This is a genomic window from Pseudomonas sp. MSSRFD41 (assembly GCF_014230245.1).
GTDB lineage: Bacteria > Pseudomonadota > Gammaproteobacteria > Pseudomonadales > Pseudomonadaceae > Aquipseudomonas > Aquipseudomonas piscis.
In genome coordinates this window covers 114,791-225,551 of record NZ_JACKZK010000005.1, presented here as the reverse complement: position 1 = coordinate 225,551, position 110,761 = coordinate 114,791, and the positions used below count along the sequence as shown (strand labels likewise).

The 110,761-nt window shown below is 63.6% G+C and carries 106 protein-coding genes and 1 pseudogene (2 of these 107 cut by a window edge); 43 read left to right on the top strand and 64 right to left on the bottom strand.

Annotated features, from left to right (window positions below; genetic code table 11):
* The 4 genes from der to H7A76_RS11350 form a co-directional block, all read left to right on the top strand.
* Window positions 1–942: the 3' portion of a ribosome biogenesis GTPase Der gene (gene der / locus H7A76_RS11365; RefSeq protein WP_185698565.1), read on the top strand. It extends 531 nt beyond the left edge of the window; 942 of the gene's 1,473 nt are visible here — the last part of the coding sequence; its start codon lies beyond the left edge, outside the window; the stop codon is at window positions 940–942.
* 166 nt (window positions 943–1,108) lie between these two features.
* On the top strand, window positions 1,109–2,257 hold the full coding sequence (locus tag H7A76_RS11360; RefSeq protein WP_185698564.1) for a pyridoxal phosphate-dependent aminotransferase: 1,149 nt from the start codon (window positions 1,109–1,111) through the stop codon (window positions 2,255–2,257).
* Window positions 2,245–3,036: an amidohydrolase gene (locus tag H7A76_RS11355; protein ID WP_185698563.1), complete on the top strand. Its 792-nt coding sequence runs from the start codon at window positions 2,245–2,247 to the stop codon at window positions 3,034–3,036. The genes H7A76_RS11360 and H7A76_RS11355 overlap by 13 nt, the downstream gene beginning before the upstream one ends.
* A gap of 67 nt (window positions 3,037–3,103) precedes the next feature.
* Window positions 3,104–3,511, top strand: coding sequence for a hypothetical protein (locus H7A76_RS11350; RefSeq protein WP_185698562.1), 408 nt, complete (start codon window positions 3,104–3,106; stop codon window positions 3,509–3,511).
* Between the two features lie 93 nt (window positions 3,512–3,604).
* Here the strand turns inward: H7A76_RS11350 and leuA are convergent, their stop codons facing one another.
* From leuA to H7A76_RS11330, 4 genes are all read right to left on the bottom strand, one after another.
* Window positions 3,605–5,284: a 2-isopropylmalate synthase gene (gene leuA / locus H7A76_RS11345; protein ID WP_185698561.1), complete on the bottom strand. Its 1,680-nt coding sequence runs from the start codon at window positions 5,282–5,284 to the stop codon at window positions 3,605–3,607.
* A 377-nt stretch (window positions 5,285–5,661) separates the two neighbouring features.
* Complete coding sequence (locus tag H7A76_RS11340) at window positions 5,662–6,483, bottom strand: M23 family metallopeptidase (RefSeq protein ID WP_185698560.1); 822 nt, start codon at window positions 6,481–6,483, stop codon at window positions 5,662–5,664.
* 3 nt (window positions 6,484–6,486) lie between these two features.
* A complete protein-coding gene (gene xseA, locus H7A76_RS11335) occupies window positions 6,487–7,866 on the bottom strand; it encodes an exodeoxyribonuclease VII large subunit (protein ID WP_185698559.1) in 1,380 nt (459 codons plus the stop codon).
* A gap of 47 nt (window positions 7,867–7,913) precedes the next feature.
* Entirely contained in the window at window positions 7,914–8,810 is an 897-nt protein-coding gene (locus H7A76_RS11330; protein WP_185698558.1) for a LysR family transcriptional regulator, read from the bottom strand.
* Window positions 8,811–8,911: 101 nt separating this feature from the next.
* Here H7A76_RS11330 and H7A76_RS11325 point away from each other — a divergent pair, with 101 nt between their 5' ends.
* The 5 genes from H7A76_RS11325 (at window position 8,912) to H7A76_RS11305 (ending at window position 14,696) form a co-directional block, all read left to right on the top strand.
* Window positions 8,912–9,682 (top strand): sulfite exporter TauE/SafE family protein, encoded by a 771-nt coding sequence (locus tag H7A76_RS11325; protein ID WP_185698557.1) that lies wholly within the window; start codon window positions 8,912–8,914, stop codon window positions 9,680–9,682.
* A 131-nt stretch (window positions 9,683–9,813) separates the two neighbouring features.
* Window positions 9,814–10,362, top strand: coding sequence for a sugar ABC transporter ATPase (locus tag H7A76_RS11320; protein ID WP_185698556.1), 549 nt, complete (start codon window positions 9,814–9,816; stop codon window positions 10,360–10,362).
* Between the two features lie 162 nt (window positions 10,363–10,524).
* A complete protein-coding gene (gene guaB, locus H7A76_RS11315; protein ID WP_185698555.1) occupies window positions 10,525–12,000 on the top strand; it encodes an IMP dehydrogenase in 1,476 nt (491 codons plus the stop codon).
* A 90-nt stretch (window positions 12,001–12,090) separates the two neighbouring features.
* On the top strand, window positions 12,091–13,668 hold the full coding sequence (guaA, locus tag H7A76_RS11310; RefSeq protein WP_185698554.1) for a glutamine-hydrolyzing GMP synthase: 1,578 nt from the start codon (window positions 12,091–12,093) through the stop codon (window positions 13,666–13,668).
* A gap of 284 nt (window positions 13,669–13,952) precedes the next feature.
* Window positions 13,953–14,696 carry a M24 family metallopeptidase gene (locus H7A76_RS11305; RefSeq protein WP_185698553.1) on the top strand — a complete coding sequence of 248 codons (744 nt, stop codon included), beginning with the start codon at window positions 13,953–13,955 and terminating at the stop codon, window positions 14,694–14,696.
* A 12-nt stretch (window positions 14,697–14,708) separates the two neighbouring features.
* Here the strand turns inward: H7A76_RS11305 and H7A76_RS11300 are convergent, their stop codons facing one another.
* A complete protein-coding gene (locus H7A76_RS11300; RefSeq protein ID WP_185698552.1) occupies window positions 14,709–15,155 on the bottom strand; it encodes a GNAT family N-acetyltransferase in 447 nt (148 codons plus the stop codon).
* Between the two features lie 228 nt (window positions 15,156–15,383).
* Here H7A76_RS11300 and H7A76_RS11295 point away from each other — a divergent pair, with 228 nt between their 5' ends.
* Window positions 15,384–15,662 carry a hypothetical protein gene (locus tag H7A76_RS11295; RefSeq protein WP_185698551.1) on the top strand — a complete coding sequence of 93 codons (279 nt, stop codon included), beginning with the start codon at window positions 15,384–15,386 and terminating at the stop codon, window positions 15,660–15,662.
* A 5-nt stretch (window positions 15,663–15,667) separates the two neighbouring features.
* Window positions 15,668–16,189 (top strand): DNA-binding protein, encoded by a 522-nt coding sequence (locus H7A76_RS11290; protein WP_185698550.1) that lies wholly within the window; start codon window positions 15,668–15,670, stop codon window positions 16,187–16,189.
* Between the two features lie 12 nt (window positions 16,190–16,201).
* Here the strand turns inward: H7A76_RS11290 and treR are convergent, their stop codons facing one another.
* Window positions 16,202–16,906 carry a trehalose operon repressor gene (gene treR / locus H7A76_RS11285; protein ID WP_185698549.1) on the bottom strand — a complete coding sequence of 235 codons (705 nt, stop codon included), beginning with the start codon at window positions 16,904–16,906 and terminating at the stop codon, window positions 16,202–16,204.
* Window positions 16,907–17,136: 230 nt separating this feature from the next.
* On the opposite strand from treR, the gene treP reads away from it, so the two are divergent.
* The 7 genes from treP to tadA all read left to right on the top strand — a co-directional run bounded on the left by treP (window position 17,137) and on the right by tadA (window position 26,516).
* A complete protein-coding gene (gene treP / locus H7A76_RS11280) occupies window positions 17,137–18,579 on the top strand; it encodes a PTS system trehalose-specific EIIBC component (RefSeq protein ID WP_185698548.1) in 1,443 nt (480 codons plus the stop codon).
* 52 nt (window positions 18,580–18,631) lie between these two features.
* Window positions 18,632–20,281: an alpha,alpha-phosphotrehalase gene (gene treC, locus H7A76_RS11275; RefSeq protein ID WP_185698547.1), complete on the top strand. Its 1,650-nt coding sequence runs from the start codon at window positions 18,632–18,634 to the stop codon at window positions 20,279–20,281.
* A gap of 122 nt (window positions 20,282–20,403) precedes the next feature.
* A complete protein-coding gene (locus tag H7A76_RS11270; RefSeq protein ID WP_185698546.1) occupies window positions 20,404–21,627 on the top strand; it encodes a maltoporin in 1,224 nt (407 codons plus the stop codon).
* A 60-nt stretch (window positions 21,628–21,687) separates the two neighbouring features.
* Window positions 21,688–24,219, top strand: a complete 2,532-nt coding sequence (gene ptsP / locus H7A76_RS11265) for a phosphoenolpyruvate--protein phosphotransferase (protein ID WP_185698545.1) — start codon at window positions 21,688–21,690, stop codon at window positions 24,217–24,219.
* Between the two features lie 2 nt (window positions 24,220–24,221).
* On the top strand, window positions 24,222–24,512 hold the full coding sequence (locus tag H7A76_RS11260; RefSeq protein WP_185698544.1) for a PTS transporter subunit EIIB: 291 nt from the start codon (window positions 24,222–24,224) through the stop codon (window positions 24,510–24,512).
* Between the two features lie 127 nt (window positions 24,513–24,639).
* Window positions 24,640–26,022, top strand: coding sequence for a multicopper oxidase family protein (locus H7A76_RS11255; RefSeq protein WP_185698543.1), 1,383 nt, complete (start codon window positions 24,640–24,642; stop codon window positions 26,020–26,022).
* Window positions 26,022–26,516: a tRNA adenosine(34) deaminase TadA gene (gene tadA, locus H7A76_RS11250; protein WP_185698542.1), complete on the top strand. Its 495-nt coding sequence runs from the start codon at window positions 26,022–26,024 to the stop codon at window positions 26,514–26,516. Before H7A76_RS11255 ends, tadA begins: the two co-directional genes overlap by 1 nt.
* Before the next feature lie 125 nt (window positions 26,517–26,641).
* Here tadA and cmoB read toward each other — a convergent pair whose 3' ends face one another.
* The 5 genes from cmoB to lon form a co-directional block, all read right to left on the bottom strand.
* Window positions 26,642–27,598, bottom strand: a complete 957-nt coding sequence (cmoB, locus tag H7A76_RS11245; protein ID WP_185698541.1) for a tRNA 5-methoxyuridine(34)/uridine 5-oxyacetic acid(34) synthase CmoB — start codon at window positions 27,596–27,598, stop codon at window positions 26,642–26,644.
* On the bottom strand, window positions 27,595–28,338 hold the full coding sequence (gene cmoA / locus H7A76_RS11240) for a carboxy-S-adenosyl-L-methionine synthase CmoA (RefSeq protein ID WP_022640667.1): 744 nt from the start codon (window positions 28,336–28,338) through the stop codon (window positions 27,595–27,597). Before cmoA ends, cmoB begins: the two co-directional genes overlap by 4 nt.
* 111 nt (window positions 28,339–28,449) lie before the next feature.
* Complete coding sequence (locus H7A76_RS11235) at window positions 28,450–29,085, bottom strand: lysoplasmalogenase (protein ID WP_185698540.1); 636 nt, start codon at window positions 29,083–29,085, stop codon at window positions 28,450–28,452.
* A 1-nt stretch (window position 29,086) separates the two neighbouring features.
* A complete protein-coding gene (locus tag H7A76_RS11230) occupies window positions 29,087–29,479 on the bottom strand; it encodes a protease inhibitor I42 family protein (protein ID WP_185698539.1) in 393 nt (130 codons plus the stop codon).
* Window positions 29,480–29,657: 178 nt separating this feature from the next.
* Window positions 29,658–32,078 carry an endopeptidase La gene (gene lon, locus H7A76_RS11225; protein ID WP_260497946.1) on the bottom strand — a complete coding sequence of 807 codons (2,421 nt, stop codon included), beginning with the start codon at window positions 32,076–32,078 and terminating at the stop codon, window positions 29,658–29,660.
* 456 nt (window positions 32,079–32,534) lie between these two features.
* On the opposite strand from lon, the gene H7A76_RS11220 reads away from it, so the two are divergent.
* Window positions 32,535–34,877 carry a putative bifunctional diguanylate cyclase/phosphodiesterase gene (locus tag H7A76_RS11220; RefSeq protein WP_185698538.1) on the top strand — a complete coding sequence of 781 codons (2,343 nt, stop codon included), beginning with the start codon at window positions 32,535–32,537 and terminating at the stop codon, window positions 34,875–34,877.
* A 34-nt stretch (window positions 34,878–34,911) separates the two neighbouring features.
* Here the strand turns inward: H7A76_RS11220 and H7A76_RS11215 are convergent, their stop codons facing one another.
* Entirely contained in the window at window positions 34,912–35,343 is a 432-nt protein-coding gene (locus tag H7A76_RS11215; RefSeq protein ID WP_185698537.1) for a HEAT repeat domain-containing protein, read from the bottom strand.
* Between the two features lie 59 nt (window positions 35,344–35,402).
* A complete protein-coding gene (locus tag H7A76_RS11210) occupies window positions 35,403–36,020 on the bottom strand; it encodes a LuxR C-terminal-related transcriptional regulator (protein WP_185698536.1) in 618 nt (205 codons plus the stop codon).
* Window positions 36,021–36,161: 141 nt separating this feature from the next.
* Here H7A76_RS11210 and H7A76_RS11205 point away from each other — a divergent pair, with 141 nt between their 5' ends.
* A complete protein-coding gene (locus tag H7A76_RS11205; RefSeq protein ID WP_185698535.1) occupies window positions 36,162–37,820 on the top strand; it encodes a hybrid sensor histidine kinase/response regulator in 1,659 nt (552 codons plus the stop codon).
* On the opposite strand, the gene H7A76_RS11200 is transcribed toward H7A76_RS11205, so the two are convergent.
* The 6 genes from H7A76_RS11200 to H7A76_RS11175 form a co-directional block, all read right to left on the bottom strand.
* Window positions 37,798–38,445: a carboxypeptidase-like regulatory domain-containing protein gene (locus H7A76_RS11200; protein ID WP_185698534.1), complete on the bottom strand. Its 648-nt coding sequence runs from the start codon at window positions 38,443–38,445 to the stop codon at window positions 37,798–37,800. The two genes, H7A76_RS11205 and H7A76_RS11200, sit on opposite strands and share 23 nt — an antisense overlap.
* Before the next feature lie 85 nt (window positions 38,446–38,530).
* Window positions 38,531–38,824: a hypothetical protein gene (locus tag H7A76_RS11195; protein WP_185698533.1), complete on the bottom strand. Its 294-nt coding sequence runs from the start codon at window positions 38,822–38,824 to the stop codon at window positions 38,531–38,533.
* Window positions 38,825–39,000: 176 nt separating this feature from the next.
* Window positions 39,001–39,297: a hypothetical protein gene (locus tag H7A76_RS11190; RefSeq protein WP_185698532.1), complete on the bottom strand. Its 297-nt coding sequence runs from the start codon at window positions 39,295–39,297 to the stop codon at window positions 39,001–39,003.
* Window positions 39,298–39,611: 314 nt separating this feature from the next.
* Window positions 39,612–42,032: a glucose/quinate/shikimate family membrane-bound PQQ-dependent dehydrogenase gene (locus H7A76_RS11185; RefSeq protein ID WP_185698531.1), complete on the bottom strand. Its 2,421-nt coding sequence runs from the start codon at window positions 42,030–42,032 to the stop codon at window positions 39,612–39,614.
* Between the two features lie 118 nt (window positions 42,033–42,150).
* Window positions 42,151–43,506, bottom strand: coding sequence for a carbohydrate porin (locus tag H7A76_RS11180; protein ID WP_185698530.1), 1,356 nt, complete (start codon window positions 43,504–43,506; stop codon window positions 42,151–42,153).
* A gap of 219 nt (window positions 43,507–43,725) precedes the next feature.
* Window positions 43,726–44,928, bottom strand: a complete 1,203-nt coding sequence (locus H7A76_RS11175; protein ID WP_185698529.1) for a benzoate/H(+) symporter BenE family transporter — start codon at window positions 44,926–44,928, stop codon at window positions 43,726–43,728.
* A 315-nt stretch (window positions 44,929–45,243) separates the two neighbouring features.
* Between H7A76_RS11175 and H7A76_RS11170 the strand changes: the two genes are divergently transcribed.
* Window positions 45,244–46,632, top strand: coding sequence for a PLP-dependent aminotransferase family protein (locus H7A76_RS11170; protein WP_185698528.1), 1,389 nt, complete (start codon window positions 45,244–45,246; stop codon window positions 46,630–46,632).
* Window positions 46,633–46,662: 30 nt separating this feature from the next.
* Here the strand turns inward: H7A76_RS11170 and H7A76_RS11165 are convergent, their stop codons facing one another.
* Window positions 46,663–48,702, bottom strand: a complete 2,040-nt coding sequence (locus H7A76_RS11165; RefSeq protein ID WP_185698527.1) for a TonB-dependent receptor — start codon at window positions 48,700–48,702, stop codon at window positions 46,663–46,665.
* 374 nt (window positions 48,703–49,076) lie between these two features.
* Between H7A76_RS11165 and H7A76_RS11160 the strand changes: the two genes are divergently transcribed.
* Window positions 49,077–49,307, top strand: coding sequence for a VF530 family DNA-binding protein (locus H7A76_RS11160; RefSeq protein WP_185698526.1), 231 nt, complete (start codon window positions 49,077–49,079; stop codon window positions 49,305–49,307).
* Window positions 49,308–49,315: 8 nt separating this feature from the next.
* Window positions 49,316–49,987, top strand: a complete 672-nt coding sequence (locus H7A76_RS11155; RefSeq protein ID WP_185698525.1) for a Pr6Pr family membrane protein — start codon at window positions 49,316–49,318, stop codon at window positions 49,985–49,987.
* A gap of 54 nt (window positions 49,988–50,041) precedes the next feature.
* On the opposite strand, the gene H7A76_RS11150 is transcribed toward H7A76_RS11155, so the two are convergent.
* From H7A76_RS11150 to H7A76_RS11140, 3 genes are all read right to left on the bottom strand, one after another.
* Entirely contained in the window at window positions 50,042–50,827 is a 786-nt protein-coding gene (locus H7A76_RS11150) for a siderophore-interacting protein (protein WP_185698524.1), read from the bottom strand.
* Entirely contained in the window at window positions 50,824–51,405 is a 582-nt protein-coding gene (locus tag H7A76_RS11145; RefSeq protein WP_185698523.1) for a PadR family transcriptional regulator, read from the bottom strand. Before H7A76_RS11145 ends, H7A76_RS11150 begins: the two co-directional genes overlap by 4 nt.
* A gap of 163 nt (window positions 51,406–51,568) precedes the next feature.
* Window positions 51,569–54,676 carry a transglycosylase domain-containing protein gene (locus H7A76_RS11140; protein ID WP_185698522.1) on the bottom strand — a complete coding sequence of 1,036 codons (3,108 nt, stop codon included), beginning with the start codon at window positions 54,674–54,676 and terminating at the stop codon, window positions 51,569–51,571.
* A 475-nt stretch (window positions 54,677–55,151) separates the two neighbouring features.
* Between H7A76_RS11140 and H7A76_RS11135 the strand changes: the two genes are divergently transcribed.
* Window positions 55,152–56,567 carry an amino acid permease gene (locus H7A76_RS11135; protein ID WP_185698521.1) on the top strand — a complete coding sequence of 472 codons (1,416 nt, stop codon included), beginning with the start codon at window positions 55,152–55,154 and terminating at the stop codon, window positions 56,565–56,567.
* A gap of 103 nt (window positions 56,568–56,670) precedes the next feature.
* Here H7A76_RS11135 and H7A76_RS11130 read toward each other — a convergent pair whose 3' ends face one another.
* From H7A76_RS11130 to H7A76_RS11100, 7 genes and pseudogenes are all read right to left on the bottom strand, one after another.
* Window positions 56,671–57,270, bottom strand: coding sequence for a hypothetical protein (locus tag H7A76_RS11130; RefSeq protein WP_185698520.1), 600 nt, complete (start codon window positions 57,268–57,270; stop codon window positions 56,671–56,673).
* A gap of 9 nt (window positions 57,271–57,279) precedes the next feature.
* Window positions 57,280–57,873, bottom strand: coding sequence for a papain-like cysteine protease family protein (locus H7A76_RS11125; protein WP_022643466.1), 594 nt, complete (start codon window positions 57,871–57,873; stop codon window positions 57,280–57,282).
* A 227-nt stretch (window positions 57,874–58,100) separates the two neighbouring features.
* Window positions 58,101–58,943 (bottom strand): alpha/beta fold hydrolase, encoded by an 843-nt coding sequence (locus H7A76_RS11120; RefSeq protein ID WP_185698519.1) that lies wholly within the window; start codon window positions 58,941–58,943, stop codon window positions 58,101–58,103.
* Between the two features lie 77 nt (window positions 58,944–59,020).
* The gene (locus H7A76_RS11115) at window positions 59,021–59,317 is read right to left on the bottom strand and encodes a cupin (RefSeq protein WP_185698518.1); all 297 of its coding nucleotides are present in this window, start codon (window positions 59,315–59,317) and stop codon (window positions 59,021–59,023) included.
* Window positions 59,318–59,390: 73 nt separating this feature from the next.
* Window positions 59,391–59,675 (bottom strand): putative quinol monooxygenase, encoded by a 285-nt coding sequence (locus H7A76_RS11110; protein ID WP_185698517.1) that lies wholly within the window; start codon window positions 59,673–59,675, stop codon window positions 59,391–59,393.
* A gap of 62 nt (window positions 59,676–59,737) precedes the next feature.
* The gene (locus H7A76_RS11105) at window positions 59,738–61,357 is read right to left on the bottom strand and encodes an FMN-binding glutamate synthase family protein (RefSeq protein WP_185698516.1); all 1,620 of its coding nucleotides are present in this window, start codon (window positions 61,355–61,357) and stop codon (window positions 59,738–59,740) included.
* Window positions 61,358–61,544: 187 nt separating this feature from the next.
* A pseudogene (locus H7A76_RS11100) lies at window positions 61,545–61,619 on the bottom strand (LuxR C-terminal-related transcriptional regulator); the annotation flags it as partial.
* Between the two features lie 119 nt (window positions 61,620–61,738).
* Between H7A76_RS11100 and H7A76_RS11095 the strand changes: the two are divergent.
* The 6 genes from H7A76_RS11095 to H7A76_RS11070 all read left to right on the top strand — a co-directional run bounded on the left by H7A76_RS11095 (window position 61,739) and on the right by H7A76_RS11070 (window position 65,626).
* Entirely contained in the window at window positions 61,739–62,008 is a 270-nt protein-coding gene (locus H7A76_RS11095) for a type B 50S ribosomal protein L31 (RefSeq protein ID WP_185698515.1), read from the top strand.
* A 196-nt stretch (window positions 62,009–62,204) separates the two neighbouring features.
* Window positions 62,205–63,551 carry an HD domain-containing phosphohydrolase gene (locus H7A76_RS11090; RefSeq protein WP_185698514.1) on the top strand — a complete coding sequence of 449 codons (1,347 nt, stop codon included), beginning with the start codon at window positions 62,205–62,207 and terminating at the stop codon, window positions 63,549–63,551.
* A gap of 87 nt (window positions 63,552–63,638) precedes the next feature.
* The gene (locus H7A76_RS11085; RefSeq protein WP_185698513.1) at window positions 63,639–64,070 is read left to right on the top strand and encodes an NUDIX domain-containing protein; all 432 of its coding nucleotides are present in this window, start codon (window positions 63,639–63,641) and stop codon (window positions 64,068–64,070) included.
* A gap of 23 nt (window positions 64,071–64,093) precedes the next feature.
* Window positions 64,094–64,732, top strand: a complete 639-nt coding sequence (locus tag H7A76_RS11080) for a LysE family translocator (RefSeq protein ID WP_185698512.1) — start codon at window positions 64,094–64,096, stop codon at window positions 64,730–64,732.
* 16 nt (window positions 64,733–64,748) lie between these two features.
* The gene (locus H7A76_RS11075) at window positions 64,749–65,114 is read left to right on the top strand and encodes a nuclear transport factor 2 family protein (protein ID WP_185698511.1); all 366 of its coding nucleotides are present in this window, start codon (window positions 64,749–64,751) and stop codon (window positions 65,112–65,114) included.
* 2 nt (window positions 65,115–65,116) lie between these two features.
* Window positions 65,117–65,626, top strand: coding sequence for a GNAT family N-acetyltransferase (locus H7A76_RS11070; RefSeq protein ID WP_185698637.1), 510 nt, complete (start codon window positions 65,117–65,119; stop codon window positions 65,624–65,626).
* A gap of 24 nt (window positions 65,627–65,650) precedes the next feature.
* On the opposite strand, the gene metR is transcribed toward H7A76_RS11070, so the two are convergent.
* Window positions 65,651–66,568, bottom strand: a complete 918-nt coding sequence (gene metR / locus H7A76_RS11065; RefSeq protein ID WP_185698510.1) for a transcriptional regulator MetR — start codon at window positions 66,566–66,568, stop codon at window positions 65,651–65,653.
* Window positions 66,569–66,800: 232 nt separating this feature from the next.
* On the opposite strand from metR, the gene H7A76_RS11060 reads away from it, so the two are divergent.
* On the top strand, window positions 66,801–67,835 hold the full coding sequence (locus tag H7A76_RS11060) for an alpha/beta fold hydrolase (protein WP_260497945.1): 1,035 nt from the start codon (window positions 66,801–66,803) through the stop codon (window positions 67,833–67,835).
* A 50-nt stretch (window positions 67,836–67,885) separates the two neighbouring features.
* Here H7A76_RS11060 and H7A76_RS11055 read toward each other — a convergent pair whose 3' ends face one another.
* From H7A76_RS11055 to H7A76_RS11030, 6 genes are read right to left on the bottom strand one after another with little or no spacing between them, the layout of a single operon-like run.
* Complete coding sequence (locus H7A76_RS11055) at window positions 67,886–69,283, bottom strand: sigma-54-dependent transcriptional regulator (RefSeq protein ID WP_185698509.1); 1,398 nt, start codon at window positions 69,281–69,283, stop codon at window positions 67,886–67,888.
* Window positions 69,273–71,051 (bottom strand): ATP-binding protein, encoded by a 1,779-nt coding sequence (locus tag H7A76_RS11050; protein WP_185698508.1) that lies wholly within the window; start codon window positions 71,049–71,051, stop codon window positions 69,273–69,275. Before H7A76_RS11050 ends, H7A76_RS11055 begins: the two co-directional genes overlap by 11 nt.
* The gene (locus H7A76_RS11045) at window positions 71,048–72,175 is read right to left on the bottom strand and encodes a GNAT family N-acetyltransferase (protein WP_185698507.1); all 1,128 of its coding nucleotides are present in this window, start codon (window positions 72,173–72,175) and stop codon (window positions 71,048–71,050) included. Before H7A76_RS11045 ends, H7A76_RS11050 begins: the two co-directional genes overlap by 4 nt.
* Before the next feature lie 14 nt (window positions 72,176–72,189).
* Window positions 72,190–73,056: an alpha/beta hydrolase gene (locus tag H7A76_RS11040; RefSeq protein ID WP_185698506.1), complete on the bottom strand. Its 867-nt coding sequence runs from the start codon at window positions 73,054–73,056 to the stop codon at window positions 72,190–72,192.
* Window positions 73,053–74,447, bottom strand: a complete 1,395-nt coding sequence (locus H7A76_RS11035) for an aspartate aminotransferase family protein (protein ID WP_185698505.1) — start codon at window positions 74,445–74,447, stop codon at window positions 73,053–73,055. Before H7A76_RS11035 ends, H7A76_RS11040 begins: the two co-directional genes overlap by 4 nt.
* Complete coding sequence (locus H7A76_RS11030; protein ID WP_185698504.1) at window positions 74,440–75,135, bottom strand: HAD-IB family phosphatase; 696 nt, start codon at window positions 75,133–75,135, stop codon at window positions 74,440–74,442. Before H7A76_RS11030 ends, H7A76_RS11035 begins: the two co-directional genes overlap by 8 nt.
* Window positions 75,136–75,364: 229 nt before the next feature.
* Between H7A76_RS11030 and H7A76_RS11025 the strand changes: the two genes are divergently transcribed.
* Together H7A76_RS11025 and H7A76_RS11020 are read left to right on the top strand one after the other, a co-directional pair.
* Window positions 75,365–76,135, top strand: coding sequence for a MipA/OmpV family protein (locus H7A76_RS11025; protein WP_185698503.1), 771 nt, complete (start codon window positions 75,365–75,367; stop codon window positions 76,133–76,135).
* A gap of 112 nt (window positions 76,136–76,247) precedes the next feature.
* On the top strand, window positions 76,248–77,111 hold the full coding sequence (locus H7A76_RS11020; protein WP_185698502.1) for a fatty acid desaturase: 864 nt from the start codon (window positions 76,248–76,250) through the stop codon (window positions 77,109–77,111).
* Between the two features lie 170 nt (window positions 77,112–77,281).
* Here H7A76_RS11020 and H7A76_RS11015 read toward each other — a convergent pair whose 3' ends face one another.
* From H7A76_RS11015 to H7A76_RS10950, 14 genes are all read right to left on the bottom strand, one after another.
* On the bottom strand, window positions 77,282–77,683 hold the full coding sequence (locus tag H7A76_RS11015) for an EamA family transporter (RefSeq protein ID WP_185698501.1): 402 nt from the start codon (window positions 77,681–77,683) through the stop codon (window positions 77,282–77,284).
* 31 nt (window positions 77,684–77,714) lie between these two features.
* On the bottom strand, window positions 77,715–78,089 hold the full coding sequence (locus H7A76_RS11010; protein WP_185698500.1) for a transporter: 375 nt from the start codon (window positions 78,087–78,089) through the stop codon (window positions 77,715–77,717).
* The gene (locus tag H7A76_RS11005) at window positions 78,086–79,006 is read right to left on the bottom strand and encodes an arginase (protein ID WP_185698499.1); all 921 of its coding nucleotides are present in this window, start codon (window positions 79,004–79,006) and stop codon (window positions 78,086–78,088) included. Before H7A76_RS11005 ends, H7A76_RS11010 begins: the two co-directional genes overlap by 4 nt.
* Before the next feature lie 129 nt (window positions 79,007–79,135).
* On the bottom strand, window positions 79,136–79,465 hold the full coding sequence (locus H7A76_RS11000; RefSeq protein ID WP_185698635.1) for a GlpM family protein: 330 nt from the start codon (window positions 79,463–79,465) through the stop codon (window positions 79,136–79,138).
* A 27-nt stretch (window positions 79,466–79,492) separates the two neighbouring features.
* Complete coding sequence (locus H7A76_RS10995) at window positions 79,493–80,818, bottom strand: sigma-54-dependent transcriptional regulator (RefSeq protein WP_185698498.1); 1,326 nt, start codon at window positions 80,816–80,818, stop codon at window positions 79,493–79,495.
* Window positions 80,815–82,716: a sensor histidine kinase gene (locus H7A76_RS10990; protein WP_185698497.1), complete on the bottom strand. Its 1,902-nt coding sequence runs from the start codon at window positions 82,714–82,716 to the stop codon at window positions 80,815–80,817. The genes H7A76_RS10995 and H7A76_RS10990 overlap by 4 nt, the downstream gene beginning before the upstream one ends.
* Window positions 82,717–82,892: 176 nt before the next feature.
* Window positions 82,893–83,627: an amino acid ABC transporter ATP-binding protein gene (locus H7A76_RS10985; RefSeq protein WP_185698496.1), complete on the bottom strand. Its 735-nt coding sequence runs from the start codon at window positions 83,625–83,627 to the stop codon at window positions 82,893–82,895.
* Window positions 83,624–84,295, bottom strand: coding sequence for an amino acid ABC transporter permease (locus tag H7A76_RS10980; protein WP_185698495.1), 672 nt, complete (start codon window positions 84,293–84,295; stop codon window positions 83,624–83,626). Before H7A76_RS10980 ends, H7A76_RS10985 begins: the two co-directional genes overlap by 4 nt.
* A complete protein-coding gene (locus H7A76_RS10975; RefSeq protein ID WP_185698494.1) occupies window positions 84,295–85,041 on the bottom strand; it encodes an amino acid ABC transporter permease in 747 nt (248 codons plus the stop codon). Before H7A76_RS10975 ends, H7A76_RS10980 begins: the two co-directional genes overlap by 1 nt.
* A gap of 194 nt (window positions 85,042–85,235) precedes the next feature.
* On the bottom strand, window positions 85,236–86,150 hold the full coding sequence (locus H7A76_RS10970; RefSeq protein ID WP_185698493.1) for a glutamate/aspartate ABC transporter substrate-binding protein: 915 nt from the start codon (window positions 86,148–86,150) through the stop codon (window positions 85,236–85,238).
* A 360-nt stretch (window positions 86,151–86,510) separates the two neighbouring features.
* On the bottom strand, window positions 86,511–88,049 hold the full coding sequence (glpD, locus tag H7A76_RS10965; RefSeq protein WP_185698492.1) for a glycerol-3-phosphate dehydrogenase: 1,539 nt from the start codon (window positions 88,047–88,049) through the stop codon (window positions 86,511–86,513).
* A gap of 258 nt (window positions 88,050–88,307) precedes the next feature.
* Complete coding sequence (locus H7A76_RS10960; protein WP_011063123.1) at window positions 88,308–89,063, bottom strand: DeoR/GlpR family transcriptional regulator; 756 nt, start codon at window positions 89,061–89,063, stop codon at window positions 88,308–88,310.
* A gap of 222 nt (window positions 89,064–89,285) precedes the next feature.
* Entirely contained in the window at window positions 89,286–90,791 is a 1,506-nt protein-coding gene (glpK, locus tag H7A76_RS10955) for a glycerol kinase GlpK (protein ID WP_185698491.1), read from the bottom strand.
* Between the two features lie 76 nt (window positions 90,792–90,867).
* Window positions 90,868–91,716 carry an MIP/aquaporin family protein gene (locus H7A76_RS10950; protein ID WP_185698490.1) on the bottom strand — a complete coding sequence of 283 codons (849 nt, stop codon included), beginning with the start codon at window positions 91,714–91,716 and terminating at the stop codon, window positions 90,868–90,870.
* 371 nt (window positions 91,717–92,087) lie between these two features.
* Here H7A76_RS10950 and ybaK point away from each other — a divergent pair, with 371 nt between their 5' ends.
* Complete coding sequence (gene ybaK / locus H7A76_RS10945) at window positions 92,088–92,558, top strand: Cys-tRNA(Pro) deacylase (RefSeq protein WP_022640623.1); 471 nt, start codon at window positions 92,088–92,090, stop codon at window positions 92,556–92,558.
* A 60-nt stretch (window positions 92,559–92,618) separates the two neighbouring features.
* On the opposite strand, the gene H7A76_RS10940 is transcribed toward ybaK, so the two are convergent.
* Together H7A76_RS10940 and argF are read right to left on the bottom strand one after the other, a co-directional pair.
* A complete protein-coding gene (locus H7A76_RS10940) occupies window positions 92,619–93,728 on the bottom strand; it encodes an ABC transporter ATP-binding protein (protein ID WP_185698489.1) in 1,110 nt (369 codons plus the stop codon).
* On the bottom strand, window positions 93,725–94,645 hold the full coding sequence (argF, locus tag H7A76_RS10935) for an ornithine carbamoyltransferase (protein ID WP_185698488.1): 921 nt from the start codon (window positions 94,643–94,645) through the stop codon (window positions 93,725–93,727). The genes H7A76_RS10940 and argF overlap by 4 nt, the downstream gene beginning before the upstream one ends.
* Before the next feature lie 414 nt (window positions 94,646–95,059).
* Here argF and H7A76_RS10930 point away from each other — a divergent pair, with 414 nt between their 5' ends.
* The 3 genes from H7A76_RS10930 (at window position 95,060) to grxD (ending at window position 98,031) form a co-directional block, all read left to right on the top strand.
* Window positions 95,060–95,350 carry a hypothetical protein gene (locus H7A76_RS10930; RefSeq protein ID WP_022640620.1) on the top strand — a complete coding sequence of 97 codons (291 nt, stop codon included), beginning with the start codon at window positions 95,060–95,062 and terminating at the stop codon, window positions 95,348–95,350.
* Window positions 95,351–95,484: 134 nt separating this feature from the next.
* Window positions 95,485–97,593, top strand: a complete 2,109-nt coding sequence (locus H7A76_RS10925) for a molybdopterin oxidoreductase family protein (protein ID WP_185698487.1) — start codon at window positions 95,485–95,487, stop codon at window positions 97,591–97,593.
* 96 nt (window positions 97,594–97,689) lie between these two features.
* A complete protein-coding gene (gene grxD / locus H7A76_RS10920) occupies window positions 97,690–98,031 on the top strand; it encodes a Grx4 family monothiol glutaredoxin (RefSeq protein WP_022640619.1) in 342 nt (113 codons plus the stop codon).
* 128 nt (window positions 98,032–98,159) lie between these two features.
* On the opposite strand, the gene bfr is transcribed toward grxD, so the two are convergent.
* Both bfr and H7A76_RS10910 read right to left on the bottom strand, forming a co-directional pair.
* Window positions 98,160–98,633 (bottom strand): bacterioferritin, encoded by a 474-nt coding sequence (bfr, locus tag H7A76_RS10915; protein WP_022640618.1) that lies wholly within the window; start codon window positions 98,631–98,633, stop codon window positions 98,160–98,162.
* Window positions 98,634–98,836: 203 nt separating this feature from the next.
* Window positions 98,837–99,055, bottom strand: a complete 219-nt coding sequence (locus H7A76_RS10910) for a bacterioferritin-associated ferredoxin (protein WP_185698486.1) — start codon at window positions 99,053–99,055, stop codon at window positions 98,837–98,839.
* A 324-nt stretch (window positions 99,056–99,379) separates the two neighbouring features.
* Here H7A76_RS10910 and H7A76_RS10905 point away from each other — a divergent pair, with 324 nt between their 5' ends.
* Window positions 99,380–99,982 (top strand): peroxiredoxin, encoded by a 603-nt coding sequence (locus H7A76_RS10905; RefSeq protein ID WP_022640616.1) that lies wholly within the window; start codon window positions 99,380–99,382, stop codon window positions 99,980–99,982.
* A gap of 60 nt (window positions 99,983–100,042) precedes the next feature.
* Here H7A76_RS10905 and rnt read toward each other — a convergent pair whose 3' ends face one another.
* Both rnt and pyrC read right to left on the bottom strand, forming a co-directional pair.
* Complete coding sequence (gene rnt, locus H7A76_RS10900) at window positions 100,043–100,711, bottom strand: ribonuclease T (RefSeq protein WP_022640615.1); 669 nt, start codon at window positions 100,709–100,711, stop codon at window positions 100,043–100,045.
* Window positions 100,708–101,754: a dihydroorotase gene (pyrC, locus tag H7A76_RS10895; protein WP_185698485.1), complete on the bottom strand. Its 1,047-nt coding sequence runs from the start codon at window positions 101,752–101,754 to the stop codon at window positions 100,708–100,710. Before pyrC ends, rnt begins: the two co-directional genes overlap by 4 nt.
* Window positions 101,755–101,911: 157 nt before the next feature.
* Here pyrC and H7A76_RS10890 point away from each other — a divergent pair, with 157 nt between their 5' ends.
* The 5 genes from H7A76_RS10890 to H7A76_RS10870 all read left to right on the top strand — a co-directional run bounded on the left by H7A76_RS10890 (window position 101,912) and on the right by H7A76_RS10870 (window position 106,220).
* Window positions 101,912–102,826 (top strand): OmpA family protein, encoded by a 915-nt coding sequence (locus H7A76_RS10890; RefSeq protein ID WP_185698484.1) that lies wholly within the window; start codon window positions 101,912–101,914, stop codon window positions 102,824–102,826.
* A gap of 129 nt (window positions 102,827–102,955) precedes the next feature.
* The gene (locus H7A76_RS10885) at window positions 102,956–104,173 is read left to right on the top strand and encodes an argininosuccinate synthase (RefSeq protein ID WP_185698483.1); all 1,218 of its coding nucleotides are present in this window, start codon (window positions 102,956–102,958) and stop codon (window positions 104,171–104,173) included.
* A 275-nt stretch (window positions 104,174–104,448) separates the two neighbouring features.
* A complete protein-coding gene (locus H7A76_RS10880) occupies window positions 104,449–104,868 on the top strand; it encodes a hypothetical protein (RefSeq protein WP_185698482.1) in 420 nt (139 codons plus the stop codon).
* A 171-nt stretch (window positions 104,869–105,039) separates the two neighbouring features.
* Window positions 105,040–105,279 carry a hypothetical protein gene (locus H7A76_RS10875; RefSeq protein WP_185698481.1) on the top strand — a complete coding sequence of 80 codons (240 nt, stop codon included), beginning with the start codon at window positions 105,040–105,042 and terminating at the stop codon, window positions 105,277–105,279.
* Between the two features lie 314 nt (window positions 105,280–105,593).
* Window positions 105,594–106,220 carry a response regulator transcription factor gene (locus tag H7A76_RS10870; protein WP_053131674.1) on the top strand — a complete coding sequence of 209 codons (627 nt, stop codon included), beginning with the start codon at window positions 105,594–105,596 and terminating at the stop codon, window positions 106,218–106,220.
* Between the two features lie 139 nt (window positions 106,221–106,359).
* Here H7A76_RS10870 and H7A76_RS10865 read toward each other — a convergent pair whose 3' ends face one another.
* The 7 genes from H7A76_RS10865 to H7A76_RS10835 all read right to left on the bottom strand — a co-directional run.
* Window positions 106,360–106,539 carry a PA3496 family putative envelope integrity protein gene (locus tag H7A76_RS10865; RefSeq protein ID WP_022640608.1) on the bottom strand — a complete coding sequence of 60 codons (180 nt, stop codon included), beginning with the start codon at window positions 106,537–106,539 and terminating at the stop codon, window positions 106,360–106,362.
* A gap of 107 nt (window positions 106,540–106,646) precedes the next feature.
* Entirely contained in the window at window positions 106,647–107,285 is a 639-nt protein-coding gene (gene nth, locus H7A76_RS10860; protein ID WP_185698480.1) for an endonuclease III, read from the bottom strand.
* A 7-nt stretch (window positions 107,286–107,292) separates the two neighbouring features.
* Window positions 107,293–107,877 (bottom strand): Rnf-Nqr domain containing protein, encoded by a 585-nt coding sequence (locus tag H7A76_RS10855; RefSeq protein WP_185698479.1) that lies wholly within the window; start codon window positions 107,875–107,877, stop codon window positions 107,293–107,295.
* Window positions 107,870–108,481 carry an RnfABCDGE type electron transport complex subunit G gene (locus H7A76_RS10850; RefSeq protein ID WP_185698478.1) on the bottom strand — a complete coding sequence of 204 codons (612 nt, stop codon included), beginning with the start codon at window positions 108,479–108,481 and terminating at the stop codon, window positions 107,870–107,872. Before H7A76_RS10850 ends, H7A76_RS10855 begins: the two co-directional genes overlap by 8 nt.
* Window positions 108,478–109,467 (bottom strand): RnfABCDGE type electron transport complex subunit D, encoded by a 990-nt coding sequence (locus tag H7A76_RS10845; RefSeq protein ID WP_185698477.1) that lies wholly within the window; start codon window positions 109,465–109,467, stop codon window positions 108,478–108,480. Before H7A76_RS10845 ends, H7A76_RS10850 begins: the two co-directional genes overlap by 4 nt.
* Window positions 109,454–110,662, bottom strand: a complete 1,209-nt coding sequence (gene rsxB / locus H7A76_RS10840; protein WP_185698476.1) for an electron transport complex subunit RsxB — start codon at window positions 110,660–110,662, stop codon at window positions 109,454–109,456. Before rsxB ends, H7A76_RS10845 begins: the two co-directional genes overlap by 14 nt.
* Window positions 110,659–110,761: the 3' portion of an Rnf-Nqr domain containing protein gene (locus H7A76_RS10835; RefSeq protein ID WP_185698475.1), read on the bottom strand. The gene runs 476 nt beyond the window's last position; only the last 103 of its 579 coding nucleotides appear in the window; its start codon lies off the right edge, out of view — the gene reads right to left on this strand; its stop codon occupies window positions 110,659–110,661. The genes rsxB and H7A76_RS10835 overlap by 4 nt, the downstream gene beginning before the upstream one ends.

The window sequence follows — 110,761 nt, the reverse complement described above, 5'->3', positions numbered from 1 at the left end:
GTTGCCGAAGGCGAGGAAGCCAAGCGTATTCCTGGTCCGAGCGAGAAGGATGGGATCAAGATCGCCATCATCGGTCGTCCCAACGTAGGCAAGTCGACCCTGGTCAACCGCATGCTCGGTGAAGACCGGGTCATCGTCTACGACCAGCCCGGCACCACCCGCGACAGTATCTACATCCCGTTCGAGCGCAACGAGGAGAAGTACACGCTGATCGACACCGCGGGTGTGCGCAAGCGCGGCAAGATCCACGAGGAAGTCGAGAAGTTCTCGGTGGTCAAGACGCTGCAGGCGATCAAGGACGCCAACGTGGTGATCTTCGTCATGGACGCCCGCGAAGGCGTGGTGGACCACGACCTGAACCTGCTGGGCTTCGCCCTGGAAGCGGGTCGGGCGTTGGTGATTGCCCTGAACAAGTGGGACGGCATGCAGCCTAGCGAGCGCGACTACGTGAAGACCGAGCTGGAGCGCCGGCTGTTCTTCGTCGACTTCGCCGATATCCACTTCATCTCGGCATTGCACGGCACTGGCGTGGGCAACCTGTACCAATCGGTGCAGAACTCCTTCAAGTCGGCGGTGACCCGCTGGCCTACCAGCCGCCTGACCCAGATCCTGGAAGACGCCGTGAGCGAGCATGCCCCGCCCATGGTCAACAGCCGCCGGATCAAGCTGCGTTATGCCCACCTGGGGGGGGCCAACCCTCCGTTGATCGTGATCCACGGCAACCAGGTGGAGAAGGTGCCCAAGTCCTATGTGCGCTACCTGGAGAACACCTACCGGCGCGTGCTGAAGCTGGTGGGGACGCCGATCCGTATCGAGTTCAAGGGCAGCGACAACCCGTACGAGGGCAACAAGAACACGCTTACCGACCGCCAGGTCAACAAGAAGCGTCGCTTGATGTCGCACCACAAGAAAGCCGAGAAGAAACGCCGCGACAAGCGCTGACCAAGCACGCCGGGCCAAGGCCGCAAACCTTGTGGCTTGTGGCCTGGAGCTTGAAACGGCGGCAGGAAAAGGGGGCCCTTGGGCCCCTTTTTCAATCGTCGCGCTTTGGGCTATCCTCGGGACCTCCCGCGCCGTCGTAGAGCCGGGTGTTCAGCAGGGAACCCGCATGATCACCAGCAAGCTGCCGAATATCGGCACCACCATCTTCACGCAAATGTCCCAGCTCGCGGCCCAGACCGGAGCGCTCAACCTGTCCCAGGGATTCCCGGATTTCGACGGCCCGCAAGCACTGCGCGACGCGGTCGGCCGGCATGTCGCCAGTGGCCATAACCAGTACGCACCGATGGCCGGCCTGCCGGCGCTGCGCCAGCAGGTGGCGGCCAAGATCGCCCGCAGCTATGGCGCCAAGGTCGACCCTGACGCTGAAGTGACCATCACTCCGGGGGCGACCCAGGCGATCTTCTGCGCCATCCACGCGCTGATCCGCCAGGGAGATGAAGTCATCGTCTTCGACCCCAGCTACGACAGCTACGAACCCTCGGTGGAGCTGGCCGGCGGTCGCTGCGTGCACGTACAACTGAGCCAGGGCGACTTCGCCATCGACTGGCAGCAGCTCGAGGAGGCGCTGGGCCCGCGCACGCGGATGATCATCATCAATAGCCCGCACAACCCCAGTGGCGCCCTGATCAGTCGCGCCGAGCTGGACCGGTTGGCCGAGCTGATCCGTGATCGCGACATCTACCTGGTCAGCGACGAGGTCTATGAGCACCTGGTGTTCGATGGCGTGCCCCATGCCAGCGTCCTGGCCCATGAGGAGTTGTACCAGCGGGCCTTCGTGGTCAGCTCCTTCGGCAAGACCTACCACGTTACCGGCTGGAAGACCGGTTACGTGGTGGCGCCGCCGGCCTTGAGCGCCGAGCTGCGCAAGGTGCATCAATATGTCAGCTTCTGCGGGGTGACGCCTTTGCAGTACGCTCTCGCCGACTTCATGGCCGAGCACCCGGAACACGTCGAGCAGTTGCCTGCTTTCTACCAGGCCAAGCGTGATCTGTTCTGTGATCTGTTGAGCGCTTCACGCTTTTGTTTCACCCGGGTGACCGGCACCTACTTTCAACTGGTGGATTATTCGCAGATTCGCCCAGACCTGGACGATGTCGAGATGGCGACCTGGATGACCCGTGAACATGGGGTCGCGGCCATTCCGGTGTCGGTGTTTTATCAGCAGCCGCCCCAGGGGCAGCGTCTGGTGCGTCTGTGTTTTGCCAAGCGCGAGGAGACGCTGCGTCAGGCAGCGGAGAAACTATGCGTGATCTGAGTGCACTACCCGATCTGAACCTGGCTTTGGTCCAGACGACCCTGGCCTGGCATGATCGTCAGGCCAATCTGGAACATTTCGAGCCTTTGCTGGAACAGGCCCGTGGCGCCGATCTGGTGATTCTTCCGGAGATGTTCACTACCGGCTTTTCCATGGAATCCCAGACCCTAGCGGAAGCGGAGAATGGTCCGACCAGCAAGTGGCTGCGTTGCCAGGCGAAGAAGCTCGATGCGGTGATCACTGGCAGTGTGATTATCCAGGCGGCCGATGGCAGCCACCGCAATCGCCTGCTTTGGGCACGCCCTGATGGTGAAGTCTGGCACTACGACAAGCGTCACCTGTTCCGCATGGCTGGCGAGCACGATCATTTCACTCCTGGCGAGCGCCAGGTGCAGTTCGAGCTCAAGGGCTGGCGCATTCGCCCGTTGATCTGCTACGACCTGCGTTTCCCGGTCTGGAGCCGCGATGCCCAGGACACCGACCTGCTGTTGTACACCGCCAACTGGCCGGGAGCGCGGCGCCTGCATTGGAACCGGCTGTTGCCGGCGCGTGCTATCGAGAACCTGTGTTATGTCGCCGCGGTGAACCGCGTGGGCACCGATGGCAAGGGCTTTGCCTACACCGGCGATAGCCAGGTGCTGGATTTCCAGGGGGAGAGCCTGCTCAGCGCCGGGGAGGCGGACGGGGTATTCCAGGTCTGCCTCAAGGCCGCGGACCTGGCCGCCTACCGTGCCCGGTTCCCGGCCAACCTCGATGCCGACAGCTTCAGGTTCACCTAGGCTCGCAGCGGCCTATCAAGCTTTGGGATCGAGGGCCGATAGGGCATGAATCCAGGAGGAATCATTCATGACCAGCATCAACGCCAATACCATCAATCCTTATCCCCCGGCCGCGCCGAAAGTCCGCCTCAGCGGGGCTGAAGAGCCTACGGCCCGCTCGCTGGCGCCAGCCGCCAGGATCGAGCAGGACGAGGATAAGGCGCTGCGGGTCAATTCCGCCGACGCCGGTATCGATGCGGTGAAGGGCGGAGGCGATCCGGTCAAGCAACTGCAAAAACAGATCGAGCAGACCCAGAAGATCCTCGAGCAACAGCAGGCGCAGCTGGCCAGTACCGAGAAGAGCCAGGCCAGCGATGAGCAGAAGGCCCAACAGGTCATGGAGCTTCAGGCCCAGATCGCCCAGACCAGCAGTACCTTGCAGGTCCTGCAGGCGGCGTTGCTGCAGGCCATGTTCAGCGTCGACGTGCATGCCTGACTGACTGGCGGCAAGCATCGGCTTTGCCGCCCAGAGACAAAAAGGCCCCGGGGAGCGCGACTCCCCGGGGCCTTTTACCTGGCGCGTGTCGGGTCAGGCGGCCTGGGCCTGACGTTCGCTGAGGGCGCGGTTCAGGGCGCTGAACAAGGCCTTGAAGCTGGCGGTGGTGATGTTCTCGTCGATGCCCACGCCGTGCACCGCACGTTCACCGTTGACCCGCAGCTCGATGTAGGCCGCCGCCTTGGCGTTGGTGCCCGCGCCGATGGCGTGTTCGTTGTAGTCCATGATTTCCACCGGGACCGGCAGGCCGGCCACCAGCGCTTCCAGGGCGCCGTTGCCCTTGCCGCGCCAGTGCAGGTTGGTTTCGCCCTGGCCCTTGCTCGCGACTTCCACTTCCACCGAGCTGTGGCCGTTCTCTTCCTGCAGGCGATGGCTGACCAGCGCGTACGGGGTGTTGGCCTGCAAGTACTCGCTGTGCAGCAACGCGTGGATCTGCTGGGCGGTCATCTCCAGGCCGAGGCGGTCGGTTTCCCGCTGTACCACCTGGCTGAACTCGATCTGCATGCGGCGCGGCAAGCTGATGCCGTATTCCTGTTCCAGCAGGTAGGCGATGCCGCCCTTGCCCGACTGGCTGTTGACGCGGATCACCGCTTCATAGCTGCGGCCGATGTCGGCCGGGTCGATCGGCAGGTAGGGTACTTCCCAGACGCCATCGGCCTGCTGCTGGGCGAAGCCCTTGCGGATTGCATCCTGGTGGGAGCCGGAAAAGGCCGTGTGGACCAGGTCGCCCACATAGGGGTGACGCGGGTGCACGGGAATCTGGTTGCACTCTTCCACGACCTTGCGCACACCGTCGATGTCGGAAAAGTCCAGCTCGGGGTCGATCCCCTGGGTGTAGAGGTTCAGGGCCACGGTCACCAGGTCGACGTTGCCGGTGCGCTCGCCGTTGCCGAACAGGCAGCCTTCGACACGGTCGGCGCCGGCCATCAGGCCCAGTTCGGTGGCCGCTACGCCGGTACCACGGTCGTTGTGGGTGTGCAGGCTGATGATCACGCTGTCACGACGGTTGATGTTGCGGCAGAACCACTCGATCTGGTCGGCATAGACGTTCGGCGTCGCTACTTCGACAGTGGCTGGCAGGTTGAGGATCACCTTATGAGTTGGAGTTGCGTTCCACACTTCCACCACGGCGTCGCAGACTTCCTTGGCGAACTCCAGCTCGGTGGCGCTGAAGGTTTCCGGCGAGTATTCGAACTGCCACTGGGTTTCCGGTTGCTGGGCGGCGTACTTGACGAACAGCTTGGCCGCATTCACCGCGATGTCCTTCACCCCGGCCTTGTCCTGGTTGAAGACGATGCGGCGGAAAGAAGGGCTGGTGGCGTTGTAGAGGTGGACGATGGCCTTCTTCGCCCCGCGCAAGGACTCGAAGGTGCGGGCGATCAAGTCTTCACGGGCCTGGGTCAGCACCTGGATGGTGGTGTCTTCAGGGATGTGACCGTCCTCGATCAGGGTGCGCACGAAGTCGAAGTCGGTTTGCGAAGCCGCCGGGAACGAAGCCTCGATTTCCTTCACGCCGACCGCCACCAGGGTCTTCCAGAAACGCAGTTTCTTGACCGCGTCCATCGGTTCGATCAGCGACTGGTTGCCATCGCGCAAGTCTGAGCTGCACCAGATCGGCGCGCTGGTGATGGCCTTCGATGGCCAGGTGCGATCCGGCAAGTTGATGGTCGGGAACGCACGGTACTTGGAGGACGGATCTTTGAGCATGGTCATGGCGAAATCCTTATGGTCCGGGCCGAAAAGGGGCGGCCTGCCGGTGAGTCAAGAATGAATTGTTGACGCAGGGGGATGAGGCACCGCGGTTCAGCCTGGCAGTCGTGCGCTGACGAGGCAGAGGCTCCGGTGTTGACGACGCTGAATGAGGGTATGAGAGGTTTTCATGTGCTCAACCCTAACTATTGGGGTCAGAGATGGCAAGCAACGAAAAAAAATTGAGAGGAATACTCGAATTTCAAAAAATGACGAGATTTTATTCTGTTCGATGGTTTTTTGTTTTGTATGGATTGCGCAGTCCGCGCGAGCTGCGCAATCCCAGGGTCAAGCACCTTTGTCTTGATAAGACCGGCGGCAACCGGCCCGGCGAGGGCCGATCAGGGTTGGAAGGCGCCGATGAAGATCGCCGGATCTACCCGTGCGTCGTTCAGGCTGACGTTCCAGTGCATGTGCGGTCCGGTGGCCCGGCCGGTGGAACCCACTTTGCCCACTACAGCGCCGCGGGCCAGGGATTGGCCGACCTTCACGTCGATCTTCGACATATGGCAGAACATGCTGATGAAACCCTGGCCATGGTCGACGAACACCGTGTTGCCATTGAAGAAGTAGTTGCCGGTGAGAATCACCTTGCCCGCTGCCGGGGTCTTGATCGGCGTGCCTGCCGGCACCGCGAAGTCCAGGCCCGAATGCGGATTGCGTTCCTCGCCGTTGAAGAACCGACGCACGCCGAACTTGCTCGACAGCGGCCCGTTCACCGGCTTGTCCAGCAACAGGTTGCTCGGGGTAGTGGCGCTGAAGCTGCGGTAGGCGCGCAGTTGTTCGGCCAACTCGGCATCGATGCGCTTCAGGTCCGCGGGGTTGGGATTCACCTGGCGCTGGTTCTTCAGGGTGATGTGCTGCTCCGGATACTTCTTGCTGCCGACCACGAAACCCAGGTTGCGGTTGGCGCTAGTCAGTTGCTGGGCCCCGGGCTTGACCGTCAGCGGGATGCCGACGATCGCCAGCCAGTTGGCCTGTTCCTTGACCACCAGCACCGGCTTGCCCTGGTAGCTGGCCTTGGGCGCCTGGGTGGCTTGACCCAGGTCGATCACCGCCACCCCGCCGGGCACGGGTTTGTTCAACAGGCGGGTGATATAGCTATCGGCCTGGGCATTGCAGGCCAGGCACAGCAATAGCAGGGAACAGAGCAAACGCGGCATGGATCAGTCCAGTAGGGAAAGGGTGACAGGCGTCAGGTGGTTGTCCTCGACCCGCACTTGCAGTTCGCCTTCGCCCAGGCGCGCGGTGAGGCGCTGGCCGTTGCGGGTTTGCGCGGCGGTGCGGATGGCCTGGCCGCGTTCGTCGAGGAGAATGCTGTAGCCCCGGCCCAGGGTCGCCAGGGGGCTGACCACGTGCAGGGTCTGCATCTGGCTTTGCAGTTGCAGGCGCCGGGCCTTCAGGCCTTCGCGCATGGCTCGGGGCAGGCGTTCGGCAAGGCTGTCCAGGCGTTGGCGCAACAGCGCCAGATTGCGTCCCGGATGCTGGGCGCCGAGGCGGGTCTCCAGGCGGATCAGGCGTTCGCGGCGGGTATTCAGGTTACGCTCGAAAGCCCGGCGCAGGCGCATGTCCAGGTCGTCCAGGCGCTGTGCCTGCTGGCGCAGACGCTCGCCCGGATGGCGCAGGCGCCGGGCCAGGCCATCCAGGCGCAGGCGCTCGCGCAGCAAGCGGTCGCGCATGCGCATGACTAGGCGGCGGTGCAGGCTGTCGACCCGCCGTTGCAGGTCGCTGGCGTCCGGGGCCAGCAATTCGGCGGCGGCAGAGGGCGTGGGCGCGCGGACGTCGGCCACGAAATCGCTGATGGATACGTCGGTTTCATGGCCGACGGCGCTGATGATCGGTGTCACGCAGTTCGCTACGGCCCGAGCCACCGGCTCCTCGTTGAAGCACCAGAGGTCTTCCAGGGAGCCGCCGCCGCGGGCCAGGATCAAAGCGTCGAAGCCCCGGGCATCGGCCAGTTGCAGGGCCCGGACGATCTGCGCCGTGGCTTCGCGGCCTTGCACTGCGGTAGGGATCAAGGTCAGCGCGACTTGAGGCGCGCGGCGCCGGAAGACACTGATGATGTCGCGAATCACCGCCCCCGTAGGCGAACTGATGATGCCGATGCGCTGGGGGTGGGCCGGTAGCGGCCGCTTGCGCTCGGCGCTGAACAGGCCTTCGGCGCTGAGCTTGTCCTTCAAGGCCTCGAAGGCCAGGCGCAGGGCACCGTCGCCGGCCGGTTCCACGGTGTCGAGAATCAGCTGGTAGTCGCCGCGTCCTTCGAACAGCGAGACCTTGCCCCGGACCTTGACCGCCAGGCCGTCCTTGAGCGCCTGGCGCACCCGCGCGGCATTCTGCCGGAACAGTGCGCAGCGCACCTGGGCGCCGCTGTCCTTGAGGGTGAAGTACACGTGGCCGGAAGCCGGACGGGCGAGGTTGGAGATCTCGCCCTCGACCCAGATATTGCTGAACACGTCCTCGAGCAGCACCCGGGCGCGGCCGTTGAGCTGGGTGACGGTGAGGACTTCGCGGTCCAGTCCGAGTCGTGCAAAGGGATCTTTAATCATGGGGCGCAGTTTAAAGGGCTGTTTCCCAATGGGCCAAGGCAAATTGCTTATAGACAGTCGCGAAAATGCTCGACGAACTGCGCCACCAGCGGCGTGGGTTCCTGGCGGCAGGCGAGGGCGATGACACTCTGGCAATCGCTATCGACCAAGGGCAGGAAATGGATGTTGGCCGGGGCTATGTCCTGCATCGACTCGGGCAACAGGGCGATGCCGAAGCCGGCCTGGATCAACTGTAATTGGGTGGTCTTGCGCGACATCACCCGCGCCGCCTTGGGAAAGAAGCCCTGGCGCATGCACAACTCGGCCGAGAGGTAGCTCAAGCCACCACGCTGGGGATGGGGAATGGAGATAAAGGCTTCGTCGCGCAGTTGCGCCAGGTCGATCCCCTTGGTCGGTGGGTCGAGGGCCAGGGGATGTGTCGGTGGCAGCGCCACCAGCAAGGGTTCGCTGAACAGCGGTATGACCTGTACGCCTTCGCGCTGGCGCAACACTGGCAGGCGCAACAGGCCGACGTCCAGGCGGCCCTCGGCCAGTTCCTCCAACTGCGCTTCGGAGGACAGCTTGACGATGTCCATCGAGGCTCCGGGGCATTGCTGCAGATAGTGGCTGATCCCCCGTAGCAGGCGTCCGCTCATGGGCACGGTGCTGGAGTGGCTCAAGCGCAGGGTCCCCAGTTGCCCCTGGCCGACCTGGGTCGCCAGTTCGCCGGCCTTGTGCAGTTCGGTCAGCAGGTTGCGGGCCTTGGGGAAGAACGCCTCGCCGGCGGCGGTCAAGCGTGGCAGGCGAGCGGTGCGCTCGAACAGCGGGGTTTGCAGCAGGCTTTCCAGTTCCTTGATCTGCCGGCTCAGGGCCGACTGGGCGACGAACAGACGTTCAGCCGCAGCGCTGAAGCTGCCGCATTCGGCGATTTCCACGAAGTAGCGCAGTTGACGGGTTGAAATCACAAGTCATGCCTTTTTGCGATGAGTGGGTGGCTGCGACGATATTAGTCGCAAGACTCGCCCCTGGCTAAAGTCCTGGGATAAAGGTCTAGGAAGTGGCGGTAATGAGTCTGTTCGTTGAAGGATTGAACCAGTGGGCGTTCGGGCCGGGTGCCTGGCTGGCGATCGGCTTGGGCATTGCCCTGGCCTACATAGTGTTCGGCATCGCCGGTTTCGGCACGGCCCTGGTGGCCGGGCCGATCCTGATCCTGTTCATGCCCCTGTCGAAGATCGTGCCGTTGTTGGTGCTGCTGGATTTCATCGCCGCCTTCGGCAACCTCCTGCCATCGCGCAAGGACGTGGCCAAGCACGAATTGTTGCGCTTGCTGCCCTGCATGGCGGTGGGCTGTACCTTGGGAGTGGTCTTCCTGCTCAACCTCAAGTCCGATGTGTTGCTGCTGCTGATGGGGATGTTCATTTGTGCCTATGCCATCTACAGCCTCTGGGTGAAGGTCCGTCCGGCGCAGATGGCGGCCGGTTGGTCGGTGCCCGTGGGCATCGTGGGCGGCCTGTTCGGCGCCTTGTTCGGCAGTGGCGGCTTTCTGTATGCGATCTACCTGAACAGCCGGTTGCCCAAGGACCCGGCCCGGGCGACCCAGAGCGCGCTGATCAGCTGCAGTACCGTGGTACGCCTGAGCCTGTTCGCCCTGGCCGGGGTCTACGCCGAGGTGCCGTTGCTGTTGCTGGCGCTGTGCTTGTTGCCGGCCATGGTGCTGGGGTCGTGGATTGGCCGGCGCTTGGCGATGAAACTGTCCCGGGAAACCTTCGTGCGCCTGGTGACCTGGCTGGTACTGGCCAGTGGCTTTGCCCTGATCGGCCGTTACTTGAGCGCTTGACCTGCAAGGATCAGGGATTAAGCTGCCGGCCCTCGGCGCTGCTCGTCGCCGAACCGGCTTCTACACTTGGGTGATGGGGTCGGTTCGCCGGCGCTGCGTTTTCCCTGTCCCTCGACGCTCCAGGCTGGACCATGAATTCCCAAAGCATCCTCGTCCCGAAAATCTCCACGCTGCCGGTGCATGAGCCCCGGGCCCGTGCCATCGTGCGCTGGCTGGTACGCAAGAATATCGTCGAGGAAACCCTGACCACTTGCGGGCGCACCGGCAACCGCATGGGACATGCCATCGCGCCAGGCGCCCGGGACGTGGTGCTGCATCCTGAGGCGCTGCCATTCGGCGAACCGGTCAATGGCCTGGAGATCATCACCAAGCGCTGCATCTATACCCCGACCAAGGGCTTCCTCGCGGAGGCCGGTTGCGCCGAGTGTCGCCAGGAAGTCGGCGAGGCCTTGTTCGAAAGCCTGGAAGACTGGATGCCCGGGCACACCGACAACTTCACCTGTCCCGAATGCGGCCATGAAGACGACATCAACGGCTTCCTGTTCCTCCAGCCGTGCGGGTTCTCCAACCTGGGCTTCATCTTCAACAACTGGACCGAAGCGGGCTTCAAGCAGAGCTTCATCGATGAGTTCGCCGACTGGCTGGACCAGCCGATGAGCTGGGTCAAGGTCCAGTTGTAGTTTCTTGGCCAGGGCGCCCGGTTGGCCGGGTTGGTTCCGGCCAGCAGGGCAGGCGTTCTCCATCCATCACTCCAACGATATTAGATCGAGTTTTACATTGAGCCCGGCAGGCGGTCTGAGTATAATGGCGCGCTTCCATTTTCCCGCCTGGGAGCCCCCGCGATGCTGCGTATCAGCCAAGAAGCCCTCACCTTCGACGACATCCTCTTAGTGCCCGGTTATTCCGAAGTACTGCCTAACGAAGTCAGTCTAAAGACCCGTTTGACCCGTGGCATCGAGCTGAATATCCCACTGGTTTCCGCCGCCATGGACACCGTCACTGAAGCCCGTCTGGCGATCGCCATGGCTCAGGAAGGCGGCATCGGCATCATCCACAAGAACATGACCATCGAGCAGCAAGCTGCCGAAGTGCGCAAGGTCAAGCGTTTCGAGGCCGGTGTGGTCAAGGACCCCATCACCATCGAAGCCGACGCCACCGTGCGCGACCTGCTCGACCTGACCAAGACCCACAACATCTCCGGCGTGCCGGTGCTGCACAACGGCGACCTGGTGGGCATCGTGACTTCCCGCGACGTGCGTTTCGAAAGCCGCCTGGAAGTCAGCGTCCGTGAGGTGATGACCCCCAAAGAGCGCCTGGTCACCGTCAAGGAAGGGGCCGTCGCCGACAAGTCCGCCGTCCGCGAGCTGCTGCACAAGCACCGCATCGAGCGCGTGCTGATCGTCGATGACGCCTTCGTCCTCAAGGGCATGATGACCGTCAACGACATCGAGAAGGCCAAGGCCTATCCGCTGGCCAGCAAGGACGACCAGGGCCGCCTGCGCGTCGGCGCCGCCGTCGGCACCGGCAAGGACACCGGCGAGCGTGTTGCGGCCCTGGTGGCTGCCGGTGTCGATGTGGTGGTAGTGGACACCGCCCATGGCCACTCCAAGGGCGTGATCGATCGCGTTCGCTGGGTCAAGGAGAACTACCCGCAAGTGCAGGTGATCGGCGGCAACATCGCCACCGGCGCCGCCGCCAAGGCCCTGGCCGAAGCCGGCGCCGACGCGGTCAAGGTCGGCATCGGCCCGGGCTCGATCTGCACCACCCGTATCGTTGCCGGTGTCGGCGTGCCGCAGATCAGCGCCATCGCCAACGTGGCTGCGGCATTGGAAGGCACTGGCGTGCCATTGATCGCCGACGGCGGCATCCGTTTCTCCGGCGACCTGTCCAAGGCCATCGTCGCCGGTGCGTCCTGCGTGATGATGGGGTCGATGTTCGCCGGTACCGAAGAGGCGCCAGGCGAAGTCGAACTGTTCCAGGGCCGTTCCTACAAGGCCTACCGCGGCATGGGCTCGCTGGGTGCCATGGCACAGGCGCAAGGCTCTTCGGACCGCTACTTCCAGGACTCCTCGGCCGGTGCCGAGAAGCTGGTTCCGGAAGGTATCGAGGGCCGCGTTCCCTACAAGGGCGCACTGGCCGCGATCATCCACCAGCTGATGGGCGGCCTGCGTTCGTCCATGGGCTACACCGGCAGTGCGACCATCGACGAGATGCGCACCAAGCCGGAGTTCGTGCGCATCACCGGTGCCGGCATGGCCGAGTCCCACGTCCATGACGTGCAGATCACCAAGGAAGCACCCAACTATCGCGTAGGCTGATAGTGATCGCCTTCGGGCGATCGACGAATCTAGTAACCGGGGCTGTGTTTTTCAGCCCCGTGTCGTTTCTGAAATTAGACGAGACTGACCATGGCCCTCGACATTCATGCTCACCGCATCCTGATCCTCGACTTCGGTTCCCAGTACACCCAGCTGATCGCCCGTCGCGTACGCGAAATCGGCGTGTACTGCGAACTGCACCCGTTCGACATGGACGATGAAGCGATCCGCGAATTCAACCCGCGCGGCATCATCCTGGCCGGTGGCCCGGAGTCGGTCCACGAAGCCAACAGCCCGCGTGCACCGCAGGCGGTGTTCGACCTCAAGGTCCCGCTGCTGGGCATCTGCTACGGCATGCAGACCATGGCCGAGCAAATGGGCGGCAAGGTCGAAGGTTCCGAGTTGCGCGAGTTCGGCTACGCCCGTGTTGACGTGGTCGGCAAGAGCCGCCTGCTGGACGGCATCGAAGACCACGTCGACGACGACGGCGTACTGGGCCTGGACGTGTGGATGAGCCACGGCGACAAGGTCACCCAGATGCCGGGCAACTTCCATGTGCTGGCCAGCACCCCGAGCTGCCCGATCGCCGGCATGTACGACGATGCCCTGGGCTACTACGGCGTGCAGTTCCACCCGGAAGTGACCCACACCAAGCAAGGCGGTCGCATCCTGTCGCGCTTCGTCCAGGACATCTGCGGCTGCGAAGCCCTGTGGACCCCGTCCAACATCGTCGAAGACGCCGTTGCCCAGGTTCGGGCGCAAGTGGGCTCGGCCAACGTCCTGCTGGGCCTGTCCGGCGGTGTCGACTCCTCGGTGGTCGCCGCGCTTCTGCACCGCGCCATCGGCGACCAGCTGACCTGCGTATTCGTCGACAACGGCCTGCTGCGCCTGCACGAAGGCGACCAGGTGATGGCCATGTTCAAGGAGAACATGGGCGTCAAGGTGATCCGTGCCGACGCCGAGAAGCAGTTCCTCGACAACCTGGCCGGTGAAGCCGACCCGGAGAAGAAGCGCAAGATCATCGGCCGCACCTTCATCGACGTGTTCGATGCCGAGGCCAGCAAGCTGGAAAACATCCAGTTCCTGGCCCAGGGCACCATCTACCCCGACGTGATCGAGTCGGCTGGCGCCAAGAGCGGCAAGGCTCACGTGATCAAGTCGCACCACAACGTCGGTGGCCTGCCGGAGGAAATGAACCTCAAGCTGGTCGAGCCGCTGCGCGAACTGTTCAAGGACGAAGTGCGCAAGATCGGCCTGGAACTGGGCCTGCCGTACGACATGGTCTACCGCCACCCGTTCCCGGGCCCGGGCCTGGGCGTGCGTATCCTCGGTGAAGTGAAGAAGGAGTACGCCGACATCCTGCGTCGCGCCGATCACATCTTCATCGAAGAACTGCGCAAGGCCGACTGGTACCACAAGACCAGCCAGGCGTTCGTGGTGTTCCAGCCGGTGAAATCGGTGGGGGTGGTAGGCGACGGCCGTCGCTACGCCTGGGTCGTGGCCCTGCGCGCGGTAGAGACCGTGGACTTCATGACCGCTCGTTGGGCGCACCTGCCCTACGAGCTGCTGGAGACCGTCAGCGGCCGGATCATCAACGAGATCGAAGGCATCTCCCGCGTCACCTACGATGTGTCGAGCAAGCCGCCAGCCACCATCGAGTGGGAATGACGCCCCTGCGGCTTGCCGCGACGGGTAGTGTCATGGGGCGGCCAAGCCAAGGCTGACCCGCCCGAAAGGCCCCTGATTGCAAGATCAGGGGCCTTTTTCATGGCGGCGCAGTACCTGGCCAGAAGCTGGCAACGAAAAGGGCTATGGATATGAGTTGGCTGAACAAGCTGTGCAGTGCCTTGGGCCTGGGAAGTGGGCATGCCGCGCCGGAGCCTGTTGGGGCATTAGCGAGTCATGAGCGCCTTGTCGAAGGCAATCGCCGGGCATTCGAACGGATAGGCAAGTTGCCTGAAGCAGAGATCGTGATTGAGGAGCGTCGGCTAGCGGTCCAGGTGACGCAGATCCTCCAGTCGCTCAAGCCGTTGATCCGTGAAGGCGTATCGGGACTGGAGCTGCAGGAGCAAGTCTTGCAACAGATGCACGAGCGCCAGTTGTTGCCCGCCCTGGTGGGCTTCCAGGGCTATCCGGCGGCGGTACCGGTTTCGGTCAACGCCCAGCTGATCAGTTGCCCGCCCACCGATAAACCACTGCCGGCCAGCGCCCTGGTCAAAGTGGAGATCGTGGTGTCTTCGGACAAGGGGTATGGGGTGCAGTCCTGGACCTTCGCCACGGCTGGAGCCACTGCCGAGCAACGACGTTTGTTGGCAGGCGCCAGGCTGGCCCTGGAGCAGGGGCTTGGCCAGGTGTGCGCCGGCACGCCGGTCAACGCCATCGGTGCAGCCATCCAGAAAGTGCTGGATGCCCAGGGCTTGAGTGCCGTGGCCGAATACTGCGGTTACGCCATGGGCCGCCAGCGCATCCAGCCACCCCAGGTATTGGGCTACCGTGTCGATGGGCCGTCGGAACCGATGCGGGTAGGGCAGGTGCTCAACGTCCAGGTGTTGGCCAAGGCCGGGACTTCGAAGATTCGCGTGCTCTGCGGTGGTTGGCGCGTGCTGGCCCAGGATGGCAACGATGGCGTGGTACTCAGCGCCATGGTCCGGGTCACCGAGGAGGGCATGGAGCGCCTGAGTGGCCTGCCGGACTGAGCAGGTTGCCGGTCAGTGCTGGCGTCGATGCCGGTAGGTGAGCATTTCGTCGTCGGGACCCGGTGCCGTGCACGGCCAGCCCAGGGCGGCAAAGAACCGGCATGCAGGCAGGTTGTCGGGCATGACGTAGGCCATCCAGCTATCACCATGCTCCCTGGGTTCGATAGCCATCACCGCCCTGAGCGCCCGTTGGCCTATGCCTCGGCGCTTGAGTGCCGGGTCGACGGCGATATCGGTGAATACCCAGGCCCGTTCGACGGGGTGGAAGCTGATGCCCAGCACCGCCACCAGCCGCTCATTCTCGAAATAGCTGTACTGCATGCCTTCCTTGTCCCCGAGTACGGCGGCCAGCCAGTCTTCATCCATGGGGCCCAGTTGTTCGTTGAGTGCCGGGTCTGCGTACCAGGAGCGGTACTGGACAAAGTCGTCCCGGGTAAAGCGCCGAATCCTCGGATTCATCAGTGGGTTTTCCTGTGGGCGCTCACCGTGGACGGGGCGCGGGCTGGCATTTGTGTTGCCGCAGGTTGGCAAGGGCGGTTTTTTCGCGTCCAGGCAACATCGAGAAAGACATGGGCGGCGGCTGTTCTTCTCCGGCTGTGTAACCTCGATGGCCCCCTCTGTCATCCGTCCCGAGGAAGGTGGGTGGGGGCGCAAGCCTTGAATCGCTGAGCATACTGGAGGCCACGGATGGCTCGTGCAACACATCCCGAGCAGGAAATTGAAATGGCCCTGCGCTACGCCCAGTGGCAGGGCTGGCGGATCGAAGTCGGTGGCGAGCAGGCCTGGGGAATGATCTGCTGCCCCCAGGAGCCGCCGCTGTGCCTGTGCGGCGAGTTTCGCCGCGCCACGGTCTGGCGTTGGCCCAAGTGCCCGAACGGGCATGCCCGGGCCCTGTGCCGGTTGATCGATAACTGCACCCTGCACCAGTTGCGCCGAACCGGGCCCCTGGCGCCAGGCCTGGAGTGAAGGATATGGAATACCTGTTCACCCTCGATTACCGCTTGCCGGCCCGGGACTGCGATCCATGGCAGGTGGCCGAGCGCCTGGGCGCCGCCGGTTGTACCGATGCCTTGTTGGGCTGCGGCGTCAGCGGGCGCCTGGCGCTGGAGTTCCGGCGCAAGGCGAGCAATGCCCAGCAGGCCCTGTTCAGCGCCCTGGGCGAGATCCGGCAGGCCCTGCCTGGGGCGCAACTGGTCGAGGCCGGACCGGATTTCGTCGGCCTCGATGAAATCGCCGGGATCGCCGGCCTGCCGCGGCAAGACATGCAAAGGCTGATGCTCAACCATGACGACAGCTTTCCCTTGGCCATTCATCAGGGCCAACCCTCGTGCTGGCACCTGGCGCAGGTCCTCGACTGGCTGGATGGTCACGGCGGTCGCTGGCGCGGACATCCGGTAACCGAGGTGGCTCGGGTGGCGCAACAGGTCAATCTCGCCCGGCAGGTGCGGTGCATCGGGCCGTTGAACGCCGAACTGCTGGCGCTGCTGGGTTGATCGCTCGCCGGCTCAGCGCCGCGCAATGTCGGAGAAGTAGAACTTGTCCAGGGTATGGCGTGATTCGGTGTACTCGAACTGCCGGCCATCCTGGAGAAAGGTCTGGTTGCTGACCACGATCACATGGCTCTGGCCGTCCAGGTCGAGTAACTGCTGGTCGTCCTTGCTGCGCGGGCTGGCCTCGATGGTGCGTTGGGCGTAGCTGATGTTCAACTGCAGGGTCTGTTCGATATAGGCGTAGATCGAGTGCTCGGCGATTTGCCGGTCCAGCCCCGGAATCAGCTCAGCGACGAAGTGGTTGATGTCGAGGATCACCCGCTTGCCGTCGATCCGCCGTACCCGCTTGATCCGGGTGATCAGGCTGCCTTCTTCTGCCTGCAGGTGCGCTCGCAGCGAGCCTTCGAGAGGAAACTGGCTGAACTCCACCACCTCGGTGCGAACGTCATCCCCCAGCCGTGGATAGGTTTCCTGGAAACTGACGATGCCACCCAGCTGGAACTCGATGGGAGCGCAGGAGAGCACGAAGGTGCCCTTGCCATGGACTTTCTGCGCGAACCCGCGTTCCTGAAGCAGTTCGATGGCCTTGCGTACAGTGCCGCGGCTGGCCTGGTAGCTGTCCATCAGTTCGGTTTCCGAGGGCAGGCGGGCGCCGCGTTCCAGGCGTTCGGTGGTGATGCTGGCAAGCAGATCGCTGTAGATCCGGTTGTATTTGCTCATGGGAGGGCTCTGTGCCGGACGGTGCTCAAGGCAGGCACCTTAAGGGCTGGGCGGGGCATTTGTCCATGCGCCTGAACGAGGCTGGACCGGGCCTGGAAAGCGGATCTGGTGGGGCGGCTCGAAGAAAAAAACAAACTCGTCTGTACGAGCTGTTGATTTAACTCGTACAGACGAGTAGTTTTCCTTCCTGCGTGCTGCCAATAACAAGAATCCCAGGTGGAAGAACGAGCATGAGCCACGACTATTCAATGATCGCCAGCGAGTTGCTGCACAGCCTCGGTGGCGCCGACAACCTCGAGCAGGCAGCCCATTGCGTGACTCGCCTGCGCCTGGCCCTCAAGGATCCGGCGCGGGTCGACAGCGCCACGCTCAACCAGATCGACCTGGTCAAGGGCTCGTTCTTCACCGGTGGCCTGTTCCAGGTCGTGATCGGCCCCGGCGAGGTGGAAAAAGTCTACGCGGCGCTGCGCGAGCAAACCGGCCTTGCCGTCTCGACCATTGCCGATGTGAAGCACAAGGGCGCGCAGAAGGCCCATGCCATGCAGCGCCTGGTGCGGGTCTTCTCCGACGTGTTCATGCCGATCCTGCCGGCCCTGATCATCGCTGGCCTGCTGATGGGGGTGAACAACCTGCTGGCCGCCAAGGGCATGTTCATCGAGGGCCAGACCCTGCTTGAGGCCCATCCGGACCTGGACGGGTTGTGGAGCCTGATCAACCTGATGGCCAACACCTCCTTCGTGTTCCTGCCGGCCCTGGTGGGCTGGTCGGCGGCCAAGCGCTTTGGCGGCAGCGAGATCCTCGGCATCGTCCTGGGCCTGATGCTGGTGCACCCGGACCTGCTCAACGCCTGGAACTACGGCAAGGCCGTGGCTGGCCTGGATGGCCAGAGCCTGCCGTACTTCGACATCCTTGGCCTGTTCCAGATCGAGAAGGTCGGCTACCAGGGGCAGATCCTGCCGATCCTGCTGGCCGCCTATGTGATGAGCGTGATCGAGAAGTGGCTGCGGGCGAGGGTGCCCAATGCCATTACCCTGCTGGTGGTGCCCATCACCACCATCGTGGTCACCGGGGTGCTGGCCCTGGCGATCATCGGTCCGGTGACCCGCCACCTGGGAATCCTGATCACCGAGGGCGTGGTCATTCTGTTCGAGCTGGCGCCAATGGTGGGCGGGGCGATCTTCGGCCTGCTCTATGCGCCGCTGGTGATCACCGGCATGCACCACATGTTCCTGGCGGTCGACCTGCAACTGATCTCTACCCAGGGCGGCACCTTCATCTGGCCGATGATCGTCATGTCCAACCTGGCCCAAGGCAGTGCCGCCCTGGCGGTATTCACCATGAGCCGCAACGCCCGGGACCGCAGCATGGCCTCGACCTCGGCGATCTCGTCTTATTTCGGCATCACCGAACCGGCGATGTTCGGGGTCAACCTGCGCTACAAGTTTCCGTTCTACGCCGCGCTGACCGGCTCGGCCCTGGGCAGCGTCTTTCTTTCGCTGAACAAGGTCCAGGCCTCGGCCATCGGCGTCGGTGGGTTGCCGGGGTTCATCTCGATCATTCCCCAATACATCCCGATGTTCGTCGTGGGCATGGTCGTGGCGCTGGTAGTGCCCTTCGTCCTCACTTGCGGCCTGAGCCTGAAGATCATCCGTCCCGGTTACCGCGTGGCCTGAGCGGCCCAGCACGAGGCGGTGAACGCTTGTGCACTTTCCAAAGGAATACCCCATGCAAGACTGGCAGCGCTCGGTGATCTACCAGGTCTACCCGAAAAGTTTTCACAGCCACTCAGGACAGGCCACCGGCGACCTGCTGGGCGTGGTAGACAAGCTCGACTACCTGCACTGGCTGGGGGTCGACTGCCTGTGGCTGACTCCGTTCCTGCGCTCGCCGCAGCGCGACAACGGCTATGACATCAGCGACTACTACGCCATCGATCCCAGCTACGGCAGCATGGCCGACTGCGAACTGTTGATCGAGCAGGCCGGCAAGCGCGGCATCAAGTTGATGCTCGACATCGTGGTCAACCACACCTCCATCGAGCACACCTGGTTCCAGCAGGCCCGCAGCAGCCTGGACAACCCCTACCGGGACTTCTACATCTGGCGCGACAAGCCCAACAACTGGGAGTCCAAGTTCGGCGGCTCGGCCTGGGAGTACGAGGCGCAGACCGGCCAGTACTACCTGCACCTGTTCGATCACACCCAGGCCGATCTGAACTGGGACAACCCCCAGGTGCGCGCCGAAGTCTTCAAGATGATGCGCTTCTGGCGGGACAAGGGGGTCGGCGGCTTTCGCCTGGATGTGATCAACCTGATCTCCAAGCCGGTGGACTTCCCCGAGGACCAGAGCGACGGCCGACGTTTCTATACCGACGGCCCGAACGTCCATGAATACCTGCAGGAGATGCATCGGGAGGTGTTCGCCGGCCACGACCTGGTGAATGTCGGCGAGATGTCCTCCACTTGCCTGGAGCACTGCATCCGCTACTCGAACCCGGAGTCGAAGGAGCTGTCGATGACCTTCAACTTCCATCACCTGAAGGTGGACTACCCCAACCAGCAGAAGTGGCTGCGGGCCGATTTCGACTTCCTCGAACTCAAGCGCATTCTTTCCGATTGGCAGTGCGGCATGCAGGCCGGTGGCGGCTGGAACGCGTTGTTCTGGTGCAATCACGACCAGCCCCGGGTGGTGTCGCGGTTCGGCGACGACGGCGAGCATCGGGTGGTATCGGCCAAGATGCTGGCCACCGCCTTGCACCTGCTGCAGGGCACGCCCTTCGTCTACCAGGGTGAAGAGCTGGGCATGACCAATCCGCATTTCCAGCGTATCGAGCAATACCGCGACGTCGAGACCCTGAACATCTACCGCCTCAAGCGCGAGGCCGGTGAAGACCCGCAACAGATCATGGCGGCGATCCAGCAGAAGTCCCGGGACAACGGGCGCACCCCCATGCAGTGGAGTGCCGGGGTCAACGCCGGTTTCAGCAGCGTCGAGCCGTGGATCGAGGTCGCGGCCAATGCCGGCCAGATCAATGTCGAGGCGCAGCAAGAGGACCCGCAATCGGTGTTGCACCACTATCGTCGGTTGATCGCCTTGCGCCGTGAGCAGGCGTTGATCCAGCACGGCATCTACCGCCAGTTGTTGCCCGACCACCCGCAGGTCTGGATCTACGTGCGCGAAGGGCGGGGCGAGCGCCTGTTGGTGGTGAACAACTTCTATGGCGCGCCGTGCGAGGTCCAATTGCCGTCGCAGATTATCGAGCCGGGCATGCAACAGCGGCTGCTGATCAGCAACTACCCGGGCGATGCCATGCGCAGCCGGCAGTTGCTGCTGCGGCCCTATGAGTCCTTCGTCCTGCACCTGGCCGACGCCTAGTAGCCAGGTGGTTTTTGCCGTTTGCCAGGCATGCCCTGTACCAGGGCCGGTGCAGGGCCTCGATCGCCGGCCAGCCGGCGCCCGGGGTTGCCAACATCACAATAAAAATAATGGGGTGGCTTATGAAAACAACGATCAATCGCGGTTTGGCGGCGTCCTGCCTGTGCCTGGCCTTGCCCTATCCGGTCCAGGCCCTGGAGTTCTCCGGCTACATGCGCAGCGGCCTCGGTACGTCGGTCAACAGTGGTTCGCAATCGTGCTTCCAGCTGCCCGGCGCGCCATCCAAATACCGCCTGGGCAACGAATGCGAACAGTACGCCGAGCTGGAGCTGCGCCAGGATCTGTACACTCTCGAGGACGGCTCGGTGCTCAGCGTCGATGGCATGGCCTCGCTCAACAACCGCTACGATCGCAACCTGACCTTCCGGGGGGAGAATGGCTCGGCGCGCATGCCGCAGATGTATGCCCAGTGGTCCAAGCTGCCCAGCCTCAATGGCGGTTCGCTGTGGGCCGGGCGTCGTTACTACAAGCGTAACGACATCCATATCTCCGACTTCTACTACTGGAACCAGAGCGCCACCGGCGGCGGGGTCGAGGACGTGCACATCGGCGACCTGAAATACAGCTATGCCTTTTCCCGTAAGGACAACCTCTACCAGAAGCAGGCGGTGACCCGTCACGACTTCAACGTCGCCGGCTTCCAGAGCAATCCCGGCGGCGAGCTGGAACTGGGCCTGAGCTACCTGGAAAAGCCCGATCGCCGTGGCGCCCACAGTGGCTGGGCGGTCACCACCCAGCATGTGCAACAGGGCTTTCTGGGCGGCAAGAACAAGCTCGCCCTGCAATACGGCGAAGGCCCGGGCACCGGCCTGGGTTATACCGGCAACTCCTATCTGGATGACAGCAACAAGAGCTATCGCCTAGTGGAGTTTTTCGACTGGCAACTGACCCCGCGCTTCGGCGGTCAGTTTGAGGCGGTCTATCAGAAGGACATCCGTCCCGACGGCCAGGACCAGAAGTGGATCTCCCTCGGCGTGCGCCCGGCCTATGCCATCACCGAGCAGTTCAAGCTGGTGGCTGAGTTCGGCCACGATCAGGTGGAGGCCCCCGGGGGCACGCGCAAGCTCAGCAAGTTCACCTTCGCCCCGACCTGGTCGCCCAAGGGGCCGGAGTTCTGGGCCCGTCCCGAGGTGCGCTTGTATTACACCTATGCCAGCTGGAACGAGGCGGCCCAGCGTGCGGCCAATCAACTGGCGGCCGGCTCCGCGCTGTCCGACAGCGGTGCATTCGGCAGCGCCCGACATGGGGCGAATCTCGGTTTGCAGGTCGAGTACTGGTGGAAATAAGCGATGCTCCCGGGGCTCGCGCCCCATCGGCATTTCAAGGAATCAACAGCAGGTGACGTCATGGCCATAACCCAACCCTTGCAATTGCTCGCGCCCCTGTCCGGGCTGCTGCTGCCCCTGGAACAGGTGCCGGACCCGGTGTTTTCCAGCCGGGCGATCGGCGACGGCATGTGCATCGACCCGACCTCCCAGACCCTCTGCGCGCCCCTGTCCGGAATGGTCAGCAACCTGCAGCACAGTGGCCATGCGGTGAGCATTACCGGCGAGCAGGGCCAGCAGGTGCTGATGCACATCGGGCTGGACACGGTGAACCTGGCGGGCAAGGGATTCACCTGCCTGGTCCACGAAGGCCAGCAGGTGGCGGCGGGACAGGCGCTGATCGAGTTCGATGCCGACTACCTGGCCCTGCATGCCCGCAGCCTGCTGACCCTGATGCTGGTGGTCAGCAGCGAGCCGGTGAGCGCACTGGTGGATGAGCGCCGGTTGGTGGAACAGGGCCAGCCGCTGCTACAGCTTGACCTGGCTGCCCAGGCCCCTGCGCAGGCCCCTGCTGCCGAGGGCGAGGCGCTGTTTTCCGAGCCGCTGATCCTGGGCAATCCCCAGGGCCTGCATGCGCGTCCGGCGGCCCTGCTGGCCCAGGCTGCCAAGGGTTTTGCCGCGAACATTTGCCTGCACCGGCGCAGCGATACGGCCAACGCCAAGTCCCTGGTATCGATCATGGCCTTGCAGACGGTCCAGGGCGATGCCTTGCAGGTCAGTGCCGTGGGCACGGATGCCGAGCAGGCGATCCAGGCCCTGGTGGCGCTGCTGGCCTCCGGCTGTGGGGAGCCGGTCGCTGCGCTGCCCAAAGCCGTATCCCCAGCTGTATCGGATGATGTGCCAGGGGCCATCCTGCGCGGGGTCTGTGCTTCACCGGGCTCGGCCTTCGGCCAGGTGCGGCAAGTGGCGCCGCCGCGCTTGCAAATCATTGAACAGGCAACCCGTCCGCAGCAGGAGCGCCAAGCCCTGGCGCGGGCCCTGCGCCAGGCGGCCAGTGCCCTGCAACGGCTGCGGGACGATGCCCCGGGTGAAGCGCAACAGAACATCTTCCGCGCGCACCAGGAGTTGCTGGACGACCCGAGCCTGCTGGAGCAGGCCGAGTCGCTGATCGCCAGCGGCAAGAGCGCCGCCTTTGCCTGGAACAGCGCCATCGAGGTCACCGCCGAGCTGTTCCAAAGCCTGGGCAGCAGCCTCTTGGCCGAGCGTGCGGTGGATCTGGCGGATGTTGGCCAGCGGGTACTGGAGCTGATTCTTGGCGTGCGGGAACAGGCCCTGGACCTGCCGGACCAGGCCATCCTGGTGGCCGAGCAATTGACCCCTTCGCAAACCGCAAGCCTGGATACCACCCGGGTGCTGGGTTTTGTCACCGTGGGCGGTGGCGCCACCAGCCATGTGGCGATCCTGGCCCGAGCCCTGGGGTTGCCGGCGCTCTGTGGCCTGTCGCCCCAGGTGCTGTCCCTGGCCGACGGTACGCCGGTACTGCTGGATGCCGATCGTGGCGAACTGCACTCGGACCCTGACCCGCAATTGCTGCGGCAACTGGATGCCCAGCGCGAACAACAACGCCAGCGCCAGCACCGGGACCTGGCCCAGGCGGCGCTGCCGGCGGTGACCCTCGATGGTCATCACCTTGAGGTCACGGCCAACATTGCCTGCCTGGCGGAGGCCGAGCAGGCCGTCAGCCTGGGGGGCGATGGTGTCGGCCTGTTGCGTTCGGAGTTTCTCTACCAGGACCGTACCCAGGCGCCGAGCCCGCAGGAACAGGCAGCCACCTATCGGGCCATCGCCCAGGCCCTGGGGCCCGAACGCAACCTGGTGGTGCGCACCCTGGATGTGGGCGGCGACAAACCCCTGGCCTATGTGCCGATGGACAGCGAGGCCAACCCCTTTCTCGGCCTGCGCGGCATTCGCCTGTGCCTGGCGCGTCCGGAACTGCTACGGGAGCAATTCCGGGCGATCCTGGCCAGCGCCGGGCAGGCCCGCCTGCACATCATGTTGCCGATGGTCAGCCAGCTCGCGGAGCTGCGCCAGGCGCGCCAGTGGCTGGAGCAGGAGGTCCAGGCCCTGGGGCTGGCGCAATCACCCCGGCAGGGGATCATGGTCGAGGTGCCGTCGGCAGCGTTGCTGGCGGATCGCTTCGCCCCGGAAGTGGATTTCTTTTCCATCGGCACCAACGACCTGACCCAGTACACCCTGGCCATGGACCGCGACCATCCGCGCCTGGCCAGCCAGGCTGACAGTTTCCACCCGGCGGTGCTGCGCCTGATCGCCACCACGGTCCAGGCCGCCCATGCCCACGGCAAGTGGGTCGGTGTGTGCGGTGCGCTGGCTTCTGAAACCCTGGCGGTGCCGCTGTTGCTGGGCCTGGGGGTGGATGAGTTGTCGGTGAGCGTGCCGCTGATCCCGGCCATCAAGGCCCGGGTGCGGGAGCTGGACCTGGCCCAGTGCCAGGCGCTGGCCGCGCACATCGTTAATCTGGAGGATGCTGCCCAGGTGCGTGAATGCCTGCATCGCCAACCGCTTGCCGCTCACTCACCGGTCCTGGAGAACTGAAGATGTTCGAGAAACTACAGCGGGCGTTCTGGAAAGCCCTGACTCCGGACCTGGTGCCCGACCAGCCGAAAGCGCCCAAGGCTGGCGGTCATGCCCTGGATGAATCGACGCTGGCGGCATTGGGCGGACCTGCCAATATCAAGAGCCAGCAATGGCTGGCCCTGACCCGGTTGCGCCTGGAGCTGCATGACCCGCACTTGCTCGACAGCACTGCCCTGGCCAAGGCTGGAGTGCCGGCGGTGATGCCCCTGGCAGGCGGGGTGGTGCATCTGTTGCTGGGGCTGCAGGGCTGAGCGCAACCACGGCCCTGCATCTGCGTCCCGTCGCCGCGCCGGCCTTACTGTTTCTCAACTGCGGGTGTATCGTATTCGCCTTTTTGCGGGCCCGGGCCCGCGGCAGATACGTGAGGTAGTTGAGTCCATGTCCTTTACCCGTCGACAAATACTCGGTGGTCTGGCCGGTCTGGTGGTGGTTGGCGTGGGCGCCGGCGGTGCGTCGCGTTACTGGCTGGGCAAGGTCGCGGACGACAATGCCGGGCACGACTACGAGTTGATCGCCGCCCCGCTGGATGTCGAGCTGGTAGCGGGTTTCAAGACCCAGGCCTGGGCCTTCGGGCCGTCGGCGCCGGGCACCGAATTGCGGGTCCGCCAGGGCACCTGGTTGCGGGTGCGCTTCATCAACCACCTGCCGGTGGAAACCACCATTCATTGGCACGGCATCCGCCTGCCGCTGGAAATGGACGGCGTGCCCTACGTCTCGCAGCTGCCGGTCAAGCCGGGCGAGTTCTTCGACTACAAGTTCCGCGTGCCGGATGCCGGCAGCTACTGGTACCACCCCCATGTCAGCAGTTCCGAGGAACTGGGTCGGGGCCTAGTCGGCCCACTGATCGTCGAGGAGCGCGAGCCGACCGGCTTCAAGCATGAGCGCACCCTGAGCCTGAAGACCTGGCACGTGGACGAGCAGGGCGCCTGGATGCCCTTCAGCGTACCGCGCGAGGCCGCACGCAATGGCACCGCGGGACGCCTGATCACCATCAACGGCCAGGCCGAGGCGGTGACCGAGCTGCCGGCCGGGCAGGTGGTGCGGGTGCGCCTGCTGAACCTGGACAACACCTGGACCTATCGCCTCAACCTCAAGGGCAACTGCGAGGCGATGATCTATGCCCTCGACGGCAACCCGATCACCCCGCGCCCGCTGGACGACGACTACTGGCTCGGCCCGGGCATGCGCATCTGCCTGGCCATCCGCATTCCCGAGGCCGGCGAGGAAATCTCCCTGCGCGATGGCTTCGTGCGCCTGGGCACCCTGCGTTCGGTGGCCAGCAGCGAAGCCCCCGGCGACTGGCCCAAGGCGCTGCCGGCCAACCCCATCGCCGAGCCGGACCTGGAAAAGGCCGAGAAGCTCAACTTCAATTTCGAGTGGGCCGGCAAGGTCTCGGTGAACACCGAGAACGGCAAGCCGCCGAGCCTGTGGCAGATCAACGGCCAGGCCTGGGACATCACCGACAAGACCTGCGCCGATCGTCCGATCGCCACCTTGAAGAAGGGCAAGAGCTACATCTTCGAGCTCAAGAACATGACCCAGTACCAGCACCCTATCCACCTGCACGGCATGAGCTTCAAGGTGATCGCTTCCAATCGCCGCCAGATCGTCGAGCCCTGGTTCACCGACACCTACCTGCTGGGCAAGAACGAACGCGCCCAGGTGGCGCTGGTGGCCGATAACCCGGGCACCTGGATGTTCCACTGCCATGTGATCGACCACATGGAAACCGGCCTGATGGCCGCGATCGAGGTGGTGTGATGCGCCAGATTCGCCCGGCACCGATCATCGATCGCAGCCGCGACCAGGCGTTCATGCGCGAGGCCCTGGCCCTGGCTGCCCAAGGGGCCGCCCTCGGGGAGGTTCCCGTGGGTGCGGTGCTGGTGCTCGATGGGCAGGTCATCGGTCGCGGCTACAACTGCCCGATCAGCGGTAGCGACCCCAGCGCCCATGCCGAGATGGTGGCCATTCGCGCCGCGGCCCAGGCAGTGAGCAACTACCGCCTGCCGGGCAGTACCCTGTACGTCACCCTGGAGCCCTGCAGCATGTGTGCCGGGCTGATCGTCCATTCGCGCATCGCGCGGGTGGTCTACGGCGCCTTGGAGCCCAAGGCGGGCATCGTGCAGAGCCAGGGGCAGTTTTTCACCCAGGGCTTTCTCAACCACCGGGTGCTGTACGAAGGTGGGGTGCTGGCCGAGGAGTGCGGCACGGTGCTCAGCGAGTTCTTCAAGGCACGGCGGGCCAGCCGCGACTGAACACCCCCCTGCAGGAGCGAAGCTTGCTCGCGATGACGCCAGCCCGGGCATGCTCACCTTGAACCGGGTGTGGTGTTCGATATCGCTATAGAGGGCCAGCCTCGCATCCTACGGATGCGCGGGCTTCATTTCCTGGCGACGATCACGGCGCGCATCGGCGCCGGCAGGCCTTCGATGGTCTTGCGGTGGTCGGCGGGATCGAGGAAGTCGCTCAGGGACTGGTACTTCATCCACTCGGTGGCCCGCTGTTCCTGCACGCTGGTCAGGTTGACGTCCACGCAGCGCACGTCGCTGAACCCGGCGCGGCGCAGCCACAGTTCCAGGGCCGGCACCGATGGCAGGAACCACACGTTGCGCATCTGCGCGTAACGGTCTTGCGGCACCAGCACCTGCTGCTGGTCGCCTTCGACCACCAGGGTCTCCAACACCAGTTCACCCCCCTTGACCAGGCAGTCCTTGAGCGCCAGCAGGTGCTCGATGGGCGAGCGGCGATGGTAGAACACGCCCATGGAGAACACGGTGTCGAAACCCTCGAGGTTCGGCGGCAGGTCCTCGAACGGGAACGGCAGGTGCCAGGCCTTGGGTTGTTCCAGGTAGCGTTGTACGGCCTGGAACTGGCAGAAGAACAGCCAGTTCGGATCGACGCCGATCACGCTGTCGGCGCCAGCGCCGAGCATGCGCCACATGTAGTAGCCGTTGCCGCAACCGACATCGAGGATGCGCTTGCCGTGCAGGTCAAGGTGTGGCGCGACCCGCGACCACTTCCAGTCCGAGCGCCACTCGGTGTCCACATGCACGCCGAACAGGTCGAACGGGCCCTTGCGCCAGGGGCTCAGGCCCATCAGGGCAGTGCGCATCCGCTCGCGGGTCGCGGCGTCGCAGTCGCTGTCCAGGACCAGGCCATTGAGCAAGTCGATTTCACTGGGGCGCACGTCCGGCAGGGCGTCCAGCGCGCTCTGCCAGCGGGCCAGGTCGCCATGGCCCTTTTCCATCTTGGCATCGAGTTGCGCTTGCAGGCCCTGGGCCCAGACGGCCAGGGGAGTGCCCACCAGATGGCGGGCCAGGGGGGACAGATCGATCATGGCAGGGCAATCAACGAAGCGAAATTAAGGCATTGGAACCAGGGCACGACTTTCGAGAAGCCGGCGGCCAGCAGGCGTTCGCGGTGTTCCTCGAGGCTGTCGGGCTTCATGACGTTCTCGATGGCGCTGCGCTTCTGGGCAATCTCCAGTTCGCTGTAGCCATTGGCGCGCTTGAAGGCGACGTGCAGGTCGGTGAGCAGCTCATGTTCCTGGACGTCGTTGAAGCGCAGCTTTTCCGAGAGGATCAGCGCGCCGCCGGGCAGCAGTGCCTGGCGGATGCGCGTCAGCAAGGCCTGGCGCTGTTCAGGGGCGATGAACTGCAAAGTGAAGTTCATCGCCACCACCGAGGCCGGCTGGAACTCCAGGGCCAGGATATCGCCCTCCACCACTTGCACGGGCAAAAGCTCCTGGAACATCGAGTCCTGGCCGTTGAGGTATTCCCGGCAGCGCTCGACCATGGCCGCCGAGTTGTCCACGGCGATCACCCGGCAGCCATCGCTGCGCACATGGCGACGCAAGGCCTGGGTCACCGCCCCGAGGGACGCCCCGAGGTCGTAGAGCACGCTGTGGGGCTGGGCGAACTGCGCCGCCAGGACCCCGAGGTTCTCGACGATGGTCGGGTAGCCGGGTACCGAGCGCTTGATCATGTCCGGGAAGACCCGCACCACGTCTTCGTTGAAGGCGAAGTCGGGCACCTGGGCCAGGGGCTGGGCGAATAGGCGGTCGGGTTCTTTGCTCACGGCGGTTCCAGCGATGGCGATAAAAAAGAGGGGCGGCATTGTAGCCGCTGTGGCTGGCTGCGATAAGGCCTGGGAAGGCTAGGGCGACAATGGGTGTCGCCCATCCCGGGGCTAGCGCGGCTTCTGGCTGAAGGCCGAAGCGGCGATGCCCCACTGGCCCAGCCAGTAGAAGATGATGATCAGGTAGGGCGCGGCATCGAAGGCGGCGACGAAGCGGCTCAGGCCGATCAGGCTGTCGGAGAAGGCGAAGCTCAAGGCACCGAGCGCGGCCAGGGCCGCCGAACGCTTGGGCACCGCCGTGCCCAGCCGCGCCAGGGCCCGCCAGAGCATGGCGCTGATGGTCAGGGCATAGACGATCACCGGCACCAGCAGCGGCCCCAGGCCATGGGCGATCAGCACGCTCAGCAACGCCACGCCGATGGCCAGGGCCAGCAGCAGTGGCAGCGGCGCCAGGCGCCGGCAGTCGCTCAGGTAGGCCTTGAGGTAGGCCAGGTGGGCCACCAGGAAGGCGCCCAGGCCGAACACGAACAGGTCCATGGGCCAGGCCAGCAGGATGTCCCCCAGCACCGAGAACAGCAGGCCGATGATGATCCAGCGCCGGTAGTCCCCCGAGGGCGCATCGTGCAGCCAGCCCAGCAGGGCCAGTACCGGCAGGGGCTTGACCAGCAGGCAGAGCAGGGTGGCATGTATGGCGGTGCCGTAGATGAAGGTCGCGGCGCCCATCAGCGCAAGGATTAGCCAGCCCATGTCAATTGACCGTGATCGAGCAGTCGAAGGCCTTGACCGGCGCTTCCTCCGGCGCCCAGGGCTGCTGGTAGGTCAGCAGCAGGCGGCCCGTGCCGTTGGCGAAGGCCTGGAAACGCCAGGTGGAGAAGCCGCCGCTGCCGACCAGGCCGGTGTCATCCGGATTGCTGTAGACCTCCGGGCTGACCTTGCGCAGGATGCCGCCCGCCGAGTCCTGGATCGCCCAGCGATAGCCCGTGGTGGGGTTGCTCGGCAGGGTGACGATCAAGTTCTGGCCGTTGTGCAGCTGCAGCGGGCACTCACTCTGGTTTTCCACGGTGACGTTTTGCTTGGGTTGGCTCGCGCAGGCGGCCAGCAGGGCAACGCTGAGCAAGATAAGCAGGCGGTTGGCGGGCATGGGTCAGGAAGCTCCGATCATTCACGACGAACGGCGAGCATAACTGAAGATGGAGAAATGTGTGGCGGGGCTGGGCGGTTGCAGGAACGAAGCTGCTTCGCGATGAACGACGACGCGGTACGTCAGGTACCGTGCGTCGTTTTCGTCGCGGGCAAGCCCCGCTCCTGCAGGGCCCGGGTTAGAACAGTACCTTGGCCACGTCGGCGAAGCGCTTGGCGAAATGCACGGTGAGGCCTTCCTTGAGGTAGTCCGGCAGTTCCTCGAAGTGCCCACGGTTGGGCTCCGGCAGGATCAGCTCGTGGATCTTCTGCCGGCGCGCGGCAATCACCTTCTCGCGTACCCCGCCAATGGGCAGCACGTGGCCGGTGAGCGTCAGCTCGCCGGTCATGGCCACCCCTTTCTTCGGTGGCTGGTTACGAGCCAGGGACAGCAGGGCGCTGGCCATGGTCACCCCGGCGCTGGGGCCATCCTTGGGCGTGGCGCCCTCGGGTACGTGCAAGTGGACGAAGGCTTCGTCGAAGAACTTGCTGTCGCCACCGAACTGCTTGAGGTGCGAGCTGACGTAGCTGTAGGCGATTTCCGCCGACTCCTTCATCACATCGCCCAGCTGGCCGGTGAGCTTGAAGCCGCGGTTGTGGGTATGAATGCGCGTGGCCTCGATGGGCAGGGTCGCCCCGCCCATGCTGGTCCAGGCCAGCCCGGTGATGACCCCGACGCCACTGAGCACCTGTTCGTTGCGGAACACCGCCATGCCCAGGGACGCCTCCAGGTCCTTGGGGCCGATCTTGATACGGGCGTCGGGTTCGTCCAGCAGCCGCACCACGGCCTTGCGCACCAGCTTGCCCAGTTGCTTCTCCAGCTGGCGCACCCCGGCTTCCCGGGCATAGCTGTCGATCACCGTGCGCAGGGCGCTGTCGCTGATGCCCAGGCTGGCCTTGGCCACCCCGGCCTTCGCCAGTTGCTTGGGCCATAGGTGGCGCTTGGCGATGGCGAGTTTTTCCTCGGTGATGTAACCCGACAGGCGAATCACTTCCATGCGGTCCAGCAGCGGCCCGGGGATCGAGTCCAAGGTGTTGGCGGTGCACACGAACAGCACTTTGGACAGGTCCATGCGCAGGTCCAGGTAGTGGTCGAGGAAGTCGACGTTCTGCTCCGGGTCGAGGGTCTCCAGCAGTGCCGAGGCCGGATCGCCCTGGTAGCTCTGGCCCATCTTGTCGATCTCGTCGAGCATGATCACCGGGTTCATCACCTCCACTTCCTTCAGGGCCTGCACCAGCTTGCCCGGCTGGGCGCCGATGTAGGTGCGGCGGTGGCCCTTGATCTCGGCCTCATCGCGCATGCCGCCGACGCTGAAGCGGTAGAAGGGGCGGCCCAGGGATTCGGCGATGGATTTGCCGACGCTGGTCTTGCCCACGCCGGGCGGACCCACCAGCAGCACGATGGAGCCGCTGATCTCGCCCTTGTACGCACCCACCGCGAGGAACTCGAGGATGCGGTTCTTGATGTCGTCCAGGCCAGCGTGGTGCTGGTCCAGCACTTTGCGCGCGTGCTTGAGGTCGAGCTTGTCCTGGCCATAGATGCCCCAAGGCACGGCGGTGGCCCATTCCAGGTAGTTGCGGGTGACCGCATATTCCGGCGAGCCGGTCTCGAGGATCGACAGCTTGTTCATTTCCTCGGTGATGCGTTTCTGCGCCTGGGGTGGCAGGACCTTGCCCTGCAGGCGCTGCTCGAACTGTTCCAGGTCGGCGCTGCGATCGTCCTTGGTCAGCCCCAGTTCCTGCTGGATCACCTTGAGCTGTTCCTTGAGGAAGAACTCGCGCTGATGCTCGCCGATCTTGCGGTTGACCTCGGCGGAAATTTCTTTCTGCAGCCGTGCGACTTCCACTTCCTTGCGCAGCATCGGCAGGACTTTCTCCATGCGCTTGAGCATGGGCACGCAGTCGAGCACTTCCTGCAACTCGTTGCCGGTGGCGGAGGTCAGGGCGGCGGCGAAGTCGGTCAGCGGCGATGGATCGTTGGGGCTGAAGCGATTGAGGTAGTTCTTCAACTCTTCGCTGTACAGCGGGTTGAGCGGCAGCAGTTCCTTGATCGCGTTGATCAGCGCCATGCCGTAGGCCTTGACTTCGTCGGTGGGCTCGGCGGGCTGGCGCGGGTATTCGACTTCCACCAGGTAAGGCGGGCGATGGTGCTTGAGCCAGGTGCGTATCCGCACCCGGGTCAGGCCCTGGGCGACGAATTGCAGCTTGCCGTTCTCACGGCTGGCGTGGTGGACCTTGACCAGGGTGCCGTACTCCGGCAGCGCCGAAGTGTCGAAATGTCGTGGGTCTTCCTGGGGTGTATCCATGAAGAACAGGGCCAGGGAGTGATGCTCGGACTTGCTCACCAACTCCAGGGTCTCGGCCCAGGGCTCTTCATTGACGATGACCGGCAGGACCTGGGCCGGGAAGAACGGCCGATTGTGGATCGGGATGATGTAGACCTTGTCCGGAAGCCTTTGCCCCGGCAGCGCCAGGTCGGTGCCATGGGCGACCGGATGTTCGGTTGCATCCGGCTCGACGTAGTCACGCGGATCTTCGGGGAATTCTTGCTGATCGCTCATGGAGGCTCCTGCACGATGGGCTATGCAGGGTTAGATGGGGCGGGTCATGGCGGGTTTCAATGGGGCAAGGGTTACAGCTTTTTTCCGTAGGCGGCGGTCATCATTGCTGATGCAAGTTGCCACGCCCAGGCGTGTTGCAGGGTAGGTTTGCCCTGGCTCATGGCGCTGTTTCCTAGCCTTGTGGTGGAATCGATGAGATAGCTTGAAGTAATTTTCTGATATCGATTGTCAATAAAATGACTTAAAGCTCAGCGGTTTCACTGCGCGATCTTCTATTATTCGCACATTGAGTCGACGCTCCGGATTGTCGGAACAAGAACGCCATTTATTTGACGGCCATGTTCAGCTTCTCAGAGGGATGGGTATGAAGAACGGATTTTTCAGCGCCCGGCGGCAGCTAGCCGCATTGTCGTTTCCTGGATCCTGCCGGCAACCGGAGTTGTCGAGAGCAGCCTCATGAGGTGGCGTCGAACCTTCCAGGCAAGGATCGTCGGGGTACTGGCACTGTTGCTCCTGGTGCTGATCGCCGCGGTGTATTTCGCGGTCAAGGCCGCCACTACCCAGGCGGTGGAGCGCCAGGCGCAATTGCAGTTGAAGACCGGCACCCGGGTCTTCGAACGTTTGCTGGATTCTCGCGGGCGCAACCTGCAATACGGCATCGACTGGCTGGTGGGGGATGCCGAGTTTCGCCGCGCGGTGATCAGCGGCAGGCCGGTGGATATCCTCGCGGCCCTGGCCCAGCACCGGGGTGGCATTCGCTCCAGCGAGATGTTCGTCCTGTCCCCGGAAGGCCGGGTCATCGCCAGTACCCTGCCAGCCATCGGTCGCGACCAGGCCTTCCCCTATGACCAGGCGTTGCGTCGGGCCCTGCGCCACGACATCCACATGCTGCTGGTGGCGATCCAGGACCGGCCCTACCTGCTGGTCCAGGGTGAAGTGCTCGAGCCGTTGCCGATCGCCCGGGTGGTCATGGGGTTTCCCATGGACGAGTCCTTCGCCCAGGAACTGCGCTCGATGAGCAACCTCGAGGTCTCGTTCCTGGCGGTGGACGGACAACGCTCCGGCGAGTTGTTCAGCACCCAGCCGGAGGTGTTCTGGTCGGCCATCATCAACATCTTGCATGACTCGTTGTGGCAACCGTTGCCGCAGTTGAGCGAACTCCATGGTCAGCGCTTCCTCAACCAGGCGCTGCAATTGGCCAATACCGACGGCGAAGGCGACCCACGGGTCATGGCCCTGCTGCAGAGCCCCATGGAGCAGGCCCTGGAAGCCTTCGCACCGTTGGACCGGGAGTTCTTGTGGATCGCCGGCGTGGCGCTAATCGCATCGCTGTTCTGCGCCTTGTTGATGGCGCGCTGGGTGGCCCGGCCTCTGGAGGACCTGGCCCAGGCGGCCCGGCGCATCGGTTCCGGCAATTACCAGGCGCCGGTAGCGATCAAGCGCAGCGATGAGTTCGGAGTGCTGACCGATGCCTTCAACGCGATGCAGAGCGCCATCGCCACCCGCGAGCGACAACTGGCCCATAACGCCCTGCACGACCCACTGACCGGGTTGCCCAACCGGGTCCTGGCCATCGAGCGTTTGAGCAAGGCCATTGCCGAGCGGCGCAACGTGGTGCTGCTGTACCTGGGGATCGACAATTACCGGGCGATCAACGAAGGCTTCGGTGCCGAAGGCCTGGAGCAGATGTTGGGCGAGCTCAGCTGGCGCTTGCGGGAAGTGTTGTCCCAGGGCGATACGGCGGCGCGCATCACCTCCAGCGAGTTCCTGCTGTTGCTGGAGAACACCGAGCTCACTGGCGCCATCGCCATGGCCGACCGGCTCCATGGCCTGCTCAGCCGGCCGCAGCTGATCCAGGGCGATGAAGTCAGATTGCAGATCTGCGTGGGGGTGGCGGTGTACCCGGCCGATGGCCAGTCGGCCGAAGAGCTGATCAGCCGTGCGGCCATCGCCCGCCACGACGCCTCGCTCAAGCCGGGTTACCTGCAGGTCTACCAGCAGGACCGCGACCTGGCCCATCAGCGGCAGATCAGCCTGATTCGAGACTTGCGACGTGCCGCCGCCGAGGGCGAGCTGTTCCTGTTGTTCCAGCCCAAACTGGACCTGCGCCGGGATTACCTGCACCAGGCCGAAGCCCTGTTGCGCTGGCAGCACCCGGTGTTCGGCGTGGTGCCCCCGGCGGAATTCATTCCCCTGGCCGAGCGTACCGGCAGCATGCACAGCCTGACGACCTGGGTCATCGAGGCCTGCATCCGCCAGTTGGCCGAATGGAATCGCCGGGCCCTGCCGGTGCGCCTGTCATTGAACATTTCGGCCCGGGATCTGGAAGACAGCGGCCTGGTGGACCGGGTCAGCCAGTGCCTGGACCGTTATCAGGTGGTGGCCGAGCAACTGGTCTTCGAGATCACCGAAAGCGCCATCATGCGTCATCCGGAAGAATCCCTGGCGGTACTCCAGCGCCTGCGTGGCTGTGGCATCAGCCTGTCGGTGGATGACTTCGGCACCGGCTACTCGTCCCTGGCGCAATTGCAGCGCCTGCCGGTGCAGGAGCTGAAGATCGACCAGTCGTTCATCCGTAATCTGGACGAAACCAGTGGGGATGCGGTGATCGTGCGCTCGACCATTGAAATGAGCCACAAGCTGGGGCTCAAGGTGGTGGCCGAGGGGGTGGAGTTCGAGCATTGCCTGAGGCTGCTGGAGAACTGGGGGTGCGATACCGTACAGGGTTACCTGATCAGCCGACCGCTGATTACCGAAGCCTTCGAACGCTGGTTGCTCAAGGCACGGGTCTCGAGCTGAAGGCCGGGGGCTGACTCTGCCATCGCCCGGCGGATCAACAGGGAGCGGTCTCGGCCTTGGCCAGCAGGCTGTGCAGCTCGGGTTCGACCTGGTCTTCGGGGAGCTGGGCCATGACCTCGCGGACGGGCAATGCATAGCGTCGTTCGATGACTATTTCCGCCCAGTCCAGTTCATAGATCGCCATGATCCGCACATCCAGGTACGGCGACTCTTCCAGCAGGCGTTTCAGCAGCTCGATGGCTTGCGGGCTGCGCAGTTCCCCCAGGGCGGCGGCGCAGCGTTGCTGCCAGTACTCGGGCTGATCCAGGAGCATCGCGTCAAGGCGTTGCCATTGCGTTGGGGTAAAGGCCCGCAGCACGCCCTTGCCCACATGCTCGGTGATGTATTCGTTCCAGTTGGTGGATTCGCTGTCGCCGATCCAGCGTTGCAATTGTTCGAGCATGTCTTCGGGTACTGCGGTGTGCATGTTTTCTCCAGCGTAGCCGCCAGGCCTGGGCACATCGGGTCGGTGGGGCAATGGGCGGTTCAGCCGTTGCCGGCGAACTTCACTGCCGCCGCGGCCCGGGAGGGCACCTTCAGGGCGTGCAGCAGCGACGAGACGTGGATGCGCACGGTGAACGGCGAGATGTCCAGTTCCCGGGCGATTTCCTTGTTGGTCTTGCCCTGGGCGATCAGGCGCAGCACTTCCTGCTGACGGGTGGTGAGGGCGCTGAGTTCGGTGCAGGCATCCAGGGGCAGCAGCAGGCCGGAGGGCGCGTACTTGACCACCACCTCGCCCTGGCGGATGTCGAGGATCGCCTGGGCGATTTCCTCGGGGCAGATGTTCTTGCCGATGAAACCGTCGGCGCCGGCGGCCATGACTTCACTGATCAGGTCCTGATTGTCGACCATCGACACCACGATGATCGAGGTCCTGGGCAGTTGCCGGCGCAACTCGGCGATCATGCTCACCGAGGTCAGCCCGGGAAAGCGCAGGTCGAGGATCAGCGAGTCCGGCTCCTCGCCATTGCCGGCCAGGGCCTGCACGGCCGCCAGGTCGCCGGCTTCTTCGAGGACCGCCTCGGGCAGCAGGCGCTGGACGGTGCGCAGCATGCCCTCGCGAAACAGGGGATGGTCGTCGGCGACGATGATCCTGCATGTCATGTCTTGAAGCTCCTTGAAACAATCAGTCCTGGGGCCATGCTACCTTGGCAGGTCGGCACTGTACCTGCCCGCTGGTCGTGTCCGATACCACGTATTGCCAGCGAGGCACCGTGCCGGTGTCCCGAACAAGGAGTCGGTTGCATGAAAGTCGAAAAGGACAGTGAGCTCGACCAGGCCACGTTGCGCATCATCGTCGCCAGTTGCGCGCTGGTCTACGTGATCATCACCAGTTGCCTGCCGGGGCAGGATTTCGACACCTACCTGCCGGTGATCATCTACATCATCGTCTTCACCCTGGTATCCATCGGGCTGCGCATGGCCATCGCCCGCTGGCCGGGGCATTACCCGGCCCGGCGAATCCTGGGGATCATCTACGACTACACCGGCACCTGCTTCGGCCTGGTGGTGGGTGGCGAGGGCGCCCTGCCCATCTATGCGGTGATGGTCTGGGTCAACCTGGGCAACGGCATGCGCTTCGGTTCGCGCTACCTGGCCATCGCCACCGTCCTGGCGCTGTTCGCGTTGTTCATGGTCTACCTGCTGACCCCGTACTGGCGAAGCCACCCCTACATGGTGCTGATGCTGATGGTCACCAGTACCGTGATCCCGATCTATGCCCATATCCTGCTCAAGCGCACCCGACTCGCCTCCGAGCAAGCCATTGCCGCCAACCTGGAAAAATCGCGTTTCCTGGCCCAGGCCAGCCATGACCTGCGCCAGCCGATCCACTCCATCGGCCTGTTCACTGCCTGCCTGCGCGAGGCCAACCTCGGCCAGGAGGAGCGGCGCCTGGTGGACAACATCGACCGTTCGCTGCTCAACGTGTCGCAGTTGTTCCGCTCCATCCTGGATCTCTACACCCTGGACAACGGGCGTGTGCAACCCAAGCACGAAACCGTGCACCTGGGGCAGTTGCTGCGTGACCTGATACGGCAGAACGCCGAGGCGGCGCGCTGGGCCGGGGTCGAGCTGCGGCTGCGGCCGTGCAACCACTGGGTACGCATCGATCCCGGGTTGCTGGCGACCATGGTGCAGAACGTTTTGTCCAACTGCTTCAAGTATGCGCCGCAGGGACCCGTGCTGATTGGCGTGCGCCGCCGTGGCCAGGGCCTGGCCATCGAGATCCACGACCGTGGGCGGGGCATCGCCGAAGAGCACCTGCCGCGGATCTTCGAAGAGTTCTACCGGGTCCGCCAGTTGCGCGACAAGGACGTCGAAGGCGTGGGCCTGGGGTTGTCCATCGTCAAGCGCCTGGGGCATCTGGTGGACCTGGAGGTGCGCCTGCGCTCGCGGGTCGGCCATGGCACCAGCGTGACCCTGTCGGGCCTGCAACCGGCCGCGCCGCAGCAGTTGCGGCGCCACGACGAGGCGTTGCAGAACGGCCTGCTGAGCGGATTGCGGGTGTGCCTGGTGGAGGATGACCGCAACGTGCTGCTGGCGACTTCGGCACTGCTGGAGCGCTGGGGCTGCGTGGTCCAGGCCGAGGCCTCGGCCGAGGAGCTGGTCACCGATTGCGACATCATCGTCGCCGACTATGACCTGGGCACTCGGCTCTCGGGCATCGAGTGCATCGATAACATCCGCCAGCAGCGGGGCTGGGAAGTGCCGGCGCTGATCATCACCGGCCACGATGTCGAGAAGATCCATGCCGCGCTGCACGATCGCAACATCGCCATCCTGTCCAAGCCAGTGCGGCCGGTGGAACTGCGCGCCACCTTGCGCGCCCTGCGCGAGACGCCGATGGCGGCCCCTCAAAAGAGCGCGGTGGCAGGAGCCGCTACCAGGTCCGGCATGGGATGAGCAGGGGGTAGTTGGTCATGGTCAGCTTCTTGTTCTCGCCACTGGCGAGTTCGACGAAGTCATCCAGCATGCCCGAGTACGAAGAGATCGAGCTGCGCTCGGTGTAGTAGTGAGTGGTCACCGGCCCATAGTTGGTGTTGCTCTGGCCAGTGCCCACGTACTCGTTCCAGCGGCTGGTGCCGTACACCATGTCCTGGCCCTGGACGAAGTACCGGCCCGGTTGCAGGCCGGTGAACTGGAAGATGCCGTTGCCGTCGGTGCGGGTCACCCGGTGCACGGCCACGGCCTCGGGGACCATGCTCACCGGTGCGCCTTCGGGTTGGGACGCGCGCAACTTGTGCCAGGCCTGCAGGTGCGGGGTGACCGGGTAGAGATAGATCTTGACGTCGCGGCTGTCCTCGATGCCGTCGTTGCCGACGATGCAGAACTTGCCGGTGAGGGTGGCCGTGCCCGGTTGCAGGGCCGCGCGTGCGGCCTGGGTGTCGAAGGGGACGTCGGGGTATTGCACGGTGGGGATCTTCACCGATGGGTATTCGTCCAGGGTTCGTCCCTGGCGCGGGGCGCAGGCGCTCAGGGCACAGGCGAGCAGCACCGTACCGGTGACCATGATTAGGCGGGATGTCATGACGGAGGGACCTTTGCAGGGAGTCGTGCGTTCGCGCGGCATAGCCCTGTGTCGGGGCTCGTCGCGAGTTTCCGGGATGGTCGCTTTATTCCTTGTTGCACTCGGCGGGCATCGAGATCACCCCGCCCATGCTGGCAAAGGCAACCATGCCGCCGGAGGCCAGCACGCAGTTGTAGCCACCGGCGCTGGTGTTGGCGGTGAAGTAGGTCTGGCTGTTGTCGCTGCGTACATTCGAGACGCTGGTCACGTTCTTGCCGATGGTGAGTTGGGCGCGGTTCTTCAGGTCGTCGTTGCTGGGGCTGGCGACGGCGCAGCCGGCGAGCGCGACTACCAGGCCGCTGAGCAGGGTGAAGGAACGGACGTTGGGATGGAGTTTCATGATGACGCTTCCTTGGTGTTGTAGTTTCTTTCCACGGCGCAGCCGTCCCCCGCACCGCAGGACGGCGGTGGTGGTGGGAACGAGGTGGTTGGCCAAAACTATAGCGTCGGGGGAGGGGGAGGGTCGATTAGCACAGATGGGCTAATGTCCCTTTGCAATTACGCAGGTTTGCAGGGTCAATCGGCCAGTTGTTCCTGCAGGCGGCGGCCCAGTACATCCAGCAAGTCGCAGCCATCACGCAAGGGGATGACGCACAGTTGGGCGAAGTCCTGGAGTAATTGCGGATTGCCACCGAGGTGGTCCTGGCTGGCGATGCTTTCCAGCAGCTGGGTCGCGGCACGGATACGGTGGATGGCCGCTTCGTGCAGGGCATCCAGCGGGGCCTGGGTGTCCACCAGCAGGGCGGGGATGTCGTAGTCGTTGCTGGTGAGGGGCATGAAGCGCCTGGGGGAGTGTGGGGTGTCGTCGTCCATTGCCTGGGGCCTGCCCGGTGATCCTGCCGACCTTAAAGGCAGGTGGTCGCAGGGAACAAGGTGATGCTGTTCTCTGTGAGCTGTAGGACTTTTCAAAACCCATGGCCGTAGCCGCTGCCGAGCTTGTGAGGCTGCGCCAAGGCCCGTAGGGCCTTCCTGTGTCTGCGTCCGCTGCGCGGCCCTACGCAGCCTGCGGCAGCGGCTACACGAAGCAGCTCTGACTCGGTGGCAGCCGTTACACGAAGGCATGTGAGGGCGAGCACAAAAAAAGGCGGCTACCCGCAGGTAGCCGCCTTTTCAGTTGCTGTCAGGGGTTATTCCGACAGTTTGTAGGCAATGATGTAGTCGCCCATCTTGGTGCCCAGGGAGCCGTGGCCGCCCACGACCACCAGCACGTACTGCTTGCCATCCTTGCCGGTGTAGCTCATCGGCGTGGCCTGGCCGCCGGCTGGCAGGCGGGATTTCCACAGCTCCTTGCCGTTCTTCACGTCATAGCCACGGATGTACTGGTCCAGGGTGCCGCTGAGGAAGCCCACGCCGCCGGCGGTGACCATGGAACCGCCCATGCTCGGTACGCCCATCGGCAGGCCGATCGGGATCGGCGAGCTGTCACGGCTGGTGCCGTTCTTGTGCTTCCACACCACCTTGTTGGTGGTCAGGTCGATGCCGGCGACGTAGCCCCAGGCCGGCGCCTGGCAAGGCACGCCGAGCGGCGACATGAACGGATGCATGATCACCGCATAAGGAGCGCCGGTGTTGGGTTGTACGCCCGAGGTCTCGCTTTCGCGCTTGCTGCCGGCGGCCACTTCGGCGCGCGGCACCAGCTTGGACACGAAGGCCATGTAGTTCGGACTGGTGAACAGCAGCTGGCGTACCGGATCCAGCGAGACGCTGCCCCAGTTGAACACGCCGACGTTACCCGGATAGACCAGGCTGCCCTGCACCGATGGCGGGGTGTACTGGCCGTCATAGCGCAGCTCCTTGAACTGGATGCGGCACAGCATCTGGTCGAACGGAGTGGCGCCCCACATGGCTTTTTCATCCAGTGGCGGGTTCAGCAGGTTCAGGTCCGAGCGAGCCTGGGTCGGCGCGGTATGGTCGCCTTCCACGGCACCGGTCGGCGCCGGGATCTCGCGGATCGGCACGATCGGGGTGCCGTCGCGACGGTCCAGCACATACAGGCTGCCTTGCTTGGTCGGCTGGATCAGCGCCGGCTTGATGCCGTCCGCGGTCTTCATGTCCAGCAGGGTTGGCTGGCTGCCCACGTCCATGTCCCACAGGTCGTGGTGGGTGAACTGGTAGTTCCAGCGCAGCTTGCCGGTATCGATATCCAGGGCCACGGTGCCGGCGCTGAACTTCTCGGCGCCCGCGCTGCGGTTGCCGCCCCATTGGTCGGGCATCTGGTTGCCCAGTGGCAGGTAGACCAGGCCCAGTTTCTCGTCGACGCTGGCCAGGGACCACATGTTCGGCGAGTTGCGAGTGTAGGTCTTGCCTTCAGGCAGCGGCGTGGTTTCGTCGGGGTTGCCCGAGTCCCAGTTCCAGACCAGGTGGCCGTCGTGCACGTCGAAGGCACGGATGACCCCGGACGGCTCGTTGGTCGACTCGTTATCGGTCACGTGACCGCCGATGATCACCAGGTTGCGGGTGATGGCCGCCGGCGAGGTGGAGTAGTAGCCACCGGGAGTGAACGGGCCGATGCCGGCCTTGAGGTCCACGGCGCCCTTGTTGCCGAAGTCTTCGCAGACCTTGCCGGTGTCGGCGTTGATGGCGATCAGGCGCGCGTCGGCGGTTGGCAGGAACAGGCGGCGTGGGCAACTGGTGGCGATGGCCTGGCCGGCGGGGGACAGCGGTGCCGGACGGCTGATGGCGTCGGAGTTCTGGTAGTTGGCTTCGTCGTAGTACGACACGCCACGGCAGGTCATGTGGGCCCAGCCACGGAAGTCGTCACCGTTGGGGCCTTGGATCTGCGGGTCGAAACGCCAGATTTCCTTGCCGGTATCCGGGTCCAGCGCCAGTACCTTGCTGTGGGCGGTGCAGGCATAGAGCATGCCGTTGGCCTTGAGCGGAGTGTTCTGGTTGGTGATTTCCACCGGGTCCTTGGCGGTCGGCATGTCGCCGGTGCGGATGCGCCAGGCTTCCTGCAGCTTGCCCAGGTTGGCCGGAGTGATCTGCTTGAGCGGCGAGTAGCGGTCCCCGAATTCGGTACGGCCGTAGGCCTGCCAGTCGCCATCCGGTATGGCCGGTGCGGTACTGGCCATGTCCGCGCTGTCGCGGCCCAGGTCGCCGGAGATTTCCCCGGGGTTGGTGAACTGGCTGCCGATGGCGGCGCCACCCGCCAGGACCACGGCCACGCTCAGGGCGGCGGTGCCCATGGGGGCCGGGCCATCACGCAGCAGTGGGCGACGGAACCAGGGCAGCAGCAGGACCACGCCCAGGGCGAACCACAACGACAGGCGCGGTACCAGTTGCCACCAGTCCAGGCCGATTTCCCACAGCGACCAGAGGGTGCTGGCGAACAGCACCAGCGCATACAGGCCCAGTGCCGCGCGTTTGCCGGCCAGCAACAGCAGGCCGGTCAGCGTCAGGCCGATACCGGCCAGGACGTAGTACAGCGAGCCGCCGAGCATGCTCAGCTTGATCCCCCCGGCCAGCAAGGCCAGGCCCATTAGCAGCAGCAAGATCCCGAGCAGGCTTGGTAGCAAGCGGCTCGGGCTCGAAGCGCCCTCTGTGCTCATAGTGTGGTTCTCCGTGACGTTAAGAATGTACCCGCGCATGTTCACTGTAGATGACGTTCAGGCGCGGGCTTGGTTCAGCAGGAAAGTGGATGGCGCCGGCTTTTTTTGCCGGCGGGCCTCAGAACGAACTCTGCAGCTTGATGCCGCCGATCAGCGCGTCGTCCACCTGGTTCACGCCGCCGGGGTGGCGGATGTATTGCAGGTTGGGGCGCACGGTCAGCCAGTTGGCCAGGTGCACGCCGTAGTACAGCTCGGCGCTGTACTCGGTGTCCTGGGGCGGCAAGTAGCCCGGGTTGTCGTAGTCGTACAGCGCGCGGGCCTGGTTGCTGGCCTGGGCGTTCTTGCGGTAGGCCGGGTTGACATGGACCCGGGCCAGGGCGAAGCCGATATCGTCCTTGGCCCGGGCGTCGAACGGCCCCTTGTAGACCAGGCCAGCCTGGACGTAGTTGTCGATGGCGTTGGTCTTCTTGTCATGGGCGGTGACGTTGGCGAACAGGCTCAGGCCCCGGGACTGGTCGCTGGCCAGGCTGGTGATTTGCTGTTGCACGCCCAGCCACAGGCCGTGCTTGCTCGAACTGCTGCGGTAGGCCTCACCGGTCAGCGCGGCGGGCTGGCCATTGCGGTCTTTATAGGTGTCGGTGGCCTTGGCGCTGCTGTAGTAGTAGCCGGCGCGGTATTCCCCGGGCAGGCCATTGAGCCGTGGAGTCCAGACCAGCTCCACCGGCAGCAGGGTGCCCTGGGTGCCGCTGCCGCTGAGCTTGAAGCCGTTGTCGCGGTCCAGGTTCGAAGGGTTCTGCTCGTAGGCGCCAACCTGGGCATAGAGCTCGGGGGTCAGGTGGTACTTGATGCGCAGGGCCCACTGGCTGACCGGCCAGTTGTACCAGACGCTGCCAGCCCAGTTGCCCACTTGCGAGCCGCAGAACGCCAGGTTCTGGAAGTCGCAGGGGAAGCTGTTGAAGTCTTCGCCCTGGCCGAAGCGACCGGCCTTGATGTCCAGCTTCTGGTCGAAGAACTTCTGCTGGTACCACATCTGGGTCAGGCGCCAGGTCTGGCCGCGACCCCAGACTTCCTGGGCCGAGGTGAAACCGCCGACCCGTGGGTCGTTGATCCGGTCGTTGCTGATGTTGTCGCCATTGCGCTTGGTCACGGTCAGCTGGAACTCGGCATCGTGCCAGCCGAGGATCTTCTGCAGGTCCAGGTGGCTGCCGAAGGCGAACTGGTCGCTGTAGCGTGCGGTGCGGTCATGGTCGTAGCCACCGCGCAGGTTGGCGCCCATCTCGCCGACATAGTCGATCTTGAAGTCGTAGCCCTGCCTGGCCAGTTCCGTGCGGGTGCCGTTCCAGTCGCCGAGCATCCAGGGCGAGTCGCTGTCGAAGGCCGGCGTGGCTTGGGCGCAAGCGGCAAAACCCAGGGCGCCGAGGAAGGCGGCTGGTGTCAGGACAGCGCTATCTTTTGCGCGCTGAGAAAGAGGCATAGGCATTCGAATAAGGTCTTTTTCTAGGAATAGGCAAAACAAGGGCAGGGCACGCGACCTGGACCGCTATCGGTCGAGGCGCCAGGCCGCTGTTTTCAAAAGGAAAGTGAAGCGTTTCAGCTTCGGGTGCGAAGAATAAAGCGCCCTCTCTGCAAGAGAAAGCGCTTTTATCGACATGAACCGTTTCGGATTCGGTAACAGTCGTTCGGGTTTTGCCGCTCAGCGTGATGGGGACGGTTGCGCCACGGCAGCCTTGTGCCGGGTATGGCCGAGGACGAAGTACGCCACCAGGCCGAAGATCAAGCCCCAGAATGCCGCGGCCAGGCCCAGGAAGCTCATGCCCGAGGCGGTGACCAGGAAGGTGATCAGCGCCGCTTCACGTTGCTGGTCGTCGGCCATGGCGCCGCTCAGGCCGGTGCTGATGGCGCCGAACAGGGCGAGGCCGGCCAGGGCGGCGATCAACTCCTTGGGCAGGGCGCCGAAGACCGAGGCCAGGGTGGCGCCGAACACCCCCATGAGCAGGTAGAACAAGCCGCAGGCAATGCCGGCGATGTAGCGTTTCTCGGGTTGCTCGTGGGCTTCACGGCCTGTGCAGATGGCCGCGGTGATGGCCGCCAGGTTGATGCCATGGGAACCGAAGGGCGCCAGCAGCGCCGAGGTGATGGCGGTCCAGGACACGATCGAGCGGGCCGGGGTGGTATAGCCGGAACTGCGCATGACCGCCATGCCGGGTACGTATTGCCCGGTGAGGGTCACCAGGGCCAGGGGCAGGCCGATATTGACGATGGCCTGCCAATCCCACTGTGGGGCGATGAAGATCGGCTCGGCCACGGCCAGGGTGATGGCCCCCAGGTTGAATTCGCCCAGGGCCGCGGCTATGCAACAGCCCACCAGCAACACGGCGGGGATCGCGTAGCGCGGCGACCAGCGCTTGCCCAGCAGATAGGTGGCGAGCATTGCCAGCACCAGCACCGGTTGCAGGCTGAGCGAGGTGAACAGGCCGGCGCCGAAGCGGAACAGGATGCCCGCCAGCATCGCGGCGGCGATGGCCTTGGGCAGGCGGGCCATGAGCTTGTCGAAGGCGCCGCTGAGGCCGAGCACGGCGATGATCAGCGACGCAACGATGTAGGCGCCGATGGCCTGGGGCAACGATACCGTTGGCAGCATCGACACCAGCAGCGCGGCGCCTGGGGTGGACCAGGCAGTGATGACCGGTACTTTCAGGCGCCAGCTCAGCAGCAGGCCGGTCAGGCCGCTGCCGATGGAAATGGCCCAGATCCAGGACGAGACCTGGTCATCGGGCATATGGGCTTCGCGGGCGGCCTGGAACACGATGATCAGGGGGCCGGCGTAGGAAATGATCACGGCGATCAAGCCGGCGACCACGGCGGAGAGGGACAGGTCCTTGCTGAAGTTGTGCATGGCATCTCGACTGGTGGAGGGTGGGTGATTGAGTCGATCGTTATAGGCGTATTTCAGTGTATTTCAGAAAATTGAATCGATTCAATTGGCTTGATGCAATCATGCTTTGATACAGAGCTTTGTTTTTGGATTTTTTCTTATAAATAATTGTTTATTAAGGATTTTATTGATTGAAAATACTTTTATGAACATTCCTTTGGAAGGAGTCGAGCCTGGTGATTGAATCAATTTGCCGATTGATTCGATAGGCGGCTGGGCGGCGGCCCTGTGCTATGCTGCGCCGCATTTCAATGCAGCCGATGGTCACCAGCCTCCATGTGGGTTCCCCAGTTAAGCGAGTTCAATCAGCCGGTCTACCTGTCCATCGCCGATGCCCTGCAGCGGGATATCGGCAGTGGCCTGCTCAAGGAGGGTGAGCGCCTGCCGACCCTGCGCGAGCTGGCGGTGACCCTGAACGTTACCCCCGGCACCATCAATCGGGCCTACGGCGAAGCCCAGCGCCGCGGCCTGGTGCAGGGCGAGGTGGGGCGTGGCACCTACGTGCTGGGGCGCGCGCCGTTGGCGTTGGCGGAGGGCGCAGCCGGGCCGTCGTTATCCCTGGGCCAGTCCGAGGCCCTGGACCTGTCGCTGATCAAGCCCTACAGCGAAACCCTGGAGTACTGGCTGCGCGGCGCCCTGGTGGACATGGCCCGCAGCAGCGATTTCGGCCGGGCCCTGGACTATGCCCCCGACGGCGGCCATCCGGCCCACCGCGAGGCCGGGGCGCAGTGGCTGCGGCATTCGCTGCCCGAGGCCCAGTGGCAACAGGTGGTGATCACCTCCGGCGCGCAGCACGGGCTGATGGTCGCCATCAGCGCCTTGAGCAATGCCGGTGACCTGGTGCTCTGCGAGTCCCTGGCTTACCCGGGCATCCTCTCGGTGGCCCATGGCCTGGAGCGACGCTTGCGGGGCGTGGCCATGGACGAGGAGGGGATACTGCCCGAAGCCCTGCGCGAGCAGTGCCTGCGGGAGAAACCGGCGTTGCTGGTGTGTGTCGCCAGTTGCCAGAACCCCACCACGGCGATCATGTCGCCGGGGCGCCGGGCGCAGATTGCGGCACTGGCCGAAGAGTTCGATTTTTTGCTGGTCGACGACGATATCTACGGTTTTCTCGCCACCGATCCGCAGATCAAGCCGCTATCGGCCTATGCGCCGGAGCGTTCGGTGTACCTCACCAGCCTGTCCAAGGCGATCATGCCGGCCCTGCGGGTCGGCTACCTGTACAGCCCGCCCAAGCTGCTGTCGCGCTTGAGCGCGATGGTCCGCAGCAGCGTGTGGATGCCCTCGCCGCTGACCGCGCAACTGGCCAGCAATGTGCTGGTCGAGGGGCTGGACCGCAAGCTGGTAGAGACCCAGCGCAGCGAGGCGGCGGCGCGCCAGGCGATTGCCCGGGAAGTGTTCGCCGGTTTCGAGTTCCGGACCCAGCCCCACAGCTACCACCTGTGGTTGACCTTGCCGCAGCCCTGGACCGCCGATGAGTTCGCCACCCTGGCCCGGGCCAATGGCGTGCTGGTGATGAGCGGCACGCAGTTCCAGGTGGAGCGCGATGCCACCTGCCGCCAGGTGCGGGTGGTGTTGATGTCGCCCACCACCCGCGACGAGTTGCGCTTTGCCCTGACCCAACTGGCCAGCCTGGTCGACACCGACCCGCGGCGCTATCGCTGAGCTCCGGGCGGGGCGCTGGTTGGCCGGGCCCTAGAAGGTGGTGCGCAGGCCCACTTCCACACTGCGCCCGGCCGCTGGGGCGATATCCCGCAGGATCGAACTGGCGTAGCGCACGGTCTGGTTGGTCAGGTTCTCGCCCTTGACGAAGGCCAGCCACTGGCTGCTGCCGATGTCGAAGCGATATCCGGCGCTGGCTCCCAGGGTGGTGTAGCCATCGGTGCCGCTTTCGTTGTCCGGCACCCGGCCTTGGTTGGCGGCGTGTTGCACGTCCAGGCGGGCCTGCCAGCGGTCCAGTTCCCACAGCAGGCCGCTGTTCAAGCGCAGGGGGGCGATACGCGGCAGGTCCTGGCCGTTGTCCAGGTTCCTGGCCCGGGTGTAGTCGCCGGACAGCTCTAGGGCGAACTTGCCATAGGCGTTCTCTCCCAGGGTCCAGCGATCCTGGGCTTCGATTCCGGTGAAGCGCGCCCGCACGCCGGAGTAGGCGTACTCCGGGATACCCGCCGGATCTTCCTCGCCCTCGTCGTTGCGCATGCGACCGGTGCCCAGCAGGCCGATGTAGTTGGAGAAATGGCTGTAGAACATCCCGACGCTGCCTTTATGCACGCCGTTGTCGAAGCGCAGGGCCAGGTCGCTGGAGACGGCCTTTTCCTTGGACAGCTTGGCATTGCCCACTTCGTAGGTGCCGGTGGCGACGTGGGCGCCGTTGGCATACAGCTCGTAGAAGGTCGGCGCGCGTTCGGTGTAGCCCAGGGTGGCGGCCAGGGACCAGACCGGAGTCAGGGTGTAGATCGCGCCCGAGGACAGGCTGCCGGCAGTGAAACTGCTGGATTTGTCGGCCTGGGCGAAGCGTTCGTTGCCCTTGCCATCCGGGTCCACGACGGTGTGTTCCAGGCGGCCGCCCAGGCTGAACTTCAAGCGATCCGTGGCTTGCAGCTCCTCGAGGATGAACAGCGCGCCGCTGTTGGTATCGGTTTTCGGGACAAAGGCTTCCTCGCCCAGGGCCGAGAATTCATTGCGGTTGAACTGGGCCCCGACCACCCCTTCGAGCGGGCCGATAGGCAGGTGCCGGGCCTCGACCCGGGCTTCATAACCCTTGTTCTTGAAGGTGGTGCCGGTTTCGCCGCCTTCGATCTCGCGGTGTTCGTAGTCGGTATAACCGGCATTGAACTTCAGCGAACTGAAAGGGCCTTGCAGGTTGCGCAGCTCGGAAGCGAAGGCGTAGTGGTCCTGCTTCATGCGGATGCGTACGTCCTGCTCGGCGGGGGAACCGTAGTTGGAGTCGTAGTGGCTGTAGGACAAGCCGGCGTAGCCGTCGTCCCAGGTATAGGACCCGCCGATGGCGCCACCGTCCTGGCGGCCGTCGCTGTTGCCCAGGCGGCCTTTCTTGGCGTCCCCGTCTTCGCTTGCCGGAGCATGGCGGCTGCGGGCGTAACCGGGGATCTTCAGGTCGTTGAACTGCCGCGAGTTGGCGTCCAGGTGCAGGGCGAAGGTGCCGTTGCCGGCTTCCAGCTTGCCGGCGCTGCTGCGGGTGGTGTCGGCACCGCCGTAGCGCAATTCGCCGGCACCGTGGATGCCCTCGATGGCTTCGGTGGGGATGCGGTTATCGAAGCTGTTGATCACCCCGCCGATGGCATTGCCGCCGTAGAGCAGGGCTGCCGGGCCTCGGACGATCTCGATGCGCTCGACGTTGACCGGGTCCAGGGGCACGGCGTGGTCATAGGACAGCGACGAAGCATCCAGGGCGCCGACGCCGTTGCGCAGGATACGGATGCGATCGCCGTCCAGGCCGCGGATCACTGGGCGGCTGGCGCCGGGGCCGAAGTAGGACGAAGACACTCCGGGCTGGTTGTTCAGGGTCTCGCCGAGGCTGCCCTTCTGCGCCAGGGTCAGCGAGTCGCCTTCGACCACCGTGGTGGGGGCGGCCAGTTCGGTGTTGCCCAGGGGGTTGGCGGTGATGACCTGCTGTGGCAGTTCCACGGCGTGGGCCTGGGTGGCGATCAGCACGGCGACGGACAGCGGCGACAGGCGCCACAGTAGCGAACGAGAAGGGTGGTGGGCTGAGAGGGACATCGGTCGTTCCTTGGCAAGCTTTGCGCGGCGCGCATAGGGTCGAAAAACAGGCGGGGCACGGCATGGCCCGGAGTGCGGGCGAGTTCTTTTGAATTGGTACAATATAACATCTCATTTATTTGTAAAAGTCGGGATCTTTTCATCAGGTTGCCGAGCCGCACCTCGGGGGGAACGTAAGTCCCGTGGTAGCCGCCCTAGCCTGCGACCGGGTGCGCAGCGGTTGCTGGAAGGTGTGGCCGATCGATCACTGGAGGTCTTGCGGACCTTGGCGCAGGCCCGGTAGCGGCTACAGTTAATTCAGCGCGCTGGCGTGGGCGCAGGCCGTCGGCTAAGGTGCGCGGCTTGTTTTCCTCATCTGCGTTCGAAGGCCTGGCATGACCGTTACCCACACCGACCCGCTGCATGGCGTGACCCTGGAACAGATCCTCAAGGCCCTGGTGGAGCACTACGAATGGTCGGGACTGGCACAGCGCATCGATATCCGCTGCTTCAAGAGCGACCCGAGCATCAAGTCGAGCCTGACATTCCTGCGCAAGACGCCCTGGGCCCGGGAGAAGGTCGAGCGACTCTACGTGAAATTGCAGCGCACCAAGCGTCCGCTCTGAGGCCGCGCATGAAAAGCGGATCGCTGGCCCAGTGGTCCGGTCGGCGGGGCCTGATCGCGACCGCAGCATTGCTTGGCTGGTTCGGCCTGGCGGTGCAGATGTACCTGATCCTGCTGCTGCGCTGGGATGTCGGCGCCAGCTTGCTGGGCGGCTTGGTGAACTTCTTCAGTTTCTTCACCGTGCTCAGCAATACCCTGGTGGCCAGTGTGCTGACCTGTGCCCTGAACCTGCGCATTTCCCGCGGGCAGGCGTTCATGCTCCAGCCCTGGGTCAGTGGCGCGGTGGCGGCCAGCATCGTGCTGGTGGGCCTGGCCTACAACCTGCTGCTGCGCCACTTGTGGCATCCCGAGGGCTGGCAGTGGCTGGCCGATGAGCTGCTGCACGATGTGATGCCGCTGCTGTTCCTGGCCTATTGGTGCTGCTGCGTACCCAAGGGCCGCTTGCGCCTGCGTCATGTCGGGCTATGGACGCTATACCCGACCTTGTACTTCGCCTACCTGCTCCTGCGCGGTCATTTGCTTGGGCTCTATCCCTATCCCTTCATTGCCGTGGACCGGCTGGGGTATCCCCGGGCCGTGCTCAATGCCCTGGGGCTGCTGGCAGGGTTCGTGCTGGTGTCGCTGCTATTGCTGGGGCTGGACCACTGGCTGGGGCGCCGGCATTGCGCGGGCCAGAAATGATTCGCCGGCGAGGTGCTGGGCACCTGCGCCGGCGAAGGTTTGGCGGCTGAGCGATCAGTCTTCTTCGCTGGTATCCAGGCGCCAGTAGCCGACGGCCTTGACGAACTCGTCGTCGAGCCGGTGTTCATCGAGCAGAATCCGGCGCAGTTGCCGCGAGACCTTGCTCTCGGTGGCGATCCAGGCATACAGCCGGCCTTCGGGCATTTGCAGAGCGCGCACGCAAGCAAGCAGATCCTGCTGGCCGCCATCGCGTTCGACCCAGATCACTTCCACCTCGGCGGCACTGTGCAGTGCCTGGCGTTCGGCACGATCCTGGATTTCGATCACCGCCAGGACCCGGCGACCGGCAGGCAGTTCCTCCAGGCGCCGGGCGATGGCCGGCAGGGCGGTTTCATCGCCGATCAGCAGGTAGCTGTCGAAGATGTCCGGGACCACCATCGAGCCTCGTGGTCCGGCGATGTGCAGCTCCTGGCCGGGCTGGACCTGTTCGGCCCAGGTCGATGCGGGGCCGTCGCCGTGCAAGACGAAGTCGATGTCCAGCTCGCCCAACTGCGGGTCATAGCGGCGCGGGGTGTAGTCGCGCATGGCGGGCATCGGCCCGCTGTCCTTGCCCGGGCCCATGACCAGGGTTTGCAGGGCGGCTTGCTGCTCGGCGTTCTGCGGGAACAGCAACTTCACATGGTCGTCGCTGCCCAGGCTGAGGAACCCGGCCAGTTCCGGGCCGCCCAGGGTGACCCGGCGCATGCGCGGGGTCACGTCGACCACCCGCAGGACCTGCAGGCGTCGGCGCTTGATCTCGTGCATGACCCGGTGAATGGACAATTCGGGAGTGGCAGTCATTCGGCTTTCTCCTGGCTGGAAGGGGTTGCAGGACCATCGACAATGGCCTTGGCGGTGTTGTTCAGCAGATCGCGGACCCGCAGGATTTCCTCGGGGCTCCAGCGGCCGTTATGCATTTGCAGGGCATGGCGCAGGTTGTGCACCGCCTCGTGAATTTCTGCCGGGCGGTCATGCCCGCGCAGCGAGCGCTTGCTGACCTCGATGCGCATGCGCACGCCATCCAGGGCAACGGCCTGCTCCTTGAGGAACAGACGACCGATGTCGGTGGCGCTGTAGCGTTTTTTCCCGCCTTCGGCGTCGCCCTGGATCATTTCGCTTTCTTCCAGGAAGGTCAGGGTCGGGTAGATCACGCCCGGGCTTGGGCTGTAGACGCCATCGAACATGGTTTCGATCTGGCGGATCAGGTCGTAGCCATGGCAAGGCTCGTCGGCGATCAACGCCAGCAGCAGCAGCTTCAGGTCGCCGGGGGCGAATACTCGTGGGCCACGGCCGCCGCGTTCACGGCCGCCACGGCGCTCGAAGCCTTCGGGGCCGTCGCCATGTCCGCGGTGATGATGGGGAGGGTGGTGCGCTCTCATTTTCGTGCTCTCCGTTTTGGTTAAGACATAACTTAAGATATATCTTAAGAGTGGCGCAAGGGTTCCGCAGGCTCCGGGGCCACCGTTCGTCGCGAGCGCTAGTTGGCAAAGAGAGCGCGAAATGCCGTGCAGTCAGCCCTGGGGCTGGCCGCCGTGGAGGGTGTCAGCGTTGCGCCAGGTTGCCCTGGCACTGGGTGCCGCTACCCGGTTGCAGGTAGGGCATGAGGATCGGCGCCATGCCCTTGAGCACCTGCACCGGCAAGGCCGAGGTGAACTTGAAGGCTTGGGCGGAGGCGCCGGGAACATAGGCGGTGAGGGTGCCGAAGTGGTGATCGCCGATGTAGAACACGAACGTCGCGGTGCGGTTGATGGATTTGGAGCTCAGCACCCGGCCTCCGGCGCCGATGGCTTCGATGCGGTTGTCGCCGGTGCCGGTCTTGCCGCCCATGGCCAGGGGCGTGCCGTCGGCCAGCTTGAAGCTGCCGGATACCCGCTTTGCCGTGCCTGCATCCACCACTTGGGACAGGGCTCCACGCAGCGCCGTGGCTACCTGCGAAGGCATTACCCGCTGGCCTTTGTCCGGGTCGTTGAGCAGGCGGGTTTCATAGGGGGTGCCGGCGGCGAAGTGCAGGCTGTCGATGCGCAGGGTCGGCAGGCGTACACCGTCGTTGAGAATGGTCCCCACCAGCTCGGCCAGGGCCGCTGGCCGGTCGCCGGAACTGCCGATGGCGGTGGCCAGGGACGGCACCAGGTGGTCGAACGGATAACCCACGGCCTGCCAGCGCTGGTGGATGTCGAGGAACGCCTCGATCTCCAGCATGGTGCGGATGCGGCTGTCCCGGGCGCTGCGGTGACGGCTCTTGAACAACCAGCTGTAGACCTCCTGGCGTTCGAACTCGCTGGCCTTGACCACCTGGCTGAAGCTGGCTTCGGGGTTGTTCATCAGGTAGCCGAGCAGCCACAGGTCCAGCGGGTGGACCTTGGCGATGTAGCCCTGGTCCGGCAGGTCGTAGGCGCCCGGGCCGTAGCTGGCGTAGAGCTTGTCCAGGCGCTCGTCGGTGAGCTTCTCGCCGACCTTGGCGTTTTTCATATGGGCCCGCACGAAGTGGTTGAAGCTGTCCTGGCTGGCATCCGGTAGCAGGTAGCGATGCACCGCGGCCAGGCGGATCGCCGTGGGGTGCATGCTGTCGAGGAAGGTTTCCAGGCGCGACTGGGTGTCCTTGTTGCGGTACTTCTTCCAGAACCGCAGGAGGAACGAGGTGCCTTCGCGGTCGGCGAAGCGCGCCAGGTATTCCTGGCGCCGTGGGTTGTCATCGTCCTTGAGCAGCTCGGCGCTGGTGCTGTCGCCACCGTAGGTGCTGTAGCGCACCAGGTCGCGCATCAGGCGGATGAACGGCAGGTTGATGGATTCGCGCAGGGCATCGCGCAGGGTCGGGCTGCGGCCGTTGTCTTCGTTGCGAAAGTTGTGGAAGTGGTGCACGCCGCCGCCGGTGAAGAACGCCTCGCCGGGGCTGGCGGAGTAGGTGCGATCCAGGGCGGCATCGAGCATCTTCGGCAGGCTGCGGTCGCTGTTCTGCGCCAGGTAGTCCAGGGCCCAGCGGCTCAGGCGGTCCTGGTCGTCCACCGAGACTTTCTTCAACTGCGCCAGGGTCTGCCCGGCGTACTTGTCATGCAGCTCGGCGACGATCTGCAGGTAGGTGGTCAGCACCCGCAGCTTGGCGGTGGAGCCCAGCTCCAGCTTGCTGCCTTCGTTGATGTCGAAGGGCTGGTCGGTGCTGTCGGTCTGCACCCGCACTCGGGAGCCGTCGCCGGTGAGTTCGAACAGGGTGAAGCTGTAGCGGACCTGGGTGGTACTGGTGGGGGTGAGCAGGCGTTCGCCAAGCACTCCGACCTGTGCGGCGAACGCCGGGTCGGCCAGGTGCTTGAGGTACTCGGTGGCCTGGCGTTGCAGGTCGCTCTGCAGGGTGCTGGTGGCCGAGAGGTCGAGGCGATCCAGGTCGTACAGCGGCCGGTTGAGCAGGGCCGCCAGGCGGCTGCGGGCCACGCTGATGCCCTTGTTGGTCTCGATCGGCTGGATCGTCGGCTGTTGCTGCCAATCCCGATAGGTCACCTTGCTGGCCAGGGCGGCGGCGCTCAGCGCCGGGTCGATGACATTGTTCTGCGCCAGCAGGCGGATGTGGCTGTCGGTCAAGTCCGCCAACTCTGTGCGGCCCTTGGCCAGGTAATGGGAGGGGCGGCGCTGGGCAATCATCAACGACAGCACCTGGCGCAGGGCCAAGCCACGCTGGGCCAGGCTGTGGGCATCCGTTGCCGTGCCGGCCAGGGCCTGGTTGACCTGGTTGAAGTCGGCGCCGTACCAGACCCGCAACCCTTCGGCCAGGCCGTGCACCTCGCCATGGCCGGGCACCGCCGAGAGCGGCACGCTGTTGAGGTAGTCGCGGACGATGCGCTTGCGGGCCTCCAGGGTCTGCGGGCCGTCCTGGTAGGCGCGCACGCTGGCGGAAATCATCTGGCGGATCTTCTCCCCGCCCGACACCGTCAGGCCGTCGGGAGAATGGCGGTATTTTTCCAGCTGGGTAGCCAGGGTGCTGCCCCCGGCGCTCTGGCCGGGCAGGTGCAGCAGCCGAGCCACCTGGGACCAGGCGGCCTTGGCGAAGCGTGGCCAGTCCACCGCCGGATTGGCCTCGGCCAGCTGTGGATCCAGCAGGTCGCGGTTCTCGATGAACAGCAGGCTATGCACCACCAGGGGCGGGATGCTGGCGAAGCTGGCATAGAACTGCTGCGGATACTTGAACCGGTACAGCGGCGCGGCGCGGCAATCGGTGATGGATAGCCCGGCCTGGATCTTCTCGGCGTAGGGTACGAAGAGGCCGCTTTCGCTGTAGTTCATCAATGCCTTGGAGAACCGTACCTGGGCTTCGATCAGGTAGCCCCGCTTGAGCAGGCGCGGCAGGAACTCGCCCAGGGCGCTATAACCCAAGCGCCGATCGAAGGGACCGGCGCCGGGATAGACAATCGCGTCGCTGGGGCCAGGTTGCAGGGAATAGCTCAGGTCACGGGCCAGGTTGCTGAATTCCCGGGCCTGGAGCCTGGAGGTACGCATTTCGCGGCTCGCGGCAACGCCCAGGGCGATCAGGGCGATCAACGTCAGCAGCCAGAACAGGCGCCGGAAATAACGGCGGGGCCGGGGCCGTTCGGGCAAAGGCGCTTCGTCGTCGCTGTGGCTTGGCACTGCGGTACTGCGTGGATCGGTGTGCCCCAAAGCGCCCATAGTCGATTGATCCCTCCACAGAGATTGATCGGACTTGTCTGAAGCTTAGTCGGTGGTGGCCGGTGGTGAAGAAATTGTCAAAACAGACGCTGTCTTGCTCCTGTGGCGAGGGAGCATGCTTCTTCACCACAGAACAGCGCTTTTCCCAGGTAAATACGCCCTAGGTAGGGGCATGACGGGGCATCGGGGCTGTGCAATACTCACGCCCCTTTCCGAGTGGGGTTTGGTGGAAAAAGCAGGGAATGCTTCTCCGTGAAAGCGGTTTTTGCCGAGATTTCTCTCTGAATTTTGCTGTTTATAGAGTGAAAAGCCCTGTGACGAGCTTTTTATACTGCGCACCCCGCTGACCTGGCAGGTTTTGTCCTACAGGCGCGCCGTCCCACAAGGCCGGTCCGGTCGAGCACGCCGCGGTTATCCGCCGCGACCTGGAAGACTCGGTGGTTCATATCCAATAACAAAATGAGGTTGTATCTCTATGCCAGTTGGCAACCAACTGCCCCACGGCGAGACCGCTCAGGGCGGCCCGCTGAAACGCGAACTCGGCGAACGGCATATTCGCTTGATGGCCCTGGGCGCCTGTATCGGCGTCGGCCTGTTCCTCGGCTCGGCCAAGGCCATCGAAATGGCCGGCCCGGCCATCATGCTGTCCTACATCATCGGCGGCCTGGCGATCCTGGTGATCATGCGCGCCCTCGGCGAGATGGCGGTGCACAACCCGGTCGCGGGTTCCTTCAGCCGCTATGCACAAGACTACCTGGGCCCGCTGGCGGGCTTCCTCACGGGCTGGAACTACTGGTTCCTGTGGCTGGTGACCTGTGTCGCGGAGATCACCGCCGTGGCGGTGTACATGGGCATCTGGTTCCCCGATGTGCCGCGCTGGATCTGGGCCCTGGCGGCCCTGGTGAGCATGGGCTCGATCAACCTGATCGCGGTCAAGGCCTTCGGTGAGTTCGAGTTCTGGTTCGCCCTGATCAAGATCGTCACCATCATTGCCATGGTCATCGGCGGTGTCGGCATCATCGCCTTCGGCTTCGGCAACGAAGGGGTGGCCCTGGGGATCTCCAACCTGTGGACCCACGGCGGCTTCATGCCCAACGGCGTGACCGGGGTGCTGATGTCCCTGCAGATGGTGATGTTCGCCTACCTGGGCGTGGAGATGATCGGCCTGACCGCCGGTGAAGCACGCAACCCGCAAAAAACCATTCCCAACGCCATCGGCTCGGTGTTCTGGCGCATCCTGCTGTTCTACGTGGGCGCGCTGTTCGTGATCCTGTCGATCTACCCATGGAACGAAATCGGCACCCAGGGCAGTCCCTTCGTGATGACTTTCGAGCGCCTGGGGATCAAGACCGCCGCCGGCATCATCAACTTCGTGGTGATCACCGCGGCCCTGTCGTCCTGCAACGGCGGCATCTTCAGTACCGGCCGCATGCTCTACAGCCTGGCGCAGAATGGCCAGGCGCCGGCCAGCTTCGCCAAGACCTCGGCAAGCGGCGTGCCGCGTCGCGCCTTGCTGCTGTCGATCTTCGCCTTGCTGCTGGGCGTGCTGCTCAACTACCTGGTGCCGGAGAAGGTGTTCGTCTGGGTGACCTCCATCGCCACCTTCGGTGCGATCTGGACCTGGGTGATGATCCTCCTGGCCCAGCTCAAGTTCCGCAAAGGCCTGACCCCGGCCGAGCGCGCCGGCCTGAAGTACCGCATGTGGCTGTACCCGGTCAGCTCGTACCTGGCGCTGGCGTTCCTGGTGCTGGTGGTGGGGCTGATGGCCTACTTCCCGGATACCCGCGTGGCGCTGTATGTCGGCCCGGCGTTCCTGGTGCTGCTGACCGCGCTGTTCTACCTGCTCAACCTGCATCCGACCAACTCCCAGCAGGCCCGTTCGGCCTCCTGACCAGCGGCTCGCGCTGCTCCCGGCGTGAGCGGCCGGGCCTGGTGGCCAGGCAATGAACAATCCGGCGTCCCGCGAGGGGCGCCGGTTTTTTTTGGGGCCGGGCTCAACCGCCCAGGGTGCCGCTGGCGTCGGCATCGAATACCGCCTTGGCTTGCTTGGCGGCCGGTACCAGCAGGCCGAACAGCGTGGCCTCGCTGTAGAGCTGCCGGGGTGCCAGGTTGGTGGGCGTGGGCTCGATGGGGATCAGCACTTCCTCGGCGTCGCCGTGCAGCCAGATCAGCGTCGCTTGCAGGGCCGGGACGAACAGCAAGCGCAGTTCATAGGACTTGCCTTGCAGCTGTGGGGCCTGCTCGGCCAGGTTCAGGGCGCTGATGGTCGAGGCCGCCAGGGCTCCGTGGTTCAGCGCGCAGAACTCCAGCTGGCCGGTGGTTTCGGTCAGTTGGGCATCGGCGATCGAGACGCCGCCGGCGAACACCAGGTAATGCCAATCGCCCGGCGTGGCCTGGGCCAGGTCCCGGCCGTTGGCCAGGTCTTCCAGGCTCAGGCTATAGCCACGAAAGGCCTGGGACAGGTTCAAGGTGCCCGGGCCGGCATTGGCGAAGGCGCGATTGATACCGAAGCCCTGGGTCCGCAGGGCCGCCTGCAGGGCCGGACGCAGTTGCTGGACGCCACCGGCGGGCGCCTTGGGATAAGTCAGTTGCATGCTGCCTCCTCAATAGTTTTTCCGGGTGAAGTAGGTGTGGGTCCAGTTGCCGCCGCCGTTGTAGGTGCCGGGGAAGCTGTTCAGGGCGCGGGTCGAGTAGCCGAAGATCGAGTCGGCCACCAGTACGTAGCCGCCGTCGGTGCCATAGATCGCCAGGAAGTGCGCGCCACCGCCGTACCAGGCGCAGCGCAGGCCGACGGGGCGGCCCATGCCGAGCTGGTTCTCGATGGCGGCCATCTGCATGCGATCTTCGCGCATGCCGCCGTAGCTGCCGGTGGTTCGCAGGGCCGAGTCCAGGTAGCCATAGACGTTGCACGGTCCGGGCTGGCTGCAGCAGGTGCTGCGGCCCAGCTCGGCGTTGGCCACGCCGCATTGGGTCCAGGAGCCGGTGTTGTAGTAATTGCCGACCGAGGCCGACAGGGCAGCCCAGCACCAGTTGGTCTGGGTTTGCTGCTGGATGTTGAAGTTCAGGCGGGCGCCGGCCAGGGGCGCGGCTTCGGCCGCTTGAGTGATTTCGTCCAGTTCCGGATCCAGCAGGGTGCCGGCCAGGCAGCGGGGCATGACCTGTGGATTGCCGATAGGGGGCAGGGTAGTGCTTAGCATGTTCATCCTCCGTGAATGAAAACCAGCCTCCGGCTGGTGTTCGTCGCCGCACGGGAGCGAGCGGCGTACCGGACCCGGATGCCAGTCTCGATGGCAGGCGCTGTCGGGTCTGTAATCAACCTTAGATGAAATATGCGTCAGCGCAATTAAAATATGCGTTTATGCAAGTATGCCGATAAAGACGTCCCCGCTAAAGGGGACATCCGTGGCGGGGCGAAGGCCCGGGGTCATTGGTCGTCGAGGAAATGCTCGAGGGCGGCGTTGAAGAAACCGGGGTCCTGGAGAAAGGCGAAGTGGCTGGTATTGGGCAGGATCAACAGCCCGGCCCCGGGAATCGTCGCCGCCATGTATTCGGTGTGCTCACGCTTGATGGCTTCGTCGCGATCGCCATCGACGATCAGTACCGGCGCCTTGATCCTGGAAAGATCGGCGTCGCTCCAGTTGGGCTGGCTGGCCCACATGTGGCTGATCTGCTCGACGAAGGCCTGGTACTCCCCGGGTGTCGGTGACAGCTTTGCGTATTCCTGGCCGGCGCGTTCGATGTAGGCGGCAAAGGTCGGATTGTTCTCCACCCCTTCCTTGACGCCGCCGGTGCGAGTGTTGGCGGCGTAGGCGAAGACCTTGCCCACCCGTTGCGGATAGCGCATGGCCAGGTCCAGGCCGAGGATCGCGCCATCGCTCCAGCCGACGAAATCGGCCCGGGGGATGTTCAACTGATCGAGCAGGGCGATCACATCGTCGGCCATCAGGTCGTAGCCGTAGGGGCGGGCATCGCGGGTGCTGCGTCCATGGCCACGGCTGTCGACGCTGATCACCGTGTGCCGGGCGGCCAGGGCCTTGACCTGATGGCCCCAGTAGTCGGCATTGCCCAGGCCGCCGTGCAGCAGCACCACCGGCGAGCCATGGCCGATCTTGCTGTAGTAGAGGCGTATGCCATTGACCTGGGCATAGTCGGACCGGGCCTCGGCCAGTGGAGCCGGGGTCGGGGGCAGGGTCTGCCAACGCTCGGCAGCGATGGCGGTGTCGAGCGATATCAACAAGGCGAGCATTGCAAGCAAGCGACGAGACATGGGGATTCTCCATTCCAATGGGGCCGGTGGGGCCTCTGCGGGCAGTGGTGTGCATCGTGCGCCCGTGCACGCGAAGCCTAGACGTCGATGATCACCAGGGTGCCATGGCTGCCGGGCAGCACGCTGTGGGCCTGGCCGGCCTGGACCAGGTACATCTGCCCGGGCAGCACCTCCACGGTGTTTCCTTCGATGCCCAGGCGCAGGCAGCCAGCAGTGACCAGCAAGCCTTCGTTGTAGTCGTGGATTTCTTCGGCATAGAGGCGTGGGTCCATGCGCAGCACCTTGATGCGTGCCGGGCCGACCTGGCCAACCTGCTTGGATTGCCAGGTTTCGGGCAGTTGACGGGACAGCAGCTCGAATGACAGCAGTGACATGGTGGATCTCCCAAAAGTAGGTCGTGTCGGGGCTGCTTTCGGTGGTCCGGTCAAGCATCGTGCAGGGTGTTTTCTAGAACGAGTCCATTAACAGCACGCGGCATTCGCGGGCCTGGAATGCATTGATCTGCGGGACCAGGCGGGTGAAGTGCTCGCTGCGGCAGTGAGCATCGAGGGCGGCCTGGTCGGGCCATTGTTCGATGAAGATGAAATGCCCGGGGTCCTTCTGGTCGACGAACAGATCGTAGGCGATGCACAGTGGTTCCTGGCGGGTCTTCTCCACCAGTTCGGCGTACCACGGGCGTACGGTCTCCAGGTGTTCGGGGAGGATGAAGTCTTCGGCAATGACCTTGAGCATGATGATCTTCCTTGTGGGTTGGCCAGGCTCCCTTGGCATCCGGGGAGCCTGGACGGCGGGTCTCAGGCCGCGGCCGGGGTGTTGGGCTCGAAGCTGTCGGCGCGGGCCAGTTGCCACATGCGCGAGTAGAACTCGCCGGTGACTTCGCCGGTCAGCAATTCGCCGGGCTTGAGGAATACATGCAATTGGGAGAAGAGCTTGATCTCGGTGGCCGACATGCGCCGTACCAGGTGCTTGGCTTCCAATTGCGACGGGTGCTGCAGGCCGGCGGCGGCGAGCATCTCGGCCAGGGCCTTGAGGGTATTGCGATGGAAGCTGTACACCCGCTGGGCCTTGTCCGGTACCACCAGGGCCCGCTGTCGCAGGTTGTCCTGGGTGGCCACGCCGGTCGGGCATTTGTTGGTATGGCAGCTCTGCGACTGGATGCAGCCGATGGCGAACATGAAGCCGCGCGCCGAGTTGGCCCAGTCGGCACCGATGGCCAGTACGCTGGCGATGTCGAAGGCGCTGACGATCTTGCCGCTGGCGCCGAGCTTGATCTTGTCCCGCAGGTTCAGGCCCACCAGGGTGTTGTGCACGAACAGCAGGCCTTCGCGCATCGGTGCACCGATATGGTCGGTGAATTCCACCGGTGCGGCGCCGGTGCCGCCTTCCTTGCCGTCGACCACGATGAAGTCCGGAAGGATGCCGGTCTCCAGCATGGCCTTGGCGATGCCCATGAACTCCCACGGGTGGCCCAGGCAGAACTTGAAGCCCACCGGCTTGCCACCGGACAGCTCACGCAACTGCTGGATGAAATGCATCATTTCGATGGGAGTAGAGAAGGCACTGTGGCTCGATGGCGAGATGCAGTCCTCGCCCATGCGGATACCCCGGGTATCGGCGATTTCCTGGGTCACCTTGTGCTTGGGCAGGATGCCGCCGTGGCCGGGCTTGGCGCCCTGGCTCATCTTGATCTCGATCATCCGCACCTGGGGGTTGCTGGCCTGGGCGGCGAAGCGCTCCGGGTCGAAGCGCCCATCGCTGGTGCGGCAGCCGAAGTAGCCGCTGCCCAGTTCCCAGGTCAGGTCGCCGCCGTGCTCGCGGTGGTAGGGGCTGATGCTGCCTTCGCCGGTGTCATGGGCGAAGTTGCCGAGTTTGGCGCCCTGGTTCAGCGCGCGGATGGCGTTGGCGCTCAGGGAGCCGAAGCTCATGGCCGAGATGTTGAACACCGAGGCCGAATAGGGCTGGGTGCACTGTGGGCCGCCGACGGTGACGCGGAAGCTGTCGGGGTCGCTCAGGGGCGCCGGGCGCATGGAGTGGCCGATGAACTCGAACCCCGACTGGTAGACGTCGATCAGGGTGCCGAAGGGCTTGTCCGCGGTCTGGTTCTTGGCCCGCGAATAGACCAGCGAGCGCTGGGCCCGGGAAAAGGGCAGGGCGTCGCTGTCGGATTCCAGCAGGTACTGGCGGATTTCCGGGCGGATGCCTTCGACCAGGTAGCGGATATTGCCCAGGATCGGGTAGTTGCGGCGCACCGCATGGGGGCTTTGCAGCAGGTCGAAGATCCCCAGCAGGCTCAGCAGGCCGGTGACCAGGGTGAAGGGCCAGACCCAGTCATATTCGACGAAGGGCAGGCTGGCGAGGGTGAATATCACGCAGGCGGCAAAGAAGGCATAGCGGCTCAGGAGTGACAGGCTCATACGGGTTCCTTGGTTCGGACTCATCAGATCGTTTGTCGGTACTCATGCTTGTTGGAGCGCTGGTTCTTGTTGTTATGTCCGGGCCCGGCGGCAGGCCGGGCCGGCTATCAGGCGCCATGCACCTGAAGAAAGTTCCGCGAACAGCTGGGGCCGGGACGCCATGCCCCGGCGTACTGCCGATGATTGTCTTATGGTTTTTCACCGTCTCGGTGGAAATTTCCAGCTTACGGGCGATCTCCTTGCTGGAGCAACCGCTGATCAGCCGCTCTGGCGCGGCGCAAGCAGGCGGTTTGCGGTTTATTGCAATCGGCTCTCGTTTGGAAAGTATCGATTTGTTACTGTATAACGTAATAATTCTATCCAAGCGCCCTGGAGGCCCCCATGAAACCCGGAATCCATCCCGATTACCGCACCGTGCTGTTCCACGACACCGCCGCCGACGTGTTCTTCCTCATCGGCTCCACCGTGGACACCGATCGCACCCACACGTACAGCGACGGCCAGACCTATCCCTATGTGGCCCTGGACGTCTCCAGCGCCTCGCATCCGGTGTACACCGGCCAGCAGCGCAAGACCCAGTCCGAAGGCCGTATCGCCGGTTTCAACAAGCGCTTCGCATCCTTCGGCTCCGGCGGCAAGGCCGCCAAGTGAGTGCACCGGCCGCGCCCCTCGGCATTGGCCAGGGGCGTCGCTGAATGACAGCGGGACACTGTCGCTGGATGAATGGTGTTAAAAAGCCATCATCTCAATTGGAAATTCTTCTAATCTTCAATCAGGCAGCAAGCTTCGTTGTTGCCGGCACACGCAATGATCGACGCGTGCATCGACGTTGACCCGAGGTGTTCCCATGGGCGATCCGGACGTTGTCACTGTCTCCCGCTTGCCCGGGGTCCTGCTGGTGGATGCCCAGGACCTGGTCCTGCAACGCCTGCGCCAGTTGCTCAGCCCCTATCCCTACGCACTGCATTTTGCCCGGGACGCCATCCAGGCCCTGCACGTCATGGCCCACTGCGAAGTGGACCTGGTGATCAGCGCCGCCCACCTGCCGCAGATGGATGGTCCGGCGCTGCTGGCGCGCATTCACCAGCAGTATCCGGACACCACGCGGATCCTGCTGACCGGTGACCCGGACCCCAGGCTCATCGCCAGGGCCATCAACGAGGGCGAGATCTATCGCTACCTGAACAAGCCCTGGGACGACCAGGAGTTGCTGCTGGCCCTGCGCCAGGCCCTCGACCACCAGCATGCCGAGCGTGAGCGCCAGCGCCTGGGGCTTCTGGTGCGCCAGCAGAACACTGAGCTCAAGGCGCTCAACGTCCAGTTGCAGCGGCGCGTCGCGGCGCGCACTGCCGAGTTGCAGCAGACCGCGGACATGCTCGACCTGGCCTACGAGGAGCTCAAGCACAGCTATGCCACCGGTGCCGAGCTGTTTTCCCTGTTGGTCAACCAGCGCCTGCCTCCGGCCAAGCAGACCAACCGGCGGATCATCGAGCTGGTTCGCGCCTACTGCACGATCCAGGGGTTGGATGCGATCTTCCAGCGTGACCTGGCCATGGCCGCGGCCTTGCACAACATCGGCAAATTGAGCTGGAGCGATCAGCTGATGACCACCCCGGCGGACCTGCTGCACCACCAGCAACGCGAGCGCTACCGGGCTTATCCGCAACAGAGCGAATCGCTGCTGATGACCTTGGAACCGGTGCAGGATGCCGCGCGGCTGATCCGTCATCACCAGGAGCACTGGGATGGCACCGGCTTTCCCGATCGGCTCAGGGGCGAGGCCATTCCCCTGGGTTCACGGGTGCTCAAGCTGGCGGTGGATTTCATCGAGTTGCAGTGCGGCCTGATCCTGGAGCGCCGCATGAACAGCGACGAGGCCCTGGTCTTCATCCGCAAGTACGCCGGGCGCCTGTACGACCCGCAACTGGTGGAGGGTTTCATCCAGGTGTGCTCGGTGTACCTGTGCGACGTGACCCTGGGCGATCCGTCGGTCCGGGTCCTGGGCACCCGCGAATTGGCGCCGGGCATGATCCTGGCGCGTAACCTCAACGCCGACAACGGCATGTTGCTGCTCAATGCCGGCAAGGTGCTCAACCTGCCGTTGGTGGACAAGCTGATTGCCTTCGAAACCATGGAGGGCGCGCGTTACAGCGTGTTCGTCAAGCTGCCCCGGGAAGAAGCCGTGGGCGCCTGAGCGACAGCAAAAGACCATTGCTCGATAGCGTCGGGAGGGCGGCACGTGTGATCCTTGCCCCTTCATTTCCAAGGTCACCCCATCGTCATGCCTGCTTCTTCTGCCGATCCTTCCATCATTCGTATCGCCGCCGCGCTGTTGATCGGTGCCGACGGCCACACCCTGCTGGTGCGCAAGCGTGGCACCCGCGCCTTCATGCAGCCTGGCGGCAAGATCGAGGCCGGCGAGCAGCCGGTGCATGCCCTGGCCCGCGAGCTGGAGGAGGAGCTGGGCCTGTGCATCGACCCGGTCCAGGCCCGCTACCTGCAGCAGTTCTCGGCTCCCGCGGCCAATGAGCCCGGCCATGTGGTACAGGCCGAGGTCTTCCTGGTCCGCATCGATTCCCCGGTGACTCCGGCGGCGGAGATCGAGGAGGTGCGCTGGATCGATCCGGCCGGTGACGGAGATTTGTTCCTGGCGCCGTTGACACGGGATCTGATCTTGCCGTTTTATCGCCAGTCTCAAGCGACCCTCGCCTGACTTATCACTCGCCAAGGACTGCCATGATCCCATTGCACGACTACCTGATTTTCGTCGCCGCCTCCCTGTTGATGGTGCTGACCCCCGGGCCGAACATGATCTACCTGATCTCCCGTTCGATCTGCCAGGGACGCAAGGCCGGCGTAACCTCGTTGCTGGGCGTGGTGGCGGGATTCTTCGTCCACCTGATGGCCGCCTCCCTGGGGCTCACCGCCGTGTTCATGGCGGTGCCCATGGCTTATGAAGTCCTCAAGTGGGCAGGTGCCCTGTACTTGCTGTGGCTGGCCTGGCAGGCGCTCAAGCCCGGTGCCCGGTCGCCCTTCGAGGCCCAGCAGCTACCGGCCGATTCGCCGCGCAAGCTGATGACCATGGGCTTTCTGACCAGTGCCCTGAATCCCAAGATCGCCGTGTTCTACCTGTCGATCTTCCCGCAGTTCATCCATCCCGAATACGGTTCGGTATTCACCCAGAGCATCCTCCTCGGCCTGACCCAGATCAGCGTGAGTTTCTCGGTGAACCTGCTGATCGCCCTGTTCGCCGCCGGTATCGCCTCCTGGTTCGCCAGTAACCCGACCTGGTTGTCGGCCCAGCGCTATTTCATGGGTTTCGTGCTGGCAGGATTGGCGGTGCGCCTGATGTTCGAACAACGTCGTGCCAACTGAACACCGGATTAGTGCCATGACAGAGTTTTCCAGCCCCGAGGCCGTGGTCGAGGAGCAACTGCAAGCCTATAACCGCAAGGACCTGGAGGCCTGGCTGGCGACCTATGCCGGGGATGCCCGGCAATACGAGCATCCGGCGACCTTGCTGGCCCGTGGTCATGAAGAGATCCGGGCTCGGGCGCAGTTGCGCTTCCAGGAGCCCAACCTGCACGCCCGGCTGCTCCAGCGCTCGGTGATGGGCGATGTGGTCATCGATCATGAATTGATCAGCCGCACCTTCAGCGACGGCACCGGGACCCTGGAGACCGTGGCCATCTATGAAGTGCAGGACGGCAAGATAAAATCCGCCTCATTCATCACCGGACAGAAGATCCTCGATTGAACATGCAGATCCAGCGCCTGGCCCCGGAGGATGTCGAGCAGTACCGGGCCTTGATGCTCGAAGCCTACGATCGCCATCCCGAGGCGTTCACCTCCAGTGTCCGCGAGCGGGAAAAACTGCCCCTGGCCTGGTGGGCCGGGCGCCTGGATGGCGAGTTGGACGTGCTACTGGGAGCCTTCTGCGATGGGCGCCTGGTGGGGGTCGTTGGCCTGGCCTTCGAGCTGCGCGAAAAAGCCCAGCACAAGGCGACGCTCTTTGGCTTGTACGTCACCGCCGAACAGCGCAGCAGCGGCCTGGGCCTGCGCCTGGTGCAGGCGCTGCTGGCCGAAGCCGCGGAATATGAAGGCGTGCGCCTGGTGCAACTGACGGTGACGGCGGGCAACGACTCGGCGCTGGCCCTGTACCGGCGCTGCGGTTTCGTCCAGTACGGCCTCGAACCCCTGGCGGTGCGAGTGGGGGACGATTACTTCGACAAGATCCACATGTGGTACCGACTGCCGGAGCAAGGCTGAGGCGTCGCCGGCAGTTTCGGGCAATCAACGCACCGCGCTGACCCCGTCGAGGGTCGAGAACGAAGTGTCCTTGGCGGTCAGCAGGAAATCACGCATATAGGGCGCGTCCAGCATGTCGGCGCGAATCGCCGCGTACAGGGTGGCGAACAGGCCCTTTTCCCCCAGCCGCTTGGCCTTCACATAGCCCCGCGAGCTGTATTCATGCAGGGCCCAATGGGGCATGCCGCACACACCCCGACCGCTGGCCACCAGTTGCATCATCATCACCGTCAGTTCCGAGGTGCGCACCTGCGCCGGCTCGATGTCCGCCGGCTCCAGGAAGCGGGTGAAGATGTCCAGGCGATCGCGCTCCACCGGATAGGTGATCAGGGTTTCGCTGCGCAGGTCTTCGGGAACTATGTAGGACTTGCCCGCCAGCGGGTGCTGGTTGGCCACCGCCAGCATGGCCTCGTAGGTGAACAGCGGCACGTAGGTGATCCCGGCCAGGTCCACCGGGTCGGAAGTCACCACCAGGTCCAGGTCGCCACGGGCCAGGGCCGGCAGCGGAGCGAAGGAAAAGCCCGAGGCCAGGTCCAGTTCCACCTCCGGCCAGGCGTCGCGGAACTGGTCGATGGTCGGCATCAGCCACTGGAAGCAGCTGTGGCATTCGATGGCCATGTGCAGGCGCCCGGCGGTGCCGCCGGCCAGCCGCGACAGGTCGCGTTCGGCGCCGCGCAGCAGCGGCAGGGTTGCGTCCGCCAGTTGCAAGAGGCGCAGGCCCGCGCTGGTGAAGCGCACCGGCTTGGTCTTGCGCACGAACAGCGGCATGCCCAGGCGCTCTTCCAGTTCCTTGAACTGATGGGACAGGGCGGACTGGGTCAGGTGCAGGCGTTCGGCGGCTTCGACCAGGCTGTCGGCCTCGCGCAGGGCGTGCAGGGTCTTCAGGTGACGGATCTCGAGCACCGGGATCTCCATGAATGAATTTGCTGATAAAGGCGAGGGGGGTGAGTTTGTCTCATGATCAAGGGGCTGTCGACCACTGGCGTCGCTTTACCCCGGGGTTTTGCCCCATGCCGCTCCAGCGGGCATGACCGCGGGGCAATCTTCATCAAATTGTCACGCAACTGTGGCAGCGCGAATCATCGAACTTCATCAGACTCGCGCTCCACTGGGGTTCTGCGTTTCGGTGTTTTCCATGCGGGCAAGATTTCTTTCAGGTTGTCTCTTGCTGGCCGGGCTATTGCTCGGCCAGTGTGTTTTTGCGTCTGGGCGTTGCGACGTCGATGTGGCGACCCGGCGGGTCGACCTGCCACAGGTGAGCCTGGCGTACCAGAGCATCGGCCGGACTTCGGATCCGGCCCTGCTGCTGGTCATGGGCCTGGGCGGGCAGTTGATCCATTGGCCGGACGAGGTGGTGGTCGCCCTGTGCCAGCAAGGCTTCCGGGTGATCCGCTATGACAACCGCGACGTCGGCCTGTCCACCTGGCGCCAGGCGCCGGCCAGCGCCAACCTGACGCTCGAAGTGCTGCGCTACAAGCTCGGCCTGCCAGTGGCCGCGCCCTACACCCTGACCGACATGGCCGATGATGCCCTGGGGCTGATGGATGCCCTGCATGTGGAGCAGTTCCATGTGCTGGGGGCGAGCATGGGCGGGATGATCGCCCAGCACCTGGCGGCGATGGCTCCGCAGCGGGTCGAGAGCCTGACCCTGGTGATGACCAGCTCCGGCGCCGAGGGCCTGCCGGCACCCAACGCGGCGCTGGTGCAATTGTTGTCGCGGCGCAACGCGCCCAACCGGGAGGCGGCCCTTGAGCAGCAGGCGGATTTGCTGGCGGCCCTGGGCAGCCCCAAGGTGCAGGACGATCGCCAGGTGCTGCTGCACCAGGCGGCGCTGGCTTACGACCGGGCGTTCAATCCCGAGGGGGTCAAGCGCCAGATCATGGCGATCCTCGCCGAGCCGAGCCGGGTGAGCATGCTCAAGCAGTTGCGGGTGCCGACCCTGGTGGTCCACGGCACCGCCGACCCGTTGCTGCCGGTGATGCACGGCGTGCATCTGGCCGCGCATATCCAGGGCAGCCAGTTGAAGCTGATCCCGGGGCTGGCCCATCGTTTCCAGGAGGCGTTCAAGGCGCCACTGCTGGCGGCGGTACTGCCGTACCTGCAAAGCCATCGCGAAGACACTTCCCACTGGGCCCGGATCGAACCGCTGGAAGTGGGCCGCATGCTCTGAGCCAAGCCTCAAGCGGATAGATCTTCGCTTGCAGCTTGTCGCTGTTCGCGTCAGCGAACGATCTTGTCCACCTGGATCCCCAGTTTCTTCAAGCGATACCAGAAGCTGCGTTCGGAGATGCCGATCATCTGGGCGGCGGCGGCCTGGACGCCATTGCTCTGGTGCAGGGCCGCGAGGATATAGGCCTTTTCCACTTCGGCCAGGGCGGCGTCCAGGTCGCTGGGCACTTGCGGCCCGACATTGAGGGCGACGCTGGCCGCGCCATCCCCGGAGCGGGTATCGAACAGGTAGCCCGGCAGGTCGCTTGCCTCGATGGTCTGGCCGGTGGCGACGATGGTCGCCCGCTCCACGCAGTTCTGCAGCTCGCGGATATTGCCTGGCCAGTTGTAGTTGGCCATGGCCTGCAAGGCCTGGGGACTGAAACCGGTGATGCGTTTGCCGGCGGTGGCCCCCAGGCTATGGGCGAAATGCCGGGCCAGCGGGCCGATGTCCTCGACGCGCTCGCGCAAGGCCGGCAAGGGAATGGGGAACACATTGAGGCGGTAGTACAGGTCCTCGCGAAACTCCTTGTTGGCCACCGCTTGCAGCAGGTCCTTGTTGGTCGCGGCGATCACCCGCACATCGACCTTGCGCTCCCGGGGATCGCCCACCGGCTCGATCACCCGCTCTTGCAGGGCACGGAGGATCTTGGCTTGCAGGGCCAGGGGCATGTCGCCCACTTCGTCGAGGAACAACGTGCCCTTGTCCGCCTGCTGGAAGCGCCCGACCCGATCCGCCACGGCGCCGGTGAAGGCGCCCTTGCGATGGCCGAACATCTCGCTTTCCAGCAAGCCTTCGGGAATGGCCGCGCAATTGACCGCGACGAAAGGTTTGCCAGCGCGATTGCCGTGCTTGTGGATAGCCCGGGCGACCATTTCCTTGCCGGTGCCGCTTTCGCCGGTGAGCAGGATGGTGGCATTGCTCTCGCGCACCGAGTCCACCGCTTGCAGCACCTGGCGGAAGGCCGGGCTGTCGCCCACCAGGCTGTCGATCTGTTGCTGCTCCTCAAGCTCGGCGCGCATGCGCTGGTTGTCCTTGAGGATGTCGCGAAACTGCAGGGCCTTGCTGACGGTGATGTCCAGCTCGTCGATGTCGAAAGGCTTGGCGATGTAGTCGTAGGCGCCGTTGCGCATGGACTGCACGGCGTTCTTCACGGTGCTGTAGGCGGTCATCACGATCACCGGCAACTGCGGGTAGCGCTGCTTGATCTCGCCCAGCAACTGTGGGCCGTCCATGCCGGGCATGCGCCAGTCGCTGATCACCAGGTCGATGTCTTCCTGTTCCAGCACCTTGAGCGCGTGCAGGCCGTTGCCCGCGGTGAACACCTGGATGCCGTTCTGGCCCAGGGCCGAGGACAACAGGTCACAGAGCTTGGGTTCGTCGTCGACCACCAACAGGTTATGCGTCATCGCGGTCCTCATCGTCCTCGTCGTCTTCACCATTGGCCGGAATGTACAGGCTGAAGGTGGCGCCGGCATCCTTTTCGCTGACGCATTCGATGTGGCCGTCATGACTTTCCAGGATCGAATAGACCTTGGCCAGGCCCAGGCCGGTGCCCGAGGCCTTGGTGGTCACGAACGGCGTGAAGATGCGCTCCAGCATGTCCGGCTCGATGCCCTGGCCGGTATCACCGATGCTGATGATGGTTTCGTCCTCCTGCTGGGCGATGCCCAGGGTCAGGCGGCCGCCTTCGGGCATGGCGTCGATGGCATTGAGGATCAGGTTCAGGCAGGCCTGCTTGAGCTGGCGGGCGTCGGCGTGGATGGTCGCGCCCGGGGCCAGGTCCTCGATGCGAGCGTCGATGTTGTGGGTCGCCAGTTCCGGGCCGCAGAAGCCCAGCAACTCCTCGAGCAAGGGGCGCGCCGGCTGGGTGGAGCGGATCGGCGTGCTGGGCTTGGCGAAGTCGAGGAACTCGGTGATCAGGTCGTTGATCCGGCTGACCTCGCTGATCACGTATTCCAGGTGGCGCTTGTCGTTCTCGGGCAGGTCGGCCCGGCGGTGCAGCAACTGGGTGGCGGTCTTGATGATGCCCAGCGGATTGCGGATCTCATGGGCCAGGCCCATGGCGACTTCGCCCAGGGCATGCAGGCGGTCACGGCGGCGCAATTGGCCCTCCAGATGTTGCAACTCGCCCAGGCGCTCGGTCATGTGGTTGAAGGTGCTGCTCAGTTCCGCCAGCTCGTCGCCGCCGATCACCGGCACCCGTTGCCGGTAGTCGCCGCCGATCACCGCCTGCACGCCCTTGGACAAGCCCCGCAGGGGCCGGGTCAGGCGTTGCGACACCAGCCAGCCGACGCACAGCGAGGCCGCCGAGCTGAGGAGGAAGATCAGGATGAACAGGTTGCTCTGGTTGACCAGGCCCACCAGGCTGCTGTGGCGCAGCAGGCCGCTGAAGATCACTCCTACCAGGTCGCCGCTGTCGTTGAAGATCGGCCGGTACAACCCGCTGTAGCGGTTGGTGAACTGCTCGGTGGGTTGGCGCGTGGTGCGCAGGATGTCTTCGATGCGGTGCGGCACCCGTGGCGGGTGGTCTTCGAAGCGCTGGGTGGCGAAGATTTCCGAGAAGTCGTCGGCCTTGGCCAGGTACAGGCGCAGGTCCAGGGAATGCACGTCGGCCACGCTGGTGAGGAAGCTGGCATCCAGGTAGGTGGCGATCAACAACTGGTAGTCGACGCCGTCGAGGTTGGTCTGGAAGGTCGAGACCACCACGCCGGTGGCCGCGCCGCCGACCTGGATGGTCTGCAGCACGGCGTTGGAGGCGGTGCTGATCTGCCCGACCACATCGTCGGCGGCGGTGGTGAACATCACCTTGTGGTCGCTCTTGCGAATCAGCGCCACCACGTCGATGCCCATGGAGTCGGCGATATCGGCGGTGAGCTTGTCGTGCTTGGCTGCGTTGCGCTCCCCGGGGGGCCGGGTGTAGCGCAGGAACAGCTGGGCGATCCGGGCGTTGTCGCGCAGGATCTCGGTGATTTCGTCCTCGACGATCTTGGTGGATTCCTGCAGCCAGATCCGCACGTTGCTGTCGAAGATTTCCGACAACGTGGTGGCCGCCAGTTCGGCGGCGATCATGGTGGGGATCACGCTGACCAGCCAGAACGCCAGTACCAGCTTGCGCTGCAGGCTCCAGCGGGAGATGGCGAAGGGGCGGGGAGGACGACGATCTTTTCTGGTCATGTACTTTCGCTTATTGCAGCGGCCATGGCGGGGTCGGAGCGATCCGGGCGGACAAAGCGTTTTATCACCTTCAGCAAGGTGTTGAGCAAGGGATTGCGGTGGCGGAAAAACAGCATGTTAGCGGTGAAGCGGCAGCCCAGGCGCAATTTGCTCGCATAACCGGCCTGGCCACACTCGTACAGCGGGATGCGCTGCTGGATGCAGTGGTCGACGTTGGCCAGCCAGCTGCGAAAATACAGGTTGTGCTCGCGGGTGACATCCAGATCGTGGGCGAAGAACTTGTCGATCAACCGATGCTGGTCGATGAGCACCAGGTTGAACGCCACCAGTTGCTCGCCGACCCAATACAGGACGCAGGCGGCCCGTTCACCCAGCTGTTCGAGGATGCCGGTGAAGTACTCCGCCGGCAGGCGTTCGAACTGCAGGTCGGCGCGGTTCAGGGTCGCCTCGTACAGGCGCATGATGTCCGGTAGCACGTCATCGATCCGCTGCCGCCACTCGATGCGCGGTGCCGGCGCCCGGAGCTTGCGGCGCAGGTCCTTGCGGGTGGACTTGCCCAGGGTGCCCAGGTAGGCGTCGATGGAGGCGAAGGGTATCGGCAGCAGGGCGCTGGGCAGGCTCGGCATCGCCTGCAGCCCGGCGGCCAGGCAACTTTCGGCCCATTGCTGGTCGTGGCTGGCGGCGTCCTTGACCGCCATCAGGCCGATGCCGAAGCTGTCGGCGTCGGCCCGGGCCAGCTTCAGCAACTCGTCCAGCAGGGCTTGGCGGCGTTCGGCCGGTACATGGCTGGCGGTGCCGACATCGCACTGTTCGGCCACCGGCGAGCCGATGGCGTACAGGCGCAATTGCAGGATTCCTGGCCACTGGCGTTCCAGGCGTTCGGTAAAGCGCTTGGCCAGCCCCGAGACCGTGGTGTCGAGCCGGTACTGGGTGGTGAAGGCCGGCGCCACCGCCACCAGGGTCGACCCTTCGTAGACCGCCAGGTAGCGCCAGCGAAAGTCGGCGATGGCGGCTTTTTCCACGGCCAGGTAATAGTCCCAATCCTCCAGGGCCCCTGGAAAACAGTCGTTCCAGGCACTGCGTTCGATGGCCTGTATGGTTGCAAAGGCTTGGGCGGTAATCACGTCTCGTCCTTAAGTCACGCCAGCTGTCGATAGTCTTCGCGCAGGCTCGGGCTGGCCACCCGTTGCTGGATGAAGTCGGCGCTCAGCTCGATCACCCGCTGGTATTGCAGGTCCACGGTGATCATGTGGTAGCAGTTGTCCAGGAGGATCTTGGTCACCGGGCCGCCGAGCTTGCGTTCCACGTAGTCGGCATTCCAGGTGCTGGTGATGTCGTCTTCGCTGGAGTGCAGGACCAGGGCCGGGGTCATGATCGACGGCATGCGTTTCTTGACCACGGCGTTCATCCGGTGCAACTCGCGCACCGTCACGCCTTCCATGGTCAGGAGTCCGGCATCGCTGCTGGCGCCGGCCTTCATCTGCTTCTCGACGATGGCCCGCAGGCGTTCGTTCTTGATGCCGTAGGGTGGTTTTTCCTCGAAGCGGCAGATATGCACGCCGAACGGGATCTTCATCAGCAGCGGCGTCAGGAACGCCAGCTTGTTGATGCTCCAGCCGTCGTACTTGAGGGTGGTGGAATACATCAGCAGGCCGCTGATCCGCCCCGGATGCTCGGAGGCCAGGTACATCGACATCACCGCGCCCATGGACAGGCCGCCGACGAACACCTGTTCGTGGCGTTGCTGCATGGCGGCGAAGGTCTTGCGTACGCCCTGGTACCAGTCCTGCCAGCCGGTGGCCTGCAGGTCGCTGTTGTCCCCGCAGTGCCCGGGCAGGGTCGGTACGTACACGGTGCACGTACCGTCCTTGGCCAGGCCCTGGGCCACCCTACGGAGTTCCGTCGGGGTGCCGGTCAGGCCGTGGATCAGCAAGATCCCGACCTGACCCGTGCCGAGAACGAAGCCGGCGTCGCCTTCGCCCAGATCGATCTCAGCCATGCTCATCGCTTCATGGCCCGATCCAGCAGGCGGTCCAGCAGGGCCAGGCCCAGGTCGATTTCCGCGTAGCTGATTTCCAGCGAGGGCGCCAGGGTGATCACGTTCTTGTAGTAGCCGCCCACATCGAGGATCAGGCCCAGGCGCTGGCCGTCGATGACGATGTCGCCCTTCATGCCTTCCTCGACCATGTAGTCCAGGGTCGCCTTGTCCGGGGTGAAGCCATCGGTGGTGCAGATCTCGCAGCGCAGGGCCAGGCCCAGGCCGTCGACGTCGCCGATGATCGGGTAGCGCTTCTGCAGGTCCTTGAGGCCTTCGAGGAAGTACTTGCCTTTCTCCATGACCATCGCGCCGTAGTCGATCTCGCTGGTCATCTTGAACATTTCCAGGCCCACGGCGGTGCCCAGCGGGTTGGAGGCGAAGGTGGAGTGGGTCGAGCCTGGCGGGAACACGCCCGGGTTGATCAGCTCTTCACGGGCCCAGATGCCGCCCAGCGGGTTGAGGCCGTTGGTCAGCGCCTTGCCGAACACGATCACGTCGGGCTGGACGTCGAAGTGCTCGATCGACCACAGCTTGCCGGTACGGTAGAAGCCCATCTGGATTTCGTCGACCACCAGCAGGATGCCGTGCTGATCCAGCACTTGCTTGAGCTCGCGGTAGAAGTTCATCGGCGGGATCACGTAGCCGCCGGTGCCCTGGATCGGCTCGGCGTAGAACGCTGCGTATTCGCTCTGGCCGACCTTCGGGTCCCAGACACCGTTGTATTCGGTTTCGAACAGGCGGGCGAACTGCTTCACGCAGTGGCTGCCGTACTCTTCCTTGGTCATGCCCTTGGGGCCGCGGAAGTGGTAGGGGAACGGAATGAACTGCGCACGTTCGCCGAAGTGGCCGTAGCGGCGGCGGTAGCGGTAGCTGGAAGTGATCGACGAGGCGCCCAGGGTACGACCGTGGTAGCCGCCTTCGAAGGCGAACATCAGGCTCTTGCCGTTGCTGGCGTTACGCACGACTTTCAGCGAGTCCTCCACCGACTGCGAGCCGCCGACGTTGAAGTGCACGCGACCGTCGAGGCCGAACTTCTTCTTGGCATCCAGGGCAATCACTTCCGACAGCTCGATCTTGCCTTTGTGCAGGTACTGGCTGGCGATCTGCGGCAGGGTGTCGATCTGCTGCTTCAAGGCGTTGTTCAGGCGTGGGTTGGCGTAGCCGAAGTTCACCGCCGAGTACCACATCTGCAGGTCGAGGTAGGCCTGGTCGCTGGTGTCCCAGACATAGGAGCCTTCGCAGCGGCTGAAGATGCGTGGGGGTTCGATGTAGTGGACGGTATCGCCGTAGGAGCAGTACTTGGCTTCTTTGTCCAGAAGGACCTGGTCTTCTGCGGTAGCGATGCGGATATCAGACATGGTGGAAGAGTTCCTGGGTTTCAAGAGAGAAAGTGGTGGCGTTGGCGGCGTCGCTCGGCAGCTTGGCCAGCAGTGCCGGCAGCTCGGCGAAGGAGTCGAACCGCGCGTAGGGAATGGCGTTGCGTTCGCAGTACTCGGCCAGGCGGCCCTTGGCGAAGACGAAGTCGGCAGTGGAGGCCACGCACATGTCGGACTGGCCGTCGCCGATCACCAGCACGCGCTTGCCGCGCGGGACGGACTTGCATTTGCAGTTGCCGGAAGCGGCCCGGCAAGCGTCGCTGGAATAGGGGAAGTCGATGCGCCAGCTGTTGTGGTCGACCTGGCGCAGGCGGTTGGCGAGGATCGGTAGCAGGGTCACGTAGTTGCGCGCCAGGATGCGGGCGATGCCTTGTTCGATGCCGTCGCTGACCACTTCGATGGTGGCGCCCAGGCCGATCACATGGTCGACGAAGTCAGGGAAGTCGGGATCGATCTCGACACTGTCGAAATAGCCCAGCAGCTCGGCTGGCGAGGCCTTGACCAGGGCCAGTTGGCGGCTGAGGCATTCCCGGGAGCCGATATGACCGTCCAGCCACTCTTGCTCGATGGTTTCCCAGCTTGGGTCGGCGAAGCGTTGGAGGACGTTATCGATCACGTCGGCGCGGGAGATGGTCCCGTCGAAGTCACATACGATATGCCAGTGCATCATCTGCTGTTACCTGCTGAATAAGAGCGTTGTGTACGCTTGTGGCGGGGGTAGAGCAGGGACTGTGCCAAGTAGGGAAAACCCTGCGGGGCTGGGGCCTTGCCTGGAAGGGGAAGCGATTTGTAGCCTGGCAGCTACAATTTTTGTAGCTTGCTACAAACAACATCAGTGCTTGCGCTCGGGACTGCTCGTAGTGATTGATGCGCGCATTTTCAGATAAGGAATTTCATTCATGCCAAGGCTCACCTTCCCCTCCCTCCTGGCCGGCCTGCTGTCGCTGGGCCTTGCTTGTAGCGCCTGGGGTGACTCCGGCCTCACCGGCGAGGTGGGCCTGGGGCTGGGCTACCAACCCCACGATCCTACGGCCAGCCGCTATGACACCACGCCCTTGCCCTACCTGGACCTGGATTGGGGCGATGTCAGCCTGAGCACCGACGACGGCCTGACCTGGGATGCCTTCAAGAGCAATGGCTGGAGTGCGGGGCCCTACATCAATTACCTGCAGGGGCGTAATGCCGATGGCTCGTTGCGCGGGCTGCGGGATGTGCCGGACATGGCCGACGTAGGTGGTTTCGTGCAGTACGCCCCGGACGATTTCTGGCGCGTGTTCGCCGCCTTGGGCCAGGCCGTGGGCGGTTCCGGTGGCCAGGGCGGCATGCTGGGCAAAGTGGGCGGCGAGATCGGCTACCCCTTGGGCATGGGCATCATCGGCAGCAACAACCTGACCCTGCACTTTGCCGATGCCCGGCAGAACCAGACCTTCTTCGGTGTCAGCACCAAGGAGTTCCTGGCCTCTGGCATCCAGCGCTATGACGCCGGCGGTGGCTTGCAGAACTTCACCCTGACCCAGAACATCCAGGTCCCGCTGGGGCGCAACTGGTCGCTGGTGGCCAGCGCCAGCTGGATCCGCCTGGTCAACTCGGCGGCCGACAGCACCATCGTGCGCGACAAGGGCCACGTCAACCAGGGACAAGTACAGACCGCCATCAGCTATCGTTTCTGAGGGCTTTGTAGCCTGGCGCCCGGGGCGGGACCGGCCACGGGCGTCGTCAGGAGGAAAACTGGTCTGGCCTTTGCAACAGGCGCCATGAATCCAATTTCCCAGGAAGTTCTTCATGGCCCGTCCTGCCTATCGTTTGCTCGCCTATTCCCTCTGGGACCTGATCCCGATCGTCATGGCCCTGGCGCATTTCGCCTTCGTTCTGTGGCTGGTGCTGGATTTCCACGCGCTGTCCTGGTGGGTCATCATCCCGGCCGCGCTGTTGTACGCCGTCAGCCTGTCGTGGAGCATCAACAGCATTTCCCACAACCAGATCCACAACGCCTACTTCACGCCCGCCTGGATGAACCGCGCCTTCGACCTGTTGCTGTCGGTGACCATCGGTTTTTCCCAGACCCTGTACCGCGACATCCATAACCGCCACCATCGGGGCAACTCCGACCTGCCGGATGCCAATGGCAAGACCGTCGATCCGCTGTCGATCTACCTGCACGGCAAGAACGGCCAGCCGGACAACCCGTGGGCCTATATCTTCCTCAGTTTCTTTCGCGATGATCCGAAGGAGATCTACCAGGACATGCAGCGCAAGCGCCCGGACGATGCACGCTGGGTGAAAGTGGAGATCGCCGTGACGATCGCGTTCTACCTGGCGCTGGCGTTCTTCGACTGGCACGCGGTGCTGGTACTGCTGCCGTTCTGGTACCTGGGCCAGTCGCTGTCGTCGCTCAATGGCTACTACGAGCACCTGGGGGCTAATCCCGACCTGCCGATCGCCTGGGGCGTGAGTTCCTATAGCCCGCTGTACAACCTGATCTGGATGAACAACGGCTACCACGCCGAGCACCACTACCGGCCGAAGATGCACTGGACCAAGGTCAAGGCCTTCCATCGCCAGATTCGCGAGGAACAGCGTGCGGCGGGGGTGAAAGTGATCCCGGTGTCCCACGGGCTGGGCTTTCTGGTTTCCCACCGCCAGTAACCTGTAGCCGTTGCCGAAGGCTGCGCACGACGGCGCAGCGGGCGCGCAAGGCTGAAGTTGTCGAAGGTCCTGCGGACCTTGTCGCAGCCTGGCGGCAGCGGCTACACGAAGCTGATCCTGTAGCCGCTACCGAAGACTGCGTACGCCCGCGCAGCGGGCGCAGGGTGTTTTCAGGCTTCCTCGCCTTCGGCCAGCAGGGCGATCCCGCCCATGATCACGAAGACCCCGAGCCAGTGCAGCGGGTTGATCTGCTCGCCCAGCATCAGCCACGAGCCCAGCAGGACCACCACATACACCAGGGCGCTCAGGGGGAAGGCCAGGGACAGGCTGCTGCGCCGCAGGATCAGCATCCAGACGAAGAACGCGCCGATGTAGCAGGCGATCGCCGTCAGCACCCCGGGATTGGCAATGACCGCCGCCAGCCATTGCAGGCTGAAATCCATCTGTCCCAGCTGGTCGCCGCCGACCTTGGTGGCGATCTGGCCGGCCCCTTCGAAACTGATCAACAAGAACCACAGCAGCAGGGTGCCCAGGCGCCCATGCAGCCAGTCGTTAGCTTGGTTCGAACTCATGAAGCGTTTCCTTGTATCGGTTGGACAGGGCTCAGGTACTGGCGATGCAGACCAGCATCACGCCGGCGGTGATCACCAGGGTGCCGAGCCAGCGCCGGCGGCTGACGGTTTCCCCCAGCACCACCTTGCCCGCCAGTACCACCCCGCAATAACCCAGGGCCGCGGCCGGGAACAGCAGGCTCAGGGGGGCCCGGGACAGGGCCTCGAGCCAGACGAAGAATTCCACCGCGTAGGCGCCTACCCCGCACCACAGCAGCGGGGCGTTGAACACCTGGCCCCAGAAGGCGTTCAGGCGAAAGCCCCCCTCCAGCTCCGGCAAGCGGTCCAGGCCCAGCTTGAAACACAACTGGCCGATCACATCGAGGAGGATGGAAAAGGCCACCAGCAACACGACGGTCAAGGTCATGGGAACAGCTCCTCGAACAGCGAAAGCAAGGCTTCATTGGTCACCGAATTGCGCAGCAGGTCCTCCTGGCTCCAGCGTTCGGGCGGTGGCTGGTCGGATTTGGCCTCCCAGCGCTTGAAGGCATTGCTGAAGGCCGGCTGGGCGAATTCGCCGCAAACGTCGATGCCCAGTATCCGTTTCCGCGCCGCCAGGGCGCGGATGGCTTGCAGCAGGTGTTCCAGGCGCATGCCGCCCTGGTCCCAGTTGGTGGCGGCGTCCTCGCTGGCCAGCACGTCCTTGTCGATGGTGATCCAGACCGCCGCGGTGGGCAGGCTGGCGATCATGCCGTCGAGGAAATCCGTCCAGTCCAGCTGGACCAGGTTGCGCCAGTGCAGGTGCCGGTCTTGCTGCTGGTGCCCGGCGCCGTCGCCGACCCGGCCCCAGACCCGGGAGGGCTCGTGTTGCCAGGGGAACAACTGCAACTTGCCGTGCTTCAAGGCGCCGAGGTTGCCACCGCGCAATTGCGGGTTGTGCAGGTCTTCGCTGCAGGGCCCAAGGGTGACGATGCGCTGGATATTGGGCAGTTGCAGCGCCCGGTTGACCCAGGATCCGCAATGCCGGCGCGGGGCCAGGCGCACCCAGTCCGGATGGTTGTCGAAGTGGATCAGGCTCACCGGCTCCGGCAGGTTGCGCAGCAAGGCCGGGGTCAGGTGGTGATAGTCGCCGGAGCCGACGAAGAAGATTTCCGGCTGCGGGCCGCTATGGCGGGGCCGCCGTTCCAGGCGCTCGATGAATTGGCGGTAGGTGCGCTCGGTGGACCAGAGCCGCAGCCTGGGGCCCAGGTCCAGCAGGTCGATGCGTCGCGCCTGGCCAGTTTGCAGGCGCCGGGTGATGGGCTCCTGGGCGGTCAGGCTGTGGTCGAGATCTAGAATGTTCAAGGTGTACTTTACCCATGGCAGCGCCCCCCGGAAAACTGCGTGATCAGGCTGGAACGCAGGCCGGGCGGGCTTTGCCGGGTAAATGCAAGGGTCGGGCCAGGGCTGCATGCGACCCTGCCGGGGCAGGCCTCAGGCGTGGACCCGGACCCAGACGCTGACCAGGATGCTGGCGGCCATCAGCCAGGCCACCGCGGCCACCGCCAGGGAGGCCTCCAGGCGCAGGCGGTCGACCATCACGTACAGGGTCGCCAGGTAGACGAAATAGGGAATGATCGACCACATGCCGAACAGGATGGTGGTCTTCAGGTCGTCCAGCGAACGGCCTTTGCCGACGATGTAGTGGGCGATCAGGGCGAAGGTCGGGAACAGTGGTACCAGCCCGGCGATGTAGTAGTTCCGAGTCTTGGCCAGGGCCGCGAGAATCACCACCACAGCCGCGCCCAGCGCGGCTTTCAACAACAGATCCATGGATAGGGCGCCTTGGGGTCAGTGGCTCAGGCCGTACTTCTTGACCTTGTCGAACAGCGTGGTCTTGGCCATGCCCAGCTCCTGGCTGGCCTGGGTCAGGTTACCGCCGCTGCGTTGCAAGGCATCGTTCAACAGGGTGCGCTCGAAGGCTTCCACCGCCTCGGCGAAGCCCAGGCCCTGGCCGCTGCCACTGCCGGCTTTCTTGAAGGCCGGCAGGCCCAGGGCGAAGCGCTCGGCGACGTTGCGCAATTCACGCACATTGCCCGGCCAGTCGTGGCTCATCAGGCTCGACAGGGTCTGGTTGTCCAGCTCCGGTGCCACGCGGTCGAAGCGCAGGGACGACTGCTGCAGGAAGTGCTCGAACAATTGCAGGATGTCTTCGCGCCGCTCGCGCAGGGGCGGCAGTTCCAGGGTCACCACGTTGAGGCGGTAGTACAGGTCGCTGCGAAACTCCTTGGCCTGGCTCAGCTGGTTGAGGTCCGACTTGGTGGCGGCGATCACCCGGCAGTCCACGGCCACGCTCTGGTTCGAGCCCAGGCGCTCCAGGGTGCGCTCCTGCAGCACCCGCAACAGCTTGATCTGCAAGTTGATGGGCATGCTTTCCACTTCATCGAGGAACAGCGTGCCCTGGTGAGCGTGCTCGATCTTGCCGATGCGCCGCTTGCCGGCACCGGTGAAGGCGTTGGCCTCGTGGCCGAAGATTTCACTCTCGAACAGGTTTTCCGGCAGGCCGCCGCAGTTCAGGGCGACGAACTGTTGCTGGTGGCGCCGACTGAAGTCGTGCAGGCACCGGGCGACCAGTTCCTTGCCGGTGCCGGTCTCGCCTTCGATCAGCACGTTGGCCGAGGTATCGGCGACGTTGGCGATCAACTCCCGCAGGTTTTGCATCGCTGGCGAGCGGCCGATGATTCGTCCCTCCAGGGAGCTGCGTTCGGCCAGCTGGCGCCGCAGTGAACTCACTTCACGAGCCAGGCCCCGCTGTTCCAGGGCGCGGCGAGCCACTTCCACCAGGCGTTCGGGGGAAAAGGGCTTTTCCATGAAGTCGTAGGCGCCGTTCTGCATCGCCCCCACCGCCATGGAGATGTCGCCATGGCCGGTGATCAACACCACCGGCAAGCTGCGGTCGCGGGCCTTGAGGCGGGTCAGCAGTTCCAGGCCGTCGATGCCCGGCAGGCGGATGTCGCTGACCACGATGCCGGGAAAGTTGTCCCCGACCTGGGCCAGGGCATCTTCGGCGCTGCCCACGCCGATGCAGGGAATGTCTTCCAGGGCCAGGGCCTGTTGGCAACCCAGCAGGACATGGGGGTCGTCTTCGACGATCAGCACGGTCAGCTCGTGGTTCATATCGGCTCGGCTCGAGTAGGGCTTGCCAGGGGCAAGCTGAGGACAAAGGCGGTGCCGCCGCTTGCCGGATGTTCCACCCCCAGGCTGCCGCCGCTGGCTGCGGCAAGGCTGGCGGACAGGGTCAGGCCCAGTCCCAGCCCCTGTTCGCCGGGCTTGGTGGTGAAAAAGGGTTCGAACAGATGCTTGCGTGTCTCGGGGTCGATGCCGTGGCCGTTGTCCCGTACCCGCAGGCGGTACTTGCCGTCGGCGGATTCGCCTTCGAGCCAGAGCTGCGGCGCCGGCTGTGCCTGCATGGCATCCAGGGCGTTGCCCATCAGGTTGACCAGGATCTGCTCCAGGCGTGTCTGGTCGATCTGCAAGGTCTGTTCGGCGAAGTCGCGATGCAATTGCAGGGGCAGCGGTTCCAGGCGCGCGCCGAGGACTTGCAGGGCGGCGTCCACCGCCTTGGCCAGGCTGGCCTGGCCCTGGTCGTCGCCACGACGGGCGAAGGAGCGCAGGCTGGCGGTGATGCGGCCCATGCGGTCGATCAGTTCATTGATGGTCTTGAGGTTGGCGCTGGCGGTGTCCAGAGCGCCGCGCTCGAGGAAGCGCACGGTGTTGCCCGATAGCGTGCGCAGCGCTGCCAGCGGCTGGTTGAGTTCGTGGGCGATGCTGGTGGACATCTGGCCGATGGCCGCCAGCTTGCCGGCCTGGACCAGCTCGTCCTGGGCCCGGCGCAGGGTTTCCTCGGCTTGGCGGCGCTCACGGATCTGCGCCTTGAGCCGTTCGTTGCTGGCGCGCAGGTCGGCGGTGCGCTCGGTGATCCGTCGTTCGAGCTGGCTGTTGGCTTCCTGCAAGGCCTCGCGGGCGGCCAGGCGAGTGGCGATGACCTTGCGCCGTTCGTTCCAGGCAATCATCAGGAACGCCACCAGGGCGAAGGCCACGGCCACCAGGATGCCCTGGTTGATGGCTTCGCGGCGCAGGTCCTGCAAGGGCGTCAGCAGGGTGAAGTTCCAGGGGGTGTCGCTCAAGGGGCGAGTCTGGGACAAGTAGCTGATGGGCTGTTCGTCGTCGGCCAGTTCGGTGTTGGCCGGAAAGGTGAGTTTCTCCACGCCCTCCTCCAGGCGCTCGCGGGCCAGGGGTTCCAGTTCGTTGAGCGGGAACCAGTAGTACTGCAGGCTGCGGGCCAGGCGTTCCTTGGTGTCGTCGCTCAGCGGGCGGACCGACTTGAGGCGGCGGCTCGGATCGCTGGAGAGGATGATGATGCCGTTCTCGTCGCTGACGAAGGCTTCCATGCGCGCCCGTTGCCAGCGCTCCTCCAGGGCTTCGAGGCGGACCTTGACCACCGCTACGCCGATGATCTTGCCTTGCTCCTCCAGGCCATGGGCCAGGTAGTAGCCGGGCTCGCCACTGGTGCTGCCGATGCCGTAGAAGCGCCCGGGGTAGCCGCGCACGGCGTTCTGGTAGTAGGCCCGGAACGACAGGTCTTCGCCCAGGTAGCTGTCGACATCGCGCCAGTTGCTGGTGGCCAGCACCCGGCCGGTGGTGTCCATGACATAGATGGCCCGGCTGCGGCTGCGGCGGTTCAGGCCTTCGAGGTATTGGTTGACGGCTTGCCGGTGTTCCGGCGAGGGATCGGCCAGCAGTTGCGAGACGCTGGATTCCAGCTCCAGCAGGCTGGGCAGGTAGGTGTACTTGCTGATCTCGCTCTCTACGGCGCGGGCATGCAACTCCAGCTGGCGCGCGCCATTTTCACCCAGGGTGCGGATGCCGTTGTGCTCGCTGATCCAGAATCCGGCGTAGCCCAGGGCGGCCATCAGGGCGATGACCAGGGGCGGTAGCAGCAGATGACGGATCAGACGGGGTTTCACGGCGAGTGATGGCGGCGTGGCGCGATAGAGAGTGGGGTCGCATTTCATCACAGATGCCTTGGGTCAACCAGCATGGCGACGGGCGCACCCACGCTCGGCCCGGAGGCCGTCATGGAGCGCTGAGTGCCTCGTGCCAGGCAAGATCCATTCGCAGGTTGGGGGTCGCCAGGCGACCCCGTGGGAGCAGGCTCCCTTGCCACAAGGGCAGGCGGAACGCCGCCGTATCAGTGCTGCAGGATCTTCTCGAGGAAGTGCTGCGCACGTTCGGAGCGGGCGTTGATATCGCCGAAGAACTCTTCCTTCTGGCAGTCCTCGATGATCTGGCCCTTGTCCATGAAGATCACCCGGTTCGCCACCTTGCGGGCAAAGCCCATTTCGTGGGTCACGCACATCATGGTCATGCCTTCGTTGGCCAGTTGCACCATTACATCCAGCACTTCGTTGACCATTTCCGGGTCCAGGGCCGAGGTCGGTTCGTCGAACAGCATGACGATCGGGTCCATGGCCAGGGCGCGGGCGATGGCCACACGTTGTTGCTGGCCGCCGGACAGCTGGCCCGGATGCTTGTGGGCGTGGGCAGCCAGGCCCACGCGCTCGAGCAATTGCAGGCCTTTCTTGGTGGCCTCTTCCTTGCTGCGGCCCAGGACCTTGACCTGGGCGATGGTCAGGTTCTCGGTGATGCTCAGGTGCGGGAACAGTTCGAAGTGCTGGAACACCATGCCCACTCGCGAGCGCAGTTTGGGCAGGTCGGTCTTGGGGTCGGCGATGGAGGTGCCGTCGACCACGATGTCGCCCTTCTGGAAAGGCTCCAGGGCATTGACGCACTTGATCAGGGTCGATTTGCCCGAACCAGACGGACCGCAGACCACCACCACCTCACCTTTCTTGACCTCGGTGCTGCAGTCGGTCAGCACCTGGAAGTCCCCATACCACTTGTTGACGTTTTTGATAGAGATCATACGGCGAACCTTTTTTGCAGACGCTTGACCAGCAGCGAGGCGGCGAAGCTGATTGTGAAATACACCAGACCGGCGAAGATCAGGAATTCATTGGAGCGGCCGATGATGTCGCCGCTGGAACGCGAGGCGTTGAGGAAGTCCACCAGGCCCACGGTGTACACCAGGGAGGTGTCCTGGAACAGGATGATGCTCTGTTGCAGCAGCAGCGGGGTCATCTTGCGGAACGCCTGGGGCAGGATGATCAGGCGCATGGTCTGGCCGTAGGTCATGCCCAGGGCCTGGGCGGCGCCCATCTGGCCCTTGGGGATCGACTGCACGCCGGCCCGGACGATTTCGCAGAAGTACGCCGCTTCGAACATCATGAAGGCGACGATGCACGAAGTGAACGCGCCGATCGGGGTGTCTTCGCCGGTGATCCAGCGCAGCACGAAAGGCACCGCCAGGTAGAACCAGGTGATCACCAGCAGCAGCGGGATCGAGCGGAAGTAGTTGACGTAGGCGCCGGCGATGTTCGCCAGCAGCTTGTTGTGGGACAGGCGCATCAGGGCCAGCAGGGTGCCGAGGATGATCCCGCCGACCACGCCCAGGGCCATCAGCTTGAGGGTCATCAGCATGCCGTTCCACAGGCCGGGAATGGCCGGGACGATGCCCGAGAAGTCGAATTCCATTATTTACCTCCCACGGAGATCAAGCCGGGGACCGAGACTTTCTTCTCCACCAGGCGCATCAGCAACATCAGGCTCATGTTCAGGGTGAAGTAGATCAGGGTGGCCAGGGTGAAGGCTTCGAACAGGTTGGCCGAGAACTCGGCGGTCTGCTTGGTCTGGGCCAACAGTTCCATCAGGCCGATCAAGGACGCCACGGAGGAGTTCTTGAAGACGTTGAGGAACTCGGAAGTGAGCGGCGGAATGATGATCCGGTAGGCCTGGGGTAGCAGCACGTTCCAGTAGATCTGCGGCAGCTTGAAGCCCAGGGCGCGAGCGGCGGATTCCTGGCCGCGGGGCAGGGCCTGGATACCGGTGCGCACTTGTTCGCAGACCCGGGCGGCGGTGAACAGGCCCAGGCAGACGACGACGCTCAGGTAGGCCGAGGTGGTCGGGTTCAGATCCTGCTTGTACCAGTCCTGCAGGTTCTGCGGCAGCAGGTCGGGCACCAGGAAGTACCAGATGAACAGCTGCACCAACAGGGGCACGTTGCGGAAGATCTCCACGTAGACGGTGGCGATGCCCGACACCAGGCGGTTCGGCACGGTACGCATGACCCCCAGGATCGATCCCAGTATCAATGCGATGATCCAGGCCACCACGGCGATGGCGATGGTCCAGCCCAGTCCCGAAAGGAACCAGTCGAGATAGGTCTCGCTGCCCACGCCGGTGGACTTGAAGAACACGCCCCAGTCCCAGTTGTAATTCATTGGGGTTACCCCTCAGATCGTTCGATGTACTACAAGCACCCGCCTGGGGAGATCCGTTCCCTTCTGGCCAGGACGGCCAGGCACACGCTATCGGCTCGACAACCACCGGTGCGAGTGTTTCCAGAATGTGCCAGCAGGTAGTGACAGGCTCCTGAAGAGGCCAAGGCCTCCTCAGGAGTAAGGTTAGTCAGGAATCAGGACTTTTTATCGTCAGCCGCTTTGTCGGTCGGGTTGGCGATCAGGGCCTTGAGCTCGTCGCTCATTGGGAACATCAGGTTCAGGCCTTTTGGCGGGATCGGCGACTGGAACCACTTGTCGTAGATCTTGTTGATTTCGCCCGACTTGTAGGTAGCGACGATGGCGTCGTCCACGGCTTTCTTGAAGGGCGCATCACCCTTGCGGACCATGCAGCCGTAGATTTCGTAGGATTGAGGGGTGCCGGTCACGGCCCAGTCGGTAGGCTTCTTGGCCTTGGCCATCTCACCGGCCAGCAGGGCGTCGTCCATCATGAAGGCGACGGCACGGCCCGATTCCAGCATCTGGAACGACTCGCCGTGGTCCTTGGCGGAGATCACGTTCATGCCCATCTGCTTGTCGGCGTTCATGGCCTTGAGGATACGCTCGGAGGTGGTACCGGCGGTGGTCACCACGTTCTTGCCCTTCAGGTCAGGGAAGTCCTTGTAGGTGGAGTCCTTCTTGGACAGCAGGCGGGTACCGATCTCGAAGATACCGACCGAGAAGTCGACCTGTTGCTGGCGCTCGACGTTGTTGGTGGTGGAGCCGCACTCGATGTCCACGGTGCCGTTCTGCACCAGTGGGATACGGGTCTGGGAGGTGACCAGGTTGTACTTGACCTTGAGGTCAGGCATGTCGAGGTCTTTCTTGAGCGCTTCGACGATCTTCAGCTGGATGTCGTGGGAGTAGCCGACCGGTACGCCGGAAGCGTCAGCGATATAGGAAAACGGAATGGAAGCGTCGCGATGTCCGAGGGTGATGGTGCCGGACTCTTTGATTTTCTTCAGTGTGCCGGTGAGCTCGGCAGCGAGAACTGGAGTGCTAATCAGAGCTGCAGCGATAGCTGCGCCCAACAGCTGGGGAACGATGCGCATCAATATTTCCTCGACATTTGTTTTTTTTATGAAGCCAGTTCGACGGCTCTTTTATACAGCGAATGCCTTGACGGCTCCTGTTGTGTTGGCACGACAGGCATTCGTCGAACAGTGTAGAGCATGAGTCGTGCCAGGCCAGTAGATAATGGTCAACCATTTGATTTTAAAGGGAATTAAATATTCGTGACGAACCCTCCATAGCCAGGTTATCCGGTTAACCGAACTGCCCCGCAAGCAGCGTTCGGAAAACCGAACGTGCGCTGTCGGCGCTCATGAGGTTTTCAGCGCAGCAGATGCCCGTTGCGCGGGCACAAAAAAGCCCCTGGACCTGAAGGTGCAGGGGCTGGCTGGGCTAGAAGGTCAAGCTGCCTTGATCTTGCCGCGATTGTGCTCGACTTTTTGCAGGTATTCCCGCAGTTGCTGCTGTTCCTGTTCGGTGGTGAACAGTCCCAGCTTGCTCCGGCGCCAGAGGATGTCCTCGGCCTTGAGCGCCCATTCCTCGCTGCACAGGTAATCCACTTCGCGGCTGTAGAGGCCGCCGCCCAGGTGTTCGCCCATGTCGCCCAGGCCTTGCACGCCTTCCAGCAGGCGCCAGGTGCGACTGCCGTAGGTGGTGGCCCAGCGCCGGGCAATCTGGCTGGGTAGCCAGTCGAATTTGCTGCGGATGGCGTCGGCCAGTGCCTGTGGCGTGGTCATGTCCTCGCCGCCGGGCAGGCTGGCCTGGGCGGTCCAGCTTGGCTTGGCGTGCTTGAAGTAAGGGGCCAGCTGGGCCATGGCCGATTCCGCCAGCTTGCGGTAGGTGGTCAGCTTGCCGCCGAACACCGACAGCAGCGGCGCCTCGTCACCACTGCCGGACAGGGCCAGGGTGTAGTCGCGGGTGACTGCCGACGGGTTGTCGGACTCGTCGTTGCACAGCGGACGGACCCCGGAATAGGTGTGCAGGATGTCGTCGCGGCTCAGTTGCTTCTTGAAGTGGGCGTTGACCACTTGCAGCAGGTAGTCGGTTTCCCCCTCGGTGATCGCCACCTTGGCCGGATCGCCGGTGTACTCGCGGTCGGTGGTGCCGATCAGGGTGAACTGGTCGAGGTAGGGGATAGTGAAGACGATGCGCTGGTCTTCGTTCTGCAGGATGTGCGCGTGTTCGCCTTCGTACAGCTTGGGCACGATCAGGTGGCTGCCCTGGATCAGGCGGATACCGTAGGGCGACTCCAGCTTCAGGTCGTCCTTGATGAACTTGGCGACCCAAGGGCCGGCGGCATTCACCAGGGCCTTGGCGGTGATGGAGAACAGGCTGCCGTCGGCACGTTCCAGGTCCAGCTGCCACAAGCCCTGGCTACGGCGGGCGCTGACACAGCGGGTCTGGGTATGCACGTGGGCGCCATGTTCGCGGGCGGACATGGCGTTGAGCACCACCAGGCGGGCGTCGTCGACCCAGCAGTCGGAATACTCGAAGCCCCGGGTGATCTGCGCTTGCAGTGCGCTGTCGGCACCGAACTTCAGGCCGCGCGAGCCGGCGAGCTTCTCGCGCTTGCCCAGGTGATCGTAGAGGAACAGGCCGGCGCGGATCATCCAGGCCGGGCGCAGGTGAGGGCGGTGCGGCAGGACGAAACGCATCGGCTTGACGATGTGCGGGGCCTTGGCCAGCAACACCTCGCGTTCGGCCAGGGCCTCGCGCACCAGGCGGAATTCGTAGTGCTCCAGGTAGCGCAGGCCGCCATGGATCAGCTTGCTGCTGGCGGAGGAGGTGTGGCTGGCCAGGTCGTCCTTTTCACAAAGGAACACGGACAGGCCGCGACCCGCCGCATCCGCGGCAATTCCAACACCATTGATCCCACCGCCAATGACGGCGATATCGTAAACCTCGGAAAGAGGGCGCGCGGGCAAGGTAGAAGTGGGCATCGGCAAGCCTCGTGTTGCTTTGGTATTTGAATTCGAACATTAATGTTCATTTCCGAAAATACTAGCGGATAAGGAACCGCACATCCAGCGTGTCTCGATTGAAAAAACTGATCGGAAAACCACTAAAGGAAAGTTTTCGAACATTACCGAGGGGTAACTGTAGCTGCTGTGCCGGCGGGCGCGCAGGCGCGACGATACCCATGCCAGGTGGCGGGATATCGTTCGAATGCGCGAGCGGTGCAGGGAGGGGGGGCGGTCTCAGACCACTTCGAGGCGGATCTTGTGCTGGTTGAGCAGTTGGGTCAGGGCCGGCACCGGTTGCTGGTCGGTCACCAGGCAATCGATCAGGCTGATCGGGCCCAGGCGGATCATCGCGTTGCGGCCGAACTTGCTGGAATCGGCGGCCAGGATCACTTGCCGGGCGTTGGCGATGATCGCCTGGGAGACTCGTACTTCCTGGTAGTCGAAGTCCAGCAGGCTGCCGTCTTCGTCGATGCCGCTGATGCCCACCAGGGCGAAATCCACCTTGAACTGGTTGATGAAGTCGACGCTGGCCTGGCCCACCACGCCGCCGTCGCGCCGGACATTGCCGCCGGTCAGCAGCACGTCGAAATCATCCTTGGCACTGAGCATCGAGGCCACGTGCAGGTTGTTGGTGATGATCTTCAGGTGGCTGTGGTTGAGCAGGGCGCGGGCGATGGATTCGGTGGTGGTGCCGATGTTGATGAACAGCGAGGCATGGTCGGGGATCTGGGCGGCAACGGCTTCGCCGATGCGTTGTTTCTCATCGCGCATCTGGTCGGCGCGCATGGCGTAGGCGGTGTTTTCGACACTGGAGTCGTAGGCTGCGCCGCCGTGGTAGCGACGCAACAGGTTGGCTTCGGCCAACTGGTTGATATCGCGGCGGATGGTCTGTGGGGTAACGACGAACAGCTGGGCCAATTCCTCGATGCTGACGTAGCCGCGCTCGCGGACCAGGTCGAGGATTTGTTGCTGACGAGGAGGCAGATTCATGGGGCTTCCTTTGGGCTGCCGTGCAAAATTTGCCCATGATGCCGCAGGAATCCGCTCCCTGCCAGTTGCCAGGCTGGGTGACGGCGAGTGCCGTGCTTCGATAACCGGCCCGCACACCTCACCGGCGGCAGGTGGCGGATGCAGCTATACCGGTTCGTTGCGCAGCCCCGCAGGTTATGCGGGGCTGCCCAGGTTGCCTGGAGAGGGAATCCAGGATCTGGCTTATTTGGCCTCGTCGTGGGGTTCCCAGTCGCGGGTGCGGCTGACGGCTTTCTTCCAGCCCGCATACAGCTCTTCTTTTTCCGCTTCGGCCAGCTGTGGTTCGAACTCGCGCTCGATCACCGCCTTGCCGCGCAGTTCTTCCAGGCTGCCCCAGAAGCCGCAGGCCAGGCCTGCCAGGTAGGCGGCGCCCAGGGCGGTGGTTTCACGCATTTGCGGACGTTCCACCTGGGTGCCGAGAATGTCGGCCTGGAACTGCATGAGGAAGTTGTTGGCCACGGCGCCGCCGTCCACGCGCAGGGCCTTGAGGCGTTCGCCGGAGTCCTGCTGCATGGCGTCGAGCACATCGCGAGTCTGGTAGGCGATGGATTCCAGGGCGGCGCGGATGATGTGGTCCACGCGCACGCCACGGGTCAGGCCGAACAGCGCGCCACGGGCGTAGGGGTCCCAGTAGGGCGCGCCCAGGCCAGTGAAGGCCGGCACCAGGTACACGCCGTTGCTGTCCTTGACCTTGCCGGCGAAGTATTCGGTGTCGTGGGCATCGTTGATGATCTTCAACTCGTCACGCAGCCATTGCACGGTGGAGCCGCCGTTGAACACCGCGCCTTCCAGGGCGTAGGCCACTTCGCCGCGTGGGCCGCAGGCGATGGTGGTGAGCATGCCGTGCTGGGATTTCACTGCCTTGTCGCCGGTGTTCATCAGCAGGAAGCAGCCGGTGCCGTAGGTGTTCTTGGCCTGGCCTGGCTCGACGCACATCTGGCCGAACAGCGCTGCTTGCTGGTCGCCGGCGATACCGCCGATGGCGATGCCGCTCTTGGTGCGACCGTAGATTTCCGAGGAGGACTTCACTTCCGGCAGCATCTCGCGCGGGATGTCCAGCACCTCCAGCATCTTCGCGTCCCACTCCAGGGTATGGATGTTGAAGAGCATGGTGCGCGAGGCGTTGGTGTAGTCGGTGACGTGGGTCTTGCCGCCGGTGAATTTCCAGATCAGCCAGCTATCGATGGTGCCGAACAGCAGTTCGCCGTTGCGCGCGCGCTCGCGGCTGCCTTCGACGTTGTCGAGGATCCACTTGAGCTTGGTGCCGGAGAAGTAGGGGTCGGTGACCAGGCCGGTGGTCTCACGGATGTAGTCTTCCAGGCCGTCACGCTTGAGTTGCTGGCAGATCTCGGTGCTGCGCCGGCATTGCCAGACGATGGCGTTGTAGATCGGGCGGCCGGTGTTCTTGTCCCAGACCACGGTGGTTTCACGCTGGTTGGTGATGCCGATGGCGGCCACCTGGTCGTGGTGCAGGCCGGCTTGTGCCAGGGCCTCGACCATTACCGCGCTCTGGGTGGCGAAGATTTCCATGGGATCGTGCTCCACCCAGCCGGCTTGCGGGTAGTGCTGGGCGAACTCGCGCTGGGCGATGCAGACCACGTTGGCGTCGCGGTCGAAAATGATGGCTCGGGAGCTGGTCGTACCCTGATCGAGGGCAATGATGTAGTTCTTATTCTGAATGTCGGTCATGTCGATTGCCTTGGACGAAATAAGGGAGTGGAAGCAGGCGCGGGGTCAATCCGGGCAGGACCCAGCGCCAGCGGGTTCAGGAAGCCTTGACCTTGCTGTCAGCGGCTGGTTCGGCTTGCGCAGCCGGCGCGGCATCGGGCAGGTGACGGGCAATCAGGCCGCGATAGGCAACTGCACCGAGGCAGGCACCCAGGATCGGGGCGAAGATTGGCACCAGGAAATACGGGATATCACGGCCACCGGTGAAGGAGATTTCACCCCAGCCGGTGAAGAACGTCATCAGTTTAGGACCAAAGTCCCGCGCCGGGTTCATCGCAAAGCCGGTCAGCGGGCCCATGGCGCTGCCGATCACGGCGATCAACAGGCCGATCAGCAGTGGTGCCATGGGGCCGCGCGGCAGGCCGTTGTTGTCGTCGGTCAGAGACATGATCACGCCCATCAGGATCGCGGTAATCACCACTTCCACCAGGAAGGCCTGGGCGGTGCTCAGGGCCGGGTTGGGGAAGGTGGAGAACACCGAGGCCAGTTCCAGGCTTGCCTGGGAACCACGGACCATCTGGTGGGTTTGTTCGAAATCGAAGAACAGGTTGCTGTACAGCGTGTAAACCAACAGGGCGGCGCAGAAGGCGCCAGCGACCTGGGCCAGGATATAGAACGGCAGTTTGCGCTTTTCAAAGTCGGCGAACAGGCACAAAGCGATACTCACGGCGGGGTTCAGGTGTGCGCCGGAAACGCCGGCGGTCAGGTAGATCGCCATGCTCACGCCGATCCCCCAGATGATGCTGATTTCCCACAGGCCGAAGCTGGCGCCCGCGACCTTGAGCGCGGCGACGCAACCGGTGCCGAAGAAGATCAATAGCGCGGTACCCAGGAACTCGGCCAGGCACTGGCCCGATAGCGATGGTTGTTGCAGAGCAGTTGTCATTGTGAACCTCGGTTTTTGTTGTTGTCTGGCGCTGCTGCAAAAGGCATGGAGCGCGACTTCCAACGACGACGGAATCCCCATTCCGGCCTCGTCTTGCTACTGGGTACCCACTTGGATCTACCGCATGATATTCAGAAACGAAAAAATATAGACAAGAAACACCGCTGTCAAAGGTCGAAAGTGAACGATTGGTCATTTTATAGATATCAATCAAACGAATGCTTTGCGGGGGGTGTGCCAAGACTGACAGTGATGCTCGCGCGGTCGTGGTCGGGCGTTGGTTTTCAAGGCTCGGAATAGAGCCTTTTACCGACGAATAACCTAAAATCCGGGGGCTTTGTTTTGCCTTTCATCATTGCCCTGGAGCTGCCATGACCCCTGCACTGGACCTGCTGAAAAAAGTTCGCGCCGAACATCGCATCCACAGTTATGAACACGATCCCAAGGCGGCCTCCTACGGTCTGGAGGCGGCGGAGAAACTCAGCCTGGACCCGGCACAGGTATTCAAGACCTTGCTGGCCAGTAGCGAAAAGGGCGAGTTGCTGGTGGCGGTGGTGCCGGTCGTGGGCAGCCTCGACCTGAAGGCCCTGGCCCATGCGGCGGGGGTGAAGAAAGCCGAGATGGCCGATCCGGCCGCTGCCCAGCGGGCCACCGGTTATTTGCTGGGGGGGATCAGCCCGCTGGGGCAGAAGAAGCGCTTGCGCACCTTCATCGACAACAGCGCACAACCCTTTGCCAGCATCTTCGTCAGTGCCGGTCGCCGTGGTCTGGAAGTGGAGCTGTCGGCAGCGGTGCTGGCCGAGCACACCCAGGCCAAGTTCGCCGATATCGGGCGAGACTGAACCGGGAGGCGTGAATGCAAGGCCGGCTGCCGTGTTTCATGCGGCAGCCGGCCTTTTGCGTCAGTGGGCCTTGCTGTAGCGGCGCACGCCTGAATCGTTTGCGGCAATCTGTGCGGCGGTGCTGCCCGAGGCCTGGAACAGCACCAGGTGTTCGGCGGCCACGCGGATGCCGACATCGGCTCCGACCTGGTGGTCGGCGTGGCTCGGGAAGATCGATTCCAGCTGGCTGCCGGTGGGCAGTTGCAGGCGGTAGAGGGTCGAGGCGCCGAGGAAGGTCTTGCCCACCACCCGGGCCTTGAGGGCGCTGTCCGGTGCGTGGACGATGTCGTCCGGGCGCAGCAGCACGTCTACCGCGCCCCCGGTCGGCCAGGTGTAGGCGCGGTTGCCCTGCAGCGTTCCCAGTTCGGTCTGCACCGACTCCGGGCTGCTCAGCTGGCCTCGAATGAAATAGCCCTGGCCGATGAAGCTGGCGACGTAAGGGGTCTGTGGCTCGTGGTAGAGGTTGTAGGGTGTGTCCCACTGTTCCAGCCGTCCTTGCTTGAATACCCCTACCTGGTCGCTTACGGCGAAGGCTTCTTCCTGGTCGTGGGTAACCAGGATGGCGCTGGTGCCGCGGGTCTTGAGGATATCGCGCACCTCATGGCTGAGCTTGCGACGCAGTTCGCCATCGAGGTTGGAAAAGGGCTCGTCGAGCAACAGCAACTGCGGTTCTGGAGCCAGGGCCCGGGCTAGGGCCACGCGCTGTTGCTGGCCGCCGGACAGCTCATGGGGGAAGCGCTGGCCCAGTTGCTTGAGGTTGACCAGTTCCAACAGTTCGGCGACTACCCGGTCCTTCTGCGGATGCTTGCGGATGCCGAAGGCGATGTTGTCCGCCACCGACAGGTGCGGGAACAGCGCGTAGTCCTGGAACACCATGCCGATCCGGCGTTTTTCCGGGGCCAGGGTAAAGCCGGCGCTGGAAATGGTTTCGCCGGCCAGCTCGATTTCCCCTTCGTGCACCGGTTCGAAACCGGCGATGGCCCGCAGCGTGGTGGTCTTGCCGCAACCGGAGGAGCCCAGCAGGCAGCCGATATCACCGGCGTTGAGGTGCAGGTTGAGGTTCTGCACCACGCGCTGATCCTGGTAGCCGCAGGCGAGATTGCGCAGGTTCAGTAGCAATGGTCGGCTCATGCGTGGTGATACGCCGGCTCGACGAGGAACTCGAGCAGGGCCTTCTGTGCATGGAGGCGGTTTTCCGCCTGGTCCCAAGCCACCGAACGCGGATCGTCCAGCAGGTCGAGGCTGATTTCTTCGCCGCGGTGGGCGGGCAGGCAGTGCATGAACACTACATCCGGTGCTGCCAGATCGAGCAGGGCCCGGTTGACCTGGAACGGAGCGAACAGCTCCAGGCGCTTGGCGGTTTCCTCTTCCTGGCCCATGGAGGTCCAGACGTCGGTGCTGACGAGATGGGCGCCCTGTACCGCTTCCCGGGGATCGCGGACGATCGTCACGCGCTCGCCGGCCTGGGCGACGAACCTTGGGTTGGGTTCATAACCTTCCGGGCAGGCGATGCGCAGCTGGAAGTCGAACTGGATGGCCGCTTCTATATAGCTGTTGCACATATTGTTGCCGTCGCCGATCCAGGCCACGGTCTTGCCCTGGATCGAGCCGCGATGCTCGAGGAAGGTCTGCATGTCGGCCAGCAGTTGGCAGGGGTGCAGGTCATCGGACAGGCCGTTGATCACCGGGACGCGGGAGTTGCCTGCGAACTCGGTCAGGGTGCTGTGGGCGAAGGTGCGGATCATCACGGCGTCGAGCATGCGCGACATGACGATGGCGCAATCGCCAATGGGTTCGCCGCGGCCCAGTTGGGTATCGCGTGGCGACAGGAAGATCGCCTGGCCGCCCAGTTGGATCATGCCGGCTTCGAAGGACAGGCGGGTACGGGTCGAGGACTTTTCGAAGATCATGCCCAGCACACGATTCTTCAAGGGCTCGAAGAGTACGCCGCGGTTACGCAGGTCCTTCAGCTCGACGCCTCGACGGATCACACTGACCAGCTCATCGGGCGTGCAATCCATCAGGGAGAGAAAGTGCCTTGCGCTCATCATTAACTACCTTTTTGCCACGGACCGCAGATTCTCAAGGCCTTGTTTTATCGAACAATAGGCTGGACCTGCGGCGGAAGCCGCACGGGGCGACGAAATGGGGAAGGCGCGATCTTATAATTAAATGTCGCGTATTACCAATAGTGCTACGGCGGTCAAGGGTATTCACAGGGGCCGGGACGCGAACGCGACGGCATTTTCAAGATCAGTTTCCAGGTAGCAGCCGGGCATTTGTACACTGCCCCGATACGGCTTGGCAATCGAAGGGGCGCCGCCCGCGGGGCTATGGTCGCTTTCTGACCCATGGGCCGGGGAGCTGCCGTCCAGGTGAGCCTCGGTCGCCAACCTGAAACATTTCCTAATGCAAAGTGCTGGGGGTTATAAAGGCGGATCAGCAGCCGGGAAGCGTGTGCGATGGAGTCCAAGGAGCAACAACTTATGACGCTGCTGGGGCTCACGGCCCGGGCCCTTACCGACATGACGGCCTCGGTGACCACGTTTTCCTTCGAACTGCTGCGCAGCGATGACCAGGTGACCCGGGACGCGGCGCGCAAGATGATCGATCGGATGATGACCCTCAGTGCCGGCCTCGATGAACATTGGCGCCTGCTTGCCCAGTTGTCGGGCACTTATCCCGGACAAGGACCAGCGGAATCGAGAGTGCCGGTGTCCATGGACAGCCTGCCCAGGCTGCCGCCCAACTGAAGGTGGCGAGCATGTCCAGGGTTGATGGTCGTGGATTCATGGGACGAACATCCCTGGCGTGCCCGGTGGACTGACGCCATAGTCCTGGCTTCCGATGCCTGATCGCAGGTGTCGTCGAACAATAGAGACTGGCCATGACCAAGACTCTCCATCACCGTGCCTGCCACCTGTGCGAAGCCATCTGCGGACTGACCCTGGAAGTCACCGAGGAGCCGGGAAGCGGCCCGCGGATCACTTCGATCAAGGGCGACCCCCAGGACAGTTTCAGCCGCGGCCATATTTGTCCCAAGGCCGTAGCCCTGCAAGACATACAGGATGATCCGGATCGCCTGCGCCATCCGGTGCGGCGGGTCGGCAACGAATGGCTGCCGATCGAATGGGATGAGGCCTTCGCCCTGGTGGCCGAGCGCCTGGCGGATATCCAGCAGCGCCATGGCCAGGATGCGGTGGCCACCTACCAAGGCAATCCCAGCGTGCATAACTACGGGTTGATGACCCATAGCAACTACTTCCTCGGCCAGCTCAAGAGCCGCAACCGTTTCTCCGCCACTTCCGTTGACCAATTGCCCCAGCACCTGGCCAGCTACTTGATGTATGGCCACGGCCTGCTGTTGCCGATTCCCGATATCGACCATACCGATTTCATGCTGATTCTCGGCGGCAACCCCCTGGCTTCCAATGGCAGCATCATGACCGTACCCGATGTGGAGAAGCGCCTGAAGGCGATCCAGGCCCGTGGTGGTAAGGTGGTGGTGATCGACCCCCGGCGCAGCGAGACGGCGGCAATGGCCGACCAGCATCTGTTCATTCGGCCAGGGGGCGACGTGGCCTTGCTGTTCGGCCTGTTGAACAGCATTTTCCTGGACGGGCCGATGCGCGACAGTCATCTGCAGGTGGATGGGCTGGCGCAGGTGCGGCAGGCGATTTCCAGCTTCACCCCGGAAGCCATGAGCCCGTTGTGCGCGATCTCGGCGCCGCAGATCCGCCAACTGGCCAGGGAGTTCGCCAGTGCCGACAGGGCGGTCTGCTATGGACGCATGGGCGTCTCGGCCCAGGCCTTCGGCACGCTGTGCCATTGGTTGCTGCAACTGCTCAACCTGGTTACCGGCAATCTCGACCGGGTGGGCGGCGCGCTGTGTACCGAGCCAGCGCTGGACCTGGTGGCGGCGACCTCGGGCGGTCACTTCAATGCCTGGCAGAGCCGGGTATCCGGACTTCCCGAATACGGCGGCGAGCTACCGGTATCCGCCTTGGCCGAAGAGATGCTCACCGAAGGTGAGGGGCAGGTCCGGGCCCTGGTCACGGTGGCAGGCAACCCGGTGCTGTCCACGCCCAATGGTCGACGCCTGGAACAGGCCTTGGACGGCCTGGAGTTCATGGTCAGCATCGACCTGTACATCAACGAAACCACCCGTTATGCGGACCTGATCCTGCCGTCCACTTCGGCGCTGGAGAATGACCACTACGACACCACGTTCAACATGTTCGCCGTGCGTAATGTCAGTCGCTTCAACCGGGCGATCTTGCCCAAACCCGAGGGGACTTTGCACGATTGGGAAATCTTCGTCGGCCTGGCCAAGGCGTTTGCGGCGAGAACCGGCAACAGCCTCAAGCCGACCATGGCTCCGGCGCAAATGATCGACCTGGGATTGCGCGCCGGGCGTCATGGCGACGGGGCGCCGCTCAAGTTATCCCTGGCCACCTTGAAGCTGCATCCCCACGGCATCGACCTGGGGCCGTTGCAGCCAAACCTGGCGCAACGCCTGAAGACCGAGAACCGGCGGATCCAGGCGGCTCCAGCGGCGATCATGGCGGACCTGCAACGTTTTGCCGCACAGCCTATGCCGCAGGCGGATGAACTGCTGCTGATCGGACGGCGGCATGTGCGCAGCAATAATTCCTGGATGCACAATTATCATCGCCTGGTCAAAGGCAAGCCGCGCCATCAATTGCTGATGCATCCGCAAGACTTGGCCCAGCGTGGCTTGAGCGACGGCCAACGGGTACGTATCAGTTCCCGGGTCGGCACGGTGGAGGTCGAGGTGCTGGCCAGCGCCGACATGATGCCGGGAGTCGTGAGCCTGCCCCACGGCTGGGGGCACGCCCGCCCGGGTGTGCAGATGAAGATCGCCAGCGGACAACCCGGCTGTAGCGCCAACGACCTGACCGATGAGCGCCATCTGGATGCGTTGTCGGGGAATTCGGCGCTCAATGGCGTGCCAGTCAAGGTGGTGGCGGCCTGAGATGTCTGTCGGAGAGGCCAAGCAGCGCGCTCAGGATTCCGTTACAATGCGCCACCGTGCCGACAACAGAGTCGGAAAGTTCAGCCGAGGTGTTCCATGGATATCATCGAAACTATTAAAGAGCAGATTGCCAACAACACCATTCTGCTTTACATGAAAGGCTCGCCGAATGCCCCGCAGTGTGGCTTCTCCGCGAAAGCCGCGCAGGCCGTGATGGGGTGTGGCGAGAAGTTCGCTTACGTGGACATCCTGCAGAACCCGGAAATTCGCGCCAACCTGCCCAAGTACGCCAACTGGCCAACCTTCCCGCAACTGTGGGTCGATGGTGAGCTGGTCGGTGGCAGCGACATCATGGCGGAGATGTTCGCCAACGGTGAGCTGCAGACCCTGATCAAGGCCGCTGCCGAGAAAGCAGCCGCAGCCAAGACCGAAGCCTGATCCAGGTTGTCTTGCAGGAGCGAGAGCACTCGCTCCTGTGCATTGCGTGAATATATCCACGTAATGCAAAAAGCCCCGCTTCTGGAAAGAAGCGGGGCTTTTTATTGTCGGGAGTATTACGAGTTAAGTTACTCGTCACCCATTTGCGATTGCAGGTAGTTCTCGATACCAACTTTGTCGATCAGGCCTAGTTGAGTTTCCAGCCAGTCGATATGTTCTTCTTCGGATTCGAGAATATCTTCCAGCAGTTCACGGCTGCCGAAGTCGCCGGCCGATTCACAGTGGGCGATCGCTGCCTTGAGGTCGGCATGGCCGGTACGCTCGATGCGCAGGTCGCACTCGAGCATTTCCTTGGTGTGTTCGCCGATGTGCAGCTTGCCCAGGTCCTGGACGTTGGGCAGGCCTTCGAGGAAGAGGATGCGCTTGATCAGCTTGTCCGCATGCTTCATCTCGTCGATGGACTCGTGATACTCGTGCTTGCCCAGCTTGTTCAGGCCCCAATCTTCGTACATGCGGGCATGCAGGAAGTACTGATTGATCGCGACCAGTTCATTGGCAAGGATTTTATTGAGATGCTGGATGACTGTAATGTCGCCTTTCATGATGGGGTCCTGCCCTTTAATTAGTTGAACATGGGCAGAGTCTGAGCCGCATATAGAGTACTGTCAAACCTAAGTTATTGAATAATATATAAAAATTAATCGGAATAAGAATGTTTGTGTTCCGCGTTTTGCACCTAAGCAATTGAATTGCAGGCATAAAAAAACCGGACACTAGGTCCGGTTCTTGAATCTGGGTGTTTAAATCAAGCGACGTTGAACTCCACAGGATAGGGAATCGCCGCTTGGGCAGTCTGCAATTCGGTCAGTGTCTCGCGGACTACCTGCTTGGCCAGGCAGGCACATTTGCCACACTGGCTGGCAACGCCGGTTGCCTGGCGCACTTCACGGTAGCTGCAGCAACCCTCGTAGATCGCTTCGCGGATTTGGCCGTCGGTGACACCGGTGCAGAGGCAGACATACATAAGATGAGAACCGTCGCTGGTTAGGGCTCAATTGCGATGGATCTTAATGTTAACGAGAATGATTGTCAAAGTGGTTTCAGCACCATCTCCTGCTGTTTTTCGTCGGGATGACGAATGGCCTTTGCTCCCGTTAATGACAGATAGACGGCATTTTTCGCCTTCTGGGCCGGCCCGAAGAAAAACCACTAAGGACAGCATAAAAACGCCGTGTATGATGTTCGGTTCATGCGAAGCGGGGTCAGGTCACGCAGCTGTCGTATCAAAATGACAGACTCGAGGCCGGTCCCCTTCTTCCATCAGTACGTCCACACCAGGAGATATCCAATGAGCGTTCTCGTAGGCAAGCAAGCCCCTGACTTCACCGTCCCGGCCGTTCTCGGCAATGGCGAAATCGTCGACAGCTTCACCCTGTCCTCGGCCATCAAAGGCAAATACGGCCTGGTGTTCTTCTACCCGCTGGACTTCACCTTCGTCTGCCCGTCCGAGCTGATCGCCCTGGACCACCGCATGGCTGACTTCAAGGCACGCAACGTGGAAGTGATCGCCGTGTCGATCGACTCGCACTTCACCCACAACGCCTGGCGTAACACCCCGATCAATGCCGGCGGCATCGGTCAGGTTCAATACATCATGGCTGCCGACATGAAGCACGAAATCGCCAAGGCCTATGACGTAGAGTCCGAAGGCGGCGTGGCTTTCCGTGGCGCCTTCCTGATCGACGACAAGGGCGTGGTTCGCTCGCAGATCGTCAACGACCTGCCACTGGGCCGTAACATGGAAGAGCTGATCCGTCTGGTCGACGCCCTGCAATTCCACGAAGAGCACGGCGAAGTCTGCCCTGCCAACTGGAAAAAAGGCGACAAAGGCATGACCGCTTCGCCAGAAGGCGTTGCTGCCTACCTGACCGAGAACGCCGGCAAGCTGTAAGGCCTGGCATCTCGCATAAAAAAACCGGCCTCAAGGCCGGTTTTTTTATGCGGCGGATCTTCAGTCGTCGAAGTCCTGCCAGCCACCCATTTCCTTCCAGCGGTTGACGATGCCGCAGAACAGCTCGGCGGTCTTCTCGGTGTCGTAGCGCGCCGAGTGTGCCTCGCGACCGTCGAAATCGATGTCTGCGCTCTGGCAGGCCTTGGCCAGTACCGTCTGACCATACGCCAGGCCCGCCAGGGTGGCGGTGTCGAAGCTGGAGAATGGGTGGAACGGATTGCGCTTCATGTCCAGGCGCGCCACGGCGGCGTTGAGGAAGCCCAGGTCGAAGCTGCTGTTATGGCCGACCAGGATCGCGCGCTTGCAACCGTTGGCCTTCAAGGCCTTGCGCACCCCGCGGAAGATATCCGTGAGGGCGGTCTCTTCGCTGACGGCCATGCGCAGGGGGTGATCGAGCTTGATCCCGGTGAACTCCAGGGCCGCCGGTTCGATGTTCGCTCCTTCGAAAGGCTCGACCCGGAAGAAGTAGGTGTGCTCGGGGAACACGAAGCCTTTCTCGTCCATGCCGATGGTGGTGGCGGCGATTTCCAGCAGGGCATCGGTGGCGCAATTGAAGCCGCCGGTCTCTACGTCGACGACAACTGGCAGGTAGCCGCGAAAGCGTGCGGCCATGGGGTGGCGAGGGCCACCGCTGCCTTCTTGTTCATCGTCGAAATGTTCGTCACTCACGAGTGATCCTCCAGCAGGCGCCAGCGCAGTTTTTCCCCGGCGCGCAGCGGAATGACAGTCAGCTCGCCGAACGGCAGGCTGGCGGGGGCGGTCCATTCTTCACGAACCAGGGTGATACGGTCGGTGTTGGCCGGCAGGCCATAGAAGCGTGGGCCATTGAGACTGGCGAAGGCTTCCAGCTTGTCCAGCGCATTGCGTTGCTCGAAGGCCTCGGCGTACAACTCGATGGCGGCAAACGCGGTATAGCAGCCGGCACAACCGCAGGCGGCTTCCTTGGCATGCTGGGCGTGAGGCGCGGAGTCGGTGCCGAGGAAGAACTTCTCGCTGCCGCTGGTCGCAGCATCCAGCAGGGCGTGCTGGTGGACGTTGCGCTTGAGGATCGGCAGGCAATAGAAGTGCGGGCGAATTCCGCCTACCAGCATGTGGTTGCGGTTATAGAGCAGGTGATGCGCGGTGATGGTGGCGCCGACGTTGGCCGGGGCTTCCTTGACGAACTGCACCGCATCAGCGGTGGTGATGTGTTCGAACACCACCTTCAGCGTCGGGAAGCGCTCCACCACCCGCCGCATGTGTTCGTCGATGAAGAGCTTCTCGCGGTCGAAGACATCGATGTCGCCGTGGGTCACTTCACCGTGGACCAGCAGCGGCAGGCCGACTTCGGCCATGGCTTCGAGTACCGGGAAGATCTTGTCGATGCTGGTCACGCCCGAGTCCGAGTTGGTGGTCGCGCCGGCCGGATACAGCTTGGCAGCCTGCACGAAGCCGCTGGCCTTGGCTTCGCGGATCTCGTCCGGCTGGGTACGGTCGGTGAGGTAGAGCACCATCAGCGGCTCGAAGCGGCTGCCGGCCGGGCGCGCGGCGAGGATGCGCTGGCGATAGGCGTCGGCTTGTGCGGCATTGCGCACTGGAGGCACCAGGTTGGGCATGATGATCGCGCGGCCAAAGGTGCGCGCGACATCTGCGACTGTATTGGGCAACACGGCACCATCGCGAAGATGGATATGCCAGTCGTCGGGACGCAACAGGGTCAGGCGGTCGGACATGGGAGGTTCCAGGCGGGTAAAACTAGGGGGGAATGCTACCGGAAAAGACTCTTGCAGGCACTCGCTATCAAGTTTTGCTCAGAGCGACCGATAGCCCGAAGGTATGGCGTATTCACGCCTGTCGATTTTTCTGTTGTACACGTCAGTGGAGCCTCCCGTGCGCCAGCGTTATCTAGCCTTGCTCAGTGTGTTTGCCAGCCTGCCCGCGATGGCTCTCACTTTCCAGACGCGCCTGGAGAGCATTGAGTGGACGGTCGAAGGCGACAAGTTCGAATGCCGCTTGATCCAGCCGGTGACCGACTTCGGTTCTGGTGAATTCGTGCGCCGGGCTGGCGAACAAGCGATCTTCCGCCTCAAGAGTTTCAACCCGATGCAGGCGGGTGGCTCGGCGACCCTGCTCGCGGCTGCCGCGCCTTGGCAGCCCGGCCGTGGCGACATCAACCTCGGGGCCGTCAAGGCCGGCACCGATGGCGTGTTGTTCAACAGCAACCAGATGCAGGCTGGCCGCCTGATCATCGGCTTGCTGGAAGGGCGCAGCCCGGTGGTCCGTCACTACTCCCGTGAGGGCGGTGTGTCCGAGGTTCGCCTGCTACCGGTGAAGTTCAGCAAGGCCTATGGCGACTACCAGACCTGCATGACCCAATTGCTGCCGATGAACTACGACCAGATCAAGCAGGCCGAGATCGGTTTCCCCGGAGGCGGTATCGAGCTCGATGCCCGGGCCAAGGCCAAGCTGCAGGTCATGGTCGACTTCATCAAGGCCGACCCGACGGTCAACCATGTCGAGCTCGATGGCCACTCGGACAACAGCGGCAATCGCCTGACCAACCGTGACCTGTCGCGGCGCCGGGCCTTGGCGGTGATGGAGTTCTTCAAGGCCAATGGCCTGGCCGAGAACCAGATCGTCGTACGCTTCCATGGCGAACGCTATCCCTTGGCCCCCAATACCAATGCCGCCAACCGGGCCAAGAATCGCCGGGTCAACGTGCACCTGGAGCGGGCCGCCCCCACCGAGAAGCCTGCGCCGGCACCCCAGGCGGCTTCCGGAACGGGGGCCGCGGCCACCTCCTGACCCGGTTTTCATCGTCGCCCGCCTGACATATTTTGTCGCCTGGGCGTCATAAGCTGTCGCCCCTCTGTAAATTATCTGCATTGATCGGTAGACTCGACGGCTTTCCGTACAACCCCGTGGAGTGATGGCATGGCGGACGTTAACAAGGTCGTTCTCGCGTATTCGGGCGGCCTGGACACTTCGGTGATCCTCAAGTGGCTGCAGGATACCTACAACTGTGAAGTAGTGACTTTCACTGCTGACCTGGGCCAGGGCGAAGAGGTCGAACCGGCCCGCGCCAAGGCACAAGCCATGGGTGTCAAAGAGATCTATATCGACGATCTGCGCGAAGAGTTCGTGCGTGACTTCGTCTTCCCGATGTTCCGCGCCAATACTGTCTATGAGGGCGAGTACCTGCTGGGTACTTCCATCGCCCGTCCGCTGATCGCCAAGCGCCTGATCGAGATCGCCAACGAGACCGGTGCCGACGCCATCTCCCACGGCGCCACCGGCAAGGGTAACGACCAGGTGCGTTTCGAACTCGGCGCCTATGCCTTGAAACCCGGCGTGAAAGTGATCGCTCCTTGGCGCGAATGGGACTTGCTGTCCCGCGAGAAACTGATGGACTACGCCGAGAAGCACGCCATCCCGATCGAGCGTCATGGCAAGAAGAAGTCCCCGTATTCCATGGACGCCAACCTGCTGCACATCTCTTATGAAGGCGGCGTGCTGGAAGACACCTGGACCGAGCACGAAGAAGACATGTGGCGCTGGACCGTCTCCCCGGAGAAGGCCCCCAGTACCCCGACCTACATCGAGCTGACCTACCGCAACGGCGATATCGTCGCCATCGATGGCGTCGAGATGAGCCCGGCCACCGTATTGGCGACCCTGAACCGCATCGGCGGCGAGAACGGCATCGGTCGCCTGGACATCGTCGAGAACCGCTACGTAGGCATGAAGTCCCGCGGCTGCTACGAGACTCCTGGCGGCACCATCATGCTCAAGGCCCACCGTGCCATCGAGTCCATCACCCTGGACCGTGAGGTGGCGCACCTCAAAGACGAGCTGATGCCCAAGTACGCGAGCCTGATCTACACCGGTTACTGGTGGAGCCCGGAGCGCCTGATGCTGCAACAGATGATCGATGCTTCCCAGGCCAGCGTGAACGGTGTGGTACGCCTGAAGCTGTACAAGGGCAACGTCATCGTCACTGGCCGCAAGTCCGACGATTCGTTGTTCGATGCCAACATCGCTACCTTCGAAGAAGACGGCGGCGCCTACAACCAGGCGGATGCGGCAGGCTTCATCAAGCTCAACGCGCTGCGCATGCGCATCGCCGCCAACAAGGGCCGGAGCATGCTCTGAGCCCCTGAGCGGCCGTGGCAGGTCGCTACAGGCACATCGCCGTACCCAAAACGCCGCTGGCTCATTGCGAGACCAGCGGCGTTTTTCATGGGGCCGGCAAATGATCGGAGTCGCCAAGCCGCTTGTCGGGGAAGCGGTTCCGCGTGGTAACGCCATGCCGGCGGGAATAAGGTCGATAGCGGCTCCTGCCCCCTGGCTGCCAAGAGGTCGCCGGTACAGGGTAAGGACCCTAACTCACCGTTGCGCCTATCAAGTTCCGATTGGGAGGGACTCCAATGAAAACGCTCAGATCCTGCCTGTTTCCCCTGGCCTCGGCGTTGGGCCTGGCTGCACTTTCCAGCCACGCGCTGGCGGCGGTTTATGTCTGTGGCAATGAGGAATGCAGCACCTGGAATGCCATTACCGAAGTGCAGCTCGAGACCAAGTCCACCGATGGAGAAAATACGACCATCCGTCAGACCCTCAGCCTTTCGGCGAGTGAATCCATCATCAATGGCTACAACAACATCGCCAACACTGACCTCTACCTGAAGAAAAGTCTTTGGCACATAGGTGGCATTGAGCCGTTCAAGGGCAAGCAGCATGTAACTGCCTATGTCTATAAATCCACCGACCCCGATACCCGACTCAAGACCTGCCACGCGTTCTCATTCAAGAACCCCAAGGGACGCTACCACGCCACTTGCGGCAAATGAGGGCGAAGTGTCGTTGATCCTTGCCTGGCAGGAGCGGACGATCCGGAGTTTCCTCGGGGCTCCGGTTTTTTTTTGCCCGGGGTTTTGCAGGTGTCGGTTGGCGAGCAATCTGGCGGGCAGGGCCTATGATATTCAGGGTTGGGGGAATCGACGAAAACCAGGGAGATCAGCATGCGGCTCAATGATGTGGAACAGAGTCTTCGGCGTGACCTGCAAGGCACGGCTTCCGACTTGCGTTGGTCGGCGGTGGAACTCAGGCGTATCGCTGAATTGCTGCGCCAGGCGGGCAATGGCGCGGATGCCGATGCGCTGTTGAGGATGTGCCAGTTATTTCAAGACGACGAGGAGCGGCTGGCCGCATATGCGGATGAAGTAAAGGCTCATTTGATCAGTCGACGAAAAGTTCAATAGATGAGTTTTAAGATAAAAATAAAGCATGGAGGTTGGTGGTTTTTTATTTTGAGATTTGAGTAGGTTAAATGTTTTGAAACAATACTTGTCATGTGTTTATTAAATTTTTGTTAGTACATAAAGTAGCTTGATAGTTGATTGGTCTTATGTTCGTTTCAAGTTGATCGATCAGTGTGAAAGTTATTTTGTAAGGCAATTCGGTATTGCTTGTAAGGAACGTCCTCCTACAGTCGTAGCCGCCTGATACGCAGTGCCAGCGTCAATTCTCTCGGGTATGGTGCTGGCTCTAAAAATCTCAGGACGTGGATGGACCTATGAAAAGAGTCTTGATCGTGGATGATCATCCGGTAACTCGTCTGGCTGTACGTATGTTGATGGAGCGGCATGGCTTTGAAGTTATAGCGGAAACGGACAATGGCGCGGATGCATTGAAGTTGGCCGTGGAGTATGTGCCGGACATCTTGATCCTGGATATTGGACTTCCACAACTTGATGGACTTGAAGTTATAACGCGACTGATGTCACGGGCCATGCCGATCAAGATACTGGTGCTGACCTTGCAGACTCCCGGGCCTTTTTCCATGCGTTGCATGCAGGCCGGGGCGGCAGGTTATGTATGCAAGCAGCAGGACATCACCGAGTTGATCAGCGCAGTGCGGGCGGTGTTGGCTGGCTATAGCTACTTCCCCAACGAAGCGTTGCACACTTTCCGTTCCAGCCAGGGAGTCAGCAGCGAGGAAGAAATGATCGAACTGCTGTCAGGGCGCGAACTGGTGGTATTGAAACAACTTACCAGTGGAATGAGTAACAAGGAGATCGCCGAAGGGCTGTGCCTGAGCAACAAGACCATCAGTACCTATAAGCGGAGATTGCTCACCAAGCTCAATGCCCGGTCATTGGTCGACCTGATCGAGTTTGCCCAGCGGCACCGGTTGATATGAAGTTTTGCGGATTGCAACGGCTGTAGCGGACTGGATGATCCTTGAGTACTGCCAATGCTTGGTCGGCCTCTAAGGCCGACCGCGGGGTGCAGGACAAACCAATACACAAGAAGACCTCCAGTCGGAGGTCTTCTTGTTACTAAAGATCGAAATCGTAATCGGCCAGTTGCTTTTGCAGACGCCGTTCTTCCAGGAGATTGTCGATGGTGCGGCGTTTGCTCAGGTTGGTCTTCGCCACCTCCACCACAGGTTCGGCATCGTCTGTTTCAGCCGCGGTGAAATCGTCTTCTACGTCCAGTTGTTCTTTGCCAGTGCTCATAAGGTCGACTCCAGGCTAGGACTGCCATTGGCGCTCCTTATATCGATATTCTCCTGACGGGTAAAAAAGATTTTTTCAATCGAGTCATGAGGAAAGTCAATGCTCGATCAATCATCGGAAGTCTTTTGCTTGTATTCGCACAGATCCTCGATCCGACAACTTCCGCAACGTGGCTTCCGGGCCAGACAGACATATCGACCGTGCAGGATCAGCCAGTGATGGGAGTCCAGCAGGTACTCCTTGGGCACGAACTTCATCAACTTCTTTTCCACTTCCACCACGTTCTTGCCTGGCGCCAGCCCGGTGCGGTTGCTGACCCGGAAGATGTGGGTGTCCACGGCCATGGTCAATTGGCGGAAAGCGGTGTTGAGGACCACGTTGGCGGTCTTGCGACCGACGCCGGGCAGGGCTTCGAGTTCTTCGCGGGTCTGCGGCACCTCGCCACCATGGCGCTCCACCAGCAGGCGGCAGGTTTCGATGACGTTCTTGGCCTTACTGTTGTACAGGCCGATGGTCTTGATGTATTCCGACAGCCCATCGACCCCCAGGGCATGGATGGCTGCGGGGGTGTTGGCCACGGGAAACAGCTTGGCAGTCGCCTTGTTGACCCCGACGTCGGTCGATTGCGCCGAAAGGATCACGGCGATCAGCAGTTCGAATGCCGAGGAGTAGGCCAGTTCGGTCTTCGGTTCGGGGTTGTCCTCATGGAGCCGGCGAAATATTTCCAGGCGTTTGGCAGCGTTCATGGGTGATTCATTTCCTCGAAGGCGATCGGTATAGGGTCCAGGCCCGAGTGGCGGCCAGCAACAGGCCCAGCAGGATAAAACCGCCTGGGGCGAGAGTCAGCAGGTGCAAGCCGCCATCGGCTACTACCCAACCGCTCCCTGTATCGACCAAGCCGATGAGCCAGCCCAGGTGGCTACCCAGGACTCCGGTGCCCAGCAGTTCACGCAAGGCACCCAGCAGGCTCAGGGCGGCACAAAAAGCCAGGGCCAGGCGTAGCCGGTCGGCATGCTGGAAAAACCCCACCTGCTCCAGTGCGATGCATTGCAAGGGCAGCAGTGCCAGGTACAGGCCCAGTTGCTGATGCAGTTCCAGGCACCAGGCCTGCGCGGCCAGCCACAGGCAACTGCCGAGGCCAGCGGCCAGCAACAAGCTGGCCAGCAGGCGCGGGCCACCGGCCTGCAGATGCGGGCGTAGCGAGTGCATGCCGAGGCCGAAAGCCGTCGCCAGCAATCCGAAGCCCAGGGTCATGCCCAGGGCTTTGACCCAGGAATCCGTCGCCCCGATCAGTGCCGGCAGCATCAACAGGCCGGGCAGCGCCAGCGGCTTATTCATGGGCGGCTCCGTCGAGCAGGGTGGCGCGGTGTTCGTCAACGTAACGCAGGGCATCGTGCAGGGCGCTGATCACTGCACGGGAGGTGATGGTGGCGCCGGCGATCTGGTCGAACTGGCCCTGGTCCTTCTTCAGTGCCCAGCCCGCGTCACCCGGATCGTTGCGGGACTTGCCGGAAAACCCGGCCAGCCAAGGGTTGGGTTGATCGCCGATGTGGGAGCCCAGGCCCGGTGTCTCCTCCTGTCTGAGGGCCTTGCTGCCCAGCAGGCGGCCCTGGCTGTCGATGGCGATCAGCAGCTCGATGGGGCCGGCATACCCTGTAACCTGGCTGCGCAGCAGCAGGGCGCTGGGCTGGCCATTGCGGATGGCCAGGTAGCCCTCGAGCAGGCGGCTGTTGGCCAGCTGCGTGGCGGCCAGTGGCACTGGCCGATCCAGGGGCTGATTGTCATAGCTGTCCATTGGCAGCAGATCCAGCAGCTTGCGCGCTTGCAGGGCTCTTTGCTCGGCCTCGATCCGGGGGGCGCTGGCATGTTGCAACCACAGCGTAGCGCCGATGCCCAGGATACCGAGGGTCGCCAGCACCAACAGGCTGCGTGGGTTCTTCATGGTCGGCTCCCGGCTGGTTCGCGGGCGCAGTGGCGTTCCAGGGCAGGCACCGCCAGGTTCATCAGCAGCACGGCGAAGGCCAGGCCGTCGGGGTAGCTGCCCCAGGTACGGATCAGGTAGGTCAGCAGGCCGACCCCGACCCCGAACAGCAAGCGTGCCCTGGCTGCTTTGGGGCCTGATACCGGTTCGGTGACGATGAAGAAGGCGCCGAGCATGCTGGCCCCGGTGAGTAGATGGAACAGCGGCGAGCCGTGTGAGTCGGAGCCTGTACCGTTCCAGCACAGCAGGCTGGCGAGCAGCAGGCTGCCGAGCATGCCTGCCGGAGCATGCCAGCTGATGACCCGCTGTTGCAGCAGCCACAACCCGCCGGCCAGGAAACCCAGGTTGACCCATTCGACGCCACGACCACCGAGATAGCCGAAGGCCGGGCTGGCCGCGAACAGCTCGTCGATGGTCAGACTCTTGTTGATGCGCAGGCTGTCCAGCGCGGTGGCCTGGGCCCAGGCATCGGGACGTGAGCCGTCCAGGCCGAAGACCCGTTGCAGGCCGTCCAGCAAGCCCATGGCCTGGGGGGCAGGCCAATGGCTCATCGACTGCGGGAAGCACAGCAGGGCCAGGGCATAGCCGAGCATCGCCGGGTTGAAGGGGTTCTGCCCGACGCCACCATACAGGTGCTTGCCCAGGAGCATGGCGCTGGCAGCGGCGCTTGGGGCCAGCCACCAGGGGCAGTAGGCCGGCAGGGCCAGGGCCAGCAGGGTGGCGCTGACCAGGGCACTACCATCGCTGAGCGTCGGCAGCAGCGGGCGCTGGCGCAGGCGCAGCACTAGGGCCTCCATGGCCAGTGCACCAGCTGCGGCCAACAGCAGATTCAACAGCACTCCCCAGCCGTACAGCCACAGCAGCGCCAGCAGCCCTGGCAGAGTGGCCAGCAGCACTCGCTGCATGGCCTGGCGCAGGCGTGGGTCGGCGCCCTCAGCCAGCGGCATGGGCATCCACCTGGCGTTCGACTTCACGCAGGCGCGCCTGGGCCTGGGCCAATTGCTCGGCACTGCTGCCTGCCTGGCGTTGCAACTTGTGCAGCTCGGCCCGGGCATAGGCCAGCTCGGTCTTCAGGCGGCGCAGTTGCGGGTCGATCGGCCGCTTCTCGGTACGGGTGAGCACCGGTGCTGGCTTGGCGCTGGCATCCTCGGCGGCATGCAGATCCTGTTCGGCAGCTGCCAGGGCTGCGCCCAGCGCCTCCAGTTCCGCCTGTGGAGCGCCAGCGGCCTGGGCTTTTTTCAGGTCGGCGCGGCGGGTGGCCAGCTGGATCTTGGCGCGATTGAGATTGGCATCCTTGGGCGTCGCCACGGGTGGCGTGGCTGGGGTTTGGGCTTCCAGGCGAGCCAGGAGTTGTTCGGCGGCTTCGAACTGACGCTGCAGTACGATCAGTTGCGACTGTTGCTCGAAGGTGGGCGGATGACCGAAGGCCTTGAGGGACTTGTTCAACTGGGCCCGGCTCATGGCCAATTCGATCTTGGCTTTTTTCAAGGCGGCATCGGCAGCCGCGGCCTTCTGCGCCCGAACTCGCTCGATCGCCGCCTGGACCGGGTCGCCGCCGCTCTCGGCTGGTTGGGCGGCCTTTTGCGCCCGGGCCTGGCGTTCGGCCAGGCGTCGTGCTTCTTCACGTTGCAGGCGTTGGTTGCGTTGTTCGAAGCGGCGCCTGGCGTGCTCACGCTTGCTGCTGCGGGCCTGCAGTTGCTCGGGGCTGCTGGCCAGGCCGCCGACAATCGGTACCACCTGGCCCTGGGGCAGGGGCAGCATGTCGATGCAGTCCACTGGGCAGGGGGCCACGCACAGATCGCAGCCGGTGCATTCATCGACCAGTACGGTGTGCATCAGCTTGGCCGCGCCGACGATGGCGTCCACCGGGCAGGCCTGGATGCACTTGGTGCAGCCGATGCACTCGGCTTCGCGGATGTAGGCCACCTGGGCCGGGGCTTCGCCGCGGCTGCGATCCAGTTCGATGACCGGCAATCGCAATAGCCGGGCCAGGCCGGCGATGGTTTCCTCGCCGCCGGGTGGGCACTTGTTGATGGCCTCGCCGTTGGCGATGCCTTCGGCGTAGGGTTTGCATCCGCCATGGCCGCACTTGCCACATTGGGTCTGCGGCAAGAGGGCATCGATGCGTTGAATCAGACTCATGGTTTGACCATTCCGTTGAAGCCCAGGAACGCCAAGGCCAGCAGGCCGGCGCTGATCAAGTCGAGGGGCAGGCCCTGCCAGGGCAGGGGAATATCGTTG

What these genes read in the sequence shown, in the direction of transcription:
- cmoB (WP_185698541.1), bottom strand. Translation starts at nt 27,598, where the DNA reads ATGATCGATCTGTCCCCCCTGGCCCGCCATCTGGTGGGCACTCCCCTG.
- H7A76_RS11020 (WP_185698502.1), top strand. Translation starts at nt 76,248, where the DNA reads ATGGCCCGTCCTGCCTATCGTTTGCTCGCCTATTCCCTCTGGGACCTG.
- H7A76_RS11140 (WP_185698522.1), bottom strand. Translation starts at nt 54,676, where the DNA reads ATGGGCGCTTTGGGGCACACCGATCCACGCAGTACCGCAGTGCCAAGC.
- H7A76_RS11150 (WP_185698524.1), bottom strand. Translation starts at nt 50,827, where the DNA reads ATGACTGCCACTCCCGAATTGTCCATTCACCGGGTCATGCACGAGATC.
- H7A76_RS11015 (WP_185698501.1), bottom strand. Translation starts at nt 77,683, where the DNA reads ATGAGTTCGAACCAAGCTAACGACTGGCTGCATGGGCGCCTGGGCACC.
- H7A76_RS11105 (WP_185698516.1), bottom strand. Translation starts at nt 61,357, where the DNA reads ATGAGCCTGTCACTCCTGAGCCGCTATGCCTTCTTTGCCGCCTGCGTG.
- H7A76_RS11300 (WP_185698552.1), bottom strand. Translation starts at nt 15,155, where the DNA reads ATGAATCCGAGGATTCGGCGCTTTACCCGGGACGACTTTGTCCAGTAC.
- H7A76_RS11180 (WP_185698530.1), bottom strand. Translation starts at nt 43,506, where the DNA reads ATGCCTCTTTCTCAGCGCGCAAAAGATAGCGCTGTCCTGACACCAGCC.
- H7A76_RS11270 (WP_185698546.1), top strand. Translation starts at nt 20,404, where the DNA reads ATGAAAACAACGATCAATCGCGGTTTGGCGGCGTCCTGCCTGTGCCTG.
- H7A76_RS11090 (WP_185698514.1), top strand. Translation starts at nt 62,205, where the DNA reads ATGGGCGATCCGGACGTTGTCACTGTCTCCCGCTTGCCCGGGGTCCTG.
- guaA (WP_185698554.1), top strand. Translation starts at nt 12,091, where the DNA reads ATGGCCCTCGACATTCATGCTCACCGCATCCTGATCCTCGACTTCGGT.
- H7A76_RS11145 (WP_185698523.1), bottom strand. Translation starts at nt 51,405, where the DNA reads ATGAGAGCGCACCACCCTCCCCATCATCACCGCGGACATGGCGACGGC.
- H7A76_RS11170 (WP_185698528.1), top strand. Translation starts at nt 45,244, where the DNA reads ATGTGGGTTCCCCAGTTAAGCGAGTTCAATCAGCCGGTCTACCTGTCC.
- H7A76_RS10910 (WP_185698486.1), bottom strand. Translation starts at nt 99,055, where the DNA reads ATGTATGTCTGCCTCTGCACCGGTGTCACCGACGGCCAAATCCGCGAA.
- H7A76_RS11185 (WP_185698531.1), bottom strand. Translation starts at nt 42,032, where the DNA reads ATGAGCACAGAGGGCGCTTCGAGCCCGAGCCGCTTGCTACCAAGCCTG.
- H7A76_RS11320 (WP_185698556.1), top strand. Translation starts at nt 9,814, where the DNA reads ATGAATTCCCAAAGCATCCTCGTCCCGAAAATCTCCACGCTGCCGGTG.
- H7A76_RS11290 (WP_185698550.1), top strand. Translation starts at nt 15,668, where the DNA reads ATGGAATACCTGTTCACCCTCGATTACCGCTTGCCGGCCCGGGACTGC.
- H7A76_RS11160 (WP_185698526.1), top strand. Translation starts at nt 49,077, where the DNA reads ATGACCGTTACCCACACCGACCCGCTGCATGGCGTGACCCTGGAACAG.
- H7A76_RS11110 (WP_185698517.1), bottom strand. Translation starts at nt 59,675, where the DNA reads ATGCTCAAGGTCATTGCCGAAGACTTCATCCTCCCCGAACACCTGGAG.
- ptsP (WP_185698545.1), top strand. Translation starts at nt 21,688, where the DNA reads ATGGCCATAACCCAACCCTTGCAATTGCTCGCGCCCCTGTCCGGGCTG.
- H7A76_RS10905 (WP_022640616.1), top strand. Translation starts at nt 99,380, where the DNA reads ATGAGCGTTCTCGTAGGCAAGCAAGCCCCTGACTTCACCGTCCCGGCC.
- treC (WP_185698547.1), top strand. Translation starts at nt 18,632, where the DNA reads ATGCAAGACTGGCAGCGCTCGGTGATCTACCAGGTCTACCCGAAAAGT.
- H7A76_RS11360 (WP_185698564.1), top strand. Translation starts at nt 1,109, where the DNA reads ATGATCACCAGCAAGCTGCCGAATATCGGCACCACCATCTTCACGCAA.
- H7A76_RS10925 (WP_185698487.1), top strand. Translation starts at nt 95,485, where the DNA reads ATGACCAAGACTCTCCATCACCGTGCCTGCCACCTGTGCGAAGCCATC.
- H7A76_RS11190 (WP_185698532.1), bottom strand. Translation starts at nt 39,297, where the DNA reads ATGGACGACGACACCCCACACTCCCCCAGGCGCTTCATGCCCCTCACC.
- guaB (WP_185698555.1), top strand. Translation starts at nt 10,525, where the DNA reads ATGCTGCGTATCAGCCAAGAAGCCCTCACCTTCGACGACATCCTCTTA.
- H7A76_RS11060 (WP_260497945.1), top strand. Translation starts at nt 66,801, where the DNA reads ATGCGGGCAAGATTTCTTTCAGGTTGTCTCTTGCTGGCCGGGCTATTG.
- H7A76_RS10985 (WP_185698496.1), bottom strand. Translation starts at nt 83,627, where the DNA reads ATGATCTCTATCAAAAACGTCAACAAGTGGTATGGGGACTTCCAGGTG.
- H7A76_RS11195 (WP_185698533.1), bottom strand. Translation starts at nt 38,824, where the DNA reads ATGAAACTCCATCCCAACGTCCGTTCCTTCACCCTGCTCAGCGGCCTG.
- H7A76_RS11135 (WP_185698521.1), top strand. Translation starts at nt 55,152, where the DNA reads ATGCCAGTTGGCAACCAACTGCCCCACGGCGAGACCGCTCAGGGCGGC.
- H7A76_RS11075 (WP_185698511.1), top strand. Translation starts at nt 64,749, where the DNA reads ATGACAGAGTTTTCCAGCCCCGAGGCCGTGGTCGAGGAGCAACTGCAA.
- H7A76_RS11155 (WP_185698525.1), top strand. Translation starts at nt 49,316, where the DNA reads ATGAAAAGCGGATCGCTGGCCCAGTGGTCCGGTCGGCGGGGCCTGATC.
- H7A76_RS10970 (WP_185698493.1), bottom strand. Translation starts at nt 86,150, where the DNA reads ATGCGCATCGTTCCCCAGCTGTTGGGCGCAGCTATCGCTGCAGCTCTG.
- H7A76_RS11025 (WP_185698503.1), top strand. Translation starts at nt 75,365, where the DNA reads ATGCCAAGGCTCACCTTCCCCTCCCTCCTGGCCGGCCTGCTGTCGCTG.
- glpK (WP_185698491.1), bottom strand. Translation starts at nt 90,791, where the DNA reads ATGACCGACATTCAGAATAAGAACTACATCATTGCCCTCGATCAGGGT.
- H7A76_RS11070 (WP_185698637.1), top strand. Translation starts at nt 65,117, where the DNA reads ATGCAGATCCAGCGCCTGGCCCCGGAGGATGTCGAGCAGTACCGGGCC.
- H7A76_RS11125 (WP_022643466.1), bottom strand. Translation starts at nt 57,873, where the DNA reads ATGCTAAGCACTACCCTGCCCCCTATCGGCAATCCACAGGTCATGCCC.
- xseA (WP_185698559.1), bottom strand. Translation starts at nt 7,866, where the DNA reads ATGATTAAAGATCCCTTTGCACGACTCGGACTGGACCGCGAAGTCCTC.
- lon (WP_260497946.1), bottom strand. Translation starts at nt 32,078, where the DNA reads ATGAGCGATCAGCAAGAATTCCCCGAAGATCCGCGTGACTACGTCGAG.
- bfr (WP_022640618.1), bottom strand. Translation starts at nt 98,633, where the DNA reads ATGAAAGGCGACATTACAGTCATCCAGCATCTCAATAAAATCCTTGCC.
- H7A76_RS11215 (WP_185698537.1), bottom strand. Translation starts at nt 35,343, where the DNA reads ATGCACACCGCAGTACCCGAAGACATGCTCGAACAATTGCAACGCTGG.
- H7A76_RS11085 (WP_185698513.1), top strand. Translation starts at nt 63,639, where the DNA reads ATGCCTGCTTCTTCTGCCGATCCTTCCATCATTCGTATCGCCGCCGCG.
- H7A76_RS11130 (WP_185698520.1), bottom strand. Translation starts at nt 57,270, where the DNA reads ATGCAACTGACTTATCCCAAGGCGCCCGCCGGTGGCGTCCAGCAACTG.
- grxD (WP_022640619.1), top strand. Translation starts at nt 97,690, where the DNA reads ATGGATATCATCGAAACTATTAAAGAGCAGATTGCCAACAACACCATT.
- H7A76_RS11055 (WP_185698509.1), bottom strand. Translation starts at nt 69,283, where the DNA reads ATGACGCATAACCTGTTGGTGGTCGACGACGAACCCAAGCTCTGTGAC.
- H7A76_RS11235 (WP_185698540.1), bottom strand. Translation starts at nt 29,085, where the DNA reads ATGGGCTGGCTAATCCTTGCGCTGATGGGCGCCGCGACCTTCATCTAC.
- treP (WP_185698548.1), top strand. Translation starts at nt 17,137, where the DNA reads ATGAGCCACGACTATTCAATGATCGCCAGCGAGTTGCTGCACAGCCTC.
- H7A76_RS11260 (WP_185698544.1), top strand. Translation starts at nt 24,222, where the DNA reads ATGTTCGAGAAACTACAGCGGGCGTTCTGGAAAGCCCTGACTCCGGAC.
- H7A76_RS11295 (WP_185698551.1), top strand. Translation starts at nt 15,384, where the DNA reads ATGGCTCGTGCAACACATCCCGAGCAGGAAATTGAAATGGCCCTGCGC.
- H7A76_RS11200 (WP_185698534.1), bottom strand. Translation starts at nt 38,445, where the DNA reads ATGACATCCCGCCTAATCATGGTCACCGGTACGGTGCTGCTCGCCTGT.
- H7A76_RS11120 (WP_185698519.1), bottom strand. Translation starts at nt 58,943, where the DNA reads ATGTCTCGTCGCTTGCTTGCAATGCTCGCCTTGTTGATATCGCTCGAC.
- H7A76_RS11355 (WP_185698563.1), top strand. Translation starts at nt 2,245, where the DNA reads ATGCGTGATCTGAGTGCACTACCCGATCTGAACCTGGCTTTGGTCCAG.
- tadA (WP_185698542.1), top strand. Translation starts at nt 26,022, where the DNA reads ATGCGCCAGATTCGCCCGGCACCGATCATCGATCGCAGCCGCGACCAG.
- treR (WP_185698549.1), bottom strand. Translation starts at nt 16,906, where the DNA reads ATGAGCAAATACAACCGGATCTACAGCGATCTGCTTGCCAGCATCACC.
- H7A76_RS10940 (WP_185698489.1), bottom strand. Translation starts at nt 93,728, where the DNA reads ATGAGCCGACCATTGCTACTGAACCTGCGCAATCTCGCCTGCGGCTAC.
- H7A76_RS11010 (WP_185698500.1), bottom strand. Translation starts at nt 78,089, where the DNA reads ATGACCTTGACCGTCGTGTTGCTGGTGGCCTTTTCCATCCTCCTCGAT.
- H7A76_RS11325 (WP_185698557.1), top strand. Translation starts at nt 8,912, where the DNA reads ATGAGTCTGTTCGTTGAAGGATTGAACCAGTGGGCGTTCGGGCCGGGT.
- H7A76_RS11350 (WP_185698562.1), top strand. Translation starts at nt 3,104, where the DNA reads ATGACCAGCATCAACGCCAATACCATCAATCCTTATCCCCCGGCCGCG.
- argF (WP_185698488.1), bottom strand. Translation starts at nt 94,645, where the DNA reads ATGAGCGCAAGGCACTTTCTCTCCCTGATGGATTGCACGCCCGATGAG.
- H7A76_RS10930 (WP_022640620.1), top strand. Translation starts at nt 95,060, where the DNA reads ATGGAGTCCAAGGAGCAACAACTTATGACGCTGCTGGGGCTCACGGCC.
- nth (WP_185698480.1), bottom strand. Translation starts at nt 107,285, where the DNA reads ATGAACGCTGCCAAACGCCTGGAAATATTTCGCCGGCTCCATGAGGAC.
- pyrC (WP_185698485.1), bottom strand. Translation starts at nt 101,754, where the DNA reads ATGTCCGACCGCCTGACCCTGTTGCGTCCCGACGACTGGCATATCCAT.
- H7A76_RS11035 (WP_185698505.1), bottom strand. Translation starts at nt 74,447, where the DNA reads ATGTCTGATATCCGCATCGCTACCGCAGAAGACCAGGTCCTTCTGGAC.
- H7A76_RS10855 (WP_185698479.1), bottom strand. Translation starts at nt 107,877, where the DNA reads ATGAATAAGCCGCTGGCGCTGCCCGGCCTGTTGATGCTGCCGGCACTG.
- H7A76_RS10875 (WP_185698481.1), top strand. Translation starts at nt 105,040, where the DNA reads ATGCGGCTCAATGATGTGGAACAGAGTCTTCGGCGTGACCTGCAAGGC.
- H7A76_RS11340 (WP_185698560.1), bottom strand. Translation starts at nt 6,483, where the DNA reads ATGCCGCGTTTGCTCTGTTCCCTGCTATTGCTGTGCCTGGCCTGCAAT.
- H7A76_RS10870 (WP_053131674.1), top strand. Translation starts at nt 105,594, where the DNA reads ATGAAAAGAGTCTTGATCGTGGATGATCATCCGGTAACTCGTCTGGCT.
- H7A76_RS11095 (WP_185698515.1), top strand. Translation starts at nt 61,739, where the DNA reads ATGAAACCCGGAATCCATCCCGATTACCGCACCGTGCTGTTCCACGAC.
- H7A76_RS11040 (WP_185698506.1), bottom strand. Translation starts at nt 73,056, where the DNA reads ATGAGCATGGCTGAGATCGATCTGGGCGAAGGCGACGCCGGCTTCGTT.
- H7A76_RS11210 (WP_185698536.1), bottom strand. Translation starts at nt 36,020, where the DNA reads ATGACATGCAGGATCATCGTCGCCGACGACCATCCCCTGTTTCGCGAG.
- H7A76_RS11220 (WP_185698538.1), top strand. Translation starts at nt 32,535, where the DNA reads ATGAGGTGGCGTCGAACCTTCCAGGCAAGGATCGTCGGGGTACTGGCA.
- H7A76_RS10975 (WP_185698494.1), bottom strand. Translation starts at nt 85,041, where the DNA reads ATGAATTACAACTGGGACTGGGGCGTGTTCTTCAAGTCCACCGGCGTG.
- H7A76_RS10885 (WP_185698483.1), top strand. Translation starts at nt 102,956, where the DNA reads ATGGCGGACGTTAACAAGGTCGTTCTCGCGTATTCGGGCGGCCTGGAC.
- H7A76_RS11230 (WP_185698539.1), bottom strand. Translation starts at nt 29,479, where the DNA reads ATGCCCGCCAACCGCCTGCTTATCTTGCTCAGCGTTGCCCTGCTGGCC.
- H7A76_RS11050 (WP_185698508.1), bottom strand. Translation starts at nt 71,051, where the DNA reads ATGACCAGAAAAGATCGTCGTCCTCCCCGCCCCTTCGCCATCTCCCGC.
- H7A76_RS10960 (WP_011063123.1), bottom strand. Translation starts at nt 89,063, where the DNA reads ATGAATCTGCCTCCTCGTCAGCAACAAATCCTCGACCTGGTCCGCGAG.
- H7A76_RS11080 (WP_185698512.1), top strand. Translation starts at nt 64,094, where the DNA reads ATGATCCCATTGCACGACTACCTGATTTTCGTCGCCGCCTCCCTGTTG.
- ybaK (WP_022640623.1), top strand. Translation starts at nt 92,088, where the DNA reads ATGACCCCTGCACTGGACCTGCTGAAAAAAGTTCGCGCCGAACATCGC.
- H7A76_RS10850 (WP_185698478.1), bottom strand. Translation starts at nt 108,481, where the DNA reads ATGAAGAACCCACGCAGCCTGTTGGTGCTGGCGACCCTCGGTATCCTG.
- H7A76_RS10845 (WP_185698477.1), bottom strand. Translation starts at nt 109,467, where the DNA reads ATGCCGCTGGCTGAGGGCGCCGACCCACGCCTGCGCCAGGCCATGCAG.
- H7A76_RS11255 (WP_185698543.1), top strand. Translation starts at nt 24,640, where the DNA reads ATGTCCTTTACCCGTCGACAAATACTCGGTGGTCTGGCCGGTCTGGTG.
- H7A76_RS10995 (WP_185698498.1), bottom strand. Translation starts at nt 80,818, where the DNA reads ATGAACCACGAGCTGACCGTGCTGATCGTCGAAGACGACCCCCATGTC.
- H7A76_RS10865 (WP_022640608.1), bottom strand. Translation starts at nt 106,539, where the DNA reads ATGAGCACTGGCAAAGAACAACTGGACGTAGAAGACGATTTCACCGCG.
- glpD (WP_185698492.1), bottom strand. Translation starts at nt 88,049, where the DNA reads ATGCCCACTTCTACCTTGCCCGCGCGCCCTCTTTCCGAGGTTTACGAT.
- H7A76_RS10990 (WP_185698497.1), bottom strand. Translation starts at nt 82,716, where the DNA reads ATGAAATGCGACCCCACTCTCTATCGCGCCACGCCGCCATCACTCGCC.
- H7A76_RS11115 (WP_185698518.1), bottom strand. Translation starts at nt 59,317, where the DNA reads ATGTCACTGCTGTCATTCGAGCTGCTGTCCCGTCAACTGCCCGAAACC.
- leuA (WP_185698561.1), bottom strand. Translation starts at nt 5,284, where the DNA reads ATGACCATGCTCAAAGATCCGTCCTCCAAGTACCGTGCGTTCCCGACC.
- H7A76_RS11165 (WP_185698527.1), bottom strand. Translation starts at nt 48,702, where the DNA reads ATGTCCCTCTCAGCCCACCACCCTTCTCGTTCGCTACTGTGGCGCCTG.
- H7A76_RS10950 (WP_185698490.1), bottom strand. Translation starts at nt 91,716, where the DNA reads ATGACAACTGCTCTGCAACAACCATCGCTATCGGGCCAGTGCCTGGCC.
- H7A76_RS11205 (WP_185698535.1), top strand. Translation starts at nt 36,162, where the DNA reads ATGAAAGTCGAAAAGGACAGTGAGCTCGACCAGGCCACGTTGCGCATC.
- H7A76_RS11030 (WP_185698504.1), bottom strand. Translation starts at nt 75,135, where the DNA reads ATGATGCACTGGCATATCGTATGTGACTTCGACGGGACCATCTCCCGC.
- H7A76_RS11175 (WP_185698529.1), bottom strand. Translation starts at nt 44,928, where the DNA reads ATGCACAACTTCAGCAAGGACCTGTCCCTCTCCGCCGTGGTCGCCGGC.
- H7A76_RS10980 (WP_185698495.1), bottom strand. Translation starts at nt 84,295, where the DNA reads ATGGAATTCGACTTCTCGGGCATCGTCCCGGCCATTCCCGGCCTGTGG.
- rsxB (WP_185698476.1), bottom strand. Translation starts at nt 110,662, where the DNA reads ATGAGTCTGATTCAACGCATCGATGCCCTCTTGCCGCAGACCCAATGT.
- H7A76_RS10880 (WP_185698482.1), top strand. Translation starts at nt 104,449, where the DNA reads ATGAAAACGCTCAGATCCTGCCTGTTTCCCCTGGCCTCGGCGTTGGGC.